Source organism: Flavobacterium sp. GNP010, from assembly GCF_056428945.1.
Window position 1 is genome coordinate 1 of the sequence record NZ_JBWJVK010000003.1, and the last position, 115,343, is coordinate 115,343.

At 34.2% G+C, this 115,343-nt stretch carries 109 protein-coding genes, 4 tRNA genes and 1 pseudogene (1 of these 114 running past the window's edge); 63 read left to right on the forward strand and 51 right to left on the reverse strand.

The window, feature by feature from the left end:
- Positions 1–85 precede the first annotated feature (85 nt).
- Positions 86–158: transfer RNA gene (locus tag AC061C_RS01425), tRNA-Gly, on the reverse strand.
- A 286-nt stretch (positions 159–444) separates the two neighbouring features.
- Positions 445–1,167 carry a murein L,D-transpeptidase catalytic domain family protein gene (locus AC061C_RS01430; RefSeq protein ID WP_478289722.1) on the reverse strand — a complete coding sequence of 241 codons (723 nt, stop codon included), beginning with the start codon at positions 1,165–1,167 and terminating at the stop codon, positions 445–447.
- 188 nt (positions 1,168–1,355) lie between these two features.
- Here AC061C_RS01430 and AC061C_RS01435 point away from each other — a divergent pair, with 188 nt between their 5' ends.
- The 15 genes and pseudogenes from AC061C_RS01435 (at position 1,356) to AC061C_RS01505 (ending at position 21,135) form a co-directional block, all read left to right on the forward strand.
- Positions 1,356–3,767 carry a DUF5916 domain-containing protein gene (locus tag AC061C_RS01435; RefSeq protein WP_478289723.1) on the forward strand — a complete coding sequence of 804 codons (2,412 nt, stop codon included), beginning with the start codon at positions 1,356–1,358 and terminating at the stop codon, positions 3,765–3,767.
- 130 nt (positions 3,768–3,897) lie between these two features.
- Positions 3,898–6,315 carry a DUF5916 domain-containing protein gene (locus AC061C_RS01440; RefSeq protein WP_478289724.1) on the forward strand — a complete coding sequence of 806 codons (2,418 nt, stop codon included), beginning with the start codon at positions 3,898–3,900 and terminating at the stop codon, positions 6,313–6,315.
- Positions 6,316–6,454: 139 nt separating this feature from the next.
- On the forward strand, positions 6,455–7,972 hold the full coding sequence (gene gpmI / locus AC061C_RS01445; RefSeq protein ID WP_478289725.1) for a 2,3-bisphosphoglycerate-independent phosphoglycerate mutase: 1,518 nt from the start codon (positions 6,455–6,457) through the stop codon (positions 7,970–7,972).
- Positions 7,954–8,124 carry a hypothetical protein gene (locus AC061C_RS01450; RefSeq protein ID WP_478289726.1) on the forward strand — a complete coding sequence of 57 codons (171 nt, stop codon included), beginning with the start codon at positions 7,954–7,956 and terminating at the stop codon, positions 8,122–8,124. The genes gpmI and AC061C_RS01450 overlap by 19 nt, the downstream gene beginning before the upstream one ends.
- A gap of 196 nt (positions 8,125–8,320) precedes the next feature.
- Positions 8,321–9,088, forward strand: coding sequence for a carbonic anhydrase (locus AC061C_RS01455; RefSeq protein WP_478289727.1), 768 nt, complete (start codon positions 8,321–8,323; stop codon positions 9,086–9,088).
- 5 nt (positions 9,089–9,093) lie between these two features.
- A pseudogene (locus AC061C_RS01460) lies at positions 9,094–9,864 on the forward strand (DUF2490 domain-containing protein).
- 304 nt (positions 9,865–10,168) lie between these two features.
- Positions 10,169–10,801 carry a leucine-rich repeat domain-containing protein gene (locus AC061C_RS01465; protein WP_478289728.1) on the forward strand — a complete coding sequence of 211 codons (633 nt, stop codon included), beginning with the start codon at positions 10,169–10,171 and terminating at the stop codon, positions 10,799–10,801.
- A gap of 52 nt (positions 10,802–10,853) precedes the next feature.
- Positions 10,854–11,525, forward strand: a complete 672-nt coding sequence (locus AC061C_RS01470; protein ID WP_478289729.1) for a TetR/AcrR family transcriptional regulator — start codon at positions 10,854–10,856, stop codon at positions 11,523–11,525.
- 6 nt (positions 11,526–11,531) lie between these two features.
- Entirely contained in the window at positions 11,532–13,199 is a 1,668-nt protein-coding gene (locus AC061C_RS01475) for a peptidase domain-containing ABC transporter (protein ID WP_478289730.1), read from the forward strand.
- A 2-nt stretch (positions 13,200–13,201) separates the two neighbouring features.
- Positions 13,202–14,548, forward strand: coding sequence for an HlyD family secretion protein (locus tag AC061C_RS01480; protein ID WP_478289731.1), 1,347 nt, complete (start codon positions 13,202–13,204; stop codon positions 14,546–14,548).
- A complete protein-coding gene (locus AC061C_RS01485) occupies positions 14,548–15,936 on the forward strand; it encodes a TolC family protein (RefSeq protein WP_478289732.1) in 1,389 nt (462 codons plus the stop codon). The genes AC061C_RS01480 and AC061C_RS01485 overlap by 1 nt, the downstream gene beginning before the upstream one ends.
- Before the next feature lie 43 nt (positions 15,937–15,979).
- On the forward strand, positions 15,980–16,798 hold the full coding sequence (gene map, locus AC061C_RS01490; RefSeq protein ID WP_478289733.1) for a type I methionyl aminopeptidase: 819 nt from the start codon (positions 15,980–15,982) through the stop codon (positions 16,796–16,798).
- An 86-nt stretch (positions 16,799–16,884) separates the two neighbouring features.
- Positions 16,885–17,304, forward strand: coding sequence for a GxxExxY protein (locus AC061C_RS01495; RefSeq protein ID WP_417984874.1), 420 nt, complete (start codon positions 16,885–16,887; stop codon positions 17,302–17,304).
- A 47-nt stretch (positions 17,305–17,351) separates the two neighbouring features.
- Positions 17,352–18,116, forward strand: coding sequence for a methyltransferase domain-containing protein (locus tag AC061C_RS01500; RefSeq protein ID WP_325262341.1), 765 nt, complete (start codon positions 17,352–17,354; stop codon positions 18,114–18,116).
- Between the two features lie 112 nt (positions 18,117–18,228).
- Complete coding sequence (locus tag AC061C_RS01505) at positions 18,229–21,135, forward strand: DEAD/DEAH box helicase (RefSeq protein WP_478289734.1); 2,907 nt, start codon at positions 18,229–18,231, stop codon at positions 21,133–21,135.
- Between the two features lie 53 nt (positions 21,136–21,188).
- Here the strand turns inward: AC061C_RS01505 and AC061C_RS01510 are convergent, their stop codons facing one another.
- Positions 21,189–23,999 (reverse strand): M16 family metallopeptidase, encoded by a 2,811-nt coding sequence (locus tag AC061C_RS01510; RefSeq protein ID WP_478289735.1) that lies wholly within the window; start codon positions 23,997–23,999, stop codon positions 21,189–21,191.
- 166 nt (positions 24,000–24,165) lie between these two features.
- Here AC061C_RS01510 and AC061C_RS01515 point away from each other — a divergent pair, with 166 nt between their 5' ends.
- The 3 genes from AC061C_RS01515 to pruA all read left to right on the forward strand — a co-directional run bounded on the left by AC061C_RS01515 (position 24,166) and on the right by pruA (position 27,813).
- The gene (locus AC061C_RS01515) at positions 24,166–25,431 is read left to right on the forward strand and encodes a type IX secretion system plug protein (protein WP_478289736.1); all 1,266 of its coding nucleotides are present in this window, start codon (positions 24,166–24,168) and stop codon (positions 25,429–25,431) included.
- Between the two features lie 81 nt (positions 25,432–25,512).
- A complete protein-coding gene (apaG, locus tag AC061C_RS01520; RefSeq protein ID WP_478289737.1) occupies positions 25,513–25,899 on the forward strand; it encodes a Co2+/Mg2+ efflux facilitator ApaG/CorD in 387 nt (128 codons plus the stop codon).
- 285 nt (positions 25,900–26,184) lie between these two features.
- Positions 26,185–27,813: an L-glutamate gamma-semialdehyde dehydrogenase gene (gene pruA / locus AC061C_RS01525; RefSeq protein ID WP_478289738.1), complete on the forward strand. Its 1,629-nt coding sequence runs from the start codon at positions 26,185–26,187 to the stop codon at positions 27,811–27,813.
- A 129-nt stretch (positions 27,814–27,942) separates the two neighbouring features.
- Here the strand turns inward: pruA and AC061C_RS01530 are convergent, their stop codons facing one another.
- Positions 27,943–30,345 (reverse strand): TonB-dependent receptor domain-containing protein, encoded by a 2,403-nt coding sequence (locus AC061C_RS01530; RefSeq protein WP_478289739.1) that lies wholly within the window; start codon positions 30,343–30,345, stop codon positions 27,943–27,945.
- A 251-nt stretch (positions 30,346–30,596) separates the two neighbouring features.
- Here AC061C_RS01530 and AC061C_RS01535 point away from each other — a divergent pair, with 251 nt between their 5' ends.
- Together AC061C_RS01535 and AC061C_RS01540 are read left to right on the forward strand one after the other, a co-directional pair.
- Positions 30,597–31,610 (forward strand): sensor histidine kinase, encoded by a 1,014-nt coding sequence (locus AC061C_RS01535; protein ID WP_478289740.1) that lies wholly within the window; start codon positions 30,597–30,599, stop codon positions 31,608–31,610.
- Positions 31,611–31,618: 8 nt separating this feature from the next.
- A complete protein-coding gene (locus AC061C_RS01540) occupies positions 31,619–32,317 on the forward strand; it encodes a LytR/AlgR family response regulator transcription factor (protein WP_478289741.1) in 699 nt (232 codons plus the stop codon).
- A 129-nt stretch (positions 32,318–32,446) separates the two neighbouring features.
- On the opposite strand, the gene rsmG is transcribed toward AC061C_RS01540, so the two are convergent.
- Positions 32,447–33,076 (reverse strand): 16S rRNA (guanine(527)-N(7))-methyltransferase RsmG, encoded by a 630-nt coding sequence (gene rsmG, locus AC061C_RS01545; RefSeq protein WP_478289742.1) that lies wholly within the window; start codon positions 33,074–33,076, stop codon positions 32,447–32,449.
- 105 nt (positions 33,077–33,181) lie between these two features.
- Here rsmG and AC061C_RS01550 point away from each other — a divergent pair, with 105 nt between their 5' ends.
- The 8 genes from AC061C_RS01550 to AC061C_RS01585 all read left to right on the forward strand — a co-directional run bounded on the left by AC061C_RS01550 (position 33,182) and on the right by AC061C_RS01585 (position 39,809).
- Positions 33,182–34,279: a fatty acid desaturase family protein gene (locus AC061C_RS01550; RefSeq protein ID WP_478289743.1), complete on the forward strand. Its 1,098-nt coding sequence runs from the start codon at positions 33,182–33,184 to the stop codon at positions 34,277–34,279.
- 115 nt (positions 34,280–34,394) lie between these two features.
- Positions 34,395–35,582: a pyridoxal phosphate-dependent aminotransferase gene (locus tag AC061C_RS01555; RefSeq protein ID WP_478289744.1), complete on the forward strand. Its 1,188-nt coding sequence runs from the start codon at positions 34,395–34,397 to the stop codon at positions 35,580–35,582.
- A gap of 335 nt (positions 35,583–35,917) precedes the next feature.
- Positions 35,918–36,244, forward strand: coding sequence for a LytR/AlgR family response regulator transcription factor (locus AC061C_RS01560; protein ID WP_478289745.1), 327 nt, complete (start codon positions 35,918–35,920; stop codon positions 36,242–36,244).
- 142 nt (positions 36,245–36,386) lie between these two features.
- On the forward strand, positions 36,387–36,875 hold the full coding sequence (locus tag AC061C_RS01565; protein ID WP_478289746.1) for a hypothetical protein: 489 nt from the start codon (positions 36,387–36,389) through the stop codon (positions 36,873–36,875).
- A gap of 280 nt (positions 36,876–37,155) precedes the next feature.
- Positions 37,156–37,512 (forward strand): bleomycin resistance protein, encoded by a 357-nt coding sequence (locus tag AC061C_RS01570; RefSeq protein ID WP_478289747.1) that lies wholly within the window; start codon positions 37,156–37,158, stop codon positions 37,510–37,512.
- A gap of 62 nt (positions 37,513–37,574) precedes the next feature.
- Positions 37,575–38,735 carry a formate-dependent phosphoribosylglycinamide formyltransferase gene (purT, locus tag AC061C_RS01575; RefSeq protein ID WP_478289748.1) on the forward strand — a complete coding sequence of 387 codons (1,161 nt, stop codon included), beginning with the start codon at positions 37,575–37,577 and terminating at the stop codon, positions 38,733–38,735.
- Positions 38,736–39,193: 458 nt separating this feature from the next.
- Positions 39,194–39,451 (forward strand): DUF983 domain-containing protein, encoded by a 258-nt coding sequence (locus AC061C_RS01580; protein ID WP_478289749.1) that lies wholly within the window; start codon positions 39,194–39,196, stop codon positions 39,449–39,451.
- Positions 39,452–39,491: 40 nt separating this feature from the next.
- Complete coding sequence (locus tag AC061C_RS01585; RefSeq protein ID WP_478289750.1) at positions 39,492–39,809, forward strand: DUF6370 family protein; 318 nt, start codon at positions 39,492–39,494, stop codon at positions 39,807–39,809.
- A 39-nt stretch (positions 39,810–39,848) separates the two neighbouring features.
- On the opposite strand, the gene AC061C_RS01590 is transcribed toward AC061C_RS01585, so the two are convergent.
- On the reverse strand, positions 39,849–41,492 hold the full coding sequence (locus AC061C_RS01590) for a hypothetical protein (RefSeq protein WP_478289751.1): 1,644 nt from the start codon (positions 41,490–41,492) through the stop codon (positions 39,849–39,851).
- Positions 41,493–41,654: 162 nt separating this feature from the next.
- Here AC061C_RS01590 and fabD point away from each other — a divergent pair, with 162 nt between their 5' ends.
- Positions 41,655–42,530, forward strand: coding sequence for an ACP S-malonyltransferase (gene fabD / locus AC061C_RS01595; protein ID WP_478289752.1), 876 nt, complete (start codon positions 41,655–41,657; stop codon positions 42,528–42,530).
- 76 nt (positions 42,531–42,606) lie between these two features.
- On the opposite strand, the gene AC061C_RS01600 is transcribed toward fabD, so the two are convergent.
- The 4 genes from AC061C_RS01600 to AC061C_RS01615 all read right to left on the reverse strand — a co-directional run bounded on the left by AC061C_RS01600 (position 42,607) and on the right by AC061C_RS01615 (position 45,464).
- Positions 42,607–42,924: a hypothetical protein gene (locus tag AC061C_RS01600; protein ID WP_478289753.1), complete on the reverse strand. Its 318-nt coding sequence runs from the start codon at positions 42,922–42,924 to the stop codon at positions 42,607–42,609.
- Positions 42,912–43,109, reverse strand: coding sequence for a hypothetical protein (locus AC061C_RS01605; RefSeq protein ID WP_478289754.1), 198 nt, complete (start codon positions 43,107–43,109; stop codon positions 42,912–42,914). The genes AC061C_RS01600 and AC061C_RS01605 overlap by 13 nt, the downstream gene beginning before the upstream one ends.
- A gap of 134 nt (positions 43,110–43,243) precedes the next feature.
- Positions 43,244–44,257, reverse strand: coding sequence for a UDP-glucose 4-epimerase GalE (gene galE, locus AC061C_RS01610; RefSeq protein ID WP_478289755.1), 1,014 nt, complete (start codon positions 44,255–44,257; stop codon positions 43,244–43,246).
- Between the two features lie 76 nt (positions 44,258–44,333).
- Positions 44,334–45,464 (reverse strand): DegT/DnrJ/EryC1/StrS family aminotransferase, encoded by a 1,131-nt coding sequence (locus tag AC061C_RS01615; protein ID WP_478289756.1) that lies wholly within the window; start codon positions 45,462–45,464, stop codon positions 44,334–44,336.
- A 223-nt stretch (positions 45,465–45,687) separates the two neighbouring features.
- Between AC061C_RS01615 and AC061C_RS01620 the strand changes: the two genes are divergently transcribed.
- From AC061C_RS01620 to AC061C_RS01640, 5 genes are all read left to right on the forward strand, one after another.
- Positions 45,688–46,938: a 3-deoxy-D-manno-octulosonic acid transferase gene (locus AC061C_RS01620; RefSeq protein ID WP_478289820.1), complete on the forward strand. Its 1,251-nt coding sequence runs from the start codon at positions 45,688–45,690 to the stop codon at positions 46,936–46,938.
- The gene (locus tag AC061C_RS01625) at positions 46,939–47,421 is read left to right on the forward strand and encodes a DUF2237 family protein (protein ID WP_478289757.1); all 483 of its coding nucleotides are present in this window, start codon (positions 46,939–46,941) and stop codon (positions 47,419–47,421) included.
- A 25-nt stretch (positions 47,422–47,446) separates the two neighbouring features.
- Positions 47,447–47,614, forward strand: coding sequence for a DUF8622 domain-containing protein (locus tag AC061C_RS01630; protein ID WP_478289758.1), 168 nt, complete (start codon positions 47,447–47,449; stop codon positions 47,612–47,614).
- 76 nt (positions 47,615–47,690) lie between these two features.
- The gene (locus AC061C_RS01635) at positions 47,691–49,859 is read left to right on the forward strand and encodes a S46 family peptidase (RefSeq protein WP_478289759.1); all 2,169 of its coding nucleotides are present in this window, start codon (positions 47,691–47,693) and stop codon (positions 49,857–49,859) included.
- Positions 49,860–50,047: 188 nt separating this feature from the next.
- The gene (locus AC061C_RS01640) at positions 50,048–50,272 is read left to right on the forward strand and encodes a hypothetical protein (protein WP_309756354.1); all 225 of its coding nucleotides are present in this window, start codon (positions 50,048–50,050) and stop codon (positions 50,270–50,272) included.
- Positions 50,273–50,440: 168 nt separating this feature from the next.
- Here the strand turns inward: AC061C_RS01640 and AC061C_RS01645 are convergent, their stop codons facing one another.
- From AC061C_RS01645 to mutS, 6 genes are all read right to left on the reverse strand, one after another.
- Complete coding sequence (locus tag AC061C_RS01645; protein WP_417943500.1) at positions 50,441–50,788, reverse strand: YegP family protein; 348 nt, start codon at positions 50,786–50,788, stop codon at positions 50,441–50,443.
- A 204-nt stretch (positions 50,789–50,992) separates the two neighbouring features.
- Positions 50,993–51,274 (reverse strand): GIY-YIG nuclease family protein, encoded by a 282-nt coding sequence (locus AC061C_RS01650; protein WP_478289760.1) that lies wholly within the window; start codon positions 51,272–51,274, stop codon positions 50,993–50,995.
- A gap of 96 nt (positions 51,275–51,370) precedes the next feature.
- Entirely contained in the window at positions 51,371–51,652 is a 282-nt protein-coding gene (locus AC061C_RS01655) for a GIY-YIG nuclease family protein (protein WP_478289760.1), read from the reverse strand.
- 49 nt (positions 51,653–51,701) lie between these two features.
- Positions 51,702–51,787: transfer RNA gene (locus tag AC061C_RS01660), tRNA-Leu, on the reverse strand.
- 14 nt (positions 51,788–51,801) lie between these two features.
- Positions 51,802–51,874, reverse strand: a tRNA-Gly gene (locus AC061C_RS01665).
- A 148-nt stretch (positions 51,875–52,022) separates the two neighbouring features.
- Positions 52,023–54,629 (reverse strand): DNA mismatch repair protein MutS, encoded by a 2,607-nt coding sequence (gene mutS / locus AC061C_RS01670; RefSeq protein ID WP_478289761.1) that lies wholly within the window; start codon positions 54,627–54,629, stop codon positions 52,023–52,025.
- Between the two features lie 159 nt (positions 54,630–54,788).
- Here mutS and AC061C_RS01675 point away from each other — a divergent pair, with 159 nt between their 5' ends.
- Positions 54,789–55,235: a DUF1573 domain-containing protein gene (locus AC061C_RS01675; protein ID WP_478289762.1), complete on the forward strand. Its 447-nt coding sequence runs from the start codon at positions 54,789–54,791 to the stop codon at positions 55,233–55,235.
- Between the two features lie 69 nt (positions 55,236–55,304).
- The gene (locus tag AC061C_RS01680) at positions 55,305–55,835 is read left to right on the forward strand and encodes an RNA methyltransferase (RefSeq protein WP_417977439.1); all 531 of its coding nucleotides are present in this window, start codon (positions 55,305–55,307) and stop codon (positions 55,833–55,835) included.
- Positions 55,836–55,957: 122 nt separating this feature from the next.
- Here the strand turns inward: AC061C_RS01680 and folK are convergent, their stop codons facing one another.
- Complete coding sequence (folK, locus tag AC061C_RS01685; protein ID WP_478289763.1) at positions 55,958–57,091, reverse strand: 2-amino-4-hydroxy-6-hydroxymethyldihydropteridine diphosphokinase; 1,134 nt, start codon at positions 57,089–57,091, stop codon at positions 55,958–55,960.
- 138 nt (positions 57,092–57,229) lie between these two features.
- On the opposite strand from folK, the gene sppA reads away from it, so the two are divergent.
- Positions 57,230–58,990 carry a signal peptide peptidase SppA gene (gene sppA / locus AC061C_RS01690; RefSeq protein WP_478289764.1) on the forward strand — a complete coding sequence of 587 codons (1,761 nt, stop codon included), beginning with the start codon at positions 57,230–57,232 and terminating at the stop codon, positions 58,988–58,990.
- Between the two features lie 177 nt (positions 58,991–59,167).
- Positions 59,168–61,789 (forward strand): AsmA family protein, encoded by a 2,622-nt coding sequence (locus AC061C_RS01695; protein ID WP_478289765.1) that lies wholly within the window; start codon positions 59,168–59,170, stop codon positions 61,787–61,789.
- Positions 61,790–61,977: 188 nt separating this feature from the next.
- On the opposite strand, the gene AC061C_RS01700 is transcribed toward AC061C_RS01695, so the two are convergent.
- A complete protein-coding gene (locus AC061C_RS01700; RefSeq protein WP_417971811.1) occupies positions 61,978–62,772 on the reverse strand; it encodes a DUF2797 domain-containing protein in 795 nt (264 codons plus the stop codon).
- Positions 62,773–62,867: 95 nt separating this feature from the next.
- Here AC061C_RS01700 and AC061C_RS01705 point away from each other — a divergent pair, with 95 nt between their 5' ends.
- From AC061C_RS01705 to AC061C_RS01715, 3 genes are all read left to right on the forward strand, one after another.
- Positions 62,868–64,391: a GH3 auxin-responsive promoter family protein gene (locus AC061C_RS01705; protein WP_478289766.1), complete on the forward strand. Its 1,524-nt coding sequence runs from the start codon at positions 62,868–62,870 to the stop codon at positions 64,389–64,391.
- Between the two features lie 11 nt (positions 64,392–64,402).
- Positions 64,403–64,588 (forward strand): hypothetical protein, encoded by a 186-nt coding sequence (locus AC061C_RS01710; RefSeq protein WP_478289767.1) that lies wholly within the window; start codon positions 64,403–64,405, stop codon positions 64,586–64,588.
- A gap of 80 nt (positions 64,589–64,668) precedes the next feature.
- Positions 64,669–64,851, forward strand: coding sequence for a hypothetical protein (locus AC061C_RS01715; RefSeq protein ID WP_478289768.1), 183 nt, complete (start codon positions 64,669–64,671; stop codon positions 64,849–64,851).
- Positions 64,852–64,947: 96 nt separating this feature from the next.
- Here the strand turns inward: AC061C_RS01715 and serB are convergent, their stop codons facing one another.
- Positions 64,948–66,180 (reverse strand): phosphoserine phosphatase SerB, encoded by a 1,233-nt coding sequence (serB, locus tag AC061C_RS01720; protein ID WP_478289769.1) that lies wholly within the window; start codon positions 66,178–66,180, stop codon positions 64,948–64,950.
- A gap of 387 nt (positions 66,181–66,567) precedes the next feature.
- On the opposite strand from serB, the gene AC061C_RS01725 reads away from it, so the two are divergent.
- Positions 66,568–66,822, forward strand: a complete 255-nt coding sequence (locus AC061C_RS01725; protein WP_417977452.1) for a prevent-host-death protein — start codon at positions 66,568–66,570, stop codon at positions 66,820–66,822.
- Positions 66,819–67,088 (forward strand): Txe/YoeB family addiction module toxin, encoded by a 270-nt coding sequence (locus tag AC061C_RS01730; RefSeq protein WP_417977454.1) that lies wholly within the window; start codon positions 66,819–66,821, stop codon positions 67,086–67,088. The genes AC061C_RS01725 and AC061C_RS01730 overlap by 4 nt, the downstream gene beginning before the upstream one ends.
- Before the next feature lie 160 nt (positions 67,089–67,248).
- On the opposite strand, the gene clpX is transcribed toward AC061C_RS01730, so the two are convergent.
- The 3 genes from clpX to AC061C_RS01745 form a co-directional block, all read right to left on the reverse strand.
- On the reverse strand, positions 67,249–68,481 hold the full coding sequence (gene clpX / locus AC061C_RS01735; RefSeq protein ID WP_417971823.1) for an ATP-dependent Clp protease ATP-binding subunit ClpX: 1,233 nt from the start codon (positions 68,479–68,481) through the stop codon (positions 67,249–67,251).
- An 87-nt stretch (positions 68,482–68,568) separates the two neighbouring features.
- A complete protein-coding gene (gene clpP, locus AC061C_RS01740; protein WP_417977456.1) occupies positions 68,569–69,243 on the reverse strand; it encodes an ATP-dependent Clp endopeptidase proteolytic subunit ClpP in 675 nt (224 codons plus the stop codon).
- 408 nt (positions 69,244–69,651) lie between these two features.
- Positions 69,652–70,977, reverse strand: a complete 1,326-nt coding sequence (locus AC061C_RS01745; RefSeq protein WP_478289770.1) for a trigger factor — start codon at positions 70,975–70,977, stop codon at positions 69,652–69,654.
- 856 nt (positions 70,978–71,833) lie between these two features.
- Here AC061C_RS01745 and AC061C_RS01750 point away from each other — a divergent pair.
- The 3 genes from AC061C_RS01750 (at position 71,834) to AC061C_RS01760 (ending at position 73,776) form a co-directional block, all read left to right on the forward strand.
- A complete protein-coding gene (locus tag AC061C_RS01750) occupies positions 71,834–72,031 on the forward strand; it encodes a hypothetical protein (RefSeq protein WP_478289771.1) in 198 nt (65 codons plus the stop codon).
- Positions 72,012–72,470 carry a DUF2085 domain-containing protein gene (locus AC061C_RS01755; RefSeq protein WP_478289772.1) on the forward strand — a complete coding sequence of 153 codons (459 nt, stop codon included), beginning with the start codon at positions 72,012–72,014 and terminating at the stop codon, positions 72,468–72,470. Before AC061C_RS01750 ends, AC061C_RS01755 begins: the two co-directional genes overlap by 20 nt.
- 679 nt (positions 72,471–73,149) lie before the next feature.
- The gene (locus AC061C_RS01760; RefSeq protein WP_478289773.1) at positions 73,150–73,776 is read left to right on the forward strand and encodes a putative polyvalent protein kinase domain-containing protein; all 627 of its coding nucleotides are present in this window, start codon (positions 73,150–73,152) and stop codon (positions 73,774–73,776) included.
- 467 nt (positions 73,777–74,243) lie between these two features.
- Here AC061C_RS01760 and AC061C_RS01765 read toward each other — a convergent pair whose 3' ends face one another.
- On the reverse strand, positions 74,244–75,788 hold the full coding sequence (locus AC061C_RS01765) for a hypothetical protein (RefSeq protein WP_478289774.1): 1,545 nt from the start codon (positions 75,786–75,788) through the stop codon (positions 74,244–74,246).
- A gap of 294 nt (positions 75,789–76,082) precedes the next feature.
- Here AC061C_RS01765 and AC061C_RS01770 point away from each other — a divergent pair, with 294 nt between their 5' ends.
- Together AC061C_RS01770 and AC061C_RS01775 are read left to right on the forward strand one after the other, a co-directional pair.
- On the forward strand, positions 76,083–76,481 hold the full coding sequence (locus AC061C_RS01770; RefSeq protein WP_478289775.1) for an NUDIX hydrolase: 399 nt from the start codon (positions 76,083–76,085) through the stop codon (positions 76,479–76,481).
- Between the two features lie 97 nt (positions 76,482–76,578).
- Positions 76,579–78,030, forward strand: coding sequence for a flavin-containing monooxygenase (locus AC061C_RS01775; protein ID WP_478289776.1), 1,452 nt, complete (start codon positions 76,579–76,581; stop codon positions 78,028–78,030).
- Positions 78,031–78,276: 246 nt separating this feature from the next.
- On the opposite strand, the gene AC061C_RS01780 is transcribed toward AC061C_RS01775, so the two are convergent.
- Positions 78,277–78,348: transfer RNA gene (locus tag AC061C_RS01780), tRNA-Glu, on the reverse strand.
- 279 nt (positions 78,349–78,627) lie between these two features.
- Here AC061C_RS01780 and AC061C_RS01785 point away from each other — a divergent pair.
- Together AC061C_RS01785 and AC061C_RS01790 are read left to right on the forward strand one after the other, a co-directional pair.
- Positions 78,628–78,999 carry a hypothetical protein gene (locus tag AC061C_RS01785; protein ID WP_478289777.1) on the forward strand — a complete coding sequence of 124 codons (372 nt, stop codon included), beginning with the start codon at positions 78,628–78,630 and terminating at the stop codon, positions 78,997–78,999.
- Positions 79,000–79,075: 76 nt separating this feature from the next.
- Complete coding sequence (locus tag AC061C_RS01790; protein WP_417947310.1) at positions 79,076–79,255, forward strand: hypothetical protein; 180 nt, start codon at positions 79,076–79,078, stop codon at positions 79,253–79,255.
- A gap of 171 nt (positions 79,256–79,426) precedes the next feature.
- Here AC061C_RS01790 and AC061C_RS01795 read toward each other — a convergent pair whose 3' ends face one another.
- The 15 genes from AC061C_RS01795 to AC061C_RS01865 all read right to left on the reverse strand — a co-directional run bounded on the left by AC061C_RS01795 (position 79,427) and on the right by AC061C_RS01865 (position 93,345).
- A complete protein-coding gene (locus AC061C_RS01795; protein WP_478289778.1) occupies positions 79,427–79,600 on the reverse strand; it encodes a hypothetical protein in 174 nt (57 codons plus the stop codon).
- Between the two features lie 300 nt (positions 79,601–79,900).
- Positions 79,901–82,642, reverse strand: a complete 2,742-nt coding sequence (locus AC061C_RS01800; RefSeq protein WP_478289779.1) for a multicopper oxidase domain-containing protein — start codon at positions 82,640–82,642, stop codon at positions 79,901–79,903.
- A gap of 212 nt (positions 82,643–82,854) precedes the next feature.
- Positions 82,855–83,730, reverse strand: coding sequence for a DUF2911 domain-containing protein (locus tag AC061C_RS01805; protein WP_478289780.1), 876 nt, complete (start codon positions 83,728–83,730; stop codon positions 82,855–82,857).
- A 21-nt stretch (positions 83,731–83,751) separates the two neighbouring features.
- Positions 83,752–86,289: a heavy metal translocating P-type ATPase gene (locus tag AC061C_RS01810; protein ID WP_478289781.1), complete on the reverse strand. Its 2,538-nt coding sequence runs from the start codon at positions 86,287–86,289 to the stop codon at positions 83,752–83,754.
- A gap of 76 nt (positions 86,290–86,365) precedes the next feature.
- Positions 86,366–86,677, reverse strand: a complete 312-nt coding sequence (locus tag AC061C_RS01815) for a heavy metal-binding domain-containing protein (protein ID WP_478289782.1) — start codon at positions 86,675–86,677, stop codon at positions 86,366–86,368.
- A 201-nt stretch (positions 86,678–86,878) separates the two neighbouring features.
- Positions 86,879–87,349, reverse strand: a complete 471-nt coding sequence (locus AC061C_RS01820; protein WP_478289783.1) for a heme-binding domain-containing protein — start codon at positions 87,347–87,349, stop codon at positions 86,879–86,881.
- Positions 87,350–88,066 carry a DUF3347 domain-containing protein gene (locus AC061C_RS01825; RefSeq protein WP_478289784.1) on the reverse strand — a complete coding sequence of 239 codons (717 nt, stop codon included), beginning with the start codon at positions 88,064–88,066 and terminating at the stop codon, positions 87,350–87,352. It lies immediately after the preceding gene.
- 19 nt (positions 88,067–88,085) lie between these two features.
- On the reverse strand, positions 88,086–88,904 hold the full coding sequence (locus AC061C_RS01830) for a hypothetical protein (protein WP_478289785.1): 819 nt from the start codon (positions 88,902–88,904) through the stop codon (positions 88,086–88,088).
- Positions 88,904–89,401: a heavy-metal-associated domain-containing protein gene (locus AC061C_RS01835; RefSeq protein ID WP_478289786.1), complete on the reverse strand. Its 498-nt coding sequence runs from the start codon at positions 89,399–89,401 to the stop codon at positions 88,904–88,906. Before AC061C_RS01835 ends, AC061C_RS01830 begins: the two co-directional genes overlap by 1 nt.
- 4 nt (positions 89,402–89,405) lie before the next feature.
- Entirely contained in the window at positions 89,406–89,876 is a 471-nt protein-coding gene (locus AC061C_RS01840) for a TlpA family protein disulfide reductase (RefSeq protein WP_478289787.1), read from the reverse strand.
- Between the two features lie 17 nt (positions 89,877–89,893).
- Positions 89,894–90,760, reverse strand: a complete 867-nt coding sequence (locus tag AC061C_RS01845) for a DUF3347 domain-containing protein (protein WP_478289788.1) — start codon at positions 90,758–90,760, stop codon at positions 89,894–89,896.
- A 154-nt stretch (positions 90,761–90,914) separates the two neighbouring features.
- Positions 90,915–91,286 carry a hypothetical protein gene (locus tag AC061C_RS01850; RefSeq protein WP_478289789.1) on the reverse strand — a complete coding sequence of 124 codons (372 nt, stop codon included), beginning with the start codon at positions 91,284–91,286 and terminating at the stop codon, positions 90,915–90,917.
- Positions 91,287–91,369: 83 nt separating this feature from the next.
- Positions 91,370–91,714 (reverse strand): phage holin family protein, encoded by a 345-nt coding sequence (locus AC061C_RS01855; protein WP_478289790.1) that lies wholly within the window; start codon positions 91,712–91,714, stop codon positions 91,370–91,372.
- Positions 91,715–91,761: 47 nt separating this feature from the next.
- Positions 91,762–92,526: an alpha/beta fold hydrolase gene (locus AC061C_RS01860; RefSeq protein ID WP_478289791.1), complete on the reverse strand. Its 765-nt coding sequence runs from the start codon at positions 92,524–92,526 to the stop codon at positions 91,762–91,764.
- 105 nt (positions 92,527–92,631) lie between these two features.
- Positions 92,632–93,345: a pyridoxine 5'-phosphate synthase gene (locus AC061C_RS01865; RefSeq protein WP_478289792.1), complete on the reverse strand. Its 714-nt coding sequence runs from the start codon at positions 93,343–93,345 to the stop codon at positions 92,632–92,634.
- A 114-nt stretch (positions 93,346–93,459) separates the two neighbouring features.
- Here AC061C_RS01865 and AC061C_RS01870 point away from each other — a divergent pair, with 114 nt between their 5' ends.
- From AC061C_RS01870 to murI, 8 genes are all read left to right on the forward strand, one after another.
- Positions 93,460–94,119, forward strand: a complete 660-nt coding sequence (locus AC061C_RS01870; protein ID WP_478289793.1) for a CBS domain-containing protein — start codon at positions 93,460–93,462, stop codon at positions 94,117–94,119.
- A 76-nt stretch (positions 94,120–94,195) separates the two neighbouring features.
- Positions 94,196–95,080: an NAD kinase gene (locus tag AC061C_RS01875; RefSeq protein WP_417944701.1), complete on the forward strand. Its 885-nt coding sequence runs from the start codon at positions 94,196–94,198 to the stop codon at positions 95,078–95,080.
- Positions 95,081–95,248: 168 nt separating this feature from the next.
- Complete coding sequence (gene porG, locus AC061C_RS01880; protein ID WP_478289794.1) at positions 95,249–95,923, forward strand: type IX secretion system protein PorG; 675 nt, start codon at positions 95,249–95,251, stop codon at positions 95,921–95,923.
- Positions 95,924–95,927: 4 nt separating this feature from the next.
- Positions 95,928–96,668 (forward strand): undecaprenyl pyrophosphate synthase, encoded by a 741-nt coding sequence (uppS, locus tag AC061C_RS01885; RefSeq protein WP_309759244.1) that lies wholly within the window; start codon positions 95,928–95,930, stop codon positions 96,666–96,668.
- Positions 96,601–99,330, forward strand: a complete 2,730-nt coding sequence (gene bamA / locus AC061C_RS01890) for an outer membrane protein assembly factor BamA (RefSeq protein WP_478289795.1) — start codon at positions 96,601–96,603, stop codon at positions 99,328–99,330. The genes uppS and bamA overlap by 68 nt, the downstream gene beginning before the upstream one ends.
- A gap of 35 nt (positions 99,331–99,365) precedes the next feature.
- Entirely contained in the window at positions 99,366–100,385 is a 1,020-nt protein-coding gene (locus AC061C_RS01895; protein WP_478289821.1) for an OmpH/Skp family outer membrane protein, read from the forward strand.
- Positions 100,386–100,406: 21 nt separating this feature from the next.
- Positions 100,407–100,907, forward strand: coding sequence for an OmpH/Skp family outer membrane protein (locus AC061C_RS01900; RefSeq protein WP_309757648.1), 501 nt, complete (start codon positions 100,407–100,409; stop codon positions 100,905–100,907).
- 108 nt (positions 100,908–101,015) lie between these two features.
- Complete coding sequence (gene murI, locus AC061C_RS01905; RefSeq protein ID WP_478289796.1) at positions 101,016–101,795, forward strand: glutamate racemase; 780 nt, start codon at positions 101,016–101,018, stop codon at positions 101,793–101,795.
- Between the two features lie 6 nt (positions 101,796–101,801).
- On the opposite strand, the gene AC061C_RS01910 is transcribed toward murI, so the two are convergent.
- The gene (locus AC061C_RS01910) at positions 101,802–102,320 is read right to left on the reverse strand and encodes a gamma carbonic anhydrase family protein (protein ID WP_478289797.1); all 519 of its coding nucleotides are present in this window, start codon (positions 102,318–102,320) and stop codon (positions 101,802–101,804) included.
- A 16-nt stretch (positions 102,321–102,336) separates the two neighbouring features.
- Positions 102,337–103,335: a PorP/SprF family type IX secretion system membrane protein gene (locus AC061C_RS01915; protein WP_478289798.1), complete on the reverse strand. Its 999-nt coding sequence runs from the start codon at positions 103,333–103,335 to the stop codon at positions 102,337–102,339.
- Positions 103,336–103,504: 169 nt separating this feature from the next.
- On the opposite strand from AC061C_RS01915, the gene AC061C_RS01920 reads away from it, so the two are divergent.
- The 4 genes from AC061C_RS01920 to AC061C_RS01935 all read left to right on the forward strand — a co-directional run bounded on the left by AC061C_RS01920 (position 103,505) and on the right by AC061C_RS01935 (position 106,518).
- Positions 103,505–104,404: a NifU family protein gene (locus tag AC061C_RS01920; protein ID WP_478289799.1), complete on the forward strand. Its 900-nt coding sequence runs from the start codon at positions 103,505–103,507 to the stop codon at positions 104,402–104,404.
- Positions 104,405–104,510: 106 nt separating this feature from the next.
- The gene (locus AC061C_RS01925; RefSeq protein ID WP_309757656.1) at positions 104,511–104,711 is read left to right on the forward strand and encodes a dodecin family protein; all 201 of its coding nucleotides are present in this window, start codon (positions 104,511–104,513) and stop codon (positions 104,709–104,711) included.
- 321 nt (positions 104,712–105,032) lie between these two features.
- Entirely contained in the window at positions 105,033–105,608 is a 576-nt protein-coding gene (locus tag AC061C_RS01930) for a hypothetical protein (RefSeq protein WP_309757658.1), read from the forward strand.
- Positions 105,609–105,687: 79 nt separating this feature from the next.
- A complete protein-coding gene (locus AC061C_RS01935; RefSeq protein ID WP_478289800.1) occupies positions 105,688–106,518 on the forward strand; it encodes a mechanosensitive ion channel family protein in 831 nt (276 codons plus the stop codon).
- 5 nt (positions 106,519–106,523) lie between these two features.
- Here AC061C_RS01935 and tsaB read toward each other — a convergent pair whose 3' ends face one another.
- From tsaB to AC061C_RS01950, 3 genes are all read right to left on the reverse strand, one after another.
- Positions 106,524–107,192 (reverse strand): tRNA (adenosine(37)-N6)-threonylcarbamoyltransferase complex dimerization subunit type 1 TsaB, encoded by a 669-nt coding sequence (gene tsaB / locus AC061C_RS01940; protein WP_478289801.1) that lies wholly within the window; start codon positions 107,190–107,192, stop codon positions 106,524–106,526.
- A gap of 83 nt (positions 107,193–107,275) precedes the next feature.
- Positions 107,276–108,583 (reverse strand): efflux RND transporter periplasmic adaptor subunit, encoded by a 1,308-nt coding sequence (locus AC061C_RS01945; RefSeq protein WP_309757665.1) that lies wholly within the window; start codon positions 108,581–108,583, stop codon positions 107,276–107,278.
- Between the two features lie 6 nt (positions 108,584–108,589).
- Positions 108,590–110,026: a TolC family protein gene (locus tag AC061C_RS01950; RefSeq protein ID WP_478289802.1), complete on the reverse strand. Its 1,437-nt coding sequence runs from the start codon at positions 110,024–110,026 to the stop codon at positions 108,590–108,592.
- A gap of 197 nt (positions 110,027–110,223) precedes the next feature.
- Here AC061C_RS01950 and AC061C_RS01955 point away from each other — a divergent pair, with 197 nt between their 5' ends.
- The gene (locus AC061C_RS01955; protein WP_478289803.1) at positions 110,224–111,633 is read left to right on the forward strand and encodes a DUF4403 family protein; all 1,410 of its coding nucleotides are present in this window, start codon (positions 110,224–110,226) and stop codon (positions 111,631–111,633) included.
- A gap of 11 nt (positions 111,634–111,644) precedes the next feature.
- Here AC061C_RS01955 and AC061C_RS01960 read toward each other — a convergent pair whose 3' ends face one another.
- From AC061C_RS01960 to AC061C_RS01990, 7 genes are all read right to left on the reverse strand, one after another.
- Positions 111,645–111,938, reverse strand: coding sequence for a CAMCR motif-containing small membrane protein (locus AC061C_RS01960; protein ID WP_478289804.1), 294 nt, complete (start codon positions 111,936–111,938; stop codon positions 111,645–111,647).
- The gene (locus tag AC061C_RS01965; protein ID WP_478289805.1) at positions 111,928–112,470 is read right to left on the reverse strand and encodes a DUF420 domain-containing protein; all 543 of its coding nucleotides are present in this window, start codon (positions 112,468–112,470) and stop codon (positions 111,928–111,930) included. Before AC061C_RS01965 ends, AC061C_RS01960 begins: the two co-directional genes overlap by 11 nt.
- 2 nt (positions 112,471–112,472) lie before the next feature.
- Positions 112,473–113,159, reverse strand: a complete 687-nt coding sequence (locus AC061C_RS01970) for an SCO family protein (RefSeq protein ID WP_478289806.1) — start codon at positions 113,157–113,159, stop codon at positions 112,473–112,475.
- 6 nt (positions 113,160–113,165) lie between these two features.
- Complete coding sequence (locus AC061C_RS01975) at positions 113,166–113,807, reverse strand: hypothetical protein (RefSeq protein WP_478289807.1); 642 nt, start codon at positions 113,805–113,807, stop codon at positions 113,166–113,168.
- 75 nt (positions 113,808–113,882) lie between these two features.
- Positions 113,883–114,233 (reverse strand): cytochrome C oxidase subunit IV family protein, encoded by a 351-nt coding sequence (locus AC061C_RS01980; protein ID WP_099714321.1) that lies wholly within the window; start codon positions 114,231–114,233, stop codon positions 113,883–113,885.
- Positions 114,234–114,252: 19 nt separating this feature from the next.
- A complete protein-coding gene (locus AC061C_RS01985; RefSeq protein WP_478289808.1) occupies positions 114,253–115,230 on the reverse strand; it encodes a cytochrome c oxidase subunit 3 in 978 nt (325 codons plus the stop codon).
- A 42-nt stretch (positions 115,231–115,272) separates the two neighbouring features.
- A protein-coding gene (locus AC061C_RS01990) for a cytochrome c oxidase subunit 3 (RefSeq protein WP_417969428.1) crosses the window boundary here: on the reverse strand, positions 115,273–115,343 show its 3' end. 517 nt of this gene lie beyond the right edge of the window; 71 of the gene's 588 nt are visible here — the last part of the coding sequence; its start codon lies beyond the right edge, outside the window — the gene reads right to left on this strand; the stop codon is at positions 115,273–115,275.

Genomic DNA, 115,343 nt, shown 5'->3' on the forward strand with positions numbered 1-115,343 from the left:
GCGACAACCAGCTTGGAAGGCTGGAGCTCTACCAACTGAGCTACTTTCGCATTACAATAAAAAAAAATCTTAAAATAAGACTTAGAGCGAAAGACGAGGCTCGAACTCGCGACAACCAGCTTGGAAGGCTGGAGCTCTACCAACTGAGCTACTTTCGCATTACTACGGTGCAAATATACTTAATAAGTTTCCTTTGATGCAAGCTTTTTTTTTAAAAAGTCTAAAACTTCAGTGCTCGACATCGCTCTATTGCGAGGATTCAAATCCTAAATAATTTAATATGAAAATATTATACCATTTAAATCAAACCAAAATATTTTAAAAAAAAATTAAAAACAACTCAAAAACACTTGATTAAAAATCATTTTGTAATATAAATGGTCTTTTATAAACTGCTAAACGCATTAAAAAACCAAAATCTTGATTCCTATTTTTGTTTTTACGTTAAGAAATGGACTCTGCTCTAAATTTAGATACTCTGGAAGGATGATAAATAAAGAAACACGATTTATCTTTTATTACGCTAATAATCTCTTTAGACAACTCAACGGGAACAGCAGGACAGCCTTGACTTCTTCCTAATCTATTGTTGTTTCTAATGAATGAATTCGACACATAATCTGCAGCATGCATTACCACGCCTCTTGCGCGTGCATTGTCATTCACTCCCTTTTCTAATCCATCTAATTTTAGAGACATTCCATGTTTGCCATTATAAATTTCGCCTGTGGCATAAAAGCCCAAACTACTTTTATAGGACTCTGCAGCATTTGAAAAATTAGAAGCAAACTCATCTCCAGTGTTTCTACCATGTGCAACAAGTGAATGAAATAATATATCGCCTGTAGCAAGATTAATAACCCAGAGTCTTTTGGAACTAGACGACAAGCTAAAATCAACTAAAGTTAAAATATCTTTCTTGATCAATCCTTTGTCTTTTAAAGAATAATATCCTTTTAAAGCTTCTGAAAAACTTTCTAGTTTTGGCAAATCAAATTTATCTGAATGTAAAGAGCTATATGCTACACTTATTTTACCCTCTACACTTGTTTTCAGTGTTTTAGTATAAACGATAGGTTTAGGATTTGTAGGCTCAATTAAATTTGTTTTATTGAAAGAAAAAGAGAACAGAAAAAACAAAACAGCAGGAAATAAGTTATAAATCATTGACTTTCTTTAGGTTATTGGTGAAATTTGGGATTGCAAACCTACGGATAATAGTATTGAAAAAACAATAATTATGAAAACTTTAATTTTAATTTGACAAATTAAATTAAAAAAACATCTAAAGACCGATGGTGAAATGACAATATGTACTACTTTTAGTATTTATTATAAATAAACAGTACTAGTTCATGCCAAAGCTTATTTATGTTACCTTGTTTTTTTTAATAATTTGCGGGACCAATACTTTTGGTCAAAAAAAAATACTTCAAGCTCAACGCAGTACTTCAACTATAAGCATCGACGGAAAAATAAATGAAGACATCTGGAAAACAGCGTCAGTAGCGACTGATTTTGTGATGTTTGAACCCGACAATGGGAAACCCATACCCAACGATAAAAAAACTGAAGTTAAAATAGTGTATGACAACAATGCCATTTACATCTCGGCATTGCTGTATGACAACGAACCAGATAAAATTCAAAAAGAAGTAACCAATAGAGATGTTTTTGGAGTATCAGATCACTTTTCGGTTTACATCAATGGGTTTAATGATGGCCAACAAGACTTTCGTTTTTTTGTAAGTGCAGCAGGAGTGCAAATGGATTGTTTAGCCACCGAGGATTATGAAGATTTTAGTTGGGATGCCATTTGGGACAGTGAAGTTGCACTAACAGAGTTTGGCTGGGTGGTTGAAATGAAAATCCCATATGCGGCTTTACGATTTTCAAAATCCGAGAAACAAACTTGGGGTTTAAACTTTATGCGGGAGATTAAACGCAATGTTCAAAAATATACTTGGAACCGGATTGATACTAAAATTGGAGCGGTGATTCCGCAGGCTGGTATTCTTGAAGGAATTGAAAATATACAAACCCCCACCCGACTTTTTATAATTCCATATACTTCAGCCTATTATCAAGAAAGCGGTATTGGCTCTGACCGAACTTTTAAGGCGGGACTAGACATTAAATACGGCCTTAACGACTCCTTTACCTTAGATGCTATTTTAGTACCTGATTTTGGACAAACAAAATTTGACAATGCCATTTTAAATCTCTTACCTTTTGAACAAAGATTTGAGGAAAACAGACCTTTTTTTACCGAAGGAACTGATTTATTCAGTAAAGGCGGACTATTTTATTCTCGACGAATTGGTGGAAGTCCAATTGTAGAAAAAGATAATCTTGAAGCGCAATTATCTCCAAACCAAGAAATAATCGATTTTCCAAGCACTGTAGATGTTATTAATGCTATAAAAATATCTGGCCGAACTGCGAAAGGCCTTGGAATTGGTTTTTTGAATGCTGTTAGTGAAAAAACATTCGCCACCATTTTTGATACAACCACAAAAACTACATCAAAATCAGTTGTACAATCCTTGACTAACTATAACATGTTGGTTCTTGATCAACGCTTCAACCAAAACTCATCAGTAACTTTTGTTAATGCAAATACTACTCGGAACGGAGATTTTAGAGACGCCAATGTTTCGGCGTTGTTGTTTGACTTAAATACAAAAGCGAATACTTATAATTTATATGGCAACTTTAAATACAATGCTATAAATACTGTTGAAGATTATAATGGTTTTAAAACTGAAATAGGACTTGAAAAAACCAGTGGAAAGTATAGGTACGGATTTTCGGGAAAATATGTTTCTAAAAACTACGATTTAAATGATTTAGGAATCAGCTTTTATTCTAATTATCACAATGCGTATGGACACGCGAGTTACAGAATAGTGAATCCTACCAAAGTTTTCAATACATTTAGAATAAATGAATACATCAATTTTGAATGGGATAACACCACAAAAAAACTACAAACAGGAGCTTTTGGTACAGAGCTTCGCGCAACAACCTTGAAAAATGATGCTGTGGAATTGATATTTGAACTTTCACCACTCCCAACTTTTGATTTTTATGAACCTCGTGAATTTGGTCGATATGTTTTCATTCCTGAAAGAATTATTACCGTAGTAAATTTTTCCACCAATGACAATAATCCTTTCACGATGGTGGTGCAGCCCACATTTACGGCTTTTAATGAAAAAGGCAGAAACTCATATGGTTTTTATTTAGGTCCAAAATACCGTTTCAACGATAAATTCTCCTTGGCTTATTCTACAGAATATACTAAAATCAATAATGATCGAGGTTGGGTTGGCTTTGATGATGCTTCTGAAATAATATTTGCAGAACGCAATCGAGAAATTCTGCAAAACGATCTTACCGGAAAATATTCCTTAAACAACAAAATGACTCTCAACCTAACCGCTAGGTATTACTGGTCTTATTCTAAAAACCATGAATTCTTTACTTTGCAAAATAGCGGTTATTTAGTCCCAAATACTGCATATACCTTAAACAAAGACCGAAATTTCAATTCCTGGAACTTCGATTTATCCTATTCTTGGTGGTTTGCGCCAGGAAGTGAAATATCTATTTTATATCGTAATTATGGGTTGGAACGAGCCAACATAGTTGAAAAAGAGCTATCAAGAAATCTAAAAAATATTTTTAACAGTGACATTACCTCGGTACTTTCTGTGAGTGTACGTTATTTTATAGATTACAACACCATAAAAAATAAATTCTAATTTTCCTGTCTAAACTGTAACATTCACTTAAAAAGGAAGTCTATTAAGGCAAACTATGCAGTGAAATGGTGTTTTACCCATGAAACTATTTTGGTTTTAAATATAGCATCAATCACCAATCAATCGTTTCATGAAAAATCTATTCATTCTTTGCGCACTCTTTTTTTCCCTATTTGGCTACAGCCAAAAAAAAACTTTGCAGACCAAATTCATTACAGATAAAATAGAAATTGACGGAAAGTTAGACGAAAGCATTTGGAAGTCAGCAGCTATTGCCTCTGATTTTATAACACTTGAACCTGATAACGGCAAGCCAATTCCAGAAAATAGAAAAACCGAAGTTAAGGTACTTTATGACAATGATGCGATTTACATAGGTGCTTTGCTACGCGATGAAAATCCCGAAAAAATATTAAAAGAGATTACACAACGAGATAATTTTGGGACATCAGATGTTTTTGGAGTATTCATCAATGGGTTTAACGATGGTCAGCAAGACTTTCAATTTTTTGTAAACGCAGCAGATGGTCAGGCAGATTGCATAACTACAGATACGAATGGAGAAGATTATTCCTGGGATGCGGTCTGGAAAAGTAAAGCTATAATAACTGCTGAAGGATGGGTTATTGAAATGCGAATCCCTTATGCGGCATTGCGTTTTTCAGCAGAAAATAAACAAACATGGGGACTTAATTTTTTTAGAGAAATAAGACGCGACCGTTTTAAATATACTTGGAATTTCATAGACTCTAAACTAGGTACTTTTACACAGCAAACCGGAATTCTTCAAGGTATTGAAAATATAAAACCACCTACCCGACTTTTTCTTTTACCCTATTCTTCTTTTTATGTCAATGCAAATGCACAACAAAAAACATACGGAACACTTAAAGGCGGATTGGATTTAAAGTATGGAATAAACGACGCTTTTACGCTGGATATGATTCTAATTCCTGATTTTGGGCAAACCAAATACGATGATCAAATCCTGAATTTAGGTCCATTCGAACAACAATTTAATGAAAATAGACCTTTTTTTACAGAAGGAACTGATTTGTTTAGTAAAGGAAACTTAGTGTATTCAAGAAGAATCGGTGGAAATCCAAGTAAATATCCAACGGTGCAAACCAACGAGGAAATTATAGATAATCCTGCAAGCGTAAACTTGATCAACGCTTTTAAAATATCTGGGAGAACTAAAAATGGTTTGGGAGTGGGAATTTTGAATGCTGTTACCGAAAAAACGAGTGCAACCATCCAAAATAAAATTACAAAAGATACCAGAAACGAGCTTGTAGAACCCTTGGCAAATTACAATGTTTTAGTGCTCGATCAGCGCTTTCGCAAAAACTCCTCTGTTTCATTTGTAAATACGAATGTAACGCGAAACGGAAATTTTAGAGATGGAAATGTCACAGCATTAGTTTGGGATTTGAATACCAAGAAAAACACCTATAATCTTGCTGGCGATTTTAAATACAGTTACATCAATGCAATAGAAGATAAAAAAGGGATTAATTCCCAACTGAATTTTTCAGAAACCAGCGGGAAATATCGTTATGGAATTGGCGCTGATATCATGACCAAAGACTTTGACAACAACGATTTAGGAATTAACTTCGAAACAAATTATTACAGTTTGTATGGAAATGCAAGTTACAGAATTTTAAATCCTACCAAATATTTCAACTCCTTTAGCGCACGAATCAATGGTTATTCTCAATTTCAAAAAGAATCAGGAAAGATACAATCGAACAATATCAATTTTCAAATAAATTCTAACAACAAAAAAAATCATTATTTTGGCGTAGGTTTCGATGCAAATGTGGTAGAAGCTTATGACTATTATGAGCCTAGAGCAGCAAATAGATTTGTTATTAGGCCTACAAAAATTGGAGGATTCATCTACGTTTCGACCAATTACAACAATCCTTTTGCCTTTGATTTTAACCCATCTTATGCGGTTTTTAATGAAGCTGGACGAAATTCCTACGGTTTTTCAGTTGGTCCAAGATACCGTTTTAGCGATAAATTATCATTAAGTTACAACTTCAATTTTTTTAGACAAAACAATAATAAAGGATACATTGACAGTATCAATGAAGATATGAATGCGGCAACGCCCAATACGATTATTTTTGCAAATAGAAATGTTATCACCTACTCTAATACACTCTCTGGCAAATATGCACTCAACAGCCAGATGACCTTTAATATTGCGTTACGTCATTACTGGTCATATGCCGAAAATAAAAATTCGTTATCGCTAGAACAAAACGGAAGGCTAGCTGATTTTGCAGGTTATGACGTAAATAAAAACTCGAGTTTTTATTCTTGGAATGCAGATTTGTCCTATACTTGGTGGTTTGCTCCTGGCAGTCAGGTTTCTGTTTTATATCGAAATAATGCAGGTGCGTTCGAGAGAAATATTAATAAAGATTTTAGGGATAATGTCACTAATTTACTAACCAATGAAACTTTAAGTCACGTTTTCTCAATAAGTGTGCGTTATTTTATTGATTACAATCAGGTTAAAAATAAATTCTAAATGCATTAATTAAAAAAAAACTATCCTTCCATAACACAATCTTCATTTTAATCTAACATTGAGCCTAAATACACAATAGTACTTTCTATTGCTTCGAACTTTTTTATAAATACTTTATCTTTGTTTAAAACATACAGTAATGAACAAAAAAGTAATTCTAATGATTTTAGACGGTTGGGGAAAATCTCCTGATCCTAAAGTTTCAGCGATTGATAATGCTAATGTCCCATTTATAAATAGTTTATATCGCAATTTTCCAAGTGCACAACTACGAACAGATGGTTTAAATGTGGGTCTGCCTGATGGCCAAATGGGGAACAGTGAAGTTGGACATATGAATCTTGGCGCTGGCCGCATTGTGTATCAAGATTTAGCTAAAATTAACCTTGCAGTAGCACACGACACTTTAGCCAAAGAACAAGTTTTAGTAGATGCTTTTACGTATGCCAAAATAAACAACAAAAAACTACATTTTTTAGGTTTAGTTTCTGATGGCGGTGTACACTCCCACACCTCCCATTTGCGCGGATTGATTGATGCTACACAACAATATGGCTTGCAAAAAGTTTTTGTTCACGCATTTACTGATGGTCGTGACGTAGATCCTAAATCAGGAAAACATTACATTCAAGATTTACAAGATTATATCGCAAACACTACCGTAAAACTCGCTTCGATCGTAGGACGTTATTACGCTATGGATCGAGACAGACGCTGGGAACGAATAAAACTCGCTTATGATTTATTAGTCAATGGAATAGGAACTCATACTACAAATGCCGTTGCTTCCATGGAAGAAAGTTATGAAGTAAATGTAACCGACGAATTTATTCACCCAACAGTGATGGTCGATGAAAATAATATACCACTAGCACAAATTGAAGAGGATGATGTAGTTATTTTCTTTAACTTCAGAACCGACCGAGGACGAGAATTAACGGAAGTTTTAACGCAAATGGATTGTCATGAACAAAATATGCACAAACTCAATTTGTATTATGTCACGCTTACCAACTATGACGAAACGTACCAAAATATAAAGGTCGTTTACAATAAAGATAATATTACGGAAACGCTAGGTGAAGTCCTGGAGAAAGCGGGTAAAAAGCAAATTCGTATTGCGGAGACAGAGAAATATCCGCATGTTACTTTCTTCTTTTCTGGAGGTAGAGAGCAGCCATTTATTGGCGAAAGCCGCATCTTGAAAAATTCTCCAAAAGTGGCCACTTATGATCTACAACCACAAATGAGCGCCTTTGAATTGACAGAAGCCCTTGTGACAGAGTTAGAGAAAGAAGAAGTAGATTTTGTTTGTCTCAACTTTGCCAACGGCGATATGGTGGGCCATACAGGAATTATGAGTGCAGCAATACAAGCGTGTGAAGCTGTTGATCAATGCGTAGAAAAGGTGATTACAACCGCACTAGCCCATAATTATACAACACTAGTAATTGCAGATCATGGAAATTGTGAAACGATGATTAATCCTGATGGCAGTCCAAATACAGCGCACACGACAAATCCAGTTCCAATAATTCTGGTAGACAAAGACATCCGATTGATCCATGATGGTGTATTAGGTGATATTGCTCCAACTATTTTAGAACTATTAGGGGTTGAAAAACCTGAGGTAATGACGTGTCATTCACTACTATGAAAAAGTACATCATCGCGTTATTAACTATCGCACTATCAAGTTGTTCCTCATTAGGAACAGGCAAGAATGGTAGCCCTGGCGAGAATGGTTCAAAGGGAATAGGAACCGAGAATGGAAAAAATGGAGCGCCTGGTAAAAATGGTGACCGTTAAACAAATGAAAAATAATTAAAAACTAAAGAGTTGTCAAAAGTATTTTTGAACAGCTCTTTTTTTATGAATTAGACTCTCACAATTAAAAGCTTATTTCGCATTAACAAAAGTTAAAGTTTCGCAATTAATAGTATTACTATTATTTTAGAGTATATTTGTATCAACTAAAAAAGTTTAACTCTAATAAATTACGATTATGAAAAAGATAATTCTATTTTTAATGTGCGTATGTGTTGGTTTTTCATCCTTTTCACAAGAAAAGAAAAACAAAAAGAACCCAGTTATAAAAGCTGAAATTGATTCTCCACAATGGAGAAAGGAACATTATGTTGTCAATAGAGATTCTGCTTACGCAGATCCTAGAGTAGCAATAACAAAATTAATGGGTGGAAACAAACGTTTTGTTGAAGGAAAAACAATCAAACCACGACAAGATATGAGCACTATTAAAAGTCTTGAAAAAGGGCAACAACCTATTGCGACAATTGTAGGCTGTTCAGACTCTAGAGTTCCTAATGAAATGATTTTTGATCAAGGTTTAGGTGATTTATTTATCATCAGAACAGCAGGCCAAGTATCGGCAGCTGCATCCTACGGTAGTATGGAGTTTGCTGTTTTAAAATTGAAAACAAAACTAATTGTAGTACTCGGACATACAGAATGCGGAGCAGTTGCTGCAGCCGTAGAGCGCCCAGAGGATGTACCTGGTCATATTGTAACCTTAATAAATGAAATTAAACCTGCGGTAGCTAAATGTGCACATTTACCTGGAAATCCAGTTAATAATGCAGTCCGTCAAAATGTAATTGATCAAGTCTCTAATTTACGAGATTTAGATCCTATTTTGCACAAGAAATATAAAAACGGAGAAATTTTAATTGTAGGTGCCGTTTATGACATTCACACTGGAAAAGTCGAATTTTTACAAGAAACGCTTACTAATTTACCCCAACTTAAGAAATAATGTAAATGAAGAAAATTGTTTTATCAACACTGCTGCTACTTCTCTTCAGCAGTGTATTTGCTCAAAACACAAGGATCCAAGATAACAACCAGATTGGATGGCTTGGCTATTTTGGAACTTTTAAAATAGCAAAACAATTTAGTATCCACTCAGAATATCAATGGCGAAGAGACAATTACGTCAATGACAAACAACAAGGCCTTTTACGGGTAGGATTAAATTATCAAGCCAATCCTAAAATACAATTGAGAGCTGGTTACGCATGGATTGAAACCTATCCCTATGGAGATTTCCCAATTAACGGTCTAGGCAAGGATTTTACCGAGCATCGAATTTTTCAAATGGTAACGTTGACCGATAAAATTTCAAAGGTGGAGTTGTCGCACCGTTTTATGCTAGAGCAACGATTTGTAGGTAGATATACAAAACCAGAATTAATTGTTGAAGATGATTACCTTTTTTTAAACCGTTTACGATACATGTTCCGCATTCAAATGCCTTTAAAGGGCAATGAGATTGCAAACAAAACGCCTTAGGTAGCTGCATATAATGAGATATTTATTGGTTTTGGTAAAAATGTAAATGAAAATATTTTTGACCAAAATAGAATTGGGTTGCTATTGGGTTATAAATTTAATTCTAATTTAAGAATTGAAGGTGGTTACCTCAATCAAAGGGTACAACTTGGCAGGGAAATCGATCAGCGAAACGTGTTCCAAAACAATAATGGCTTTGTTGTAAATACCGTAATAGGAATTGATTTAACTGCTAAATAAGTCTTAAATGTATTATAAATTTGAAATACTGATTAGTTTGCTGTAAATACTACAATCGAGACAAAATGCAAACATTTGAATTACAGCTTCTACATGAAATCAATTAAAAATTGACATCAAAGGCAAATTAAATTATTTTATTAAATTTTAGATACAAAAGCATACTAAACTGTATGCTTTTTTGTGTGAATTACACCGTACAATGGCACAATAATTTGCATCTTAAATTATCGTTAAATAACAACAAAATGATAGTATTACTATTAATTATGGTGTACTTTTGTTTGAATTAAAAACCAAAACTATGAAAACATACTTTTTTTCTGCACTTGTTCTTTTACTCACAACTAGTCTATGGGGTCAAATAAAGTATGACAAAAACAGAGAATTCAATGATCTTAATGATGCATTAAAAAACCCAGAACTTATCTATCGATTGAATTTAAGCAATCAAAACATAAAACTTGATGGTGTTGATTGGTCTAAATTTATAAACTTAGAATACTTGAGTTTGAAAAATGACCATTTGAAAGAAATTCCAAGTGGTATTACAAAAATAAAAACTTTAAAATCAATTGACCTAAGTGGTAACGATTTTGCTATGCTTCCTAGTGATTTCTCAAATCTAAAATTACTTGAAGAAATACGATTAAACGATGAAAGCAGAATGGACTTACCCAAAACACTTGGTATTTTAGCTAAGTTACCAATCCTTAAATCTTTGTATCTGGAAAATGATCACCTCAAAACACTACCAAGTGAATTATTAAAAATAAAAAATCTTGAAAATTTATTTCTTGGAAATAACCAAATTGAGAAAGTTCCGGTTTTAAAAGAATTAGATCATCTCAAATTTTTAGATTTAAAAGACAACAGAATAAAAACCGACTTACAAGACATGAAAAATTTGAATTTTGGATTTAAAGTGAATTTCTAACAGGATAAATTTAAACAGATACTAAATTAAAATTTGAGATTAAACAAACATTATGGACGCTATTTTACCAAATATTAGTATTACTATTAACGAAAAGTTGTACGTTAAAAATCCCGAAACCTCCACTCTAGGTAAAAAAATAATAGAAAACAGTATCTTACTTATTGATGAAATTGGCTTTGAGAATTTTACCTTCAAAAAATTAGGAGATCGAATAGGATCTAACGAAAGTTCTATTTACAGGTATTTTGAAAGCAAACATAAACTCCTTTTATACCTATCCTCCTGGTATTGGGGATGGATGGAATATAAATTAGTTTTTGCTACCAACAACATAGCTAATCCTCTAGAAAAACTAAAAAAAGCAATCGCTATTGTTACTGAAAAAATAGAAGACGATTCTAACACTGCGCATATTAACGAAGCGATATTAAACAAGATCATCATCGCCGAATTTACCAAAACCCTTTTAACCAAAGAAGTTGATGAGGAAAACAAAATAGGTTTATTTTTAGTGTATAAAAAAGTCATTAATCGTATTATCGCAATGATTGAGGCGGTAAATCCAGAGTACCAATTTGCTAAAAGTTTAGCCTCTTCAATTGTAGAAGGTGCCTTGCATCAACATTTTTTGAAAGATCATTTAAAAACAATAACAAATTGTAATGAAACTGTTTCACCGACTCATTTTTATATCGATTTAGTGAAAATAATTACCAAATAAAAAAATATGAAAAACACACCTTTAGAACGATTTTATAATTTACTGGCATTAGACCGGAAAGATGTATATCAAATATTTTTCTACGCTATTTTTGCTGGATTAATAAGCTTATCATTGCCACTTGGTATTCAGGCTATTATAAACTTTATTCAATCTGGGCGCGTGAGTGCTTCCTGGATTGTGTTGATCGTTTTGGTCGTTTTTGGCGTGGCACTAGTTGGGATTTTGTCGCTAATGCAACTTCGAATTACAGAAAACTTACAACAAAAAATATTCGTACGCTCCTCTTTTGAATTTGCGGCCCGTTTGCCAAAGATAAAAAACGAAGAACTTTACGACACCTATCCTCCCGAGTTAGCCAATCGTTTTTTTGACACCATGAACATTCAAAAAGGAACTTCGAAGTTATTAATTGACTTCTCAGCGGCTTTGTTGCAAATTATTTTCGGTCTTATTTTGCTTTCTTTATACCATCCTTACTTTATTGTTTTTGGATTCTTACTGTTCTTACTGTTGTTTTTTATTTTTAAGTTTTCATATAAATCTGGTCTAGAAACTAGTTTAAAAGAATCAAAATTTAAGTATAAAGTCGCAGGCTGGTTGCAAGAAATGGCCCGTAATAATTTCAGTTTCAAAAATGATTTGAATTACAATTATGGCTTGCAAAAAAACAACAATCTTGTGGGTGACTATTTAATCTATCGAGAAAAGCATTTTAAAATTATTCAACGACAATTCAGTCAATTAATCATTTTTAAAATCATTATTACAGCAAGTTTACTTTCCATAGGTGGATTTCTTGTTTTGTCACAACAAATGAATATCGGACAGTTTGTTGCAGCAGAGATCATTATCTTATTGGTGATAAATTCTGTCGAAAAAATAATTCTCGGTTTAGAGACGTTTTATGATGTGCTTACTTCAATTGAAAAAATAGGGCAAATAACTGATTTAGAGTTAGAAGATGAGATTGACTTTAAAAGTGAAACGTGCTACAACAAAATTACATTGGAAACAGAGGACCTAAGTTTCAAATTCTCTGATTCCTCAAAAGAAATACTCCATGGTTTAACCTTGAAAATAGAACAAGGGGAAAGAATTGCAATTTACGGTGCCAATGGATCTGGAAAAACAACCCTCATTCGCATTTTATCTGGATTGCTACATCCCACCTCTGGGTCGTTGTACATCAATGATGATACGTTTAGAAAAATAAATTTAAAGCAATACCACTCGCAAATAGGCAGTATTATTCATGGGGAAACACCTTTTGAAGGTACCTTACTAGAAAATATCACTTTCAATGACCCATCAGTAAGCAGCGAAGATCTTCGATGGGCAATTGATGGCGTAAAACTCACCTCGTTCATCAAATCATTGCCAAAAGGACTTGATACTCGTATTTTTCCCGAAGGAAAACAACTATCCTCATCTAATGCTCAAAAAGTGCTATTAGCTCGCAGTATCATTCATAAACCCAAAATTCTTTTTTATGAAGATCCTACTGATGTAATGGATGAAGATATTGCAAAAGAAATCATCGACTTTATCACCTCTGATAAACACAAATGGACCATTATTGTGTCGTCAAAAAATCCATATTGGAAAACCAAATGCACCCGAAACATTATCATGGACAATGGCATTATTGCACATGATTTTAAAAATAATTAGTTATGCTAAACATATCCAATAATAAAATAAAATTACCGTCGCTTGCTCGATTTTCAACTGTAAAAAATTTGGAAAACAGACCGCATTACAAAATCTTAAATAAAATAATCGCTGGAGTTTCCATTGTTGGGATAGTAGCTCTTTTTCTACCTTGGACGCAAAATATTTCAGGAAGTGGCTCCGTGACGACTTTAAAACCAGATCAAAGACCACAATCTATTCAAAGTGTCATTTCTGGGAGACTAGAAAAATGGTATGTTCAAGAAGGAGACTTTGTTAAAAAAGGAGATACCATCTTGTTTATATCCGAGATAAAAGAGGAATATATGGATCCAAACTTAGTACAAAATACAAAGAATCAGATGGATGCTAAAAAACAATCGCAGCAATCCTATGGTTCAAAAGTAAGTACGCTAACAGGACAAATTCAAGCTATAGAAAACGAAAAAGTTTTAAAACTAGAGCAAGCTCAAAACAAGATCAAACAATCAGTACTAAAAATAAAAAGTGACAGTATTGATTTAGTGGCCGTAAAAACACAATTAAAAATAGCCAATACGCAATTCAATCGATCTGTTGCCTTAAATAAAGAAGGATTGAAACCATTGACTGATATTGAAGAAAAAAGACTCAAATTACAGGAAGTTGAGGCAAAAATTATCACTCAAGAAAACAAATATTTAACGAGCAAAAATGAGTTAATTAATGCTAAAGTTGAAATAAATAGAATTGGCGCAGAGTATGCAGAGAAAGCTTCAAAAGCCAATAGTGATAAGTTTACTGCACTAAGCAGTCAATTTGATACCGATGCGCAAGTTAACAAACTAGCCAATCAATACGCAAATTACAGCATTCGAAACGGCATGTATTATATCAAAGCATCACAAAATGGCTATGTCAACAGAGCCTTACAATCTGGCATAGGAGAAACAATTAAGGAAGGAACACCTATAGCTACGATTATGCCATCAGAGTATGATATTGCTGTAGAAACTTTTGTAAATCCTATTGATTTGCCATTGTTAAGCAAAGGCGAAAAAGTCCGCGTTTGGTTTGATGGTTGGCCGACAATCGTATTTTCTGGATGGCCAGATATGTCCTATGGCACTTTTGGTGGAGAAATTGTAGCCATCGAAAATTTCATCAGTGAAAACGGAAAATACCGAGTACTGATTGCTCCTGATAAAAATGAAGATAAATGGCCAAAACAACTGAGTATTGGCTCTGGCGCACAAACGATTGCTTTGTTGAACAACGTTCCTGTTTGGTTTGAATTATGGAGAACTTTGAACGGGTTTCCGCCAAATTATTACACGCCAATGACAAAAACTACTAAAGAGAAAAAATAATGAAACACCTATTTTTAGTTTTTTTATTCTGTGGTTTTGCAGTAACGGCACAAAACAGTTCTTCTAAAGAATTTACATACACAGAATTTCTAGGATATGTAAAAAAATACCATCCATTAGTAAAAAATGCCAATTTAGAAATCAATAAAGCACAAGCTAATTTGATGATGGCTCGCGGTGGTTTTGATCCAAAAATTGAAGTCGATTTTAGTAAGAAACAATTCAAAGACACTGAATATTATTCTATCCTAAACAGTAGTTTTAAAATCCCAACTTGGTACGGAATAGAAATTAAGGCTGGATTTGACAACAACGAAGGCGTGTACCTCAATCCCGAAAATACGGTTCCAAACCAAGGTCTTACCTCACTTGGAGTTACAGTTCCGCTGGGACAAGGATTGTTCATCAACCAGCGTATGGCCGATGTACGCAAAGCAAAAATGCAAATACAATTGAGCCAAGCAGAACGAAAACTTCAAGCAATTGCCGTTTTGTATGATGCTTCGATAGCCTATTTTAATTGGAAAAAAAACTACAGCGAAGTGGCGTTATACCAAGAATACAATTCGAATGCACAAATTAGATTTAAAGGAATTCAATCCTTGATTACACAAGGAGATAAACCAGCTATTGACAGCGTTGAGGCAGGAATTATTGTAAAAAACAGAACTTTAAGTTTAGAAGATTCTATGCTTAAATTGGCTAAAGCCAAATTAGAACTCGCTAATTTTCTTTGGCTAGAAAATAACATTCCACTAGAGTTATCAGATGACTTAATTCCAGAAATACTGCTGGAATTCACCATTCAAGAGACTTTACGAACCAATGATTTATTAAATACGGATTTTACCATAACCAATCATCCAAAAATTAATGCGTTGCAAAGCAAAATCGATATGCTAAACGTAGATAAAAAATTAAAAGCAAATATGCTGTTGCCAAAAATTGATATTGGCTACTCCTATTTAGCAGAACCTAGCTATATTGACAACTACAAATTTCAAGATTATAAAATTGGCTTGGATTTTTATTTTCCATTATTTCTTCGAAAAGAACGCGGAAGCCTGAAATTAGCAAAATATAAAGTACAGGAATCCGAATTTATCTTGGATCTTGAAAAGGTACAACTAACCAACAAAATCAACGCACAAAAGATAGAAATAACATCGTTACTAAAACAAAAAGAGCTCATTAAAGGCTTGACGCAAGATAATCGCACTATGTTGACTTCTGAAGAACGTTTGTTTAGTTTTGGCGAAAGCTCCCTGTTTTTGATAAATACCCGAGAGAATAATTTAGTCAGTGCGCAACTTGCAGGGATTGCTCTTGAAAACCGATTTTACATCTCAAATTCGGAGCTTTTTAAAATAATGGCCAATCCGGAATAAATAATTATAAAATTGTATTTTTGCAAACTGAAAATTCGAAAATATGATTATTGTAAAATCACGTGAAGAAATAGAGTTGATGCGCGAAAGTGCGTTGATCGTATCCAAAACTTTAGGAATGATTGCTTCTGAAATAAAAGAAGGAGTCACTACCCTATACCTTGACAAACTAGCCGAAGCATTTATTCGTGATCATGGCGCAGTGCCCAGTTTCTTGGGATTATACGACTTTCCAAATTCGCTTTGCATGAGTCCAAACTCACAAGTGGTACATGGAATTCCTAACAATAAACCACTAGAAAGTGGTGATGTAATCTCTGTAGATTGTGGCGCTTTCAAAAACGGATACCATGGTGATCATGCGTATTCTTTCGAGATAGGCGAAGTAGCTCCCGAAACAAAAAAACTATTACAAGTTACTAAGGAATCCCTGTACGTGGGAATTCGCGAACTCCGTCTAGGCAATCGTGTGGAAGATGTGGGCAATGCTATTCAAAAATATACCGAAGCCCACGGTTATGGTGTAGTACGTGAACTTGTAGGTCATGGCTTGGGCCAAAAAATGCACGAAGATCCTGAAATGCCAAATTACGGTAAAAAAGGAAGAGGAAAACTTTTTGTAGAAGGTATGGTGGTTGCCATAGAACCGATGATCAACATGGGAACCCGCAACATCAAACAACACAAAGACGGCTGGACAATAACTACTGCCGATGGCAAACCATCTGCCCACTTTGAACACGATGTAGCTATCATTGATGGTAAACCAGAAATTTTATCCACTTTTGCTTACGTGTATCAAGCGTTAGGAATTGTGAGTACTGAAGAAGATGAATTTAGAAGAGAACCGTTTGTAATCTAGGTTAGTACACAAAGATTCACTGAGAACACCCAGAGGTTCGCAAAGGTTTTAAGTAAAGTTTTATATTAGTTTTAGCCTCAAAGAAAATGGAAAATAAAGATAATGAGTTAAGTGATGATTTAAATGCACTTTCTTATAAAGTAATTGGATTAGCAATTGAAGTACATCGACAATTGGGCCCAGGTCTTTTAGAATCTGCTTACCAAACATGTCTTTTCTATGAACTGCAAAATGCCGGCCTTAAAGTTGAAAAAGAAGTAACACTTCCAATAAAATATAAAGAAATTAAACTTGACCAAGGATATAGAATTGATTTACTTGTTGAGGACAAATTAGTTATCGAACTAAAAACAGTAGAAAGTTATACTGCCGTGCATTTCGCTCAAATATTAACGTATTTAAAACTTGGCAATTATCCTCTAGGATTATTAATGAATTACAATAGTACAATTTTAAAAAACAACATAAAAAGATTTATAAATACGCCTTTAGATTCCAAAAAATAAACTTAGCGAATCTCTGAGCCTTCTTTGTGAATCTCTGCGAAACAAATATGAAAAAACTTTTTAAATTAATACTCAATACCATTCCGCGTCCGCTTTTAATTCGTTTAAGTTATGTCGCGCGACCTATCATTGCTTTTTCATTAAAAGGTAATAAATTTACTGATCCTATTGACGGGAAAAGTTTCAAATCGATGTTGCCTTATGGTTACGAAACGCAGCGTAACAACGTACTTTCGCCAAGTACACTTTCTTTAGAGAGACACCGTTTATTGTGGCTGTACCTCAACGAACAGACTGATTTTTTTACAGCACCCAAAAAAGTCCTTCATTTTGCTCCTGAACAAGCTTTTTATAAATTATTCCGCAAGCAAAAAAACTTAGATTACACCACTACTGATTTGTTTTCGCCACTTGCGGATGTAAAAGCAGATATTTGTAATTTGCCTTTTGAAGACAATCAATACGATGTGATTTTGTGTAACCACGTTTTGGAACACATACCAGATGATACCAAAGCCATGCAGGAATTGTACCGCGTATTAAAACCTGGCGGAATGGCAATTTTACAAATTCCGCAAGATTTAAAAAGAGCGACAACATTTGCAGATGACAGCATTACCGACCAAAAAGAACGCGCTAAAATATTTGGACAATACGACCACGTGCGTATTTACGGTCGCGATTATTTCGACAAATTAAGAAGTATCGGGTTTACTGTAGTCGAAGAGGATTACACGAACAAAATCGCTCCTGAATTAGTAGAAAAATACTGTTTGGCCAAAGGTGAAATCATACCAGTTTGTTTTAAATAATTATTGTAAAATATATTCCAACACAGATTCCACAAATTAGCACAAATTTATCTGTGTTAATTTGTGGAATTCGTATTTAAAAAAACTAAAATAATTAAATAACGTATTGCTTTTGGAACCCAAAAATAATTTCCAGTTTTGCTTTGACCTTACTTTTGAAGCGAAACTCAATTGCTATATTCCTAATTCGTATGTGGTTGGACATGCGGATACCATCACTTATTTAGAAAAAAAAGCAAGCCCAGAAGTCATTCAAAGCATGGGGATAACGGTTGGGAATCTAGATAGCACTACACAAAAAATACTTTCGCTTTGCGAGGTATTGCAACCTGAGGCCTTGTTCAAAAAATACCGAACCAAAAGCAAATCGGCCAAAAAAATTGAAGACATCCTAAAAGACGATAAAATAAAATTGGGCATTGAGCAATTTATAAAAATAAGCTTAGCACAATTTTACAACCTCATCAAAGAGCATGATTTTGCACTTTCGCTAAACTTAGGCAAAGAAAAAGATTTTCGCATTAGCCGCATCGGGACTCAAAATCCAGCTTTGGAAACCGAACTGCATTTTGACAAACACGAAAACGGAATTTCCTACACCTTATTTTTAAAGGACGAAGACACTACTTTTTATCCTTCAACTACCGCAATCACATTACTATTAGATGAACCAGGATGGTTGATCGCACATCATAAACTGTATACTGTAAAGAACATCAACTCGAAAAAAATTACGCCTTTTTTGACCAAAAAAGTAGTAGAAATTCCCTCGAAATTAGTCCCAGACTATTTTGAAAAATTCATTAAAGACATTGCCAAAAAAGTAGACATAAGCGCCACGGGTTTTGAAGTTATAACTCAAACTGCTGTTCGTTCCTGCAACCTACAATTGGTGCATGATTTTTTTAAAAACACCTACTTTATCTCTCTTTTATTTGATTATGACGGATACGTCTTTGATGCCACTAAAACCAAAAACACGCATTCGGAAATTGATTTAAAAGACTTAGGAAATATAAAACTAATACAATACAAGCGCAGTCAAGCTGAAGATACATTTAATGAATCGTTACAAGCGCTTGGGCTTAGCAGACAAGAAAACCATCTGTTTGGGCTTAAACAAAAACCAGAACAAAAGGACGCTTATGCCAGTATTCAGTGGATATTAGCCCATCGAGAAAAATTAGAATCATTGGGTTTTTCATTAGAAAATCTAAAAATCGACGGAAAGAAAATTGATAACAGCGAAGTAACCATTGCATTTTCAAACAGCATTCAAAACGATTGGTTCGATATTAAAATGACTGTGATTTCTGATGATTTTGAATTCAATTTCAGTGATTTGATCCCAAATATAAAAAGCCAAAATCGCTTGTTTCTCTTACCCAATGGGAATTATTTTTTGATTCCGATTGAATGGATGACGCGCTATGCCGCCATGGCTAAACTGGCTAAAATTAACAATGGAACTATCGCGGTTCTCAAAAGTAATTTTGCTGTTTTTGAAGATATCCCGCAATTAAAACAAACCTTGCATGTAAAAGAAACTGTTCAATACCAACCTTCGGATTTGGTTAAAGCTACGTTGCGACCCTACCAAATAGAAGGCGTACAATGGCTTCTTGAACATTACAACAACGGCTTAGGCGCTTGCTTGGCCGATGACATGGGATTGGGAAAAACATTACAAACCTTATCTACACTGGTCGCTGTACAAGAAAAACTAGATTTTGAAAAAGCAGAAAATATCCAACTCGATTTGTTTGGAAACGAAATTCCTGTTGCCAAAGAATACCTAAAAGCCTTGATTGTACTTCCCTCCTCTTTGGTGTTCAACTGGTATAACGAAGCTAGAAAGTTTACGCCTCATTTTAGGAGAGTTCAATATGTGGGACAAGAGCGTAAACTAATTTCTAAAAAATTAGAAAAATACGACTTGATCTTCACGAGTTACGCGGTGGCGACAAGAGATCTTTCCATTTTAGAAAAGTACCAATTTCGTTTTCTGATTTTGGACGAAAGTCAATACATCAAAAATAAAAACTCAAAAATTTTTAAGGCTATAAACCAAATAAAAACAACTCATAAAATCTCGTTGAGCGGTACTCCTATCGAAAACTCATTAGACGATTTATGGTCACAAATGCAATTTATCAATCCCAATATTTTGGGGAGTTACGCTTTTTTTGCGGAGCATTACAAAGTTCCCATTGAAAAAAAACAAGACGAAACCAGTCTGCTGGAACTCAAAAACCTTGTCAGTCCGTTTATTTTACGTCGGACCAAAGAACAAGTTTTAAAAGACTTACCGGAACTCTCGGAACAAGTTTTCTATTGTGATATGGAACCCGAACAAGAGAAATTATACGAAGAAGAAAAGTCAAAAGCGAGAAACGCACTCTTAAAAACCGATGGTTCTGGCATTGACAAGATCAATATTATCAATACGTTGATGCGTTTGAGGCAATTGAGCAATCATCCTAAAATGATTGACAAAAAATCAGAACTTGATTCAGGAAAATATATTGCGGTGACGCGTTATTTGGAAACCTTAGTACAATCCAATCAAAAAACGATTGTGTTCAGTTCGTTTGTGTCTAACTTGGAATTTTATAAAAAATGGAGCATCGAAAACAAAATTGATTTTTGCGAACTCACTGGCGCAACCCCGCAAAATGAACGCGCGTATCAAGTGCAAAAATTTCAAGAACAAGAGCGCTCAAAATTGTTTTTCATTTCCTTAAAAGCGGGTGGCGTAGGACTCAATATTACCAAAGCTTCTTATGTTTTGTTTTTGGATCCGTGGTGGAATCCCTTTGCCGAAAAGCAAGGTATTGGCCGTGCACATCGCATAGGGCAGTTGAACAAAGTAAATGTAGTGCGGTTTATTACCAAGAATACCGTTGAGGAAAAAATCATTCGGTTACAAGAAAACAAAAAACTTCTTTCGGATGCACTGCTGGATGAAAACCACATCAGCCCTGAAATTGAAGAAAATTTAGATTTTATTTTAGCATAAAAAAACCTGCTACTTCAATGAAATAGCAGGTTTCAGTTTTAAGACTAAAAAAATTATTTTTTCTCTGGCATCAACATTCCAATAACTTTATCTTTAGTAAGATATTGTTTTGCAATGTTCTGAAGATCCTTCGCAGTAACTGCATTAACCATTTCCTCAAATTTCAATACGTCTTCTGGACTATTTCCATTAGTGTAAGATCTTGTTAAATTAGACAGCCAATATCTGTTTTCTTTGCTATCTTTTCTAAAATCAGCCAATTCACCTTCCTTGAATTTAGCTACATCTTTTTCGTCTGGGCCATTATCGATAATATTTTGTAATTCTTTCAACGCAGAAGCAGTTAATTTCTCAGCATTTTCTGGTCCACAAGGGAAACCTATCGAAAAATTATATGATCCGTAAGGCATTTTGCTGATGCTTCCTCTAGCAGAAACACCATAAACACCACTTTCATTTTCGCGCAATTGCTCAATTAACTTGATGGTCAAGACCTCGCCTAATGCTTGCATGCTCATCGCATCTTTAGCTGAATATTTAGCATCACCATAGAACATAATGGTCACATTACTTTTAGGATCTGTTCCTTTGTTAACCACTTTTTTCAAGTCTCCTTTTAGCAATCTGTAACCTAAATCTACTGCTTTTTCTTTCTTATTATTAGCTGGTAATGAAGCTATGTATTTTGTAGCCATAGCTTCGATTGTTGCATCATCAACATTTCCTACGAAGAAAAATTCAAAATCAGCAGCATTAGCAAAACGCTCTTTGTACTTTTCGTATGCTAATTTATAATCGGTGTCAGCCCATGATTTATCTGTAGGCATGATTCCAAAAAATCGTGGATTATTCTGGTTCAAATAGGTATAAAACTCTTGTTGGAAGTAATTCTGAGGCGTTGAAGCCATGTTTTTGAAAAAGCTTGATTGTTTTTGTTTGAATCCTTCAAAAGCTTCTTGGTCAAAATTTAAATCTGTAAAGTAAGCATGCGTCATTTGCATTAAGTACTCTAAGTCTTTTGGAGTTGATGTACCTCTAAGTCCTTCGCTAGTACCTCCAATGTAAGGATTCACTCTTGCGATTTTACCCGTCATGAATTTATTGATGTCATTCAATTTTAATCCTGAGAATCCGGCTTCTGCCAAAGCTCCGTTTGCAAACTGAACTTTCTTCATCTCCTCATTCGAATACAAATTAGATCCACCAAGACTTACTGCTTCAAAAAGAACTTCATCGTTTTTAAAATCTGTATTCTTATAGGTAACTTTCACACCATTTGATAAAACAAGTGTTTTAGTCCCAATTTTTGGATTGCTTTCACGACTCACAATGCTACCTGATTTTACTTCATTACGGAGTAAACTAGTGGCAACAGCAACGTCTTCATAGGGTTTTAGTTCCTCTGAATTCACTTTTAAAGCATCAAGTACTTCTTGTTCAGTCACTTTTTTCAAACCTGCTTTTTCTGGCCCTGTCAAAATAATAACGCGGTTATCTTCTTTTACATATTCTTTAATTAAACCGTTTACATCTTGAACAGTAATCAAAGGCAGCATTTGTTTTAAAGTTTCATACGTCCATTCAATTCCTGGAACCGGTTCCTTCTCTAAGAAATTAGCCTGAAACTCGCCAACAAAATTAATGGAGTTCGTTTTATTTCTGTCATTATACGATTTTTCAATCGAAGCTAAAAATTCTGATTTTGCACGCTCTAATTCCGCTTGTGTAAATCCAAATTTCTTAGCTCTTTCATTTTCAGTGACCAAAACTTTAAGAGCGCTTAGTTGCTTATCTTCTTGAGACATAGCCCTCGATTGGTATCCTTTTTTGGTTCTAGCATACGTACCACCATAATAAGAATATCCGTAGGTAAATGGCGGAGTTGCTGAATTGGTAAGCTCACCTAATCGTGAGTTAAGTACGGTCGCAAACAATCCTTCAACAAGAGAATTTTTGAAATCTCCCACAGTGGTCATTTGCTTAGGAGCACCATAATCTTTGTACAACAATTGTACTTGCGTATTTGAGGCTTCTTTATCACTTTCAACAGCTACAAAAGTTTCTTTGTGATTAGGAACATCAAATACCTTTCTTGGTTTTTCATTTGCTGGATTTTTATAAGTCGAGAAATGAGCGATGATTTTCTTCTCCATTTCGGCTACGTCAATATCACCTACAACAATTACACTCATTAAGTTAGGACGGTACCAATCTTTGTAAAAATTAATCAAAGACTGATGTTTGAACTTTTCAAGAACTTCTTTTTGACCACTAGGCAAACGAGTAGGGTATTTAGAATCGTGCAACATTTTAGAAAGATAACGATCCATCATTCTTTTATCAGCACCTAAACCTAGTCTGTATTCCTCTAGAACTACGCCTCTTTCTTTATCAATTTCTTCTGGTGTCAAAACAGTATTAAACGCCCAGTCTTCGATAATTTGAAAACCTTTTTCTAATTTTTCAGGATCATCAGATGGAATTGGTAAAAAATAAACCGTCTCGTCAAAACTAGTATACGCATTTAAATGCTGTCCAAATTTAACACCAATACTTTGTAAATAGTCGACCAATTGGTTTTTTGGAAAACGTTTGGTTCCATTAAAACACATGTGCTCTATAAAATGCGCCAATCCTTGTTGGTCGTCGGTTTCTAAAATAGAACCTGCGTTCACTACCAACCTAAGATCTACTTTCTTTTCTGGTTTGGCATTTTTCTTGATGTAAAAGGTTAAGCCATTTTCAAGCTTGCCTGTTTTTACAGTTGAATCAAAAGGAATTGCTTTTGAATAATCCATTTGCTGCGCAAAAACAGCTAAAGGAAATAGCATTGCACCCAATACTACTTTGTTGATTTGTTTCATAGTTTTTGTTTATTTGAATCAAAAATAATACGATTACTCTTAACATTTAAAATATTATATTTTAATTAACAGAAATTACACACAAATTACATTTCCCTTAGACAATAGATAATCGCGTAAAAACGAACAGTATTCCCTATATTTACAACCTCTTAAGTGCTGCAAAATGACAAACCCTTTTCTTAAAATAGTTTTCTTTTTTCTTTTTGGATTCGCAATCAATTCTACCCTTGCTCAATCCGAAAAAGAAATCACTGCGCCTTACAACATTAAAACCATTTCTTTCTTGCAAAGTGACCGAAATGTGATTCCAATTTTCAAACTTGGAGAGGGTTTTCAACTCCAATTTGATGATCTTTTTGGTAATGAAGCCAATTATTATTACGAAATAATTCATTGTGATTACAATTGGGTTGCTACACAAATACCAAAAAACGAATATTTGCAAGGATTTGACAATCAAAGAATTCAAGATTACACAAATTCATTCAACACCTTGCAAATCTACTCGCACTATAAAGTATCGATTCCCAACCAGTTTACACAGCAATTGCGCATCAGCGGGAATTACATCCTTAAAGTTTTAGATGAAAATAAAGACGTAGTTTTTTCTAGAAAGTTCATTTTATATGAAGATCTAGCTACTGTCCCAATGCAAGTCAAGCGCGCGCGGACAGTAAATAGTATCGAAATGAAACACAATTTAGAGTTTAGTATAAAATCTAATCAAATTACTTTCCAAAATCCAATGAAAAATGTTCGCGTGGTGCTGCTACAAAACGGACAATTTAATACTGCCATCAAAAATATAGTTCCACAATACACGATTGGGAACGATCTCATGTATAAATACGATCCTGAGACACAATTTTGGGCAGGGAATGAATTTTTATTTTTTGAAAACAAAGACATTCGCTCTGCAGCAAATAATATAGCAAAAATTGACTCAAACACACCTATCTATGGGTCTCACTTGTATACTAATGCCGCGCGAGCCAACTTTCCTTATTCCTTTACCCAAGATGTAAATGGTGATTTTGTTCCTACTAACATAAATAGTACTAATCCTGAAATCGAAGCAGATTATTTATGGGTTTATTTTACCCTTTCGGCTCCAACTTTTAGACTAAAAAAAGATATTTATATTGGCGGAATGTTTAATAATTACAGCATGACCCCAGAATACAAAATGAATTATAATGCACAAAAAGGCATTTATGAAAAAGCTATTTTGGTCAAACAAGGATTTACAAACTACAAATACACCATAGCAGATGAGAGAGGAGTCATAGACCATGAAAATGCAATCGACGGAAACTTCTATCAAACTGAAAATGAGTACACTACATTAGTCTATTACAGAGAAAACATAGACCGTTATGATCGCGTAATAGGGAAAGGAAACGCAAACTCTATAAACATCGTCAACTAAAAAAACTTTTTGAGAATTAACCAAAACAAATTCAATTTTTTGTAAATTTGTCAATAATAATTAAAAATTCATACATTTTATATGGTTTCTCAAATAACAAGAGGCATAAAAATATCAGTATTGACTAGTTTTGAAGGTACCTACTTCAAAAACTATAAGATTCATTTTGCCTTTAGTTATGTAATCACAATCGAAAACCACAGTAAAGATTCCGTGCAACTGATTACACGACACTGGGAAATTTTTGATTCCTTAAATGAAATCGAAATAGTCGATGGCGAAGGAGTAATTGGTAAAAAACCAGTATTAAAACCCGGCGAGCAACACACGTACAGTTCTGGCTGCCTGCTATCATCTCCGTACGGCGCTATGAAAGGATACTTCAATATGATCAATTTTACTTCTACAAGAAACTTCAAAGTAATTGTTCCTCCTTTTAGGTTGTGCGCTCCATTTGCGTTGAACTAATTTTATCAACAGGAGCTAATCCTGCTATTCATTTCAAGTTTTTTCTTACTCCTTTATTTTTTTCTAAACAAATAAGGAGCTTCTAGGGTCGCTCTTATTTGTCAAGAAAAAATATAATGAGACCGCAAAAAGCTTTCCATTTCTATCAGGGCTATCAGACGAATATTCCTTTTCATCCGTTTTAGTTTAGGTCTAAAAATATCATTTCTTTAAAGAAACCTTTGTACTTTTGTATTTTAGTTACAAAACACAACACCCATTTTCTAATTTTATAATTTTAAAAATATGTTAAAAGGATTTTTTCATGTACCAAAAGCAGTCAACGAGCCCGTAAAAAGCTACGCACTGAACTCTCCAGAAAGAGCAGCTGTCAATGCAGCCTACGCAGCAATGTGGAATTCTAAAATTGATGTTCCGCTGTATATCGGAAACGAAGAAGTTAGAACTGGAGATACTAAAACAATGTCAGCACCACACGATCACAAACACATCGTGGGTACGTATCACCAAGCCCAAAAATCACATATTGAAGACGCGATTGCAACTGCACTTCAAGCTAAAACGGCCTGGGCAAATATGGCCTGGGAACAACGCGCTGGAATTTTTCTAAAAGCAGCGGAGCTATTAGCCGGACCATACCGAGCTAAAATCAATGCAGCAACAATGATTGCCCAATCTAAAACGGTATATCAAGCAGAGATTGATGCTTCTTGTGAATTAATTGACTTTTTGCGTTTCAACGTACAGTATATGACACAAATCTACAACGAACAACCAAAGTCTACCTCAGACATGTGGAACCGTGTAGAATATAGACCTCTTGAAGGATTTGTATACGCTATCACTCCTTTCAACTTTACAGCTATTGCAGGAAACTTGCCTACTAGTGCGGCTTTAATGGGGAATGTAGTCGTTTGGAAACCTGCTGCAACGCAAGTGTATTCTGCTAACTTATTGATGCAAATATTTAAGGAAGCAGGGTTGCCAAATGGGGTGATCAACATGGTCATGGGCGATTCTGGAATGATTACGGAAACCTTATTAGCCAGTCCAGATTTTGCAGGAGTACACTTCACAGGATCTACAGGCGTTTTTAATGACATTTGGGCAAAAATTGGAACCAACATCAGCAAATACAAAACCTATCCAAGAATTGTTGGAGAAACAGGTGGTAAAGATTTTATTATTGCGCATCCTTCTGCTAATTCAAAACAAGTCAGTACAGGAATTGCCCGTGGTGCTTTTGAGTATCAAGGTCAAAAATGTAGCGCTGCCTCTCGCGTTTATATACCGCAGAGTTTATGGCCGGCTGTAAAAGCAGAATTAGAAGCCGATTTAAAATCAATGAAAATGGGTTCTCCAGAGGATATGAGCAATTTTATCACTGCTGTAATCTCTGAAGGTTCTTTTGATAAATTAGCGAAAGCTATTGACCAAGCCAAGAAAGACGCCGATGCTGAAGTAATTATGGGTGGAAATTATGATAAATCAAAAGGGTACTTTATTGAACCAACAGTTATCTTGACCACAAACCCAAAATACTCGACTATGGAAACCGAATTATTTGGACCCGTAGTTACTATTTATGTATACGAAGATGCCAAATGGGCGGAGACTTTGGAGTTAGTTGACACTACATCAGAATACGCTTTGACAGGTGCTGTTTTCAGTCAAGATCGTTATGCTATCGAAGAAGCAACAGTAAAACTGCAAAATGCTGCTGGTAACTTCTACATCAATGATAAGCCTACAGGAGCAATTGTAGGAATGCAACCGTTTGGTGGAGCAAGAGGGTCAGGAACCAATGATAAAGCGGGATCTATGCAAAACTTATTGCGTTGGACTTCAGCAAGAACGATAAAAGAAACTTTTGTTACGCCGGTTGATTATAGATACCCATTTTTAGGAGAATAGTTTCATAATAGAAAATAAGCAATTTTATAAATATTTAGAAACCCACATGATTACAAGATCGTGTGGGTTTTATTTTTAGACTTTCTCTCAAATTTTGTCATAAATGACAAGTTTGCAAGGGTATCAAATTTAATTTCCTGTTCTACTTATTTCTTCCTGATTACCCGTTTCTCTCTGCATTCCCCTAATTTTTTTATTTCCAAACTTATAGGAAAGAGAAAGTTGAAAAGATTGTCTGTCAAAATAGTATCTACTTTCTTGATAAATATTATTAACCGTAGAGTTTACATATTGGATTTCGTTTCTAAATATATCGTCCCCTTTTAAGGAAATTTTCAAATCTCTATTCAGTAAAAGATACTGGATAGCTAGAGAAAAAGAACTCATCGATTTATTATTATAAATACCATCAATACCGGGGAAACTATACCAATAACTTAAATTAAAAAGTAGTGTTTTATTTGAATTTAAAATAAAATCATTATTGGTCGACACTCTTGAATTAAAACCTTTTTGTTCCTTCACAGTAGTAGCTAAACTTGACTTGGAAAGAGCATAATTCACATCAATTGAATTATTACTTGTCCACCATTTAAATTTATCAAACACATAATTTTCCGCTATTCCAAAGCGTTGTGTGTTGACATAATTCACAATTGTGGATCGAATAATATTTGTATTAGGATCAGGTATAGCAATAGGGCTAAATAAGTTCTCTTCATTACTAAAGTAGAATTTACTTTCTAATTTTTTATAAGTATAAGTGAATTCGGTATTGTCAATAAACGCAGGTTGTAAGAAAGGATTACCTTCCATAGTTTGAAAAATATTAGTATACCAAATATTAGGATTTAAATCACTAAATCTAGGTCTATCAATTCTTTTACTGTAACCAATGGTAAATGTAGAATTATCGTTAGGCACATAGGACAAATATGCTGTTGGGAAAAATTTGACATAATTATCTTTGACCAATAAATCTAAACTATGTGTAAAGGATTTGGTTTGAGTAGATTCCATTCTTAATCCTAATTGTGATTCCCAATGATCATTAAATTTTTTATTACCAGAAATATAAACTGCTTGGACGTTTTCAGTATATTCAAATTCATTCTGTAGTAAAGGCATCTCTGAAACTGGAACCTCCACTAGGCCACTATTGAAAGCTAAAATATCATTATTCGTTTTTGAATTTGACACTTTACCCCCAAAATTAAATGTTGCCCATTTTAGAGGATAATCAACGTCTAATTTACCTGACACATTTGTGATGTCTTGATTATTACTATTTATTCCTCCAAAATACTCACTTGAATATGGGTTTTCAATAATAGAAATACCTTTATATTTTCTAGTATCCATATTATTAAAACTAAAATAATCAAAATTTAAAATGATTTTTTTCCCAATCGTGTCAATTTTGAACTCATTATAAAGATTTGCTGATTTAATGTTTGGAGAGCGCACAGTTTCTCCATTAGATTTTAAACTTCGAATAATATCACCTCTAGTATAATCATAAACAGTCGTAGTCGGACTGTCTGTTCCTGTAGGTTTGTTATTGTTAATTAAAAATTGACTCCCAACAGTCCATCTTGATGAAACTTGATAATCAATACCAAATTTTAGATTTATTCTACTGTAATCAACTTTAATTGGTGAATTAGAGTGCCATAATTCATCTGAAAAGTAAGAATAATCATCACGATTAATATCCTGGGTTCCATTCTTATAATTTCCTAAAGCAGAAATACTTAATCTGTCCTTATTATAATTAAAATTCCCCATTAATGAACCATCCCTATATTTTCTTTGAAGATAGGTCGCACCAATTAAGGCATTCCATGAATCTTTCTTACTCTTTTTTAGTATTATGTTTACTAACCCACTATTGCCTGCTGCTTCATATTTTGCAGGAGGATTTGTAATTACTTCAACACTTTTGATAGCATCAGACGGAATTGATTTTAGATAGTTGGTTAAGTCTTCACCTGAAAGCGTCACTATTTTTTCATCAATCATAACGGCTAAAGTACTTTTGCCAATCATAGCAATAATATCATTTTGAACCCTTATTCCTGGTGTCACTTTAAGTGCCTCAAATGCATCACCTCCAGCGGCATTTATCGAATTTTCAATATTGAAAATCAATCTGTCAACTTTTCTCTCTATCAGTTTCTTTCTCCCTCCAACTATAACAGATTCTAATTGAACTACATCATCAACTGTTAGATTACCCACATCCAAATCTGAATTCAATTCAATACTTCTCGAAATTGCAATTTTTTTCGACTGTCGAACTTGTAATTTATACTTGCCAAATTCTGATTCCAATAAAAAATTTCCTTTTTCATCTGTAAGTTCACTTTTAACAGCTGTGGAATCTAGAGCTACTAATATTATTTCAGCAAAAGGAACGGGATTATTGTTTTTTGTAATAACTGTTCCAGTAATTTTCCCCTTATTTTTAACCTGAGCAGACAATGTTATACTTAATAGCGTAAACAAAATCAAAAAACATCTTATTTTCATATTTACTTTTTTTGGCTAAAATAGTACAGTCGTATTGCCATTATTTTAGTCCGCAGTCATAAACACCCTTTTAGCATTCAAACAACAGTTAATAAATGAATCTTGTATTCGTAGGCTAGAAGCCTATTTTTAGAAGCGAAATACTATTATTTATCGCAACTAAGGAAACATACTTTTATATTTTACTACCTTGCTCTCAATTAAAATACAGTATGATTTTTTTGAAAAAAGTTGATCTACAAAGAGTCCTAATGCATAGTGCGTATTGGTTCTCCTTCTTATTATTATACATCTCAGGCAAACCTGAAAATACTAGTTATTATGACTTTACTTTTATTTATACCTGGAAAACTTTAGCTCAAGCTACGGCTGGTTACGGATTAATTTATTGGATTATCCCTGAAACACTTAATAAAAAGAAACACTTTCTTTTTATGCTTTTTACTACAAGCTGGATCTATCTAGTTTATTCCATTTTAATGACTTTTAAATATTATTATCTCGAACCAAAATTTCCTGATTTCTTTAATGACTGGCTAGGACATAAAATGTCTATACCAGAAAGATTAACTTCTTTTAAATTGATATTCAGAGAATTATCTTTTATAACGTATCCAGTTATTATTTTGGGATTTATCAGTTTTAATCGTAAGCAGCAACGACTTTTAAAAGTTGAAGAAGAAAAAAAATCAATGGAATTGAAGGTTTTAAAAAACCAACTAAATCCTCATTTTCTTTTCAACACCTTAAACAATTTATACACTTTAACGCTTAAAAAAGATGACAAGGCACCCGAAGTAATTGCTAAATTATCTGAAATATTAGATTTTGTACTCTATCGTTGCAACGAAGATTTTGTTGCTATTGAAAAAGAAATTGCCCTAATTGAAAATTATATTGCCTTAGAAAAATTGCGTTACAGCGAAAACCGATTAGATGTTTTGTTTACCAAAGAGATCCAGGAAAGCAATAAAATTTCGCCTTTGATTATATTGACTTTTATAGAAAATGCCTTTAAACATGGCGTAATTAATGAAACTGAAAAAGCAACAATCAGTTTAAATTTAGAAAGTAAAAAAGAACAAATCATCTTTACTATTGAAAACACAAAACCTCAAAATGACTTTACCGCAATTACAGAGAAATCAAAAATTGGATTAGAAAATGTTCGAAAACAATTGGATTTATTATACCCTAAAAAGCATCAATTAGAAATTGTGGAAAATCAAAATAGGTTCTTAGTAAAACTAACAATGACTGTTTAAAATTTGATATGAAATACAAATGCATTATCGTTGACGATGAACCTTTGGCGAGAGAGTTGATTGCTTCTCATCTAGCACATTTCGAAAATTTCGAATTAATCGATTCTTTCGAAAACGCTCTAAAAGCATATACTTTTTTGGAAAGTAATAATGTTGATTTGATTTTTTTAGATATCGAAATGCCTTTATTAAAAGGAAACGATTTTTTGAAGAAGCTAAAAAATCCTCCTAAAGTAATTTTCACAACCGCCTACAGAGAATATGCGTTAGAAGGTTACGAACTTAATGTCAGTGATTACCTTTTAAAGCCCATTACTTTTGACCGTTTTTTTGTTTCAATAGAAAAATTTAAGCAATTACAAACTTCCAAAAAAGAAGAAAAAAAAGTTATCGAAAAGCATATTTTTGTTTCAAGTGGAAATAAAAACATCAAAATTATTTTTGATGAAATTTTATATATCGAAAGTCTGAAAGATTACATCACCATTCATCTAGAAAATAAAATATCTTACCATCTTAAGTTCAATATTTCTTCTTTTGAAAAACTATTAAATCAAGATTTTATTCGCATTCATCGCTCCTTTATTATTAACGTTAAAAAATTAAGAGCTTATACAAAGAATGAAATAGAGATTGATTCCATTGAAATTCCTATCGGTAATAGTTACAAAGAAAATTGGCAGAATTTTTTAAGCATTCAAAAATAAAAACCCACAAGATTCAAATTGATTTGAAATCTTGTGGGTTTTGTTTTTGAATATCATTGCATGGAACTAAACAATCGCATAACGAGAGCAATAAATGTGATTTCTGCGTTCCTCGTAATGAACTTAAGACTACAATTGAAACTTCAACGGCAAATGCACCACTTTCTTAGTCTCAAAGAATTCATCTTCAAAATAATCTGCTAAGTTGTACTCAGTAGCTTTTGGGAAATCCTTCAATTCTTCGGTTAGGTCACCTCCTTTTAGGTAGAGGATTCCGTTTTTCAATTCGTGTTTGTTGTTCTTTTTAATCTTGGTTTTCACCCATGAAACAAAATCTGGCATATTGGTTACGGCCCGACTCACGATAAAATCGAAATCACCTTTCACATTTTCAGCACGCATTTGTTCCGCTTTTACATTTTTCAAATCCAAACCTTCGGCAACAGCCTGAACCACTTTAATTTTCTTGGCAATAATATCAATCAAATAAAAACGCGTTTCAGGAAAAAGAATTGCCAATGGAATACCAGGAAATCCACCGCCTGTTCCTACGTCTAAAACATACGTTCCGGGTTCAAAATTTATAATTTTAGCTATTCCCAACGAATGCAGTATATGTTTGGTATACAAAGCGTCAATATCTTTTCTAGAAATAACATTGATTTTTTCATTCCAATCATGGTACAAAAAATCCAATTTTACGAACTGTTCTTTCTGAATGTCAGTTAAATCAGGGAAATACTTTAGAATCTCATCCATCTATCAATTTTTTAACAAAAGTAATACTTTACAGTTAAAATATTTATCTCAATTTTGTATATCCGAAATTTTATAATAATTACCTTTGAACCTTATACTTATTATATGAATAACACCGCACCAACATTTGCTAAACAAGATAGCTTAAAATTCTTTAGAACTCTCAACTCTCGGGTTAACAGTTACTTCAAAGAAAACAACATTCAGAAAACAGGAAATTGGAGACTATACCTAAAAACGATAATTCTCTTTTCCGTTTTTCTTGCTCCTTACTTTTTAATTCTAACACTTGGCATGCCATTTTGGGCACACCTTCTATTGACGATTGTCATGGGAATTGGTATGGCAGGAGTGGGAATGAACGTGATGCACGATGGCAATCACGGCTCCTATTCTAATAAATCATGGGTCAATAAATTCATGGGTGGTACTATTTATGTGCTAGCAGGAAATGTATACAACTGGCAAGTGCAACACAATGTGTTACACCATACCTACACCAACATTCCCGGTCACGATGAAGACTTAGATGCTGGACGTGTTATCCGTTTTACTAAAGAAGCAAAATGGTATAACTTTCACCGTTTTCAACAATATTATTCTGTTTTCTTATACGGATTATTAACTTTCAACTGGGCTATTACAACCGATTTCAAACAGATGAGAAGCTACTTGAAAAGAAAACTATCGTACGGAGAAGCCAAAAGCCCAAAAACACTTTGGACTACCTTGATCATCACAAAAGTGATCTACGTTTCGATATGGATTGTTTTACCAATCGTTATTGGAATCACTTGGTGGAAAGTATTAATAGGGTTCTTCGTGATGCATTATACTGCAGGTTTAATCCTAAGTATTGTATTTCAATTGGCTCACGTGGTAGAAGAAACCACTAACCCATCTCCGAATGAATTAGGTGAAATGGATAATACTTGGGCGATACACCAATTATTTACTACAACTAATTTTGCACCAAAAAACGCAATTGTAAACTGGTACACAGGAGGATTAAATCACCAAATCGAGCACCATATTTTCCCAAACATCAGTCACGTACATTATGGTAAAATTGCAAAAATCGTAAAAGAAACGGCTCAAGAATGCAACTTACCGTATTACGAATACAAAACAATGCGAAGCGCGGTAATTGCTCATTTCAAACATTTGAAAGAATTGGGACAAAACCCAGCAATCAGCGCATAATTTCCGTTGTGCATGGCAACAGTAGAGATGCACTGCAGTGCATGGCAACAGTAGAGATGCACTGCAGTGCATCTCTACAGTATCAAATAAATAAACTAACTACAACCAACTTAAAATGAATCCATTATCCGATAGAATAAACAATTTATCTACCTCGCAAACATTGGCTATGGCAGCATTAGCCAGAGAGTTAAAAGCGCAAGGGAAAGATATCATTAGTTTAAGCTTAGGGGAACCTGACTTCAATACACCTGATTTTATAAAAGAAGCGGCAAAACGCGCTATTGACGAAAATTACAGCACCTATTCTCCAGTAGAAGGCTACCTAGAATTAAAAGAAGCTATTTGTAGAAAATTTAAAAGAGACAATGATTTAGAATACAAACCGTCTCAAATTGTAGTTTCAACGGGAGCAAAACAATCGCTTTATAACATTGCACAAGTCATGTTAAACGATGGTGACGAAGTTATTTTACCAGCACCGTATTGGGTTTCGTATTTCGAAATCGTGAAACTATCTGGTGGAGTTCCTGTAGAAGTTCCTACATCTGTAGATACTGACTTCAAAATCACACCCGAACAATTAGAAGCGGCAATCACACCAAAAACAAAAATGATGTGGTTCAGTTCTCCTTGTAATCCAAGCGGATCTGTTTATAACAGAGAAGAATTAACGGCGTTAGCCAAAGTGTTGGAGAAATATCCAAACGTATATGTTGTCGCTGACGAAATCTACGAGCACATCAATTTCTCAGGAACTTTTTGCAGCATTGCATCTATCCCGGGAATGTTAGAAAGAACAATCACCGTAAACGGAGTTGCTAAAGCTTTCGCCATGACAGGTTGGAGAATTGGATATATTGGCGCACCAGAATTCATTGCAAAAGCCTGTACAAAAATTCAAGGTCAAGTAACCTCAGGAGCAAATTCTATCGCACAACGCGCCACCATTACAGCAGTAGATGCTGATCCAAGTGTATTAAAACACATGGTTGATGCTTTCCATAGCCGTAGAGATTTAGTAGTAGGATTATTAAAAGAAATTCCAGGGGTAAAAATTAACGTTCCAGAGGGAGCTTTTTACGTATTCCCAGACGTTTCTTCTTTCTTCGGAAAAACATTGAAAGGAACCGAAATCAAAAATGCAATGGATCTTTCAATGTATCTTTTGTCCGAAGCTAATGTAGCAACAGTAACAGGTGATGCTTTTGGAAATCCTGACTGTATCCGTTTCTCTTACGCAACAAGCGACGAGATCTTGAAAGAAGCATTAAAAAGAATCAAAGATGCTTTGGCACTATAGTCAAATCTCATAAAATCGAAAGTTAGAAAGTCAAAAATCCAACTTACAATACCATCAAAACCTCAAGATATTTTTGGGGTTTTGTTGTTTTTGGGCGTGACCACAAGGGTCGGGCTTTCCGCTGCAATCTTTATATTTTTAAAGAAAAAATATAAAGGATTTCCACTGCACTCCCTCACGCAAACCCTGACAAAATCCTAATTATTCTAATGTAGTACGGAATGTTTGTGAGCTGTCCTTACACTTCTTAACACATTCAGAAACATAATGAAATCTCTGATGATTTGTATTTTTAATTTTATACTTTTAAGGTAATAATTAAAAAACAAACTTCTATGATAAGTGAAAATTTTACTTTTATCAAAACTGATAAAAAATTAGTAAAATTAAATTTCAACGAAATTACCGTAATTAAAGGTTTAGGAAATTATGTTGAAATTCAAACAACAGAAAATAAAAAATATATTTATTACAAATCGCTAAAAGATTTAATTGAAAACTTACCAAACGAATTTATGAGAGTTCATAATTCGCACATTGTAAATTTAACTAACATTGATGTTCTAGAAGATAATCATATAATTTTAAAGAATGCAAAAGTTGCAGTCGGAAAAAGTTACAAAGAATGTCTAAATTCGGCCATAAATAAATACATGTTGTAATTACAAAATAAGAAATAGAAATAACGAAATAAGAAATCAATACGTTTGAATAAAAAGTTTTTAAAAAAGGTTTATTACGTTTTAGTTTACTCAAAAGAAGAAAATAAAAAGAACAATTTTAAAACTAATTTTAATCGTAATTATGACAACTCAAAGTTCAAAAGCACAAGAATTAACTAAAAATTATCCGTTAGAAAAAGACGTTTTAACAATCGACGGCATAATCAAAGCATTTTATGAAGTCGTTTCAGGGGAAGCAGGGGAAAAAAGACAATGGGAAAGAGATTCATCAATTCATGATCCAAATGCAATTTATTCATACTTGGACAACGTAAATGGGGAATTAAAACAAGTAACAATGTCGCTGAAAGATTTTCACAAAAAAACGGATGCAATGATAATGGAAACTGCATTTTATGAAAGTGAAATCAATAGAGAAATGAGATTATTTGGAAATATTGCACATGTTTGGAGTACATATGAAACGAGATTGGTAAAAAATGGACCAGTAGCAAGAAGAGGAATTAATAGTATTCAACTTTTCTTCGATAATGGAAAATGGAGTATTGTTTCGCTGATATTTGAAAGAGAAAGAGAAGAAAAAATTCCAAAAACATTTGAACCAAATTAATAAATTTTGATAAAAAAAATATCGTCCAACCGCCATTTGCAAAATAGCAGATTTAGGCTCAAATTAAAGTTGGTATTGTAATTGAAAAATCAGTCTTTAATTGAAAATTTAGACTCACTTAATCCGCCACATATACAAGAAGTCAAATGTTAGATATTATATAAAATATTTATAAAAAAAAACAGAAAAATATTTGTTTAATATTGAGATAAATCAAGTAAAATCAACCACTCTACTCTGATAAAAAGTTCCTTATAATCAAATCAAAACCCAAACCATCATGCTTACCGCAATCAACCCAAAGTTACCCATGCGTAACAAAGCAATTACACGGAATTTCTACATCAACCAATTGGGTTTTCAGGAATGGGGTAATGCAGACTTTGATGGGTATTTGATGGTGCAAAAAGACAGCATTGAAATTCATTTTTTTGAGTTTGCAACTATTAATGCTGTTGAAAATTACTCAGGAGTTTACATTCGGGTACAGGATATTGAAAACGTTTATAATAACTTCTTGAACAACGGCGTTGCCATTCATCCCAATGGTCCTCTGGAAATCAAACCTTGGGGACAAAAAGAATTTTCGATATTGGACCCAGATCATAATCTATTGACTTTCGGGCAAAGTTTGTAGCGAATGGGCAGTCATAAAAAAGCAATTTTGTATTTTTACATTCTAATTAAGACTTCAAAAAAATGAAAATACTATTGCTAGGCTCAGGCGAATTAGGAAAAGAATTTACAATCGCTGCACAACGCATCGGGCAAATTGTAATCGCTGTGGACAGTTACGAAAATGCTCCGGCAATGCAAGTTGCCCATGATTTTGAAGTCATCAACATGCTAGACGGAGATGCATTAGACAAAATCGTCGCCAAACACCAACCAGATTTCATCGTTCCTGAAATAGAAGCCATTAGAACCGAACGTTTTTATGATTACGAGAAGCAAGGAATCACTGTAGTTCCTTCTGCGAAAGCGGCAAACTTCACGATGAATAGGAAAGCAATTCGGGATGTAGCATCCAAAGAATTAGGATTAAAAACCGCCAAGTATCGCTACGCCACCACTGCCGAGGAATTACAAAAAGGTGTTGAAGCCGTTGGAATGCCCTGCGTGGTAAAACCCTTAATGTCTTCGTCCGGAAAAGGACAATCAACCATAAAAACCGAAGCGGATATCGAAAAAGCATGGAATTATGCTGTGGAAGGTTCCCGCGGCGATGTGGTAGAAGTAATTGTAGAAGCTTTCGTCAAATTCAATTCGGAAATCACATTATTAACCGTTGTTCAAAATAATAACCCAACACTTTTTTGTGCGCCAATTGGTCATCGTCAGGAACGTGGCGATTATCAGGAAAGCTGGCAACCCGCCAGAATATCCGACAAGGATTTGTACGAAGCGCAAGACATGGCCGAAAAAGTAACCGAAGTTTTGGGTGGTGCAGGACTTTTTGGAGTCGAATTTTTCTTAGCTGATGATGGTGTTTATTTCTCGGAATTATCGCCTCGACCTCATGATACGGGAATGGTAACTTTGGCGGGAACACAAAACTTCAACGAATTCGAATTGCATTTACGAGCGATTTTGAGTTTGCCTATTTTCGAAATTACATTAGAAAAAGCGGGAGCGAGTGCTGTAATTTTAGCTTCGGAAAATTCTACAAATCCAACCTATTCCGGAATAGAAAATATTGCTTCCTTACCAAAAACGGATTTCAGAATCTTTGGCAAACCATCTTCAAGACCGTATAGAAGAATGGCTGTGGCTTTAGTCAATGATACTTTAGAAACTCCAATTGAAGAAGTGGTAGAAAAAGCTAAAATAGCGGCTGGATTTTTAAAAATAATTTTTTAAATGATTTTAAAAACAATTATAAATAAATAGAAAATAACATTTTTATTGATACAGATTTAAATAAAAGTTAGCAAGTAATTACCAAAAAATAAATAATACAAATATGAAAAGTAAAAACATACTATTAATTCTAGCGAGTTTAACATTAATCGTAAACAGTGTTCTAAACATATTAGAAGTATCTTTTATAAATCATAAATACTCAGCAATTGTGAATATTGCAGCAAGTTTTTTTTTAGTTTATGCAGTTATTTCAAAAAACAAAAATTAACTTATTCTAACTTACCAATAGTCTCGTTTAACCATTTGAAAGTTCTTCTGAACCTTTAAATACCTTTGTTAATACTAATCACGAGGTCAAATTCAAATATCCATAACTGAATAATGATTGTCCTCGTTGTCTTAAAGGCAAAGTATTCAATGAAAAAAGTATATTTTTCAATTTTGGATTCCCTCAAATGAACGAATATTGTTCTCATTGCAATTACAAATTCGAAAAAGAACCTGGTTACTTTTTTGGAGCCATGTATGTAAATTATGGCTTAACAGCAGCACAAGGAATTGCTACCTATGTTATTGCTCAATTCTTCTTTAGCGAAACTTTCGATTTACGAATCATTCCAATCATTGCAGTAGTGATTATTGCATTGGCTTCTATTAATATTCGTGTTTCTAGATTATTGTGGATTTACATGTTTAAAAATTATTCGATGTAAAAAAAACCTGTATCTTAGCTAAAGTAAAATTTAATCATTTATGAAAAAGATATTATACTTAGCTCTTTTGTTCTCTGCAACACTTGTTAGCGCTCAGGATAAAAAAGAAGAACCAAAACCTCAAATTGTTGAAGCTTCATGCGGACAATGTCAGTTTGGGATGGAAGGACACGGTTGTGAATTAGCTGTTCGTATTGACGGAAAATCCTATTTTGTTGATGGAAGTTCCATCGACTCCCATGGTGATGCGCATGCCAAAGATGGTTTTTGTGCTGCCATAAGAAAAGCAGAAGTGGTTGGTAAAGTGGTCGACAATAAATTCAAAGTCACCTCATTCAAATTATTACCAAAAAAATAAAAAAAGGGCTTAAAAAAAAATATTTTAAGCCCTTTTTAATTACTTGGATTTCATACTCAATTTGAGATTGATATTCTCAAAACTAGAGACATCAATTACTTCTTCCAAATCTACATCAAATGAAATTTTAATACTGTCACCCACTATTGTAACTGGCAATTGATTCGATATTTGCGACGAACCCACAAAAATATTAGGATAATCTTTGACCTTGAAATAATAAAAGCTATTGCCGTTTTTGACATCGTTTTGAATTCGGGTCACTACTGATTTCAGCGATTTTTTATTCGACACACTATTCGGATTTATTTTATTATCTGCCATATTGTAAACGTTTTTAAACGAAGTCAAGGTTTCTCTCATCGTATTGCCAACGCCCACAATCGTGTAATCTGAAATGGCCACCATCGCAAACATTTTAACCAATCCGCCATCATCCTTCAGTGTCATGACATAAGTTGGTATGTTGTTGATATTATAAGGAATAGGCAATGAAGCCTTATATCCTTTCTCCTGAACTTTCCCTTGAGCAGAACTTTGAGCGGCAAATTCAGTGGCTCCACCTTGTTTATAAAAGGTCGTTTCTTTAGTTCTGGTATCCACCAATACAAAGCCTACCGCTGATTCATCTTTCCCAACCGAAGTCAATCCTGTATACCAGTAGGATTTACTGTCTTTTCCATATACCAATGTCAGTCCTTCTGTGATTTGAAGCTTGTCTGCATTCGAAAAATTCCAGTATCCATGCACATATTCACCCCAATCATTCAATTGGTCTTCGATAAATTCCAAGGGCTGAATTCGATCGACCCATTTTGGAGTTTTAGCAATTGTATAGGATCTCATGGCGCCAGATTGTGCATCAACTACAAGAGTACCGATGGCTTCTTTTCCTGAAAAACCCACTTTTTTTGCATATTTAGTGATAATCCAATACGGATTTCCAGCATCATCAATTTCAAAACTAAAATCAGCTAAACCTATTGTGGCATTGCCATTAAAATAGACGTGTCTGTGAATATCACTCTGAAAATAAGCGCCTTGCTGGTACTTAATTTTGATGGCTTTACCAGCTACGTTCTGCACTAGTCTAACATCGCGTTCATTTGTTGCCGAAACCATAACATATCCTGCAGTTCCTTCTTGATTGTTAAACCATTTAAAAAAACCAGAATGTAACAATGGCGCTACCCAATACAAATTATTATTTACTTTTTGGATACAAAAATCCCCAAGCTCTACTTGACTTCCTAAAGCGGGTTGCGAACCTAAAATTTTCTCTCCAAGCAGATGGGCAAGCTCCTCATCGACCACACGGATTTTATCAATTGAAATTGGCGCAATGTGATTAGTGATTTTTTGACCATTTTTAACCTCGCCTATTAATTTTTGATATGACTCGGAACGAAACATTTTTAGGCTGGTTGCAAAAGGCAAAACGATGCAATACACTAATAAAACAAGTACTGTAAATACTAAAAACCGATTTGGTTTGGATACGATCTTGATCTGACTGGTTTTTCCAGCGATCGCATATCCTGTAGAAAAAAGTACTGCAACAACAGCAATTACAAGTAAAATAAAAGCAAAACCCGTAAAGCCGTAATTGAGAACGGGTAAATTACCATAAAATAATAAAAACCCTAAAACCAATAAAAAAACGAAACCGCTAATTTTTCTCATGTCAAATGTTGTTTATTACCAATTAGTCTGACAACTTCAAAAGTGTTACAATGATATTCCCAAAAAAGCAAACTGCTGTCGCTTGTAAAAAAATAGTATTTTTGCAAGCTGATTGAAATAAATTTTCAATCCCTAGTAATTTTCAATTTTTAAAATAAACATATGAAAGCATACGTATTTCCAGGTCAAGGCGCACAATTTACAGGTATGGGTAAAGACTTATACGAGAGTAATCCACTTGCGAAAGAATTATTTGAAAAAGCCAATGAAATTTTAGGTTTCCGCATCACAGACATAATGTTTGAAGGAACTGCCGAAGAATTAAAAGAAACCAAAGTAACACAACCAGCTGTTTTCTTGCACTCAGTGATTTTAGCAAAGACCCTTGGTGCCGATTTTAAACCAGAAATGGTAGCGGGACATTCTTTAGGAGAATTCTCCGCATTGGTAGCAAACGGTGCTTTATCTTTTGAGGACGGATTGAAATTAGTTTCCCAAAGAGCGTTGGCAATGCAAAAAGCATGCGAAATAAAACCTTCGACTATGGCAGCCGTTTTAGGATTGGCTGACAACATCGTTGAAGAAGTTTGCGCTTCAATTGACGGAATTGTAGTGGCTGCAAACTATAACTGTCCCGGACAACTAGTGATTTCTGGCGAATACAAAGCTGTTGAATTAGCCTGCGAAAAAATGAAAGAAGCCGGTGCCAAAAGAGCCTTAATCTTACCAGTAGGTGGCGCTTTCCACTCCCCGATGATGGAGCCAGCCAGAGAAGAACTAGCTGCAGCTATTGAAGCCACGACTTTTTCAACCCCAATATGTCCGGTATATCAAAACGTAACTGCAAGTGCCGTTTCTGACCCTAACGAAATCAAGAAAAATTTAATCATTCAGTTAACCGCTCCTGTAAAATGGACCCAATCAGTTCAACAAATGATCGCTGATGGTGCTACTTTGTTTACAGAAGTTGGTCCGGGAAAAGTGTTAGCTGGTTTAATAGGAAAAATTGATAAAGAGGCGCTTACAGCAAATGCATAATTAGAATTTAGTAACAGTTTTAAGCTAAAGTCCTCATAAACTTATGTTTATGGGGATTTTTCGATATAATTTAAAACTATAGATTCTTAGCCTCTTCACAATGATTATTGATAATTCCAGTAATTAAATAATTCCGATTCTTTTTTTCAAAGAAAACATACCAAGTAGTTCGATTATTTGCCTGGTAGAAGATGTAATGTGAACCTAAATACTGAAGCTTTTGTGGATTTAGTTTATGCGGAAAACTATTTATTTCCAAGATGATGAAATCTACAATTTTATCAACATAACGCGTTGCATTTTCTTCGTAACTAAAATATTCTTGACCGAAGAGTATAAAAATCAATTCATCAAAATAAAATAGAAGTTCATCCTTAAAAATTACTTTTTCCAAGGATACGCTTTTATTCTTTTAACCATCTCAACTTTAAATTCTTCCGGAGTATACCCTCTTTCCATTTCTGCATCAAAATCAAAAGTAGATTGATCAATACCTTTTTGTTTCGTTTTGGAAACATTATAAGATACTGCAGGCTCTTCAACTTTAGTTATTTTAGGCTTTCTTTTTTCAGCATCCATGATTGATTCATTTATCTAACTAATTTACAACAAATTACTTAAACGATAAAATCCCAAATTATCATTGTGATAATTTGGGATTCTAATATTAAACTGAACACTAATCCCGAATCGTCGGGACTGATCATTGAATACTAACTTCTTATTTTCTGTTCCCATTTCCAAGCACTGGCCATCGCTTCTTCTAGCGTGGATTGTGCTTTCCATCCCAAAACATCGTTAGCTTTATCGGTATTGGCGTATGCCGAGGTTATATCGCCTTCTCTTCGTCCTACTATTTTATACGGCAACGATTTTCCACTCACTTTTTCAAAAGAGGCTATCACTTCTAAAACAGAGCTTCCCGTTCCGGTTCCTAAATTAAACGTTTCTACTTTAGTTGTATTTTTTTTATCCAATAAGCGCTGCAATGCAATTACGTGGGCTTTCGCCAAATCTACTACGTGAATATAATCACGAATTGCGGTTCCATCCGGAGTTGGGTAATCGTCTCCATAAACAGCTAATTCTTTACGTAATCCAAAACCGGTTTGCGTAATAAACGGTACTAAGTTTTGCGGAACTCCCAATGGCAATTCCCCAATTTCAGCTGACGGATGTGACCCAATTGGATTGAAATAACGCAACAAAATAGCGTTGATATTAGTGACTTTGGCCGTGTCAGTGATAATCTCTTCCCCTATTTGTTTGGTATTCCCATAAGGAGACATGGCTATTTGAATGGATGCGTTCTCAGTAATCGGCATCGTTTCGGCTTGACCATAGACCGTACAAGAGGAACTAAAAATAAAATTGGCTTCTGTTTTTTGTTGTAATTCCTGCAAAATGTAAACCAAAGCATTGATATTATTTTCATAATACAACAACGGATTTTCAACACTTTCGCCCACCGCTTTTGAAGCTGCAAAATGAATCACACCTGATATGTCATCATTTCTTTTAAAAAAATCTTGAACTTTATCTTTCTCTCTTAAATCAATTTTTTCAAAAACAGGCCTCACTCCAGTAATGTTTTGAATTCCATCTAAAACATTCAAAGAAGTGTTAGACAAATTATCTACAACAACTACTTCGAATCCTTCATTTTGCAATTCAACAACGGTGTGTGATCCTATAAATCCTAAACCTCCTGTTACTAATATCTTCATTCTTTATTTTTTTTACACATGCACCCAATGTGTTGTTATACTACATAAAAAAGACGCGATACTTCGCGTCTTATTATTATTTTAAAAATTCTAAAACGCTATCCGTAATAAATTTAATTTGCTCATCATCTAACTCTGTGTGCATTGGTAAGGAAAGCACTTCTTTTACCAATTGATTGGTTACCGGAAAATCCTCTTCTTTATATCTGGAATCCAAATATGCTTTTTGCGAATGCAACGGAATTGGGTAATAAATTGCACAAGGAATGCCTTTGTCTAATAAATGTTGCATCAATCCATTTCGATCAGCATCAAGGATTCTTAAAGTATACTGATGAAATACGTGACAGTCGCAAATATCACAAATGCTCGGTGCAATTATATTTTTGTGCCCTTCAAAAGCCGCAGAATATTTACGTGCTGCATCTTGTCTGGCTTTTCCGTATTGATCTAACAAAGGTAATTTGGCATTCAAAACTGCAGCTTGTATGCTGTCCAATCTTGAGTTTACACCCACTACATCGTGGTGGTAACGCTCATACATACCGTGGTTTACTATTCCGCGTAGTTTGTGAGCTAAAGCATCATCATTAGTAAAAATAGCACCACCATCTCCGTAACAACCTAAGTTTTTAGAAGGAAAAAAAGAAGTTGCACCTACGTGACCAATAGTTCCTGCTTTCTTTTTTGTACCGTCAGAGAACTTGCAATTAGCTCCAATAGCTTGTGCGTTATCTTCAATCACGTACAAATTATGTTCTTTGGCAATAGCCATAATCGCCTCCATATTGGCTGCACGTCCAAACAAGTGAACCGGTACAATCGCTTTTGTTTTTGGAGTTATGGCTTTACGAATCCCATCAATAGAAATGTTCATATTGTATAAATCTACGTCTACTAAAACCGGAGTTAGTTGCAACAATGCAATTACTTCAACTGTAGCTGCAAAAGTAAAATCGGCAGTGATCACCTCATCGCCAGGCTTTAAATCCAATCCCATCATAGCTATTTGCAAAGCATCAGTACCATTGGCACAAGGAATTACGTGTTTTACCTCTAAATATTCCTCTAGTGATTTTTGAAATTCGTGCACTTTTGGTCCGTTGATATACGTATTGGTGTCTAACACTTCCTGAATAGAGGCATCTACAACATCTTTTATTTTTTCATATTGACTTTTCAAGTCAACCATTTGGATTTTTTTCATTTCGATTTTCAGTTTAATGTTCGAAAGAGAAGTCTGCTATTGTATTCTTGTTCCTTTCTTAAAACGAAAAACAAAAATAGTTATTTATGTCTTGATACCAATACAACGTTTCTTAAAAAACTGGGAATAAAATAAAATAAACTGCGCTATCTTGAAAATTAAAAAAAATGATGCGTTAGAAATTCATTTAAAGAAAACGTATTTTAGCCCAAAATTTTTAGTCATGCTTTTTATCTATAATTTAGTAGTTCTATTTGCCAGTTTTCTTGTAAAGATAGTAGCGCTTTTCAGTCCCAAAATGAAACTTTTTGTAGACGGTAGAAAAGGTGTTTTTACGCAAGTTGAACAGCAAATAAAACTAACCGACAAAACAATTTGGTTTCATGCAGCATCGCTAGGCGAATACGAACAAGGATTGCCTGTAATCGAAAAGATAAAAAAACAATTCCCATCACATAAAATTGTCTTGACTTTTTTTTCCCCATCAGGTTACGAAGTCCGAAAAAACAATGCTGTAGCTGATGTTACGGTTTATTTACCAATGGACACAAAGGATAATGCAAAACAATTTCTTGACATCATTCATCCTGAAATGGTGTTTTTTATCAAGTACGAATATTGGCCGAATTACTTAAACGAACTCAAAAAACGCGACATAAAAACCTATTTAATTTCTGGAATTTTAAGAAAAAACCAAGCCTTTTTTAAATGGTACGGAGGTTTTTATAGAAAAGCGCTCGATGCTTTTACTTACTTTTTTGTTCAAAATGAAAGTTCTAAAAATTTACTTTACACCTTGGGAAAAACAAATGTTGCAATATCTGGTGACACTCGTTTTGATCGTGTGGCAACTATTTTAGAAAAAGACAATACACTTGATTTTATTGCTCAATTTAAGGACAGTACAGTGACAATTGTTGTTGGAAGTTCGTGGCCAAAAGATGAAGATTTCATTGTAAACTTCATTAATTCGACTGCTTTGAATGTGAAATTTATCATTGCTCCTCACAATATTAAAGACGAACAAATTCAAAAACTCAAAAACAGCATCAGCCGAAAAACTGTTTTATTCTCTGAAAAAGAAAATAAAAACCTAGCCGATTTTGATGTTTTTATCATTGACACCATTGGGATTTTGACCAAAATCTACAGTTATGCCGATATTGCATATGTGGGAGGAGGCTTTGGTAATCCTGGAGTTCACAATGTATTAGAACCAGCTACTTTTGGTGTTCCAATCGTTATTGGTTCCAACTATTCGCATTTTGCAGAAGCAATCGCATTGGTTAACATGGATGCGTGTACTGCGATAAACAATCAACAAGAACTCAACGAAGCTTTTGAAAATTTGATTCGAAATGAAGACATCCGTCACGAGAAAGGACATATGAGCAGCACTTTTGTACAGATGAATAAGGGCGCTACCGACGTTGTTTTACAACATGCTGCAACACATTTTAACAATGAGAAGTAAATGAAAAAAGTATTCCTTTTGTTTATGACCTATACTGTTATTTTTGCTCAGACTAAAAAACAAACTAAAAACAATTGTACTACAGCAACAAGCAATAATCCAACACGAAAACCCATGGAAAAAATTCAGAAAAACGTTTTAGGAAGCGATTTAATACTAGCAAGTAAAGATCCATTAACTGGATTTTATAGAACTGGTTTTTGCTCTACTGATGCAAACGATCGTGGCGTTCATGTGGTTGCAGCCATTGTAACTGACGCCTTTTTAAAATATTCTTTATCTCAAGGTAATGATTTAATTACGCCTAATCCAGCAAATGGATTTCCTGGATTAAAAACAGGAAATATTTGGTGTTTATGTGCTTTGAGATGGAAAGAAGCACTGCAAGCAGGAGTTGCGCCACCTGTACTATTAGAAGCTACGAATAGCAAAGCACTCGAATATATTTCTATAAAAGACTTGAAAGATAACGAATTAAAGTGATTGTACTTTACTTAAATTTTACACAATGAAAACCAAAATATGTGAAATTTGCTCAATTGCAGCCAGTACAATGTTTCGGGTTCAAATCACAGCTGGAAAAAATTGGATTTTTGTATGCCAATCTTGTTGTGAAAAATCAAAATTATTGCCTCAGTATAAATACGGAGGTACTTGGAAAGGCAAACGACACTAAGACTTTTTCTGTTCAACCATATTTCAAATCAATCATCCAGTTGTATCACACTTTTCTCAAACTAAATTATATACCAATGAAATTTTTAAAATTGTTCTTATTACTATTTGTCATTCAAACGCAAGCGCAGCAAGGCGGTATGTGGATTCCCTCTTTATTGAAAGGAATGAATGAAACCGAAATGAAGAATCTGGGCATGAAAATGTCAATTAAAGACATCTATGACGTTAATCAATCGAGTATGAAAGACGCAGTGCCGCATTTTAATGGTGGCTGTACTTCTGAAGTGATTTCGCCAAAAGGCTTATTGCTTACCAATCACCACTGTGGTTATTCTCAAATTCAATCGCATTCTTCAGTTGAGAAAGATTATTTAGCCGATGGTTTTTGGGCCTATAAAATGGAAGACGAATTGCCAAACGAGGGTTTGACTGTGACTTTTATGGTAAAAATTGAAGACGTAACTACGCAAATACTTGAAGGTACAGCGTCAATACCAAACGAGGCTGACAAACAGAAAAAAATTCAAGAAAACATCACCCGATTGAGTGCCTCTTTCCCGAAAGAATCTTGGCAAGAAAACAAAATTCGTACCTTTTATGAAGGCAATCAATACCTTCTTTTTGTAACAGAAACTTTTTCTGATGTGCGTTTGGTTGGTGCTCCACCTACATCAATAGGTAAATTTGGATCTGACACAGACAATTGGGTTTGGCCACGTCACACCGGTGATTTTTCATTGTTCCGAATTTATGCTGACAAAAACAACCGTCCAGCAAAATATTCAAAAGACAATGTGCCTTATACTCCAAAACACTTCTTACCTATTTCGCTAGACGGTGTTGCCGAAGATGATTTCACGCTTGTTTTTGGTTATCCAGGAAAAACCAACGAATACCTTCCCTCAGTAGCCATCGAACAAATTGTAAACGAACTTAATCCTGCAAAAATTGAAATTCGTGATAAAGCCTTAAAAGTAGCAGATGGTTTCATGCGTAAAGACAATGCCATTAAAATTCAGTATGCCTCTAAATATGCTAGTATTGCTAATTATTGGAAAAAATGGATTGGAGAAACTCAAGGACTTCAAAAATCGAATGCCGTAGCCGTAAAAAGAGAGGCCGAAAAAGCGTTTCAGCAAAAAATTACCAAAGCTGGTAAAGAAAAAGAATACGGCACACTCTTAGCTGATTTTGAAAAGAACTATGCAGCAATTGCTCCATATGCCTTAGCAAGAGATTATTTTTCAGAAACCGTACAACGCAATACCGAATTATTAAGTACTGCTTACCGATTGTATCAATTAGAACAAGTGTACAAATCCAAAGGAGAGCAAGCCTTTACAGATCGAAAAAACAATTTAGTTAATGGCTTAGCTGATTTCTATAAAAACTTTAATGCTGCCGTTGACGAGAAAGTTTTTGAACAATTGATTGCATTGTACGCTACAAAATCACCAAAACAATTTTTACCGAAAAGTTTAGAAAATATTGACGCTAAAAATCTAGCTGCAACACTATACACCAATTCAAGATTAACAAGCTACAACAGCTTGAAAGAAGTATTAACTGGGGACGCAGCAACCGTTTTAGCGAATTTAAATAAAGATCCTGGATATCTATTAGTAAAAGAACTTGCAGATAGCTACAACACACTAATAGCTCCTAAATATGACGAAATCAACCAAACGATAACCGCATTGCAACGCACGTACATGAAGGCGCAATTAGAACTTAATACTGATAGTAGAATTTTCCCAGATGCAAACAGCACCTTGCGCGTTACGTACGGAAAAGTAAAAGGATACGAACCCAAAGATGCCACACTTTACACTCCAATTACCTACTTAGACGGAGTAATGGAAAAGTACATTCCTGGCGACTACGAGTTTGATGTTCCCAAAAAACTAGTTGATTTGTATCAAAAGAAAGAGTTTGGTGAGTATGCTGAAAATGGAAAAATGCCTGTATGTTTTATAGGTACCAATCATACCACTGGAGGGAACTCAGGAAGTCCCGCGATTGACGCTAATGGAAACTTAATAGGCCTAAATTTTGACAGGGTGTGGGAAGGAACAATGAGTGACATCTATTACGATCCAAGTATTTGCAGAAATATCATGGTAGACATACGCTACGTACTTTTTATTATGGATAAATACGCTGGTGCAAAAAATTTAATAAGTGAACTAAAACTAGTTCACCCAAAGAAAAGCAAACAACTGAAAAAGAAAACCTTAAAGTAAAATCAAGACCTCAACAACAATATTAAGCATTTATTAGTTATTTGACTTTGTTGGCACAATCCTTGAATATGTTTTCGGCGTTGACAAAAAATATTATTTTTTAAAAAAAAAATAAAAAAATATTTTACATATTAAAAAATTTATATCTTTGCCACGAATTAATAATTAACCTTTTATATTAAATTAAGATGAAAAAAGTATTTTTAAGTTTAGCTGCTGTTGCTGTTTTGACTGTTGTATCATGTAAAAAAGCTGACGCTCCTGCTGAGGACGCTGCTGCTACTGTTGATTCTGCTGCTGCTGTTGTTGATTCTGCTGCTGCTGTAGTTGATTCTGCTGCTGTTGTTGTTGATTCTGCTGCTGCTGTTGCTACTGAAGCTGCTGCTACTGCTACTGAAGCTGCAAAAAAATAATTAGAACTCAGTTCTAAAAATTTTAAAGCCATCCGCTCTGCGAGATGGCTTTTTTATTGGGTATAATTTTCGATTGTCTCAGTAGAAAAAGATTAATAAAAAAGTGAGTTGTAAAAATTTAATTTTTACAACTCACTTTTTTATGTATACTGGTACTAAAAAAACCTTTTAATCAGAAAAAATAAAATCGTTACCAGAGAAATCCAACACCTCTGAATTTACTCCATATCGCACGATTTCGTCGATTCCCTTCTGCAAACGCAACGAAGTAGTATATTTTCTACTTGTTGCAAAATGATTGCCATCTAGCATCAATTTAAAATAGAATTTCCCACTAGAGGATTTAAATTTCAAAAAGTCAGCCAAACCAATAGTTGCTTTAAATTTTTCAATGTCTTCCTCGCACTCAAACTTGAGTTCATAACTTAAACTTGTAAAAACAACTTTTCCCTTTCTGGAAGTAAAAACAAATTTATATTCGTCGTTATATCGTTTACTGATAACAAAAGCGCCCATTAAATTTTAGATTTTAGATTTTAAATTGTGGATTTTAGATTTTAGATTTTAGATTCTAAACAGGGAGCTTAGACTTGACTTCCGTAAAATCTCATTGTTCTAAATTACAAATTTCTTTAAATAAAAAAAGCTCCAAACATAGTTTGAAGCTTTTTAGTACTCAGAGCGGCTCCGAAGCTTCGGAGTTGAACCCTCCCTAGAACATCATAATTTACTTTGAATATCTAACAAGATATTCGAATCAACTATTATTTTCTCTAAAAAAACTCTAGATTTCATTCTTTTCAAAAAATTCTCTAATCCATATGCTTTCTGACTGGACTCACACTCAAAACTTAAATTCAACTCCCAGGGAATTCCCTTCACAGTAAATGATTCACTATAAAATCCAGAATTGTGTTCACACAACCTTTTTGAGACATCATCCGTAGTTCCTACGTAATATCTGTCTAATTTTTTAGAATAAATTATATAAATGAAATACATTTAAATTATTTAATAAAAAAAGCTCCAAACATAGTTTGAAGCTTTTTAGTACTCAGAGCGGCTCCGAAGCTTCGGAGTTGAACCCTCCCTAGAACATCATAATTTACTTTGAATATCTAACAAGATATTCGAATCAACTATTATTTTCTCTAAAAAAACTCTAGATTTCATTCTTTTCAAAAAATTCTCTAATCCATATGCTTTCTGACTGGACTCACACTCAAAACTTAAATTCAACTCCCAGGGAATTCCCTTCACAGTAAATGATTCACTATAAAATCCAGAATTGTGTTCACACAACCTTTTTGAGACATCATCCGTAGTTCCTACGTAATATCTGTCTAATTTTTTAGAATAAATTATATAAATGAAATACATTTAAATTATTTAATAAAAAAAGCTCCAAACATAGTTTGAAGCTTTTTAGTACTCAGAGCGGGACTTGAACCCGCACGAACATTGCTGTTCACTGGATTTTAAGTCCAGCGTGTCTACCAATTTCACCATCCGAGCATTATGTGGTGTCGAGCGAAAAACGGGGCTCGAACCCGCGACCTCGACCTTGGCAAGGTCGCGCTCTACCAACTGAGCTATTTTCGCATTTTCAATTCTTAGAAAGAACCGCGATACTTGTTCTGTATTGCGGATGCAAATTTAAGACATTTATTGAATTAAACAAGCCTTTTTTATAAAAAAATTACCAATAAAAGATAACGTTCTGATACCGTAATCTTTAAAACAAAATAAATTATTTTCTAGTCAACATTCTTTTAATCTCATTCAATTTCATTAAGGCTTCCATCGGAGTAATCGTATTTATATCCAAATTTATAATCTCTTCTTTGATTTCCTCTAATAATGGATCATCCAGATTAAAGAAACTCATTTGCATATCGTCTTGTGCCGCTTTAATTCCGTTCAGCGCATCGCTGGAATGATTCTTTTCTAATTTCTTCAAAAGCTTTTGCGCTTTCAAAATTACAATCTGAGGCATTCCTGCCATTTTTGCTACGTGTATTCCAAAACTATGCGCGCTTCCTCCTTTTACCAATTTTCGAATAAAAAGCACGGTATCTTTTAATTCTTTGACAGCCACATTATAATTCTGAATTCTAGGCAATGATTCGCTCATTTCATTCAATTCATGATAATGCGTTGCAAACAAGGTTTTGGGTTGTGAAGGATGCTCGTGTAAAAATTCTGCAATTGCCCATGCAATAGAAATTCCGTCATACGTACTAGTTCCTCTTCCAATCTCATCTAAAAGTACTAAACTCCTATCTGAAATATTATTCAAGATAGAGGCAGTTTCATTCATTTCGACCATAAAAGTAGATTCTCCCATCGAAATATTATCACTTGCTCCTACTCTCGTGAATATCTTATCGACAATTCCCATTCTCACGCTTTCTGCAGGGACAAAACTTCCCATTTGTGACAAGAGTACAATCAGCGCGGTTTGACGCAAAATAGCTGATTTTCCCGACATATTGGGACCCGTAATCATAATCAACTGCTGTGTTTCTCTATCCAAGAAAACATCGTTGGCAATATATGGCATCCCGACCGGTAATTGCTTTTCGATAACTGGATGCCTTCCGTTTTTAATTTCCAATTCGAATGTTTCGTCCAGTTCAGGACAAACATATTTATTTTCGATAGCCAATTGCGTAAATGAACACAAACAATCCAGTTGCGCTACCAAATTAGCATTCATTTGAACTGGCTTGATATAAGTAGCAATCCAACTGACTAATTGCTCGAATAATTCTACTTCTATTTTATGAATTTTTTCTTCGGCACCTAGTATTTTGGTTTCGTATTCTTTTAATTCCTCAGTAATATACCGTTCCGCATTAACCAAAGTTTGTTTTCGAATCCATTCCGTAGGAACTTTATCCTTGTGCATATTCCTAACTTCGATGTAATAGCCAAAAACATTATTAAAGGAGATTTTCAACGAAGAAATTCCTGTCGCTTGTGATTCTCGTTTTTCAATTCCTTCTAAAAATTCTTTGCCAGAAGTTGATATAGCGCGTAAATCATCCAACTCAGCACTAATTCCTTTGGCAATGGCATTTCCTTTGGCGATAGCCACAGGCGCATCTTGATTTAAAACGGTTTTGATTTTTTCGCGCAACAATTCGCAACTATGTAAACTGTCCCCAATAACTTTTACGGCTTCTTGCGGACTTTCTAACGCCAAAGTTTTTATTGGAATAATGGCATCCAATGATTCTTTCAGGTAAACCACTTCACGCGGCGATACTTTGCCGGCAGCAATTTTTGAAATCAAACGCTCTAAATCTGAAATTTGCTTGATTTGATTTTGGATGTTTTTTAAAACAGGCTGATTATTTTTTAAATACGAAACCACTTCATGCCTACTTTTTATTTTAGCACTGTCTTTCAATGGAAGTGCCAACCATCTTTTTAGTAAACGGCCACCCATTGGCGAAAGCGTTTTATCAATAACATCCAACAATGTCACCGCGTTTGGATTATAACTGTGGTATAATTCCAGATTGCGAATCGTAAAACGATCCATCCAAACATAAGCATCTTCGGCAATACGCTGAATCGCTGTTATATGTTGTACTTTATTATGCTGAGTTTCGGACAAATAATACAAAATGGCTCCCGAAGCAATGATTCCTTCTTTCAATTCTTCTATTCCAAAACCTTTCAAAGAAATTGTCTGAAAGTGCTTCGTTAAGGTTTCAAATGCGTAATCTTCTTTGTAAATCCAATCTTCCAAGTAAAAACTATGGTAATCTTCACCAAAAATTTCCCGGAAATCATTCTTATTATTTTTAGGAATCAGAACTTCACTTGGATTAAAATTTTGTAACAGTTTGTCAATATATTCTGCATTGCCTTGCGCCGTTAAAAATTCACCTGTAGAAACATCTAAAAATGAAATCCCTATAGATTTATTGGCAAAGAAAATGGAAGCTAAAAAGTTATTCGTTTTTGATTGTAAAACCTCATCGTTCATAGAAACTCCCGGAGTCACCAGTTCAGTAACGCCGCGTTTTACAATCGTTTTAGTCATTTTTGGATCTTCTAGTTGATCACAAATTGCTACACGAAGTCCTGCTTTGACTAATTTGGGTAAGTATGTATTTAAGGAATGATGCGGAAAACCAGCCAACGCCGTTTCCGTTTCGGAGCCTGCTCCACGCTTCGTTAAGACAATGCCTAATATTTTTGAAGCACGAACTGCGTCTTCTCCAAATGTTTCGTAAAAATCTCCTACACGAAATAAAAGACAAGCATCAGGATACTTTCTTTTGATTTCATTGTACTGTTTAATTAACGGAGTTTCCTTAACTACTTTATCTTTAGATGCCAATTGTATTAATGTTTAAAAATGATAAAAATAACAGCGAATTTATCGATTTTAAAACAAATAAATACGGAGTTCAAAGAATTAAACTATTTTAAGAAAGTTTTAAGTCATAATTTCTATTTTTTATTTAGATTTGTATCTACTTTTAAATTGAAAATAGATATGAAAAAAATAATTACCCTAGCTATGCTAGTTGTTTTAGGAGTAGCAACTTCTACCGCACAAGAAACTTCAAAAAAATTGAAAGCAACTACTGCTAAAGTTGCCGCAAAAGTGAATGGCGCAGGAATGGTTTTCGTAACTGAAACTATCGACTACGGTACCGTAGCTCATAACTCTGATGGCAAACGCGAATTTGTTTTCACAAATAATGGAAACAAACCTTTAATTATTACAAATGCGCAAGGATCTTGTGGTTGCACGGTTCCTACTTACCCAAAAGAGCCAATTGCTCCAGGTGCAAAAGGAGTTATTGGAGTAAAATATGACACTTCAAGAGGTGGTCAACCGTTTAGCAAAACAGTTACTTTAACAACTAACGCTGTTGTTCCTACTAAAACACTTACAATAAAAGGAAATGTTTTAGCTCCTGAATCTTCAAAAAGCTAAATCTTAATTAAATATACAAAAAAGCTTCCATTAACTTCGGAAGCTTTTTTTTTGAATAATTTACAATATATGAGAAAGCTAGAAAACAGTGAACTAGAACGAAAATCCATCGAAGACTTTAAACAAGCTAAAAAAACACCGCTGATTTTAGTGCTAGATGACATCCGGAGTTTGCATAATATTGGCTCTGTTTTTAGAACTGCCGACGCTTTTCTAATTGAAAAAATATACTTATGTGGTATTACTGCCACTCCTCCAAATAAAGAAATTCACAAAACAGCACTTGGTGCGACAGAAACTGTTGTATGGGAACATTATGAAAATGTTATTACTGTTATTGAAAAATTAAAGGCTGATGATGTCATGACACTTGCCATTGAGCAGGTAGAAAGTGCTGTTTTTCTTCAAAATTTTGAAATTCAAAAAGGAAAAAAATATGCTTTAGTTTTTGGAAACGAAGTTCATGGTGTTTCACAAGAAGCAGTTGCGTTATGCGATGGTTGTATTGAAATTCCTCAATTAGGCACTAAGCATTCTTTGAACATAGCTGTGAGTGCAGGAATCGTGGTTTGGGATTTGTTTAAACAATTCAATAATTAGATTTTAAACTGCTTAGCGTATTGGAAGAGACAAAAATGCAGTCATTCTCTAATTCTCACTACCATTATCTGATTTTTTTACTTAAAAAACCCTAGGTTATAAAAACTGGAGCGTTCAATAAACTATTCTATTTTTTTTTGAATTGCGTCTAAAATAAAAAGGTAATCTTCTTGGTTTTTCACAAAATCCCGATCCGAAACATCAATAATTAGAACATTCAAATCAGTTTGAGATTTAATATAATCCAGATAACCGCTATTGATTTTATCTAAATATTCAGCTGGGATTTTTTGCTCGTAGCTTCTGCCGCGTTTTTTAATGTTTTGCAAAAGTCTTTCTGAATTTTGATACAAATAAATATACAAATCCGGTTTTGGCATTTCTCTGTAAATGATATCAAAAAGATTGCGATACAAACGATATTCGTCTTCCGCCAAAGTTATTTTGGCAAAAATCAAAGATTTAAAAATATGATAATCCGCCACTAAAAAATCTTTAAACAAATCAAATTGCGCTAAATCATCTGATAATTGTTGGTATCTGTCCGCCAAAAATGACATTTCAAGTGGAAACGCGTATCGGTTTTGATCTTTATAAAATTTAGGTAAAAAAGGATTGTCCGCAAAACGTTCCAAAACTGTTTTTGCATTAAAATCCTCAGAAATTTTTGTCGCTAAAGTGGTTTTGCCAGCTCCGATATTCCCTTCGAAAGCAACATAATTGAATTGCTCTAAAGCAATATTTCGTAGAGGACTTCGTAAATCTTGGACAATCGTACAAACGCTTTTATCTGGAGAAAGCAAAATTAATTCAGCAATATTTTTTTGAAGAATGGGATGTTTCCAATCTAAATTTAAATCTTGAATGGGTAACAAAACAAAATTCCTGTTTTGCATTAATGGATGCGGAATCTCCAGTTTTTCGGTAGTAATAATTTCTGAATCGAAAGCTATCAAATCAATATCAATGGTACGCGATTGGTATTCTTGTACTTTATTTCGCAAGCGACCCAATCGCTTTTCGATTTTTAAAACTTGACTTAAAACTTTTTGTGCCGATGAGAAAGTATGCAAAACCAGCGCACAATTGTAAAAAGCATCACTTTCAAAACCCCAAGCAGGCGTTTCATACAATCTTGAAACTTTTATTATAGTACCCACCTCCTGGTGAATCAATTCTAAGGAACGCTCGATATTTTCTAAACGATTGCCTAGATTACTGCCTATAGATAAAATGACCTGATGTTGTGATTTCATAATTGGGTGCAAATTAACTAAAAGAATTTTAGAATTAGCAATATATTTGCATCAGAAATAGATAATTGAACTTGGTTTTTCCGTGTTTTAATTTGTAACGTTTCATTCGTTTTTACGACTTATTAAAAAAATATAATTATGAGATTTTTAGGAAATGTATTGGCAACCATTATAGGTATTTTTGTTTTTTTCATGCTGTCCTTTTTTGGAATAATACTTATCGGAGCTATTTTTGGTGGTGAGTCTGAGGGTGTAGTGGTAAAAAACAATTCTGTAATTGAATTAAATTTAGAAGACATTCAAAATGATTACGCAGGGAAATTTACTGACCCATTTGTAACTATGTTTTCAGAAAACAAAAATGTAGGTTTAATTGATATTATAAATGCGATTGAAAATGCAAAAACAGATGATGACATCAAAGGAATTTCTATTTTGAACAATACATCCGCACTGGGAATGGCACAAAGTAAAGCCTTACGTGATGCTTTGGAAAGTTTTAAAAAATCAGGAAAATTCGTCATGGCGTATGCAAATTCGTATTCACAAAAAGAATATTATTTAAATTCTGTTGCTAGTCCAATTTACATCAATCCAGTTGGAGAGATGGATTTTAAGGGATTGTCTACTGAAATTATGTTCTTTAAAGATTTTCAAGAAAAATCAGGATTAAAAATGGAAGTCATTCGCCACGGAAAGTACAAAAGTGCTGTAGAGCCTTTTTTAGAAAATAAAATGAGCGATGCCAATAGAGAACAAACCACAGCATTGTTAAACTCCGTTTGGAATTCCATCACTGCTGATATTGCAAAAAGCAGAAATATATCTGTTGCTAAGTTGAACGAAATTGCTAATGGACTCCTTGCTCGAACTCCTGAAATGGCAAAAGCTCAAAAATTAGTTGACATAGTTGCATATGAAGATGTGTATCACAATGCTATCAGAAAAGCACTTAAAGTAAAAAATGATGAAGAGTACAACAAAGTATCTGTTGTAGACTATGCTCAAAAAGTTGCTACTACTTCCCAATCATTTGACAGTACAGATGAAATTGCTATCATATATGCCCAAGGAGAAATCATGGGCGGCGAAGGTGATGTAACTGTTATTGGTGAAGGTTCCATGCGTCGCTCATTGCAAGAGGCTCGAAAAAACAAAAATGTTAAAGCCATTGTCCTCCGTATTGATAGTCCAGGAGGAAGCGCTTTGACATCTGATTTGATTTGGAGAGAAATAGAATTGACCAAAAAAACAAAACCAATTGTCGTTTCTATGGGTAACTACGCAGCATCTGGTGGCTATTACATCGCTTGTAATGCCAATACAATTTTTGCCGAAGCAAACACAATTACAGGATCAATAGGTGTTTTTGGAATATTACCAAATTTTACACCGCTAGCAAATAAAATTGGTATTAACACCGAGCAAGTAGAAACGCACCAGAATGCCGCTAACTATAGTCCGTTTGTTTCCATAGATGAAAATTTCAAAGCTGTGACCTTAGAAGGAGTAGAACATATTTACAAAACATTTGTAAACCATGTAGCTGAGGGTCGTAAAATGACTTTTGCGCAAGTAGACGCAATTGCACAAGGTAGAGTTTGGACAGGTTCTGAGGCATTAAAAATAGGACTTGTGGACAAAATAGGTGGGTTAGATGATGCGATTGCAAAAGCAGCCTCTTTAGCTAAAATTAAAAATTACAGCACTCAAAATTATCCGGAATATGAGAAAAATTTCAATGACCTTTTGGCTAATTTCCCATTTGCAAAATCGAAAGCTGATTTCATAAAAGAAGAAATTGGGGTAGAAAATTACCGTATTCTGCAAGAGATAAAAAAATTACAAACTCGAAAAGGTGTTCAAGCCATTATGCCTTTTGAAATAAACATACATTAAAAAATAAGTACCCATTAAACATCCGTTGAAGCACTTGCTTGAACGGATTTTTTTTACAAAATACAATAGTTCTGTATTCTCTTGAGTTAAGAGTATGAGGGTATCAAACCATAAACGGCTATTTTATCTCCAAGACGCTCTTTTTTCACTACATTTATACATCAAAAGAAAAAAATTATGCTAAAGAAAATTTTTAAAATTATTGGAGTTTTTATTCTTCTTTTAATCATTACTTTATTTGCTGCGCCCTATATATTTCAGGACCAGATCAAAGCAAAAATTGCCGAGGCCATCAATGCCAAAGTCGATGCAAAGGTTTCCTTTGCAGAGGCTGATTTAAGTTTGTTTAAAAATTTCCCAAATGCAAATGTAACTTTAGAAAAATTAGTGATTATAAACAAGGCTCCTTTTGAAGGTGACACATTGATTTCATTGGGCGAACTGAATTTAAAAATGTCAATTAAAGAGCTTTTTAAAGGCAAAGAAGAAGCGATTGCAATTGACGGAATCACTTCAAAAAATGGATTAATCAACATCATCTTTAACAAAAATGGTGTCGGAAATTATGATATTGCTTTAAAGGATGAAAAAACTACAGCGGGTAGCAAAAGCAGTCCGTTATCTTTGAAAATTCAAGAGTATGAAATCGAGAATTTCAAGTTTCGTTATTTTGACGAAAGTTCAAAAATAAAAATGGTAATCGACAGTTTAAACCATAAAGGAACAGGGAATTTTGCAGCGCAAAAATTAGATTTAGTTACCAAGTCGACTGCAAAAGTTTCGCTCGACATGGACAAAGTCAATTATATGAATAATGTCTCATTAACGCTAGATGCAGTTTTAGGAATTGATTTAAACACTAGTAAATACACGTTCAAAGAAAACAAAGCATTAATCAATCAATTGCCGTTAGAATTTGATGGTTTTATTCAAATGGTAGAAACGGGTCAGCAATATGATTTGAAATTTAAAACGCCTACTTCTTCTTTCAAAAATTTCTTAGGAATAATTCCTGCAGCGTATGCCTCGAGTTTAGACAATGTGAAAACAACTGGAGATTTTACTGTAATGGGTTTTGCAAAAGGCCTATATTCAGATACAACGGTTCCGAAATTTAATATTGAAATCGCATCCAATAACGCTTCTTTTAAATATCCTAACTTACCTAAAACCGTTGAAAATATTGTTATTGACACTAAAATCATCAATGAAACAGGAATCCTTAATGATACATATGTCAATTTGGAAAAACTTTCTTTTCAGATTGATCAAGATGTTTTTAATGCCAAAGCCAACATTAGAAACATAACACAAAACGCTATTGTTGATGCCGCTTTAAAAGGCACAATCAATTTAGCGAATCTCTCAAAAGCGTATCCTATAAAGTTAGAAAAGCCCTTGTCTGGAATTTTAAAGGCCGATGTTACGACTAAATTCGACATGCAATCAGTGGAGAAAAGTCAGTACGAAAACATCAATAATGCGGGAACCATGAGTTTATCAGGCTTCCAGTATGCCGATGAAAATGGAAAAACAATGAACATTAGCACTGCTGTAGTGCAGTTTAATCCTAGTCAAGTCAATTTACAGCAATTAAATGCAACTACTGGGAAAAGTGATATTAGCGTGACTGGAGTTTTAGAAAATTTTTATGGATTTATTTTTAGAAATCAGGAATTGAAAGGAAACTTCAGGATGAACTCCAAGCAATTAGCCGTTGATGATTTTATGACAACTGGAGAGGATAAAAAATCTACAACTGCTGCTGCTAAAAAACCAGAAGCAATGAAGATCCCTGCTTTCTTAAATTGTACGCTAATAGCAAATGCCACTACCGTTTTGTACGACAATTTAACCCTGAAAGACGTCTCTGGAAAACTAATCGTGAAAGACGAAAAAGTAACCTTAGAAAATGTAAAAACATCTATTTTTGGCGGAACAATTGGGGTAAATGGAGCGGTTTCGACAAAAGGCAAAACACCCATTTTTAATATGGATTTGAAACTGAATCAAGTCGATATTGCACAATCGTTTACCCAACTGGACATGTTGAAAAAAATTGCACCAATTGCAGGAATTATAAACGGAAGGTTGAATTCAAACATTAAACTCAATGGAAATTTGGATGCCACTGAATTTACTCCAGACTTAAAAACACTTACGGGAGATTTACTAGGTCAGTTGCTTTCTACGACAGTAAATTCTAGTAATTCGACGTTATTGACGGCTTTAGGTTCCAACTTGAAATTTATAGACGTAAGCAAAATTAATTTGAATGACGTAAAAGCTGCGATCACCTTCAAGGATGGAAAAGTAAATGTAAAACCATTTGATATCAAGTACAAAGACATTAAAGCAACAATTGGTGGAACGCATGGTTTTGACCAAAGCATGAATTACAATTTAAAATTTGATGTTCCAGCAAAATATCTAGGCTCGGAGGCCAATGCGTTAATTGCAAAACTTTCTGCTGCTGATGCTGCTAAACTAGAAAGCTTTCCCATAACGGCAACGCTATTGGGTAATTTCACCAATCCAAAAATAACAACTGATATTAATAGTGCGGTTACAAAATTGACAACTCAGTTGGTCAACCAACAAAAAGACCGATTGGTGAAGCAAGGAACATCAGCCTTGACGGATTATATCAATAAAAACAAGAAACCTGGTGACACTACAAAGACAGCTTCTCCCGCTGTTCCCGCAACGAAAGAAGAAGTGAAAGCAAAAGCTACCGATTTACTTAACGGTTTATTTAAAAAGAAAAAGAAAGCAGTAGATACTACAAAAGTAAATTAAGACCGCTTTATGAAGCAAAAAAGAGGGATTTCACCAAGTGAGATTCCTGCTTTTTTATTGAATTTTATACTTGAATCTAAACAACGAAACTATTTGATTTTGAGATTTTACCATTAAGGAATTAAGAAAAATTAAGCTCTAAATCTTAATGAAACTTAATTCCTTAATGGTTAAAAAACCTGTGTTTCTTAAACATTAATTGTAACTACATACCCTTCGGAACCCCTAATATTGAAAACGCTTCCATCTTCAAAAAGTAAATATTGCCCTTTTATTCCAGTAAGTTTTCCCTGAAAATGTGGTGTTTTATCTAAACTTAAACTATTTACTTTGGCGGGATATTCCAGAACAGGATAATGCATCTCGTACAAATCATTTTTTTGCGAATAAAAATATTCTTGAACTTCTGTTGGAATTAAGTTTTCTACTTTTAATCGCTCCGCTACCAAGTCAATTTGCTCCACATTATTTGTTAGCATTTTACGCCAGTTGGTTTTATCGGCATAGTGGTTTTTCAGTGCCACCTCGGTAATTCCTGCTAAGTAGCGATTGGGAACTTCTACAATAGAAATGGCTTGGTTCGCACCTTGATCAATCCATCGCGTTGGCACTTGTGTTTTACGGGTCACGCCCACTTTGACTTCGCTAGACAAAGCCAAATAGACAATATGCGGTTGCAATTGTACTTTTTCTTCGTATGCTAAATCCCGATCCTGTATACCAAGATGTGCCGTACTCAACTCTGGTTTCATAATCCAGTCGCCCACTGCAGGACTGGAATAAAAACAATCGTAACAAAATCCTTGACGGAATATTTTTTTCTTTTTGGAGCAATTCAAGCATTGAAAGCCTACAAAACTAATTTCTAGGCTCTTGTTCAGTAATTGATTTACATTTAAAAAACTATTTTCGAAAACTAAATAATATTGAATTGGATTTCCAAATTCAGTTTGCATTTTTTTGAGTACACCTTCGTAAGTCATGCGCTTTAAAGTTTCGGGTTTTACACAAGTTGTTAAACAAATTTTGTTATTTTTGGTAAAGTTATCATTCGTAATTCATAATTCATAATTTAAAAATGCCACTAACCATAATCAATTCGTTTGCTTCATGGGTTCTCAAACAAAGAATTCATCAGATCGAACTTTTCTTGAAATATCCAAATGAGGTTCAGGAAGAATTGCTTTTGGATTTAATTCAGTCGTCTAAAAATACTGCTTTAGGCAAAGAGTATGATTATGCAACTATACATTCCTATGCAACTTTTGCAGAAAGGATCCCTATTTCAACCTACGAAGAATTACAACCATTAATAGAGCGTACCCGCACCGGAGAGCAAAATGTTTTTTGGGACACTCCCATAAAATGGTTTGCCAAATCTAGCGGAACGACCAATGCCAAAAGTAAATTTATCCCTGTAAGCAATGAAGCCTTAGAGGATTGTCACTACAAAGGCAGCAAGGATTTGTTGTGTTTGTATTTGAACAATAACGAGGAATCAGAATTGTTTCTGGGTAAAAGCCTGCGTCTTGGGGGAAGTTCCCAAATCTATGAAGACAATAATACGTTTTTTGGCGATTTATCCGCAATCTTGATTGAAAATATGCCTATTTGGGCGGAGTTTAGCAGTACGCCTAGCAATAAAATTTCTTTGATGAGCGAATGGGAAACCAAAATTGCTGCGATTATCAACGAAACTAAAAATGAAAATGTAACCAGTTTTGCCGGTGTACCTTCCTGGATGTTGGTACTTATGAATAAAATGCTAGAAGAAACAGGAAAAGGGAATTTATTTGACCTTTGGCCCAATCTTGAAGTGTACTTTCATGGTGGTGTGAATTTTGAGCCGTACCGTGAACAATACAAAAAAATACTTCCGAAAAAAGATTTTAAATACTACGAAATATACAATGCCTCTGAAGGTTTTTTTGCCATTCAGGATTTAAATTATTCCAGTGATTTATTATTGATGTTGGACTATGGTATCTTCTATGAGTTCATTCCGATGGATACTTTTGGGACACTGGATCAAAAAATTATTCGATTGGCTGATGTGGAATTGTTTACCAATTATGCTTTGGTAATCACAACTAATTCTGGTTTGTGGCGCTATTTGATTGGTGATACCGTTCGTTTCACGTCATTAAATCCGTACCGCATTCGGGTAACGGGAAGAACCAAACATCACATCAATGTTTTTGGCGAAGAATTAATGGTCGAAAATACCGATCAGGCTATAGCCAAAGCGTGTAAACTAACCCAAATGGAAGTGGTCGATTACACCGTGGCTCCAGTATTTATGGAAGGCAAAGAAAAAGGTGCCCATGAATGGATGATTGAATTTAAAAATCCTCCTGCAGATGTATCACAATTCCAGAAAGCACTAGATGAATCTATACAATCTTTAAATTCAGATTACGAAGCCAAACGCTACAACAACATGACATTAAACCCACTAATAATCAACGTAGCGCGAAAAAATTTGTTTTACGATTGGTTAAAAGACCACGACAAGTTGGGTGGGCAACATAAAATTCCGAGATTATCCAACCAAAGAGATTATTTAGAGCAGTTGAAAAGCATGCAATTGGAAACTGTATAAAATTGGAAAAGTTGAAAAACACCTTTTATATCTTGATTACACTTTTTATTATAAGTTCTTGCGGACCGCACCGAATGCGTTGTGGCGCTAGAGGAATTTGTAAAGTTCCCGAAAAACAAATATTTGAACAACCTGAAAAAATAAAGCATAAAATTACAGTAGCGTTTTATACCTTATCAAATAAGTATTCTAAATAAAAAATTATTCTCTTAAACAAACACTCACTTAATGTGCAATTTTTATTTGCATATCCAGGTCAAAAAATTAAATAAACATCATGATAGAAAACATAGCCATTTTTGTTCCAGCACTTTTAATTTTAATTATTTCAATTATTTTGATTGATTTGTATTTATTAGTTCGAAAAACACTTGTACTTAAAATAAAATATTATTCAGACTTAGTGAATAGAATTAAACCTAAGGAATCTGAAAATCTCTCGACCAAGAAACATGACTAAAACCTGAAAAAGTGTTTACCGTTAAAGCATAAAAAAGGCTGTAAAAAATCACTTTTTTGAACAGCCTTATTTTATAAGTATTACAGTATTTTACTCCTACTCCATCATATCAATATGCCTGTCGTGGTAGCCTAGTAAGTATAAAACACCATCCAGACCTAAACTAGAAATAGAACTTTCGGCTTTTTCCTTTACGGTTGGTTTAGCATGAAAAGCAATACCTAGACCTGCTAGATTCAACATGGGCAAATCATTGGCGCCATCACCCACAGCAATAGTTTGATTGATGTGAATGCCTTCCTTGTCTGCAATGGCTTGTAAATATTCGGCTTTCTTTTTACCATCAACAATTTCGCCCAAATAATTACCGGTTAATTTACCGTTGATAATCTCAAGTTCATTAGCATGTACATAATCGATTCCCAATTCTTTTTGAAGGTATTTCCCAAAAAAAGTAAACCCTCCAGAGAGAATCGCTGTTTTATAGCCATAGTATTTCAAGGCTTTCATCAAGCGATGAGCGCCTTTGGTAATAGGTAAATTTTCAGCAACCGTTTGCAGTACCTCTTCACTCAAGCCTTCGAGTAAAGCCATGCGTTGTTTAAAGCTTTCGCTAAAATCGATTTCCCCATTCATCGCTGCTTCTGTAATGGCACGAACTTGCACACCCACACCTGCTAACTCCGCTAATTCATCAATAACCTCGGTTTGAATAAGAGTCGAATCCATATCAAAACACACCAGGCGTCTGTTTCTTCGGTACATATTGTCCTCCTGAAACGAAATATCCACATCTAAGGTTCTGGAAATTTCCATAAAACTAGCCGTCATAAAAGACTTATCTATGATAGTTCCTGTCACTGACAATTGGATGCAAGAGCGCGGGAATTCTTCTTTTTCGACAATAGAAACCCGACCTGTTAAACGCTTAATCGAATCAATATTCAAATTTTGATTGGATAAAATCTGAGTCACAGCGGCTAATTGCACAGCAGTCAATGTTTCTCCTAACACATTGATCGAATAGCGTTGTTTGCGTTGTCCTTTGACCCAAATCTCATAATCTGAAATAGAAACAGGACTAAACTTAACCTTCACGCCCAATTCATAGGCTTTAAACAATAAATCTTTCAAAACGGGACCTGAGGTTGATCCCGCTTTGATTTCGAACAAAATTCCTAGGGAAAGCGTGTCATGAATATCTGCTTGACCAATATCTAAAATAATGGCGTCGTAATTTGCTAAAATAGATGATAATCCAGCTGTTACTCCAGGTTTATCTTGGCCAGAAACTTTCAATAAAATAACCTCGTTTTCTTCTAGTTGCATGCTGTACTTATTTGATTTAGAAAGGACAAAATTCGGTATTTTGACCTTGATAAAAAAAAATAAGGTTCCTTTTTACAAACAATAACATATAGTGTAATTTACCCCTAAAAAAACCTGCTCAAATCAATGAACAGGTTCGTATTTTTGAGAAATATGTAATTTCTATGACGCAATCTCCAATCGCTTCTATAAATTTTTATTCAATGTTTCTTTAGCGTAATTGCATCAATTTCTAATGTTTTATCGTCCAAGCTTTATAAAATTGAATTGTGATTTTCAATTAAAAAAATGTAGTCGTCAATATCTGCTTCTTATTTAATAATTTAGAAAATTATACTACTATTTTTAGTATTTTTGTACCAAATTGGTACACATAAAAAAACAGATATGATAGTCATAAGTAGTAGAGAATTTAGAGATCATCAGAAAAAATATTTTGATTTGATCGACGATAACGAACAGGTAATTGTGCAGAGAGGAAAGAATAAAAGTTATAAATTAGTACCAATTATGCAGGATGAAAGTTTAATGACAGAAGCTGAATTTTATGCAAAAATTGATCGCGCTCTAAAACAGGCCGAAGAAGGTAAAGTGTTAGAGATTAAAAGTGCGCAAGAATTCAAGTCTTTGCTTGGTTTATGATATACCAAATTAAATTTTCCGAAGAAGCTTTAAAAGATATTGAACGTCTCAAAGAAAGTGGAAACAAATCCGTATTAAAGAAATTAGCGAAGTTGTTTTTGGAGCTTCAGGAGCATCCTTATACAGGAACTGGTCAGGTAGAACAATTGAAATATTACGAAGTTCAAACACTATCGAGAAGAATAAATAGAGAACATCGATTAGTATATAGGATTCAAGAACAATTTGTAACAGTATTGGTTTTGAGTGCATTTGGACATTATTAAAATGAAACTGTACTCACTAAGCTAATAAAAAGAAATATACGAAACGGTTAAGAAAAACTCAATAATCGAATCTTGAATACACGTGGTACCTTTAACGAATAAAGCTCAAAAACGGATGTTTTTGAGCTTTATTTTGATATTTATTGAACCTCCAAATTACTTATGACGCAATCTCCAATCGCTTCAATAAATTTTTATTCAATGTTTCTTTAGCGTAATCTGCATCAATTTCTAATGTTTTATCGTCAGAACTTGGTAATTCATACATCGCATCCGTTAAAATAGCTTCGCATAACGAACGTAGTCCACGAGCACCAAGTTTATATTCTAAGGCTTTATCAACAATAAAATCAAGTGCTTCATCTGTGATAGTAAAAGTTACTTCATCCATCAAAAACAATTTCTCATATTGCTTGATCAACGCATTTTTAGGCACTGTTAAAATAGAACGTAATGTAGCTCTGTCTAAAGGATCCATGTGTGTTAATACTGGTAAACGACCAATAATCTCAGGGATTAATCCAAAATCTTTGATGTCTTTTGGGATAATGTATTGTAACAAATTGTCCTTATCGATATTATCTGTATTCTTAGAAGTAGAATACCCCACTGCCTGACGGTTCAATCTTTTTGAAATGATTCTTTCGATTCCATCAAAAGCGCCACCAGCAATAAACAAGATATTCTGCGTGTTTACCTCAACAAATTTTTGGTCCGGGTGCTTGCGTCCTCCTTTTGGTGGCACATTTACAACGGTTCCTTCTAACAATTTCAATAATGCTTGTTGCACCCCTTCGCCAGAAACGTCACGAGTTATAGACGGATTGTCGCTCTTGCGTGCAATTTTATCAATTTCGTCAATAAATACGATGCCGCGTTCTGCTTTGGCTACATCATAATCAGCTGCTTGCAAAAGACGTGTCAAAATACTTTCGACATCTTCTCCTACATAACCTGCTTCTGTAAGAACGGTAGCATCAACAATAGCTAACGGTACATCCAACATTTTGGCAATGGTTTTAGCAACCAATGTTTTTCCTGTTCCTGTTTGTCCCACCATGATGATGTTGCTTTTTTCAATCTCCACCTCATCGTCTAGCTGCTGTTGCATCAAACGTTTGTAGTGATTGTACACCGCAACCGACATTACTTTTTTAGTTTGGTCTTGTCCAATTACATATTGGTCTAAGAACGCTCTGATTTCTTTTGGTTTTTTCAAAATCAAATCACCCACTAGTTTTGAACTACCGGATGTTTTTAATTCTTCCAGAACAATTCCGTGTGCCTGCTCGATGCATTTATCACAAATGTGAGCATCAATTCCTGCAATTAATAAATTAGTTTCTGGCTTTTTTCTACCACAAAACGAACATTCTAATTTTTCTTTCGCCATTCTTTTTAGTCTAAAATCATAAAGTCATAAGGTCGAAAGTTCCTAGCATTGCTTTTGACTTTCGACCTTCGACTTTCGACTGTATTTTTATCCTCTTCTTAAAACCTCATCTATCATTCCGTATTCTTTAGCTTCATCTGCTTTCATCCAGTAATCACGCTCACTGTCTTTGTGCACTTTGTCGAAAGTTTGTCCAGAATGGTGCGAAATAATATTGTACAACTCGTCTTTCAGTTTCAACATTTCGCGTAAGTTAATTTCCATATCTGTTGCAACTCCTTGCGCTCCGCCAGATGGCTGGTGAATCATTACTCTTGAATGTGGCAAAGCCGAACGTTTTCCTGCTGCTCCCGCACACAACAATACCGCTCCCATAGAAGCCGCCATTCCAGTACAAATTGTAGCAACATCTGGCTTGATGTATTGCATGGTATCATAAATTCCTAAACCTGCATAAACGCTTCCTCCTGGAGAATTCAAGTAAATTTGAATATCCTTAGACGCATCTGCACTTTCTAGGAACAACAATTGTGCTTGAACGATATTTGCAATTTGGTCATCGATTCCAGTTCCTAGAAAAATAATACGATCCATCATTAGTCTAGAAAAAACGTCTAATTGTGAAATATTCAATTGGCGTTCTTCAATAATATATGGAGTCATATTAGTTGGGTTCATTGCTGCTACGATTTTGTCGTAGTACAAGGCATTTACCCCTTGGTGCTTTGTAGCAAATTTTTTAAATTCTTTACCGTAGTTCATATTTTTTTGTTCTAAGTTTTACGTTATATCTTGTGATTCCATTTAGTGCAAAGGTCATACCTCTTTATAAATGATGTCAATATGTCTTATTTTTTAGCCCAGATTGTAACGGAAAGCTTTTTGAATTCCGTTTTTTAGTTTTTTTATTCTTGCAAAGCGACTGAAAGAAGCTCTTGCAGAGATTTAAAAAACAGAAACGGAAGAAAAAACTTGTAGTGAAAAGCTGGATTAGCTCCTAAAAACACTAAAAAATAAAAGAGCGTCAAAATTAATTTTCTGACGCTCAAATATACTTATTTTTTATTGTTTTGCATTTGTAATAAAATCTTAAAATTTGAAACAACTAACGAAATTATTTTCCGTTTTTTCAACTTTTGACTTTATGACATCTGACTTTACGACTCGAATTTATTCTCCGTAAGAGGCAGCAATAAATTCATCGTAAGTAACTTCTTTCGTTGTAGGATTTGCTTTTTCTTTGAACAATTCCAATAATTTCTCTGCAACCACTTGGTCCGAAAGTCTTTTTACTTCGTCTTGATTCGACAAAACTCTAGCAACAATTCCTTGCACTTCTGCGTCAGTAGGATTTGTTTGTCCGAATTGTGCCATTTGCTGACGGATATTTTTTGTTGTGAAGGTTTTCAAATCTTCAAACGTGATTTTGATATCAGATTGAGCCATAGCTCTACCTTCGATCAATTGAAAACGCAATCCTTTCTCAGAACGAGCGTATTCTACCTCAGCTTCCTCAGGAGATAATTTTTTCTCACCAACAGTTTGCAACCATTTTTTCAGGAATTCAGCTGGTAAATCAAATTTTGTGCTTTCAATTAAAAACTCAGTAACATCACCTAATAATTTTTGATCCGCTTGCTGTGCAAATTGAGTTTCAGCATCTTCTTTAATTTTTGCTTTCAATTCATCTACCGTAGCAATAGTTCCAGCACCAAACAATTTATCAAACAATTCTTGGTCCAACTCTGCTAATTCAGCTGTATTAATCGCTTCGATGGTGAAGTTTACATCCACTTCTAAACCGTGAACGTCATCATGATTTACTTTCATTACGTCCATCAATTGGTGGTCGTCTTCAAATAAACCTTTTGTATTTACAGTCACCACATCCCCTACTTTTTTACCTAGGAACAAGTCAAAAGTCGATTTGTTCTTGAAAAGGTCAGCAGCAATAGTAGTTGCGTTATTAATTCCTTTTTCTTCGTTAGTGAATGTTCCAGTTACATCTGAATCTGCAGCAACAACCTCTTGAGGAATGGCAGTTCCAAATTGCTTTTGGATTCTTGCTAACTGTCCGTCAATTAATTTATCATCAGCAGTAACCACATATTTCACGATATCGTTTTTAGCTTCTAAATCTAAAGTGAAGTTAGGAACCAAACCTATTTCATATTCAAAAACCAATTCTTCAGCACTCCAATCAAAGTTTTCATTCGCTTTAAGTAACGGAGTCCCTAACAAGTTTAAACGCTCCGATTGTACAAAACGCTCTAGCGCCAAGTCTACTACTTTTTGAACTTCTTCTTGTTTGATCGCTTTTCCGTATTGTTTTTCAACAAGATCTTTAGGCACAGCCCCTTTACGGAATCCTTTTACGGTTGCCAAAGGCATTTTTTCGTTTATTCTTTTTGCTACTTGACCTTTGTAATCCATCTGAACTACAGTCATTACAATCGTCTCGTTTACAGCGTCTATTGCTACTCTTTTGATATCCATCTTCTTCTTTACTTTACATTATAATTTCGGTCTGCAAAATTATAAAATTTTTACAAGCCAACCAAGTTTTTTACACCCGAACCTTTTGCATCGCATTCCCTCGGATTCTGACTCCAAAAATCTAAAACATTTGGACTGTTTGGGCGTGCCGCACCTCCGTTTCTCTGCGGTTCGTCAGGCTGTTCGTTCCCGCTTTTTATCGCCAGCCAAAAAAAGGCTGTCCATAAAAGAGCTCCACTGCCATCCTTCACGCGGGTCAAAGTATAAAACTCGATTTTTTATTGTCAACAAATGAGAAATGCAAATTGTGACTTTCACATTCCCAAATAGTAAAAAAGTGTAGAATTCTGTAAGATTAGATCTTTAATTTGCAGCGTAAAATTGCTGCTTTATCGATTCATCACGATTTAGTAGTATCGATTCATCTGACTTAAATTTCGGGTAAATTGGCAATCTGTTTTTTAAAAAAAAAGGATATGTGTGGAATTACACTTTCACCAAATGAGGAAATTGGGCTTGAGCCACAATTTTACAACTCCTTATTTTACAACAAATCTTAAACATTCGATTCATATAAGAATTATTGGGAGATCGCAGCTGCAAAACTACCAAAATTTATACGCACGTTAGTACGAAAAGTTTGCAACAAATAAAAAGTCCTTTTGATGGTTTGTAAAGAATTATTTATATATTTGAAACTCGATAAAGCGAAACAAACCCTCGCCAATCTACCTAAATTTGGGTATGTGTATGAAGGTTTATTTCGCTCTTGTGCTAGTTGGGAGTCATATTGCTTAAAAAAAATAAAAAACAGAATTAACAATAACTTAAATAAATAATTAAAATTAATTGAATTATGGCAAGTCCTAAATGGTGTAACTTATGCAATAGAAATATTATTGCTGGGAAAAAATTTAACTGGTTAGTTTTTATTCTATTGTGCGGAATATTTTATGTTCCGTATTATTTGATAAAGAAAAACAAATGTCCAATATGTAATGGAGATAGTTTTAGTCCAGCCAAAGCAGATGAAATTGGAAAAAGAAATAGTTAAGAAAAAAAATATTAGATGGTCAATGTTAATATCACATCATCCGCCACAACAATATTGTCGAACATATAAATTTTTAGGGATAAGAATTTGCGCAAGATGTTTAGGAATTCCATTCGGCATAATATTTATGCTATTTGTGAATACAGAAATACCGTTTTGGGGATTATTCATTTTACCATTACCAACTTTTTTAAATTTTTTACTACAAGAATTAAAAATAATTCCAAGTATAAATTGGTTAAAAACAATTTTAACAATATTACTTGGAATTTGTTTTGTTGAGTTTTTAAGAATTATGAAAAACGGAAATTATTTAATAGGAACTTTATTGTTTTTATATCTATTTGTTGTTGAATTTATAATTGCAGGAATTTTAAATAAACAAAACAGACTAGAACCATTAATAGAATTATACGAAAAAAATATTTACATAGAATGAAAACGACCTGCCAACAGCTACGACGTATGTGGGCAATTGGCTTAATGGGATTTTAGTTTTGTATTTATGAGATTTGGAAAATCCGAAAATAGGACTTAATTTAGTACAAATCTACAGTAACAGCTGGACGATTGGCGGAACGCAGAAAAGTCAAAATATAAAAAAACAAATTACGATAATGAAAACTCATTAAAGAACACAAAACCAAACTAAAATATTAGAAGGAATGGACAAAGTTTATGAAAAATTAATTGAGTTCAAAAAGAAAATGAATAGTGATTTGATTGTGTTGAAAGACAATAAAATCATTCGAATTAAACCATAAAAAAATCGCTAATACAAAAAGCTAAATTCTCGTTTCTTGCTCAGCACGAACAATGCTACTCTGGTTAAACGTAACCTGTCACTGCAAAAAGCTATGGAGTTATCGTAAAGTTTAGAAAAAAAATATTAAGAGAATTTATTATCTTCTTTTTTTATGCGGTAAAATCAAGATGGTTTTGCTTGTGTTCCTTTACTTGTGAACATAAAATCCCTTAATCCTAAATCTAGATTTATAGGAACTAGAACTTTGGCTTCAGCGAAGACACCTTGCGACCGCGATTATATTGAAAGATGTAACGATCGACTACTTTTCAATAATTGAAAAGTTTGTTTATATTTGTTGATGCAAAATCATTTGAAACATGAACTACACAATGTCCTTTCAGGAAAGAGCCAAATTAGGTATGGAACAACTATCCAATCAGTCGCCAGTTACCTTAACGATGGCGCGCAAACAAGCACAATCATTGAAGACGAAAAGCACATCAAAAAACAAGAAACAAAGAAATTAGAAAGCTATGTTTCTGATAATAATCTTTGGATAGATATTGATTTAACTCAATATGTTAGTGAAGGCGCAGAACAAAAAGTATATTTAAAAGATCCAGAAAATGTACTTAAGCTGAATGACAGTATTTATTACAATTCTTGGAAAGATTATTTACACAATTTATTACTTCACAATTATTTCTTTCCAGATACAGCATACGATTTGATTGGCTTTACTAAAGATAATGAGATTTTATATGCGGTTGTTCAACAATCTTATGTTTCAATAACTGCTAAAACAGATTTGAAGCAAGTCAAGGAATTTTTAACTTTAAATGGTTTTGAAAATAATCGTAACAATGATTATATCAATCGCGAAATCGGAATTATTTTAGAAGATTTACATGATGAAAATGTTTTGACAAGAAATGAAGTTTTATATTTCATAGATACAGTTTTTTACTTAACCGAAGCGTTTTGGATTAAATATTAAAAACAGCCTCTAAACAGCTAGACTTCGTTACGTTCGCCGCGACGAACAAACATCCAAACAATAGCGAACCGACAAAGTAATGAAATTCCTGTTGAATCCTCCGCGGCGGTCAAGCTGGAACCATACACTGTCAGGTCCTATGGAGTTATCGTTAAGTGTAGAGAGAGAATATCAAGAGGGTGTATTGTCCTCTTTTTTTGTGCGTTAAAATCAAGATGGTTTTGCTTGTGTTCCTTTACTTATGCATATAAATTTCCTTAATCCTAATTTTAGATTTTATAAGAACTAGAACTTTGTCTACTACCAAAGTAACAAGCAGTTCGCTCTAGCTGATCAAAAGCCGCTATCTGCTTTAAATTGAACATTTTACAAAAAGAGACAGTCAGGGAAAAGAGTTCGAATACGTTTTATAAAAAGCAAAAGGGGAATGTTTTACCATCCCCCTTTTACATACTACAAATTTAAAACTAGTTGGTAATTGTTATTGTTCCCGTCATCATACCGTGAAATTCACAGTTGTAATATAAGGTATTTGGTGCATTTGAAGGAACCACGATTTTCACCATTCCACTTACTGCTCCATTACCAGTAACGCCTGTATTGTAAACATTAGCAGTTCCCGTACCTTGAACCGTATTAATGTAGAAAGGGTGTCCCGGTGCATTCACATTGAAAGTGTAGGTACCGCCTCTTCTTAAGGTTAAATTTGGATTACTTGCGTTTGTGAATCCTTCACCATTAAAAATATAAGATGAAGAACCGCTATTAGTTACCGTGTATGTTTTTGTTTCAACCGTTCCAGCTCCGCCTCCAACACTTGAACCAATATTTCCTTGTGCCACAATAGTCGCCATATTAGCGTCGCTCAAGTGTGCATTTACGTAAGCAGCTAATGTTAAGAACTGCGTGTACGTTACTGCTGCGCCACCTACTAAGGTTGCTATTTGTGTTTTACTAATTCCGGTAGTCCCATTTACTGGATTCAAACCCGCAATGATATTTCCACCAGTAGCTACATTGCTTTCATGTATGTGCGCTGGGTGAATCGCACCTGCCGTTGTTCCTATCAGTTTAATGGTTACTAATGTAGTTAGGTTTACACGCTCTGCAAATTCTACAGTACCACTAATTCCTGCAACGTCTTTTTGAGCTAATGCATAGCTTACTTTTTTACCTGTTAACTCATTTTGTCCAATATCGCCTTGAGCAACAAGAGAAGCTAAATTAGTAGTACTTTGATGAAAATTAATGTAGCCGTTAAAGGTTAGTAATTGGTCGTAACCAAAAGCAGTTCCGTTATCTAGTTTAGATACGTTTGTAACGCTTAATCCTGTACCACCGGTTACTGGTTTGAAAGAAAACACAATTCCACCACCTTGGGCTGCTGTATTGGCATGAATGTGACCTGGGTGTGAATCACCATTTGTGGTGTTTTGCAATTGTACAATTGCTAGTGCTTCTCCGTTTACTCTTTTAAAGAAAGTAGCAGTTCCCGAAATTGCTGGAACAGCAACGCTTCCCAAAGGATATACTTTAGAAACTCCAGTAAGTTGGTTCTGTCCTATGTCTCCTTGTGCAACAAGTGTGGCTAAGCTACTAGCACTTAAATGAACATTAATATACCCATCAAAATTAAGTAGTTCTTGATAAGTAATTTTTGTGCCATTATCTAGTGCACTAAATACAGTAGTACTTTTTCCAGTCGCACCGTCAACTGCTTTTAATGAAAGTGCAATATCACCACCTTCGGCAGCGGTATTCAAATGAATATGTGCTGGATGTGAAGCTCCTGCAACAGTATTTTTCAATACTAACTCAACGCTTAATGTTGCATCACTTTTTTCAATAATGGTAGCCGTTCCTGTTACGCCAGAAGTTCCTACCGCGCCCAATTGATAAACTTTGGAGTTAACTACAGTTGGCGCAGGAACATCATCTCCATTGTCACATGCAACAAAAAATAGAGAAATCCCCATTACCAATAGCAATAATTTTACTTTAAGATGTTTCATATTGTTTAAGTTTTTAGTTTTAAGATTAAACAAATATATAAATATTTTTCTAAACTCGGTTAGAAATTTTTAAAAAAAAGTTAACTAAAACATTGATTTTTAAAATTCTGTCTGTAAATAAATCTATAATTGGATCCGGAATGCAAAATTGCAACTTGAATATACTGCCACAAAAAACAAGATCGTATATTGTAAAAAGTAGCTAGGTTAGCTATATTGTTGGATTTTTAGCAACAGCTGCAACTGGATATAAAGATACAGACATCAAATTTTAATTATTAAAAATTGCTCTACATGAAATCAATTGATAAACTAGCCTGGATAGAATTGCAGAACAAATCAATACTGTCTACAAAAAGTTTTGGAAAAGACAAATTTTACATTCCAGGTGGCAAAAGAGAAAAAGGCGAAACCGACAAAGAAGCGTTAATAAGAGAAATTCAAGAAGAGCTAACAGTACAACTTGATCCAAACAGCTTGCAGTACATGGGTGTTTTTGAAGCCCAAGCACACGGTCATCCTGAAGGAGTGCTAGTAAAAATGACCTGCTATGCGGCAACTTATGAGGGAACGCTTCAGGCAAGTTCTGAAATTGAATCACTACATTGGCTAAATTATGCCGACAGAGATAAAATTTCAGCAGTAGATCAATTGATTTTTGACTACCTCAAGCAAATCCAATTGTTAGACTAATGCGCACAAGCGCAATACTATATTTTCAATTTAAATGTACTATTAGTTTGTTAAATCTATTTTGTATTTTGCACCAAATCAAATACTAAAACTTATCATGCACAACACGCATACTGATATTATTATAATTGGCGCTGGCCTTTCGGGAATTGGAGCTGCCTGTCATTTGTCTCGTAAAAATCCTTCTAAAAGTTATGTTATTCTAGAAGCAAGAGCCGAATTGGGTGGTACGTGGAGTTTGTTTCAATATCCTGGAATCCGTTCTGATTCGGATATGTACACCTTTGGTTATTCCTTTAAAACGTGGGAAGACCAAAAATCATTTGCTGATGGCCCTTCTATTTTAAAATACATCAATGAAGCAGCAGACGAATATCACGTTAAAGACCGCATAATTTATGAACAAAAGGCGCTTTCCTATAATTTTAATACCAAAGAAAAAATTTGGACCATCACTACTTTAAATTTGGCTACAGCCAAAGAAAATGTATTTACCTGTAATTTCATTTTTAGTTGCAGTGGGTATTACAATTATGATAAAGGGTATACACCAACATTTAAAAATCAATCGCTGTTTGAAGGCCAAATAATTCATCCGCAACACTGGCCAAAAGAACTGGCTGTTAACAATAAAAATGTAGTAATAATAGGGAGTGGAGCAACTGCAGTAACTATTTTGCCCGAACTTGCTAATCAAGGTGCGCAGGTAGTACTGTTACAACGCTCGCCCACGTACATTGCCGCTTTACCGAACCATGATAAAATTGCTGCACGAATCAAACGTGTTTTTTCAAAAAAAGTAGCCTATCGATTGATTCGGTATAAAAATATTTTTTATGCTATAGTCTTTTTTAACCTTTGCAAATTCTTTCCTAACGCTATGAAAAATTTTATTGTCAAAGGCGCCAAAAAAGGATTGGGCGACTTTCCGGTAGACCCTCATTTTATTCCGAATTATAATCCTTGGGAACAACGTTTTTGTATAGCCCCAAATGGCGATTTTTTTAGAGCAATACGTAAAGGCAAAGCAACAGTGGTGACCGATCATATTGATCGATTTAGTGCAAATGGCATTGTATTAGAATCAGGCAAAACTCTTGCGGCTGATATTATTATTACCGCGACTGGATTAGATTTAGTTCCTTTTGGAGGCGTTACTATTCAATTGGATTCGCAACCTTTTGACTTAACCAGTTCCTTTGTTTATAAGGGGTTAATGATCAGTAATTTACCAAACTTTTTTATTTTTGTAGGGTATACCAATGCCTCTTGGACATTGAAAAGTGACTTAACAAGCGAATACATTTCACGCATGTTATTTTATCTAGAAAAACACCAATACAAAGCAGTGCAAGCAAAGGTTGTAGAAACTAATTTACAACCCGTTCCGCTGTTGAACCTTAATTCTGGCTATATCCTGAGAGCGGCTAAATCATTACCTAGTCAAGGAAACAAAGCACCTTGGCGCGTGTATCAAAATTATGTTTTGGATTATAAAATGCTTCGAGTAGATGCGATTAAAGACAAGCGACTCACTTTTTTCAAGTAGCAGTTTTTTTTAAAGAGTTAGCAAACTAATGGTGTTTGTAGAAAAATTTTAGTTTTTTTTTAAATCTATTGGTAAAATTCTCGACTGCGCTTTACTGGACAAAAAACCAACTACATATACAACTAAGGAACTTCAAGGTGAGAAAGAATAAAAAAAACCCTGAAAAATATAATTTTTCAGGGCAAGATTATTTTGTGAAATTCTAGAATACTAATCTTTTAAAGACAGAATAATATTCTTGTATTGTAGCCCGTAGCGGAATCGAACCGCTCTTACATGGATGAAAACCATGCGTCCTAACCGATAGACGAACGGGCCTCATTTTTAATTTCGGGTACAAAAATAGAATTATTTACAAAACGTACCAAGCCAAACAAACAAAACTTCAAAAAAAACAGTCCAAATTATATTTGATATTTGTAATCCACTCAAGACTAACTGTTACCAATATCAAGTTTTTTTTAAAATAGGCTCATTTTTTAAAGAATAAAGCTAAAGTTTTATGCGAAGGAGCCGCTTGTGAACAAAAAGAATAAAAACAGTCCTTAATTTACAGTTCCTTTTGTACATTTGAAATTATAATTCAAATTAAATAGATTGACTAAGCATTTAAAATATCTCATTCCACTTTTTCTGGCTTTTGGTCTGATGGTGAATGATGGTACTTTAAATTATCCATCAAATTCAGCAGCGTATTATCAATTCTCGAATGCAATCCTAAGAAGTGAATTAAACTATAAAGGTTCGAAGTTATACGCATTCAATCAGATCAATTCTTCTGAAAAAACCCCATTCTTATTTCAGTTAGCTTTCCTGCAGTTTAAAGATATTTATGGTCTTCAAATTAAGGCGCTTCTAAAATTACAAACGCTGCTTTATCAAAAAGTAAGTTCATTTACAGCACAACACATCTTTATAAATGAGATGCTTACTTCCCGAAATCCCTATAAAAGTTTATACAAAGCCTAGAAATTTATTTCTACGCATTTATGCAATTCCATGCATAAAGATGATACCAAATGTCTAATCATTTATCATTTACAAAATGTATAAACACAAAACTAAAACCCGTTTAGAGGAATCTAAACGCCCTATTCATTGGGCAAAAAGAAAAATCATGCTAATCATTACTGCATTTATGATCGGAATGTCAAACGGAATGAACGTGGGAGACCATACTATTAACGGAAATCAAAATCACACGGAACAACATAAAAAAGATTAATTTGATTCTTGTAAATGTATTTCGCAACAATAAATCAAAAAAGCTAGGAGTAAAACCTAGCTTTTTTCATCTTATAAAACACCAAGCTGCGCAAATGTTGAGTATTAGCAAACTCTAAGAATTATGAAATGGGTTTTGCAAACGTACTATTCAAGGAGAATCCCTAACTGTTTAAACGCCTCGCACTGTCGTTCCTAATGCCAAAACAACAAACCCGATAAGCAATAGCGTGAAACTATGTTCTGTTAAAATCTGCACTTTTGCAAAATGTCCGATGATTCCAAGTATACCGAAAATCAATCCTATAATCCAGGTAATTTTTTTTGGTGCTGAAGGGTTATTCATATCAATATTTTTTAATTAGTCCGAACGCTATGTGTTTCAGTTAAACAAAAATAATCGAATTATTTTGTGAAATATTACAAGTTTTTTATCAATAATTGTATAATTCACGCTTTTATTTTTACTTTTTTATGTTAAAAAATTAAAGCATCCTGTTTTCAATAGCACTGTTAGAAAAGGCTTTATACCAAATAGTTTAATAGATGGAAAAGCTTGCGTCCCAAATTATAATCCATTTCGTTAGTCTGTCAACAGTATCATAATCTCCATCATTAAATTATAAAATAAATTCGCTACTTACATTTAATAATTCACATTCAATCCAAAACCCAATCCCATATCACTATCATAATGCGTGGTAATCCCGAAATTTTTAGTTAAAATATAACGCAATCCAGCCATGTATTCTTTATCGGTATTCCACATTAAATTCATGCGCAATCTTTTGGAAACCGGAATATCCATACGTTCGAATTGCAATCTGAAATTCCCGTCGGTGTACACTTCGGCTTGCGCTTTGATAAGCATTGGCAACGTATATTCGACTCCGGCACTAAAAACGGCTCGCTTATCCTTTGTACTGCTTTGACCAAAAAGATTCTCTTCTATTTCTCCCATTTCCATTTTTCGGTACCTCCAGTCAAAACCAATAAACGGCATTAACCATTGCATTTTCCCAATGTATCTCCCAATATGTGTTTCGGTTTCATACCCGTGATGATTGGTATATCCCAAACGCCATTCAGTACCGATACTCCAACGTGTGTTGCTAAACATTACCATTCCATCATTACCGTTGGTTGCAAAATCATTTTCGCCCATAAAATGAAACTTACGATCCTCAGCAAACAATTTACGCTGGGCTAATTTTGGATTTGGAATCAAAGGATTGGGTTCTTGATTTTCATAACTAAAAACCCGACCCATTCCCGCCATCATGTGATAAAGAATGTGACAATGAAAAAACCAATCACCTTTTACATTCGCATTAAATTCAATCGTATCGGTTTCCATTGGCATAATGTCGATGATGTTTTTCAGTGGTGCGTATTCTTCTTGACCGTTCAACACTCTAAAATCGTGTCCATGCAAGTGCATGGGATGGCGCATCATCGAACCGTTGAAGAGTACAATTCGAACATTCTCTCCTTTTTTAATTAAAATTTTATCCGCTTCAGAAACTACTTTATTGTCCAAACTCCAAACATAGCGATTCATGTTTCCGGATAATTCAAAACGCAATTCTTTTACTGGTGCGTCTTTGGGTAACGTTGTTTTAGTTGGCGATTTCAGCATCGCATAATTCAAGGTGGTTATATCTGAAAGTGCGTTACTGTCATAATCGGCTTCGGTCATTTTCATGTTGTCCATTTTTGCAGCAGAATCATCCATTTTCATGTCTCCCTTTTTATGCGCAGCATGATCCATTTGGGCAACAGGTTTTGGCGTGGACTCCATTTTCATTTTGCCCATGTTGTGTTTAGAATGATCCATCCCAGATTTACTTTTAATGCTTTCTTCCGTTGGTAAAGCTCCAGTAATTTCAGGATACATCACCACATTCATATCCATTTGGTTCAGCGACATTTGCATGCCCATATCATCTAAATCGCCATTCATTTTCATCATTCCATTCATCATTTTCATGCCTTCAAAATACTTTAACTTAGGCATTGGTTCAATCAGTTGCTTGATACCATCGCCTAAATATATCGAGGCCGATTTAGTACGATCCTCTGAAGTTGCTATAAACTCATAGGCTGTTTTCTCAGCAGGAATAGTGACAACAACATCATACGTTTCAGAAACTGCAACTAGTAATCGATCTACTTCAACCGGTTCCACATCATTTCCATCACTAGCTACGACGGTAATTTTTCCGCCGGCATATCGCAACCAAAAATAAGTAGAAGCCCCACCATTAGAAATCTTCAATCGTACTTTATCTCCAGCCTTAAACTTACGTGCCCCAAAATCATCTACAGATAAAGGAGGTGTAGAAAATCCTTCTATTTGACTTTCGTTTTTTCCGTTGATTAGGAATTTATTATAGTAAATATCACTAACATCCATGGCGGTCATACGTTTCCATTCATTGGTAACTTTTGTCTTAAAATGTCCCGCTCTAATAGCTTCGGCATAACTTTGCGTGGTTCCTTTTTGAATGGCAAACCAATCGGTAGCATTGTGTAGCATTCGATGCACATTTTCTGGTTTCATATCGGTCCATTCACTGAGAATAATAGGAATGGCTGGCAAATCATCGATTCCTTTTCTGAAAGTTGGGCCCTCGTTTCTCTTATTCATGATAAAAGAACCATACATCCCAATTTGCTCCTGTAATCCTGTGTGACTATGATACCAGTGGGTTCCGTGCTGAATAATTGGAAAGGTATATTTATGTGTGGTACCCGGTTTGATGGGCATTTGAGTAAGATTTGGAACACCATCTTCTTTATTAGGCAAAAACAAGCCGTGCCAGTGCAGCGACGTATCTTCATTTAGTTCGTTGTGTACATAAATTTCGGCAACATCACCTTCGGTAAAGGTGAGCGTTGGCATCGGAATTTGTCCGTTTACAGCAATAGCTCTTTTGGGTTTATCCCCAAACGTAACAATCGTGTCTCGAACATAAAGATCATAGCGAACGGTTCTTGGAGGAACACTTTTAAGGCGTATAGTAGTAGGTGCTACTGTGGGTGTTTTATTCTCTACCGCAACAGGATTATGATTTTTATGCAAATTTTCAGTTTCTTTCGCGACCTCAACACCATTTGTCTGCGCTGTCCCTGTTTTCTTAACGACTGCTTTTGGAGCTTGTTTTTGCACTATGGTTTTTCTAGTAGGTTTTGCTTTTTCCTTGACTAAATCCATACCGCACTTGGGACATTTTCCGGGTTTACTGGCATGGATTTCAGGATGCATCACGCAAGTATAAGTAGCAGATTGCGTCTCTTTTTTGGCGTGATCCATACCTTTCATATTCTGAGCAGTAAGCAAAGTTGGGAATATGGCGAAGACAAAAATTAAAAGTAAATTTTTCATTTCATTATTTTTTTTAATATCGAATACATTATATCAATCCGTTTAGCCATCCAAATTAGAATCTCTGGGTGACCTATCGCATTATTTATTTTAAAAAGCTATTTGATACTTTTCTCTTCTTCACTACTAATTATAGGTCATTACACATTTTAACATCCCAAATTAATTTTTAATAGTGCTGACTTTAAGAAGCTGGAAGAGAAATTCTAATTTTATTTGTTGTTTTTTAGAATTAATTCCCATTCATCAATTTTCGCTTTCAATTTTTCAGCACCTTTCATTTTTTTAAGTACTGTAATTGCTATAGCCTTTTTAGAAGCTTCAATCGCCATTGGATAATCTTTTAGATCTGCAGCTAATTTTTGTCTCAAATTTGGATAATAAAAATTCTCCGGATCTAATTTCTCTGCCTCTAGAAGCCATGTTATTGCTTGAGGGGCATCTCTATTCGTTATCGAATAATAGTTTGCGGCCTGAAATAATAATTTATGGTCCTGACTTTTCTTCTGAATTATGTAGGTGTCAATTAATGCCATAGTATCCGCATCGGCTTTACTTTTCAAAGAAATCTTAACCATCGTATTCTCCCAAAGTATTTTCAAGAAACCTTCTCCTTTGCTATTGATGTCGTTTATTTCGATTGTAAAAGTTTCATAAAAATTTTGAATATGATCTACAGGCACTTTAAAACGAAAAATATCCTTTTTTTCATCGTAACCACTTTCACCATGGAGAGTAGTATCTGAATTAATAATGACAATCCACTCCGTACTTGAGGGAATGGTAAACAAGGAATAACTACCCGCTTTTAATGTAGTATCCCCAAAAACAATATCTTCATCAGTGGTTAGTGTGGTACAATCACTTGCGCCAGTTCGCCAAAGTTTATCAAATGGCACTAATTCTCCAAATATTTTTCGGCTGCGAGCCAAAGGTCTACTGTAAGCAATTTTGATTGTTGCACTTCCCAATTCCTGTTGCAATGAAGCAGATGGACTTGTGGAAGTTAATTTTATTTGAACTTTTTCCTGAGCAGAAAGAGCCGCTATATTAAAAAATAAAAGGCCTATTAAAAGTAATTGTCTCATATATTATTGTTATTAATTATTTTAAAGTTTTAAACTACGTAATCGAAGCGCGTTTGCAATTACAGAAACGGAACTAAATGACATTGCCAAAGCCGCAATCATTGGCGAAAGCAAGACACCAAAAAAAGGATACAAAACGCCAGCGGCAATGGGAATTCCCAACACATTATAGAAAAAGGCAAAAAATAAATTCTGTTTGATATTTCGCATTACTGCATGACTCAAATTCTTAGCTTTTACAATCCCTTGCAAATCGCCTTTCACTAACGTGATTTTCGCACTTTCAATGGCCACATCTGTTCCGGTTCCCATTGCAATTCCTACATCGGCTTGCGCCAAAGCTGGAGCATCATTAATTCCGTCGCCTGCCATGGCTACTATTTTCCCTTCGGCTTGCAATTTTTTTATTTCTTTTAACTTGTCTTCAGGCAAACAACCCGCTTTATACGAACTCAAATGCAGTTCTTGAGCGACCGCTTTTGCCGTATTTTCATTGTCGCCTGTCAACATGATTACCTCAACACCTTGACGTATTAATTCTTTTATGGCTTCGACACTTGTTGCTTTTATGGCATCTGTAATAGACACAAACCCCACGGCAATTCCGTCAACTGAAATATAAGAAACCGTTTTTCCCAGTTTTTGTTCGGCTATAATTTGATTTTCTAATTCCTCCGAAACCTTTGCACTTAATTGCTCCATCAATTTTTTATTTCCAAGAGCCACTTTTTTATTGGTTACCGTTCCAATGACTCCTTTCCCTGAAATAGCTTCAAAGTCCTTGACATCGATTAAGGAAACTTTTTTCGCTTTCGCAAAATTGACTACGGCTTGCGCCAAAGGATGTTCGCTGTACTGATTTAAAGAAGCAATGCTTTGCAATAAATAATCTTCGTCATTATTAGTAGCGAATACTTTCTCTACAGAAGGTTTTCCTTCGGTGATAGTTCCTGTTTTATCGGTAATCAGAACATTTACTTTGTTCATGTTTTCAAGTGCTTCGGCGTTTTTTATCAAAACTCCAGATTGTGCTCCTTTCCCAACACCAACCATAACCGACATGGGTGTAGCCAATCCTAAAGCACAAGGACACGCAATTATCAATACCGCAATGGCATTTATAAATCCATAAACCATAGCTGGTTCTGGTCCAAATTGTGCCCAAACAAAAAAGGTTACTGCAGAAACTATAACTACAATTGGCACAAAATATTTAGCAATACTATCCGCTAGCTTTTGAATGGGCGCTCTGGAACGACTCGCATCATTTACCATCTTAACGATTTGCGAAAGCAAAGTTTCTGAACCTACTTTTTCGGCAATCATAACAAAGGACTTATTCCCGTTTATGGTTCCCGCTATTACGGGATCATCGCTTTTTTTATCAACAGGAATAGGTTCTCCCGAAATCATCGATTCATCAATGGTACTTTCTCCATCGGTAATTTTCCCATCCACAGGAATTTTATCTCCGGGTTTGACACGTAGTAGATCTCCTTTTTTGATATCATGAATCGAAATTACTTTATCACCTCCGTCGATGACCAAAGTGGCCTCGGTTGGTGCTAATTTCAACAATTCTTTTATCGCTCCACTAGTTTGACTGTGTGCTCTGGCTTCTAAAAGTTGTCCTAATAAAACTAACGTTAATATCACCGTCGTTGCTTCAAAATAGAGAGAAACCGTTCCGTTATGAGTTTTGAATTCATCGGGAAAAACATCAGGAAAAAACATCCCAACTAAACTAAATAAAAATGCCACTCCCGTACCAATTCCGATAAGAGTAAACATATTGAGATTCCAAGTAATAATAGATTTATAAGCCCGAATGAAAAACATCCAACACGCATAAAAAACTACTGGAAGCGATAAAATTAACTGTACCCAATTCCATTTTGAAGCGTCCATTATTGTCATTAATGGATTATTAGGAATCATATCTGACATAGCAATTATGAACACCGGAACCGTAAAAACTAGAGCGATTTTCATTTTACGCACCAAGTCATTATATACCTTATTCTCTTCACTTTCGGTTGGTTCCATTGGCACTAAATCCATTCCGCATATAGGACAAGAACCAGAACCTTCTTGTACAACTTCAGGATGCATAGGACAAGTGTATACCATTTTACTATTAGGTAACGCCGCTTCTTTGACCAAATCCATACCGCAAACGGGACAATCTCCCGGTTTATCATAAACCTTTTCTCCCTCGCAATGCATCGGACAATAGTATTTTCCGGGCGCATTATCAGGTAAAATTACTGTTGGTTTCTCTTGTGGTTTATTCGAACTGCAACAGGATTTTACTGGAGGTTCATTTGATGTTTCTGAGATAGTATCTGCAGGAGATTCCATAGAAATGCTGTACTTGCCAGCTTTAGAAAGCGTTTCTTGTAATTGAGCTAATGGTATATGATCTTTCATTAGTAAAGTAGCAATTGGTGGATCTAGAGAAACCACTGCTTCAATCCCTTCAATAGAATTTAATGCTTTTTCAACTGATGAACGACAGCCATTACAAGTCATTCCAGTAATAGTGTAGGTATGCTTCATTTTAGTATGTTTTTAATCAACCTTACCGCGATATACGAGGCAAGGTTGATTATAGATAATAAGGTAAATCCTTATTTTAGTTATTGCTTTTTACAGCGGTTTCTGGAACAGGCTCTGTTAATTTCATGCCACATTTAGGACATTTATCATTCAGTTTGCCTTGAACTTCAGGATGCATGGGACAAGCATACATTGTTGTATTTTTCATCATTTTTGCGTCATTACCCATCATAGTTGAATCATTGCCCATCATCGTAGAGTCAGAGTTCATCATAGTGGAGTTATCATTCATCATCGGAGTGTCATTTGTTGAATTCTCATTATTTTTTTGGTTACAAGAGATCAATACAAAAGCCGCCATTAGGGTAAAAAAAAATATTTTTTTCATGATTAAAGTGTATTAATTGCAGATGAATTTCTGCATAGTAATAGTACAAAAAAGCAGCATTAGATCAGTTGTGTTTTTATTGGTTTAAATTGCATAATTTACTGTAAATGAGCAACTAAATAGGTTTAATTTCATCCATTTCTAAACCAAAAAAAGAAATAAGTTTCATATGACATTTTTATACAAAAGCTGTTTTATTTTTTAAAAGCCCGTTGACATACTGTCTCTTGTGTTTTCCATCCAGGTAATCAATATCCTTTTATCCTCTTGCGATAGTATGGCATTTTTATGCATCCTAGTGTAAGTCGCTAATGGCATTTCATCCGATTTGATTTGCTTAACAATACGTTCTAATTTATTTCCCTGCTTGCGTTGAGAATAATCACCAAACGTACTGAAATTCAAGTTTTCTTTCCCTTCCTTAATATGATTATCCAAAATCATTCTCGCGGGTTGAATGTAGGAGTACCACGGATATTCTGTGTTATTACTGTGACAATCATAACAAGAGGTTCGTAAAATACTTTCTACATCAGATGGAACGGCGTAGATTTTATTGAAATGTGTTGGCAAAACCTGACCGTAATCTAAATTGCGATCAGGTTGATAAAATTGTATCAGCAAAAAAATAATCAAACCTAAAACGAATATTTTTTTGACGCTAATTTTCATTTAAAATGTTTTTCGTATGGATCCACAAGCAAGCATTTGGGAGCCAAAGTATGGATTTTTGATTTCCTTAGTTTCACTTATCCAGTAGCCACTTTTCCCTTCATCATACATTGGGCAATAATCTTGATATAATTTTTGCGTAGTTCCAAAAGTTTGTACAAAATCGTTGATGTCTTTGCTCAACATGGCAAAATGTTCTCTTTGATGCTCAATTTTACCCGAATTGTCACCAATATGTTCTGCATGCTCCTTCGCATCATCGGCAATATCAACATATTCCTTTTTTAATTTCGCATCTAGTGATTTTGTATCTGTACTATTTAGTATCGCGTATAAAGCTTTCCCAGCGTTTGCAGCTCCTTTTGAATCATCTTTTACAAGAGCATTTTTAAGCTTTATATAACTGCTTACAATTTCATTAATTGTAAACGAAGTTGCCGCAACTGTTGTAGTGTTTGACACTGCATTTTTTGTTTCTACATCGGCGGTATTGGCGTCCTCTTTTTCCGTTGCTGTACCTTGCGCCACTTTCTCAGTTAGTTCCATACCACATTCCGGACATTCTGAACCTTTTTTGCCAGTAACTTCAGGATGCATAGAACAAGCATATAATTCGTTGGCAGTAGCTGTCGTTTCTGCAGCTTCCACTTCTTTAACTTTCTGATTGCAAGAAGCTATTGTGATAGCTAGTAGAGCTGTTATAAATAGAGTTTTCATGATTGCTAGTTTTAAAAAATTAATTGTTTTGTTTTTTTAAGTTAAAGAACGTGTAATACAAATTGAAGTACAGTCCATTCGGTGCAGAACGCAGCATTGAACTAATTAGTTCTTGACGGTACGCTAAATCCAATCGCGCCTGACTATTAAAAATAAATTGTATCGCTGGGACAACATCCAAATACGATTTTCCATTTTCGTTTATGGTTTGCCCTACAAATTCTAACATTAGATTGATATTAGTTTGCTTGAAACTCGTGTATTTTTTAGGATACATTAGTTTACCAAATGACAAGGAATAATTGGTAGCATTATCTCCCAGTTCATCTGGAAAAGGATAATTTGGTTTATTGTCTAGTGCTTTCTCAAAACTTAAAGAGGAACTAATCGCTACTTTTTTTAATAATTTTGTTGCAATTATACCTGTTTCAAAACCTGTGTTATGCCCCAAGATTTCAATTTGTTCTTGATGGATATCAGCACGATTAAAACTATATCTTCCGTATGCTGCCATGCGGAAATGACTATTCAAATCATCTTCAGAATAAAACCGATATTTTGCCATTATACCAGCGCCTTCAGCATATAAGGCATTAGTTCTTGTACTTATAAAAGCGGAACCTCTTACCATTAAATTCTTATTTATTCCATAAGTTATCTCAGGCATTAAATGGTAATTGTAACCTGTTTTAATTTGCTCTTTAAATGCTGATTGCATCACGTTTAAAGCAAGTGAATTCGCTGGGACATTACTGGCAGGATCTGTTACTACAAATAATTCTTGACTAAAAATAGTTTGACAACTAATTGCTACAAAAAATAAAATTACATTTCTCATTAGTTTATCAATTTAATGTGAAAATCATCTTCGTTGTTTGAAGCGTAGGTTTCGACATTTTTATAGGTTTTAGATAATTTTTTAAACTCCTTTTCAGTTACAAATCCTTTGTCAAGTATTTTAAATTGTATTTCACTCGCATTACTTAGTTTGTCATTAACCAAGATATATCCGCTTTTAGTTATAGTTTCGGGCTTTGAAGTGACCACTAAAGAGCCGACAAAAAAACCTGCTTTTTCCACTTTTTCCTTAAATACTTTTGGACTCAAATCATTACCTTCCTTAAGTGTTACAGTGAACGTATTGGTATTTAAATCGGTTTCTACAGTAACAACTTCGGGCAATGTTTTTAACTGCTTGTTTATCGCATTGGAACACATAGAACAGGTTAAACCCGTTGCAATGATCTCAGCTTTTGAGATTTGAGCAAACGATTTCATGCTTGTGATTAAAACTAAACAAGCAACTAGGACAAATTTTAACGGTATATTTTTCATGATTTTATTTTTTTAATTGGATTGAAATTTCTTCAAGTGTTGGATTGATAGCGATCAATATTCCTGATTCGTCAAACAAATAAGAACTCGGCAATTGCTCAATTCCAAAGAGAAGCGCCGTTTTTGCATCAAACCCATTTGGATCTATTAGTTGCGTGTAAGGAAGCTTGTCTTTTTCGATAGCATTTTTCCATTTAGTAGTATCAATATCTAGAGAGATTCCTATAATTTCGAAATTGCCACTTTTATTTTGATTGTAAAAAGGAACTAATTTTTTATTAGCCACTCTGCAAGGCCCACACCAGGAAGCCCAAAAGTCAACTAAAACTATTTTACCTTTAAGCGAAGCTACCTCAACAGCAACTTCATTATTGTTAAAAAGTTTAAAATCAGGCAGGCTGTCGCCTATTTTTAATTGTGCGTTTGCAACTGAAATAGTGAGCAACAGTATACAACAGGCGATTACTTTTTTCATGTTATATCTGTAAAAAATTACTGAATCGTTTCTACTACTTTCCCGCAAGTCAGCATTTTAGAACCATAAAAAGGATTCTTTACAGCATTTTCTTTGCTTAACCAGTTAGCACCTTCACCATCATTTGCCATTGGACAAAACTGTACGTAAACAGGCATTTCATATTTAGCTACTTTTAGCAACTCGTAAATTGATTTTGAGAAAGGAATGAAAATTTCTCTTTGAAGTTCAATGTCTTGCGTTGCAGCAATAGCTCCGGCAGAAGTCATTAAACCACTCATTTCCTTCATCCAAACCATATGCACATCCATAGCAAGAGTTTCCATTTTTACTACACTCAAAGCTGTTTTCATTTCTTTTGCTTCTGCAGCAACCGCGTTGCCGTCTGTTTTTACCAACGCATCTTTCAACGCAAAATAAGTATCAAAAACAACTTTTAGTTGTGTGTCCTGTTGTTGCTTAATACCTGAATTATCAGCGTGATTGGAATGATTTTCCATTGTAGCCGTTTCCATTTTAGCTGCTGCGGGCATAGCTACTTTAGCTACTCTTTCATATTGGCAACATTCGTGCAAAGCATCATAAGTAGCATCTGGAGCAAGGAATTTATCGCTGTCATAACCAACTAAAGCAATGCGTTTCAGAATTTCGTCCTGGCTTGTCTTAGATGCATCATAAGTAAGAACTGCCATATTAGTGTCTTGATTCCATTCTACTTTTGCTACTTTTTTAAGGGTGCCAGCAGTTTCTATTTTAGTTTTACACATGCCACAGTTTCCGTATATTTTTACTGTTTCTGTTTTAGCGTTTTTAATTTGCGCGCTTACTACGTTGATTGAGAGCAATAATGTCATTGCCATCAATATTTTTTTTATTGAGTTCATTGTATTTTGAATTTGAAGTGAATTAGTCCCAAAAAAAACTGAAATAATAAGCTATGTAAGCTACATATCAATCTGTATTGGACCAAAAAAATTAATGATTGTTAAGCACAAAGTGCTTTGAAAAAGACAGTATTTTGGCTGTCAGAAAAGGGATTTAGCTTATTTTAGGTGGAAGCCAAACAGATCTGAAATCAGAGGATATGAAGATTGCAGAATAATAATAATTTTGTTTTTCAGTCGAAAAACTAAAAAGTTCAAGGTTTAAATCGCTGTATAAAATAGCTGTACTACTTAATAAAACAGTTGAATTACTACAACTAATACTTTTACAAGCCCCATCGCAACCTTCATGAGAGTTCTTCTTTGAAGACTCTGATTTCTTGCAGCATTCTTTTTTTATCTTCTCAACAGAGGACATTTTTTTACAACAGGATTTCTCAGTCTTTGTTCCACACGCAAATGCACTGCTTGGAGTCAATATGAAACCAAGTATTGCAAATAAAAGTATGTAAAACGTTTTAGACATTCTATATCAATTGAAATACAAAGGTAATAAATAAAAATAAGCCCAAATAATTGAGATCATAAATAGATGTTAAAAATAAATTTTTATTTCCCTTCGCCTAATATTGCATTCAAAATAGATTGTAATAATGATAAAATGATACTGAAAAACAAGGCCGTTAAAAATGTATCTACGCTAAATCCGCCTACAATCTTTGTACACAATAAGATCATAAGTGCATTAATTACCAATAAAAACAATCCTAAAGTAATGATCGTAACAGGCAATGTAAGTACTACTAATATTGGTTTGATAAATACATTAAGCAACCCCAGAACAATGGCTACGATTAATGCTGTGGTAAATCCTGCCACACGAACCCCAGGCATAAAATTTGCAATTAGCAATACTAAGCCAGAAGTAATAAGAATTTTGATCAGTAAATTCATGGATTTTAATTTAAAGTTTTAATAAATGTAGTGAATATTTAAAATTATCAAGGTTGTTTTAGGAAAGAAGTCACTTTTTGATAAAACTCAATTGGGTTTTCGGCGTGTAGCCAATGCCCAACATTCGGAATTGTTTCGATGCTTGAATCCGGGAAATGCGCTTTAATATCTTCAACGTCACTATCTAAAATGTACTTGGAATTACCACCACGAATAAACAATGTTGGCTTTAGGAAACGAGTGCTTTGTGGTAAAGCAACTCCTATTTCATCCATTTTTTTATTAAAAACAGCTAGATTAAATCGAAAAGCCAATTGTGAAGGCTCTTTCCAAAATAAATTTTTCATCAAAAATTGTCGCGTTCCAAAATCAGGGACAAACTTCGTCATAATTGCTTCTACATCGCTTCGGCTGGGTTGTATTGAAAAATCAACAGCATTCAATCCCGCCAATATATCTTGATGATGTTGGGGATAAAATTTTGGTCCAATATCAGCCACAATCAATTTATCGACTAGTTCGGGATGTGAGGTGGCCAAAAGCATAGCTACTTTCCCACCCATCGAGTGTCCTATTATATTGATGGTTTCTAAATTATGAGTATGACAATATTCGTAGACATCCTGAGCCATAATTTCATAACTAAAGTCATCAGAATGCATGCTTCGTCCGTGGTTGCGTAGATCGAGCATGTGAACTTGAAAACCGACTGCAAATTGTGTTCCGAGGGATTTCCAGTTGTCTGACATTCCCAGAAATCCGTGAAGAATTAAAAGTGGCTTGCCAGAGCCTTCTATTTTTGAAAAAAGCATATGATTTTAGATTTTAACGTTTTAATTTAAAATACAGACCATTAAGAAATTAAGGTTATTAAGCTAGACACCAAATCCATCTATATTCCTAAATGGTTTAAAAAACTATTTTAATTTTTGCAAATACATATTGACCACATTATCTAATCCTAAATAAATAGCTTCTGAGATTAAGGCATGACCAATTGAAACTTCAAGTAATCCTGGGATATTTTGTTTGAAAAATTGAATGTTATCCAAACTTAAATCGTGACCTGCATTGATTCCCAATACTAAATCGTTGGCTAAAATTGCTGATTGTGTATATGGCAAAATCGCATTTTGATTTCCTAAACCGTATTGGTGTGCAAATGCCTCTGTATACAATTCGATTCTCTCGGTTCCAATTTTTTTAGCTCCTTCGATCATTTCGAGAATTGGATCTACAAAAATAGACGTTCGAATACCGTTGCGTTGAAATTCCTGCACCACTTCAGTCAAAAGAGCTTCATGTTTTACGGTATTCCATCCCGCATTTGATGTGATCGCATCGATAGCATCTGGAACTAGGGTAACTTGAGTTGGCTTTATTTCGAGAACAAGATCAATAAATGTTTGCTCCGGATTGCCTTCGATATTGTATTCGGTGTAAACAATTGCCTTCAAATCTCGGGCATCTTGATAGCGAATGTGGCGCTCATCTGGACGTGGATGTATCGTAATTCCTTCGGCACCAAATTTTTGAATGTCGGTAGCTACTTTTAATAGATTGGGAACATTTCCTCCACGAGCATTTCGCAAAGTAGCTATTTTATTGATGTTTACACTTAACTTTGTCATGAACACACTTTTTGATTTTGAAACTTGTTTTTACTTGGAACAAAAATACAAAGTAAAACTTAGGAGATTTTGCTTATTTTTGATTATTTTGCATGAAATATTCCAAATTGATTTATGACAGAAATTACAGAGTATATAACCAATGATGTAAAGGCAATTGATAGTTTCGATTCTATCGAAGCGGTTCAAGACTTCTTTAGTGATTTACACTTTTCACATTTTCCGGTTTTAGAAGATGGAGTTTACATTGGTAGTATCGCAGCTGAGGATATTGAAACTTTTGACAGTGACAAAAAAATAGTAGATTACCGCTTTACATTGGAAGGTTTTTTTACTAAAACAGATACCATGTGGCTCGATGTTTTAGAAGTTTTCGCAAAAAACAATACTAATTTAGTTCCCGTTCTAGACGAAAACAATAGTTACGTTGGGTATTATGAAATAGAAGATATCATGAAGTTTTTTCATGAAACCCCATTTTTACAAGAACCAGGCGGAATTATCGTAGTTCGTAAAGGCGTTTTAGATTATTCCATGAGCCAAATTACCCAAATTGTAGAAAGCAATAATGGAAAGCTTTTGGGTTTATTCATATCAGAGTCAAGTATTGATAGCGTTGAAATTACGTTGAAAATAACATTAGGCGCTATGAATGAAATTATTCAAACTTTTAGGAGGTACAATTATGAAATCATATCAGAACACCAAGAAGATAATTACATCAATAATTTAAAGGAACGCTCTGATTATTTAGACAAATACCTTAATATATAGTTTACAGGACTGATTAGCATTTTAATCGATCTAACGACATACAACTTACACTAACAGAAAACGATTCAGCAAAAAGATGAAAGTAGCTATCTACGGTCAATATTATCAAAACAGTACAGAACCTATAATAAACGACATCTTTGTTTTTTTTAACAAGAACAATATAGAGATGATCATTGAGTCGCATTTTTTAATAATGCTTAACGAAAAAAAAATTGTAGAGAACAAATACAAAACATTTACCTCACATACAGAACTTGATAGCAGTTTTGATATGTTAATTAGTATAGGTGGTGACGGAACCATTTTAAGAGCGGCAACTTTAGTTCGTGATTCTGGGATTCCCATCTTAGGGATTAATGCCGGAAGATTGGGTTTTTTAGCTTCGGTACAAAAGGAAAACATTGCCTCGTTCATGCAATTTGTAATTGATAGAAAATATACGATTTCTAAACGAACTTTACTGAGTTTAACTTGCACACCTCCTAATGAGTCCATCGATGCAATTAATTTTGCGATGAATGAAATTACGGTTAGCAGAAAAGATACCACCTCGATGATAACAATTGATACGTATTTAAATGAGGAGTACCTGAATTCGTATTGGGCTGACGGACTAATTATTTCAACCCCAACAGGATCTACAGGATACTCTCTAAGCTGCGGCGGTCCTATTTTGACCCCAGATGTAAAAAGCCTAGTTATTACACCTATTGCCCCTCACAATCTTACTGCACGACCACTAGTAGTTCCCGATGAAACTGAAATTAGACTTAAAGTTTCTGGAAGAGATGAATACTATTTAGTTTCTCTAGATTCTAGAGTTACATCTGTTAGAAATGAATCGGTATTAACTTTAAAGAAAACTCCTTTTCAAATTAATATGGTCGAAATTCCCGAGGAAACCTTTTTGAAAACACTCCGCAGCAAACTACTTTGGGGAGAAGACAAGAGGAATTAAATCATTTTAATCAAACGCTATACGATTTTATCAATTTTTCCCGTTTTACTAAATTAAATACTTATTTATAGTGCGTTTAATACTGAATTATTAAAAAAAAGCACATTTAACTGAATGGGTATTGAATCGAATTGATAATTATTATATTTGCACGCAATTTTTGATTAAATGAACAAAATTTTTTATTTATTTCTCTGTTTTTTTCCAGTGATGGTAACGCACGCTCAAATACATGAGGTCGGTGTTTTTTTTGGCGGCAGTAATTATATTGGAGACATCGGACCTACTACTTATATTTCGCCAAACGAACCAGCAATTGGAGTCCTATACAAGTGGAATAAAAGCCCTAGACATTCCTATAGATTTTCTTATACGCAATCTAAAATTACTGCAAATGATTTAGATTCAAAAGAAGTAAGCAGGTACCAAAGGGAGTATCGTTTTGAAAACAATTTAAAAGAAGTATCTTTAGGCCTTGAATTCAACTTTTTTGATTTTAATCTTCACGAATCGAGCAGAAAAATCAGTCCTTATGTTGCGTCTGGTTTGAGTTATTTTCTAGCAAGATATACCTTGACCGATTTAAAAACGGACACATCAGTTCGTGGGAGAACCGAAAGAAGAAAATCAATAGCACTCCCTATCATTATAGGATTAAAATCTAATATATCTCCTCGTTGGGTTTTAGCATTAGAAACTGGTGCAAGATATACGTTGACTGACAATATAGACGGAAGCTTTAATCAAAATTTTGGAAATATAAATAATAATGATTGGTACGTTTTTACAGGAGCTACGTTAACCTATACCTTTGGGAACAAACCCTGTTATTGTGCAGAATAGAGAAATGAATTTACAAGATACAATCAATAAGAATAACCTACCTAAACACCTAGCCATCATTATGGATGGTAATGGACGTTGGGCCAAACAACAAGGCCTTTTGCGCGCCTTAGGTCATGAAAGCGGAACAAAATCAGTAAAAGTAATAATCGAAGCCAGTGCTAAGCTTGGCATCGAGTTCCTTACTCTTTATGCTTTTTCTACTGAAAACTGGAACAGACCCAAACTAGAAGTCGATACTTTAATGAAAGTACTGATCAACTCTTTGAAAAAAGAACTGCTCACACTTCAAAAAAACAACATCAAACTCAACGCAATTGGTAACCTAGAAAGATTACCAAAATCAGCACAAAAGGAACTCCTTGATGTTATTGACAAGACAAAAAACAACACACAAATGACACTTACCTTAGCGTTAAGCTACGGTTCTAGGGAGGAATTAGTAGCTGCGGTAAGAAATATTTGTAGTAAAGTTAAAAATAATATAATTTCAATAGACGCTATTGACGATTCCATTATTAATGAGCATCTTTACACGCAAAATTTACCGGACGTAGATTTATTAATACGAACAAGTGGAGAACATAGGATAAGTAATTTTTTGTTGTGGCAAATTGCCTATGCAGAATTATATTTTACTGATATATTATGGCCAGACTTTAAAGAACAAGATTTATATGAGGCTATCATTAGTTATCAAAAAAGAGAACGCAGATTTGGAAAAACAAGTGAACAAATTAAATAATTTTTTAGTGTTACATAAAAGCATAAAAATAGTCCTTACCGTATTAATATTAGTAAGTTTTACAAAAGTTAAAGCGCAAGAAAGAGTTCCTTTTGATCAAGGAAAAAAATACATTTTAGCAGATGTAGCTATTGTGGGAGACATTAGTTTCAACTCACAAACGGTTGTTACATTCTCTGGTTTGCAAAAAGGACAAGAAATAACAGTGCCCGGTGAAGAAATTAGTGCTGCTATAAAAAAACTTGGAAAACTAGGTCTCTTTGATGAAATTTCATTTTATGTAAATAAAGTTCAGAATGATAGTATCTACCTCGATTTAAATATTGTAGAGCTACCCAAACTAAATCAAGTAAAATTTGTAGGGATTAAAAAGACTAAAACGGAAGCTTTAATAAAAGACAACAGTCTTAATAAAGGTAAAGTTGTAAATGAAAACTTGATTACAACCACAAGAAATTATATAGAAAACAAATACAAGAAAGACGGGTATTATAACACCAAAGTTAACATTAATACGGTTAAAGATACGTCCACTGTTAATTCAGTAAACATGCTTGTTAGCATTGACAAAGGTGAAAAAGTAAAAATTAAAAGTATTGATTTTGTAGGAAACACGAAAATATCTGATAACACTTTGCGTAAAGCAATGAAAGATACGAAACAAAAGAAAATTACTCGTGTTTTAAAAGCATCAAAATTCATAAAAGACAAATACAAAACCGATTTAGAAAAAGTAATTTCTTCCTATAAAGAGAAAGGATATAGAGATGCCAGAATCGTTTCGGACTCTGTAACATTTGATAAAGAGAAAAATGCATTATCTATAAAAATTAATGTAGAAGAAGGAAATAAATATTACTTTGGAAACATAAAATTCTTAGGGAATACAGTTTACACCGATCAAGGTTTGAGTAGAGTATTAGGCGTGAAAAAAGGAGAAACCTATAATGGAGTTCTACTACAAAAAAGAATTGCCGATGGATCAAAACCAGATGGCGAAGACATTGATAATTTATACAAAAATAACGGATATTTATTTTCAAACATTAATGCTGTAGAGGTACGAACTGCCAATGACACTATTGATTTTGAAATACGAATTACAGAAGGCCCTATTGCTTATTTCAACAAAATCACTGTTGTTGGTAATGACAAAACCAATGACCGCGTTATTTACCGAGAATTAAGAACAAAACCTGGTGAAAAATACAGCAAAGACGAATTAGTTAGAACCGTACGTGAAATTGGACAGTTAGGATTTTTTGATCCAGAAGCTATCAATCCAGCGTTTAGAAACGTTGATGCAAGTGCAGGAACGGTAGATATTGAATACCAACTTGTAGAAAAAGGCTCGAGTCAAATTGAACTTCAAGGAGGTTATGGTGGTGGTGGTTTCATTGGTACGCTTGGACTTTCGTTCAACAACTTTTCGGCTCGCAATATGTTCAAAAAAGATGCATATAGACCTTTACCGATGGGAGATGGTCAAAAAGTAAGCTTACGTTTGCAAGCAAGTACCTTTTTCCAAACCTATAGTGTTTCCTTTTCTGAACCTTGGTTTGGTGGAAAAAAACCGGTATCATTTAGTTCATCATTGTCTTACAGTAAACAATTTTTAAATAATTTTCAAACACAAAGAGCGGATAAAACAAAAAGTTTTAACATTATGACTTTATCCGTTGGTTTAGCCAAAAGATTAACAGTACCTGATGATTTCTTTGTATTGTCACAATCGTTAAGTTATCAGCACTATGATTTAAATAATTACAATACTGGATTATTTACCTTTGGGGATGGAACATCCAGAAACATGGCTTACACAATAGGATTAACACGAAATAATAAAGGGGTAAATCCAATTTTCCCTACCTACGGATCAGAATTTAGTGTTTCGGCTAAATTGACCCTTCCTTACTCTTTATTAAACGGAGTTGATTATGCTACATTGGGTGACAAAGAAGAGTACAAATTAAAGAATACTGTCGACCGATTAAATGTGCCAGATGCTAACGGAAATATTGTAAAAATTGGAGATTACATTGATACGAATGGCAATAAGGTAACCGACTTTAATTTGGCTGCTGCAGATGTCAGCAAAGTCGATCAAGAGCGTTTTAAATGGTTGGAATATTATAAAATAAAATTCAAAGCTGATGCGTATACCAAAGTTTATGGTAAATTAGTGGTGAGAACTTTGGCAGAATTTGGATTCCTTGGAGCATACAATCAAGACCGTGGAGTAGTTCCTTTTGAACGTTTCTATCTTGGTGGAGATGGATTAGCTAACTTCTCCATGGATGGAAGAGAAACAATACAGTTGAGAGGATATCCTAACAATTCTTTGACTCCTGTTGATGAAAGAGGAGACCAAATTGGAGCAACCGTGTTTAATAAATTCTCAATGGAATTACGTTATCCAATCACATTAAAAGCATCTGCATCAATTTATGCATTAGCATTTGCTGAGGCAGGTTCATCGTTTAAAGATTTCAAAAGCTACAATCCATTTGCTTTGAATCGTTCCGCGGGAGTTGGATTACGTGTTTTCATGCCAGCATTTGGTTTATTAGGAATCGATTTTGGATATGGTTTTGATAAATTACCAGGTCAAGCAAAACCAAATGGAAACGAAGTACATTTTATCATTGGACAACAATTTTAAAAAAATTGATTTTAAATTTTCTAAAACATACTGTTATGAGAAAACAATTTTTATATCTATTTTTATCGTTATTCTTTGTGCAAGCAATAGACGCCCAAACAAGAGGCACTAAACTAGGTTTCATAGATATGGAATACATTTTACAAAATGTACCCGATTATACAGAAGCAAAGGCGCAATTAGAGCTAAAAACTGAAAAATGGAAACTTGAGATTGATGCTAAAAAAATTGAAATCAATAAACTTAAAGAAGCCCTAAAAGCTGAAAGAGCATTGTTAACTAAAGAATTGATTGATGAAAGAGAAACAGAAATTAATTTTCTAGAAAATGAAAACCTAGATTACCAACAGAAACGATTTGGACCCAACGGAGATTTAATAATACAAAAATCCCTCTTGGTTAAACCAATACAAGATCAAGTTTTTACTGCTGTTCAAGATATTGCTGAAAGGTTAAAATACGATTTCATTTTTGACAAAACATCTGATCTAACCATGTTGTTTGCAGCAAAAAGATTTGATCTTAGCGACCAAATTATACGCACGCTTACCCGAACTGAAAAAAGAGAGCAGTTGACTAAAAAACAACAAAAAGCAGAAGAGGATAAAGAGAAAAAACAAGACGCGATGGATGAAAATCCAGATTTAGCAGAACGTCAAAAGCAAATAGACGAAAAAAAATATGCTAGAGAGAAAGTACTAGAGGACAGGAAGTTGCTTCAAGAGCAAAAGAAAAAGGAATTTGAAAACAAAAGAGCACAAATAATAGCAGACAGAGAAGCTAAAAAAAATGGCACGGTTTCTGCAAATGTTAAAATAGAGGATCCTAAAAAAGCGGCAAACGCAGATTCTACAAATGATTCTTCAAAACAGTTAGCAGAAGACCTCAAACAAAAACAAGTGGAAGTTAATGCACAAAAACTAGAAGATCGTAAGAAAATTTTAGAAGACCGCAAAAAAGCATTAGACGAAAAAAGAAAAAAAATTCTCGAAGAAAGAGAAGCGATTAGAAAAGCAAAAGAAGAAAAATTAAAAGAAAATACAAACAAAAATTAATTACTAAATATTTTAAAAACGATGAGACAAATTAAAACTCTATTTATTGCTGCAATTTTTATTTTAGGAGCAAGCCAAACAATTAATGCACAAGCAAAAACGGCTCATGTTGATGTAAGTGAGATTATGACAAAAATGCCAGCAATGTTAGATGCTCAAAAACAATTGGATAAATTGAGTACTACTTACGATGCTGATTACAAAAAGATGGTAGAAGAATACCAAGGGAAATTAAAAAAATACGAAGCTGAAGCTGCTACAGTAACTGAAGCTATTAATGGAGAACGCTCTAAAGAAGTACAAGACATGCAGTCTAGAATTGTAGCTTTTAGAGACAATGCTCAAAAAGAATTGCAACAAAAAGAATCTGATATTGTTAAACCATTGATGGAAAAAGTGAGAGCTTCAATCCAAAAAGTAGGAAAAGCAAAAGGATTCCAATATGTTCTTGATGGTTCTTCTCTTTTACTTGCTGATGGTCCAAACTTGACTCTTGATGTTAAGAAAGATTTAGGTTTCTAGGAAAAATAGACAATCGTTTAAAACTGCTCGTCCTAACTATAGGATTGAGCAGTTTTTTGTTTAAATAAACTATTGGAATTTCGTTGTTTAGCGTGTAACTTTGTTTTTATGAATGACAACAATCAACCTATTGGAATTTTTGATTCAGGAATTGGAGGAACTTCGATCTGGAAAGCAATCCATGAATTACTACCTAATGAAAAAACTATATATCTTGCTGATAGCGCCAATGCACCTTATGGACTAAAATCGAAACAAGAGATTGTAGCTTTGAGTATGAAAAACACGGATTTCTTATTAGAAATGAAATGTAAATTGATTGTAGTTGCTTGCAATACGGCAACTACGAATGCCATCCAGGAATTGCGAGCGAAATATGACATTCCTTTTATTGGCATTGAGCCAGCAATAAAACCCGCAGTAACGCATTCTAAAACGCAAATAATAGGCATTCTGGCTACGCAAGGAACATTAAATAGCGAATTGTTTAACAAAACTACAGAGAAGTATCAAGACACAAAAATAATAGAACAAGTGGGCCACGGATTAGTACAACTAATTGAAAACGGTGACATTCATTCGACAGAAATGACAAAACTACTTCAATCCTACTTGACACCAATGATAGCTGCTAATATTGATTATTTAGTATTAGGATGCAGTCATTATCCGTATTTGATTCCGCAGATAAAAAAAATACTCCCAGAGCACATTAAAATCATAGACACTGGTGAGGCCGTTGCCAAACAAACTCAAAATGTATTGAAGACTAAAGTAGGATTTTCAACGGGAGAAAATAGCGAACCAATTTTTTACACGAATACGAATCCGACTGTATTGAAAGAAATAGTAGGAAATGCATACACCGTTGAAGAAAAAAAATTCTAGAAAAGACTATTCTTCGTCTTTAAACCAACCAGAATACATCACGTAATTATTGGAAATACGTTCGATTTCTCCAGCAAAATCAGATTGATCAATGTCCTTTACTTTTTTGGCTGGAACACCTGCCCAAATCGTACCTGAAGCAACAACTGTATTTTGAGTAATAACAGCTCCTGCAGCTACAATCGAATTGCTTTCGATAACACAATTATCCATCACAATTGCGCCCATTCCTATTAGCACATTATCATGAACTGTACATCCGTGTACGATCGCGTTGTGGCCAATAGAGACATTATTTCCTATAATTGTTGGGTGTTTTTTATACGTACAATGAATTACTGCTCCATCCTGAATATTTACTTTATTTCCAATTGTGATAAAATTTACATCGCCACGAATCACAGCATTAAACCAAACACTACAATTTTCTCCAAAAGAAACATCACCAACAATAGTTGCATTTTCTGCAACATAACAATCATTCGGGATTGACGGTGACTTACCATTTATCGATTTTACTAGCATAATATAAAAGGAGAAATTAATTAATTGCTGGACAGTTGCAATCGTATTTGACAGGTTTACAAAACAGATCGATTCCTAAGGTAATTTGGTGATAGCCACCATTATCAAACTTAACCGCACCTGACAACTGAGAATACGTATAAGCAAACATAAATTTATCAAAATTAACTCCTACAATTGGCGTGATGTATTGCAGTTTTTGTTTAGAAACTGTACTGCCTTGCAGGAATTCGGCACCATCAAAGCTTCTTCTATAAGATAACCCACCAAATATTTTTCCGAAATCTAGTGTCTTGTAGGCCTTCAAATTAACATCGATTGCCTTTTCTTTCGTTTTTTCGACCATTTGAAATAAAACAGATGGTTCCCACAAGATTTTATCGCGATCTCCAAAAATATATCCAGCACTCAATAAATACTTTCTTAAATTATCACTCTCGTATTCCGTGTAAATATTTCTTCTAGTTTCGATTGCATTTTTGACTGTTCCATGCACATATAAATCCAAGAAATTATAAGAGGCACCAATATCAACATTAAAATACGAATCTTTTTGAACAATTGTTCCATTTATGATTGGATCAAAATCACCAGATTGACGGAATTTTGTTTCGTCTAACTGACTTTGGATTAGTCCAGCACTGATTCCAAAAGACAACTGGTTTAAATCGATTTCATTTCTAGAAAACATCAAATGATACGCATATGTGAATTTGACACCTTTTTGGGAATGATACCCATTTTTATCATTAAAAACTATAATTCCTGCACCCGCTTTCTCTCCTACTCTACCATTGAAACTTAAGGTTTGGAGTTCTGGCGCATCGTCTTGATCAAACCATTGTTTACGACCAGTGAGTCTGACTTTGGCGCAATTTGCAGCTCCCGCCATAGAAGGATGAATTAAATAGTAATTATCCGTGAGATAATCCGAGTAAACAGGAATACCTTCCTGTGAATAGGAATAAAAGGAGATAAATAAAAGAGCAAATAGGAATTTAATTTTGGTGTGCATTTAATTACTTTTTAGTAAGAAGGAATGATTCTAAATCAATAAAAGTTTTTTGGAAATAAAAGTCAAAATACGTATCCAAAAGTAAAACTAAAGTTAATTTATTCATTAAAAATCAAATATAATTATTCTTAGAAAATAACTTTAGTAAATTTGTAAAAATTTAAAAGTTATGAGCAAAATTAGCATAAAAGAAACACAAAACCCAACTATACTAAAATTTGAATTTCAAGATTTTATCACTCAAAATGAAAGTTTTGAATTTAAAAATATTGATGAAGCAAAAACATCTCCTTTAGCACAGCAATTATTTTACTTACCGTTTGTAAAAACAGTTTATATTTCTGGAAATTTTATAGCAATCGAAAAATACAGTATTGTTGAATGGGATGATGTTAAAGATGATGTTGCTGAACAAATAGAGGAATTTGTAAAAAACGGAGGAACCATAATCACCGTTGACGAAAACAAAACAAAAAAACAACCCGTAACTGTTTACGGTGAGACTACGCCAAATCCTGCTGCATTAAAATTTGTAGTAAGTAAAATGTTGACCAAAAACGCTATTGAATTTAAAAATATTGATCAAACTGGCGCTTCCCCACTAGCTAAGGAATTATTCAAATTTCCGTATGTGAAAGAAATTTTTATCGATGAAAATTACATCTCTGTCACAAAATATGAAATTAATGATTGGCAAGAAATAACCTTAGAGTTACGAAGCTTCATCAAGCAATATATTGAAAATGGCGGAACAGTTCTAGATGAAAATTTCATCCAAGCCGTAACAGAAAAGGAAGAAACCAAAGCAAAAGAATTTGATAATTTAGATGTAACCTCACAACAAATCATCAATATATTAGAGGAATACGTAAAACCAGCTGTTCAAGCAGACGGTGGAAATATTGCATTCGATTCGTATAACGAAACAGATAAAACTGTTAAAGTAATTCTTCAAGGTGCCTGTAGCGGTTGCCCGTCCTCAACATTTACTTTAAAAAGTGGTATTGAAAACATGTTAAAAAGCATGCTGAACGATGAGGCCATTAAAGTGGAAGCCGTAAACGCATAAGCAGAATAGAAATTACAATTGATTGAACATGTTATAGTTATGTGAAAAAAATTACCGTTTTAAATAAAATAGGTATATTTAATATTTAACTTAACACATAGAAATTATGTCAGTATTAAAAGTAATTGAAGTGCTTTCCAGTTCAGATATAAGTTGGGAAGATGCCACTCAAAAAGGAGTAGCAAAGGCAGCTAAAACCATTAATCACATACGATCTGTATATGTTAAGGATCAAAGTGCTGCCGTAAGTGGTGGAGAAATCACAGAATATAGAGTAAATCTAAAATTAACTTTCGAACTCGAATAGATTAATTTGACCGATTAATTTAAGCGTTCGCATTAGCGAACGCTTTTTTATTTCTAGAAGCTATTTAAAGCTATCGATTGCATTACTTTCTGATGGCAGGCAATCATTTGTATTTTCAAACCATATGAATTTCGTTGAAACCAAAAAAATCAAATAGTGTTATTATCTGCACACTACATAAAAAAGAAAATGTTGTTTTATGTTTGCCAAAACAAGACGAACATGATGCCAAATACTGATTTTCAGTAAATTATTAATAATTTAATAAAGTAATCCTAGAAAAAATTGTTTAATATTGTGAGACTAATCAAATAAAATAACATGGGACTATCTTCATTTTTAAAAAATTTATTTGGCTCAGCCAAAGAAACTGCCAGCGAATTAGCTGACAAAGCGGAAACTACTTTTGAGCAAGCAAAAGAGACTGCTGCACCTTACCTTGAAAAAGCAGAAACATTTGCAGAAGAAACATTTGAAAAAGCAAAAGAAACGGCCACTCCTTACCTTGAAAAAGCAGAAACATTTGTAGAAGAAACATTTGAAAAAGCAAAAGAAACTGCAGCGCCTTATATTGAAAAAGCAGAAACATTTGTAGAAGAAACATTTGAAAAAGTAAAAGAAACTACAGCTCCAGTTATAGATAAAGTAGAGAATTTTACTGGTCATGCTAAAGAAACTGTTACTGAACATAGTGAGAAAGCAGTAGAATCAGTAAAAGAAAATACTGCCATAGCCACAGAAAAAGTTGAAGAAATAGCAACTGAAACTAAAACAATAGCTACAGATGCTGTTGAAACTGTTTCTGAAAAAGCAAGTGAATTAGTAAAAGACGGTGATGCAGACGCCACTGAAAAAGCTAAGGAAACTATAAATAAAATAGAAGAAGACGCAGATTAATTTATAAAAAAAAAATAATTGTATTTTTGTACTTCAAACTTAACCTTCTCTTTTGGGAAGGTTTTTTATTAGATAAAAAATGAACTTAAATCCAAATCAGTTAACTGATTATGCCAATACATTCGTCACTGTATTGGTTGATTATTCCCCAAAAATTATTTCTGCCTTTGTCATTTTATTTATTGGCCTTTACGCCATTCGGCTTATCAATAGATTTATCAGGAAACTGATGACTAAAAGAAATTTAGATCCTACTTTGACAAAGTTCCTTGCCGATATTTTACTTTGGGTTTTAAAAGTCCTATTATTTGTAACATTCATATCAAAGCTAGGAATAGAAACTTCATCATTTGTTGCTATTTTGGGGGCAATGGGACTTGCTGTTGGTTTATCACTTCAAGGTTCTTTATCGAATTTTGCAGGCGGTATGTTGATTATTCTTTTCAAACCTTTTAAGGTTAACGACACTATTGAAGCGCAAGGAGTAATAGGAACGGTGAGCGAAATACAAATATTTGTAACGAAACTAATTGCTGCTAACAATCAAACTATTTTTGTACCTAATGGCGCTTTGTCTAATGGAAACATTATTAATTATTCCTTACAAAAAATTAGAAGAGCCGATTTGACCATCGCTATTTCCTATGATGCGGATATTAAAAAAGTGAAAGAAATAATTACTGCCATTTTAAAAAATAATCCCAAAGTGCTTCAGACTCCTGCTGCCGAAGTTTCTGTAAAAAACTTAACTGACAATGCCATTCAAATTGCGGTGAGACCATGGGCAAATAATGAAGATTACGGTCTCGTTTTCTCTGAAACTTTAGAAAGCTGTAAACTGGCGTTTGATGCTGCTGGAATTATCATTCAGCCTTATGTAAGAGAATCAACTCCAAACAATTTAATATAATTAAATTATTTCTTTGGAGTCGTAATCATAAAGTCTTTCAGATAATACGGTTCAAAATAGGCGACATCTACAGTGTCGCTTTTTTTGAATTTTTCGAAGCTTAAAAAACTCATTTCTTTAGCAGAAGGATATACAATTTCGTCAAGGAAAATATAATTTTCTTTGGTCAAAACCGATTTGCACTTTTCCGCGCAATCACCAACAAAATATAATGTTTCCTGCAAATTTTCAAATGAATTCTCTGTAATTATTTCGGCAAGAACTTCTCTTTTTTGTTCCAAATTTGGAGCAAAAACAGCACTATATACTTCCATTCTTCGGGCATCAATCATGGGAATAATTAATCCGTTGGAAATGGTCACCTGCGAAGCCAAAGCTTGTAAAGTATCCACAGCAATTAATGGAATATTGAGTGCATAGCACAATCCTTTTGCTGCAGAAACTCCTATTCGAAGCCCAGTATAGGAGCCAGGCCCTTGACTTACGGCTACAGCACTTAAATCTTGGAGTGTAATACCTACTTCTTTTATGATTTCTTCAATAAAAACATGCAATCGTTCTGCGTGGGAATAGCCTTCTTCTGCAATCTCTTTATAAAAAATTGTTTTCCCTTCTTTTGCCAGAGCAACAGAGCAATTCTTTGTTGCAGTCTCAATGTTTAGTATATAACTCAATTTTGGGTTTTGTTTTAAATTAAAAATCACAATCACAAAATTATATTTTATGATTGTGATTTCAAAACTGTTCTCCTAGACAATTACTTTTTGCTATCGCCTTTTTTGTCTTTGTCAGTAATTAAAGATACTTTATCACCCGAATTTAATTCTTTAGAAACGGTATTGTAGGGTCCTGTAATGACAACATCGCCTTTTTTAAGGCCTGATAAAACCTCAATATTGGTATCGTCTTGGATTCCGGTTTTGATAATTCTAATTTTAGCTTTATCCCCTACTTTTACAAATACGCATTCAAATTTCTTATCACTTTTTGGTGCAGCTCCTTTTTGTTCTTCATTAGGATCGTCCACTTTAATTTCTTTTACAGCCGCAGTATCCGATTTTACAACCACAGAACTAATAGGCACCGACAATACATTCGACTTTGTTTCTGTAATAATATCAACCGTTGCGGTCATTCCTGGTCTAAACGGAGAATAGGTGTCCGGTTTACCCTCTAGTAAATCAAGGTATGATTCTTTTAGTATTCTAACTTTAACTTTAAAATTCGTTACTTGATCCGCCGTCAAGGCCGAACTAGCAGAATTAGAAATACTTGTCACTGTTCCTTTAAATTGCTTTTTCAGGTATGCGTCAACTTCGACATTTGCATCGTCGCCAACTTTTATTTTTACAATATCATTTTCATTAACATCTACTTCAACTTCCATATTGTTTAAGTTGGCCACTCTTAAAATTTCGGTACCCGTCATTTGCTGCGTTCCTAAAACACGCTCACCTAGTTCTACGTTCAACATAGAAATTGTTCCGTCAGCTGGAGCATAAATGGTAGTACGTCCTAGATTGTCTTTGGCTTCATTGACAGTTGCCGAGGCGCTTTGTACATTAAAATAAGCAGTTTGCTTAGCTGCTTTGGCAACTTCATAGGATGCGACTGCCTTATCCCAATCCGACTTTGAAATAATTCCTTTTTCGAACAATGTTCGATTACGGTCGTAACTTGATTTAGATTCTTTGAAAGAAGCATCAGCTTGACTTAAATTTGCTTTGGTTCCTGATAAATTTGAAACCGAACGATTGTAGCCAGAAGTGTATAAATCAGGATTTATCTTTACTAGTAAATCTCCTTTTTTAACTACTTGACCTTCTTTTACATTCAAAGAAATAATCTCTCCCGATACCTCAGATGAAATTTTTACTTCGATTTCTGGTTGAATTTTTCCAGTCGCTGAAACCGTTTCTACAATCGTTATTGGATTGACTTGGGCAATTTCAATTTCGGTACCTTTATCCTTATTTCCGATAACACCAGATTTTGACAGTATTATTAGACCTGCAATGATTACTACTGCTCCACCTATTAGGATATAAATTGTTTTTTTTGACATAATAAATTAGTTTTTGATAAGTGGAATTCCAAAATAGAATTCTAGAATTTTAATTTTAAAGATATAATCGTATTTGGTTCTTAGCACATCTGATTGTGCATTGGTAAGCAATGTTTGTGCTTGATTGAAATCAAAAGAATTCATCAAACCAACATCATATTTTTCTTTAGCATAATCGTAAGCACCTTGTCTCGCTTCTACAGCTATAATTGCCGATTCGTAAGCATTTAGCGCTCCTTTAGCATCTGCAAATCCAGTAAATACATTCCTTTGCAAATCTAAATCTTGTTGCTCAACAGCGATTTTTGATCGTTCTAAACTTACTTTAGAACGGTCTACATTATTTCTAACTGCAAAACCATTAAATATCGGAATCGATAATTGAACTCCAAAAGATTGTCCTTTGTTGTTACTGAATTGATCAAAAAACGGAGCAGGATTTCCTAAAACTCTATTGAAATTTGGGCTTAAAACATTTTGATTTGAGCCTTCAACAAAACCAATTATTGAGGTAGGATTTGAAGTATTTGGAGCAACACCTACAACTCTGTCACTGTAAGCAACTCTTGAACTAAAACTATAAAAACCTTGTAATGTGGGTTGAAAAGCACCTTTGGCAATTTCAACATTTTTCTCTGCTATTTCTAAATTTGTTCTTGCAATTTTTAATTCTGTTCGCCCCTCTTTAGCTTTTTCATAGATACTATTTGGAGTTTGTGCCATAATATTATTTTCATCTTTAATGTTGGTATCATCAACAACATCAAACCTTTCAAAGTCTTTCAGTTGTAATAATTGAGCCAAACTTAATTTTGAAATTAATAAAGTATTTTCTGCAGTAATCACATTTTGATTGTTTGATGCTACAGTAGCTTTTACGTCCAATAAATCACCTCGAGGAATAGATCCTGCCTTCACTAATTCTTCGGAGCGTACTAATTGTTTTTGGTTAATTCCAAGTTGTTCCAATTGTACTTTTAGATTTTCCTTGTTAAAAAGTACTTGCAAGAAAGCATTTGCAACATTCAAGGCTACATCCTCTTGCATTTTTAACAATTGATATTTTGCAGCAACTATAGAGAGATTCGCTCTACGCAACGTATTTTGATTTTGCAATCCTTTATAAATATCAATCCCAACATTAACTCCCGCAGAGGTAAATTGAGTAGTTTGGTTTTGTAATAAACCCGTTGTAATATCCTGATTCAAACCAATATTCCAGGAATGAGATGCACTCGCATTTACTGAAGGGAGAAAATTTCCAAACGCACCTCTTTTATCAATCAATGCTGTTTTAGTATCTAACTCCGATTGTTTGATAGAGATATTATTTTGAATGGCATAATTTACGCATTCTTGAAGAGTCCATTTCTTGGACTGTGCCTGCATAATCAAGCAACTAAACACGAGTACTATTAAACTGAAAAAACTTCTTTTTTTCATATATTTTTGAATAAAAGCGCAGTAGGACTGCAAACAAATTTAAATATTTATAGATAAGATTTATATGAAAAATAGCAACTATTTCAATTCAAAATCATCTATTAAATCATTAGACTTTAGAAATTAGCATTTGTTACAAAAATTAATAAAAAAAGAATTCTTTTATTAATTTAGCTACTCTAAAACATTCCTAAAAAATGCCCAAATTCACATTCAATCTGCTTATACTTTTTTCCATTATTTGTACAACTAGCTGTTCAACAACAAATAAGATAGCAACTTTGAAACCAGAGCTAGACGATGCGACACCACTAGTTTACGAGAGCATTCCTTCCTACATTAATTTACCAATTAGCGTTAAACTAAAAGACATTGAAAACCAAACAAACACACAACTGAATGGCCTAATCTATGAAGACAATATTATAGATGATGATGATATAGAAATGAAGATTTGGAAGCTAGCTCCCATTACAATCAAAAATGATAATACTAAAAATGGTCAAAAAATCATAACAGTATTGCCCTTAAAAGCTATTGTAAAATACAGGATTGGTACAAAAAAAATGGGTGTCGAATTATACAATATAAAAGAGTTCAATTTAGATGGAGTGGTAACTTTGATAAGTGAAGTAGGTTTGACCAATTGGAAAATGAACACCAAAACAGAACTTAAATCACTCGATTGGAACGAAAGCCCAACGATGACTGTTTTTGGCAAAAATGTCCCTGTCACCTATTTGATCAATCCAGCCATTGCCCTTTTTAAATCAAAAATTGAAAAGAAAATTGATAATGCCATCGAAAAATCCATGGATTTCAAACCAAATGTTTTGCTTGCTTTGGAAAAAATCTGTGCGCCTTTTCAAATGAGTGATACTTACCAAAGTTGGCTTAGGATTACACCAATCGAGATTTATTCTACGAACGCCAAACTCAAAAACGACACGTTTGTACTCGACATGGGAATGAAGTGCACCATGGAAACCATCATTGGAAAACAACCTGAATCAAAATTTAATGCTAACAAAATTATTGTAAAATCTGTTTCTAAAATACCTCAAGACATTTCAGCTAATATTGTAGCCGTTTCGACCTATCAAGAGGCTTCAAAACTAATGACAAAGAATTTTAGCGGACAAACATTTGGTAGCGGCTCTAAGTCAATAAAAGTACAAAATGTTGCTATTTGGCATAAAAACGGGAAAATGATAATCGCTTTAGAGATACTAGGAGCTGTAAACGGAACGATTTATTTAGCAGGATTTCCACAATATAACGACAAAACTAAGGAAGTATATTTTGATCAATTGGACTACGCTTTGGATACAAAAAATAAATTGATGCGAACCGCCAATTGGCTGGCTCAGGGATTAATTTTAAAAAAGATTGAGCAAAGCTGCCATTACTCCATAAAACCAAATCTTGAAGAAGGTCAAAAAAGCATGATGACTTATCTAAAAAACTATTCTCCGATGCAAGGTGTTTTTGTAAATGGGAAAATGGAAGAAATTCAATTTGAAAAAATTCAATTGACAAATCAAGCTATCATCGCTTTTCTCAAAATAAAAGGCACTCTAAATGTATCCGTTGATGGATTGAAGTAAATTTTAAGAAGCTAACTTGATTTCTTCTTTTTCATTCGGTAAATGGCATACCCAATTCCTGCAACAAGCAGATAGGGAATCACCATTAGATAAACAATTCCGTCATTTACCGCAGCCGCTTGTGTGGAATTCTCATTGCTGGTCAAAGCAGCGCGACACATTGCGCATTGCGCATTTGTTGGCAGTGAAATAAGATTTAAAACAAATATTAATGATAAGGAATAAAAACAACTTATACGGTTGCTTTTTACTTTCTCCCGAGTTCCCACCACTTTAAATTCGCTTATTAAATTTTTAGTATACATAATAGGGTGAAATCATTAAATAAACAATTACGCCGGTAACCGCAACGTACAACCAGATAGGAAAAGTGATTCTAGATATTTTCTTATGAGACTCAAAATTGCCTGCTAAGGCTCGAACATAAGTCACTAAAACCATCGGAATGATAGCTATTGACAAAACAATGTGGGTAATTAATATAAAATAATACACATATTTAATAACTCCTTCGCCACCAAATTTTGTGGAGTCACTCGTCATATGATACGCTACGTACATCACTAAAAAAGCAAGCGATAGCGCAATTGCTGATGTCATCAACCACTGATGCAGTTTTCTATTACCATTTTTTATGGCTATTACAGCCACAATTAGCAGTACTGCAGTTATTCCATTGGTAGTGGCATATATTGGAGGCAAAAAGGAAAGAGGTGCTACATCATACCCAAAATCTTTTAGTTTTATTCCAAAAAGTATTGCAACCACTAACGGTATCACAATTGAAACTGCGATAATATATTTACTGAATTTTTGTTCTAACGAATTATTTTCCATCATTATTCTTTTAATAAAATATTAATATCTTGTTGAATATTTCTTACTCCTTTTTTATCTAAACCGTCATAATACAAAATTGGATTTCCAAAATCGTCTGTCCTGCAACGTATGTTTCCATTCTTGTCTATTAGAGCAAACAATCCTGAATGTTCAAAACCACCAGCTACTTTGTTATTTTGACCTGCATAAAGATTAAAACCTTTATTAGCCAAATTAAAAATATACGCTTTGTCTCCTGTTAAAAAATTCCAATTAGCCGATTTCACACCCAAAAGATTTCTGTGATCCTGGAGTACTTTTGCAGTATCATGTCCTGGATCTATGGTTATTGAAACCATTCCGAAGTTAGGGTTCCCAAAAAAATTCTTTTCCAGCACCAACATACTTTGATTCATTTTTGGACAAATGGTAGGGCAAGTAGTGAAGAAAAATTCTAACACATATACTTTCCCTTTGTATGTTTCATTGGTGATTTTTTTACTGTCTTGATTGATGAGTTCAAATTTGGGAGCAGGGCCTATTTTTAACAATTGTCCTTCAGATACTGCAACCGGATTTACACTATCCAATCGATCTCCTTGTACTACTTTGTCATTCTTAATTCTTTCGACAATTTTAGGTATCGCATAAATACCAAAAATCAAAATAATAAAAGAAATTCCTATGTAAGATTTATTTTTGAACATACCGTATTATATTTTTCTGGTGGCGTTATTGTTCTTTTTTAGAGCAGCACGATATTCATAAAGAATCACTTTAAAATCATCAAGCATTTCATTACTCAGCTCTGCGGGGTGAAAAGTGTTGTATCCTTCTTTGGTGTTTTTAACTAATTTCCGACCTCGAAGATTTCGTTTTTTATCAACGATGTACACTTTAGGAGTTCCTAAATTATCATCTAATTTTTCTACTAGCTTTAATTGAGAATAATACGTTTTTATTTCCTCGCTTGAAGCAAAAACAAAACGCCATTGTGCAACATCTGTAAAGGCAGCCAATGCATCAATCACTTTTTTGGCATCTTTTTCAGTACCAGTTGGACATACCATAACAAACTGCACGTCTTTGAACTCATGATATCTTTGATAAATCTTTTGATTTAAATTAAAAAGATTTCCTCTATTTTTTAAAAGTTCAGTACCCATAAAACCCAAAATGGTTACTTTACCATTCAAACTAACTTTTTGACTATCTAAAGATTCCCAGTTACCTAAGTCAGCGGTATTGGGAGTTATAGTTGGTAATTTAGTAAACCCATTAACACCTGAGGCAAAAAAAAGGTATGCCACAATAGGTAGTATAAACAAAACGAAAAGAACACTATTTTTTTTCATTGGAACATTAATAATTAAAGTACAAAAATAAAAAAAGGCACGCAATGCGTACCCTCTTTTTGAATTAATATCTTGTTAAAAATTCCATTTAATTGTAGAATTTTTAAAAACCTCATAAATATAATCCCCTTCTGTCAAAAGAATGAAGAGCAAATATAAAATCAGAAAAATTACTGGAAAAACAACTGCGCTTCTTAAAGAGCTTTTTTCACCTTCCATATGCATAAATGCATAAACGATGTAATACGCTTTAAAAATGGTAAGAGCATAAAAGATCCAATTAAGTAAGTTCATACTTAAAAAATCATTCATGAAAAGAAAATCAGGTTTTAAAATTCCTAGATAAACTTCTACTATTGTAACGGCAGATAATATTCCGAAAACTTTCCAGATTCTACCTATATTAGATACGTGTTCGTGTGACATGATAATTACTTTTAGAAAATTAAACGAGATAGAAAACTGTAAATACAAATACCCAAACTAAATCGACAAAGTGCCAATAAAGACCCACTTTTTCTACCATTTCATAACTTTTTCTTTTCTCATAAGTTCCAACTAACACATTGAAAAATATGATAATATTTATGATTACTCCAGAAAAAACGTGGAATCCGTGAAATCCAGTGATAAAGAAAAAGAAGTCAGCAAATAATTTACTTCCGTACTCGTTTCTTACCAAGTTCGCGCCTTCAACAACATAATGTGCTTGACTTAATTTTGCTACAGACTCTTCTCTTGAAAGAATTGTTTTCTTTTTGTCTTTGGTAATTACTTCCGTTCTGATCAAAAGTTCTGGATGCGCCTTAAAACCCGCTTGAACTTCCGCAACTGAATACGAAGGCAAACTTGGTTCATCCATAAACCATTTACCCTTGTTTCTTGTTAGTTGTTCTCTATCTTCAGGTAAAGTCGTTGCAAATTCTGCTAACGCAACACGGTTACCTTCTTTATCCACAAACTGAAGTAAACTTCCTCCCTTTGTTTCAATAGCACCGTATTCCCCTTTGATGAAGTTTTTCCATTCCCAAGCTTGAGAACCTACGAAAATCAAACCACCGATAATGGTTAAGAACATGTAAAGAACTACTTTGTTTTTTTTCATTTGATGTCCAGCATCAACAGCCAAAACCATTGTAACTGATGAAAAAATCAAAATAAATGTCATCAACGCTACGTAATACATAGGAGCCGATACGCCATGCATGAATGGAAAGTGCGTGAACACCTCATCAGCCAGTGGCCATGTTTCAATAAATTTAAATCGTGAAAAACCATACGCCGCCAGAAATCCAGAGAACGTTAAAGCATCTGATACGATAAAAAACCACATCATTAATTTGCCATAACTTGATCCCATTGGCTCATTGCCGCCTCCCCAAGTTTTTCCTTCACTATTTGCAGTAGTAACTGTCGCTTCCATAAAAGTTATTCGTTAAAAAGTTCCCAAATTTACGTTTTTTTCTTATTTAAAGAAATATAAAAACAAAAACAAATAAACCCATAATAAGTCAAGAAAGTGCCAGTACATTGCAC

Coding starts and splice junctions, on each gene's coding strand:
- AC061C_RS01465 (WP_478289728.1), top strand. CDS start 10,169: ATGAAAACATACTTTTTTTCTGCACTTGTTCTTTTACTCACAACTAGT.
- AC061C_RS01810 (WP_478289781.1), bottom strand. CDS start 86,289: ATGAAGCATACCTACACTATTACTGGAATGACTTGTAATGGCTGTCGT.
- rsmG (WP_478289742.1), bottom strand. CDS start 33,076: ATGGATGAGATTCTAAAGTATTTCCCTGATTTAACTGACATTCAGAAA.
- AC061C_RS01865 (WP_478289792.1), bottom strand. CDS start 93,345: ATGACAAAGTTAAGTGTAAACATCAATAAAATAGCTACTTTGCGAAAT.
- AC061C_RS01455 (WP_478289727.1), top strand. CDS start 8,321: ATGAAAAAGATAATTCTATTTTTAATGTGCGTATGTGTTGGTTTTTCA.
- AC061C_RS01590 (WP_478289751.1), bottom strand. CDS start 41,492: ATGAGAAAAATTAGCGGTTTCGTTTTTTTATTGGTTTTAGGGTTTTTA.
- AC061C_RS01635 (WP_478289759.1), top strand. CDS start 47,691: ATGAAATTTTTAAAATTGTTCTTATTACTATTTGTCATTCAAACGCAA.
- AC061C_RS01680 (WP_417977439.1), top strand. CDS start 55,305: ATGAGAAAGCTAGAAAACAGTGAACTAGAACGAAAATCCATCGAAGAC.
- AC061C_RS01975 (WP_478289807.1), bottom strand. CDS start 113,807: ATGAAAAAAAATAGTGTTCTTTTCGTTTTGTTTATACTACCTATTGTG.
- AC061C_RS01725 (WP_417977452.1), top strand. CDS start 66,568: ATGATAGTCATAAGTAGTAGAGAATTTAGAGATCATCAGAAAAAATAT.
- AC061C_RS01860 (WP_478289791.1), bottom strand. CDS start 92,526: ATGCTTTTTTCAAAAATAGAAGGCTCTGGCAAGCCACTTTTAATTCTT.
- AC061C_RS01510 (WP_478289735.1), bottom strand. CDS start 23,999: ATGAAACAAATCAACAAAGTAGTATTGGGTGCAATGCTATTTCCTTTA.
- AC061C_RS01820 (WP_478289783.1), bottom strand. CDS start 87,349: ATGAAAATTAGCGTCAAAAAAATATTCGTTTTAGGTTTGATTATTTTT.
- AC061C_RS01930 (WP_309757658.1), top strand. CDS start 105,033: ATGGGACTATCTTCATTTTTAAAAAATTTATTTGGCTCAGCCAAAGAA.
- AC061C_RS01650 (WP_478289760.1), bottom strand. CDS start 51,274: ATGTATTTCATTTATATAATTTATTCTAAAAAATTAGACAGATATTAC.
- AC061C_RS01605 (WP_478289754.1), bottom strand. CDS start 43,109: ATGGATGCTGAAAAAAGAAAGCCTAAAATAACTAAAGTTGAAGAGCCT.
- uppS (WP_309759244.1), top strand. CDS start 95,928: ATGAATTTACAAGATACAATCAATAAGAATAACCTACCTAAACACCTA.
- AC061C_RS01625 (WP_478289757.1), top strand. CDS start 46,939: ATGAAAAAAGTATTCCTTTTGTTTATGACCTATACTGTTATTTTTGCT.
- AC061C_RS01895 (WP_478289821.1), top strand. CDS start 99,366: ATGAGAAAACAATTTTTATATCTATTTTTATCGTTATTCTTTGTGCAA.
- AC061C_RS01435 (WP_478289723.1), top strand. CDS start 1,356: ATGCCAAAGCTTATTTATGTTACCTTGTTTTTTTTAATAATTTGCGGG.
- AC061C_RS01535 (WP_478289740.1), top strand. CDS start 30,597: ATGCATAGTGCGTATTGGTTCTCCTTCTTATTATTATACATCTCAGGC.
- AC061C_RS01705 (WP_478289766.1), top strand. CDS start 62,868: ATGCCACTAACCATAATCAATTCGTTTGCTTCATGGGTTCTCAAACAA.
- AC061C_RS01655 (WP_478289760.1), bottom strand. CDS start 51,652: ATGTATTTCATTTATATAATTTATTCTAAAAAATTAGACAGATATTAC.
- AC061C_RS01855 (WP_478289790.1), bottom strand. CDS start 91,714: ATGAATTTACTGATCAAAATTCTTATTACTTCTGGCTTAGTATTGCTA.
- AC061C_RS01850 (WP_478289789.1), bottom strand. CDS start 91,286: ATGTCTAAAACGTTTTACATACTTTTATTTGCAATACTTGGTTTCATA.
- AC061C_RS01925 (WP_309757656.1), top strand. CDS start 104,511: ATGTCAGTATTAAAAGTAATTGAAGTGCTTTCCAGTTCAGATATAAGT.
- AC061C_RS01935 (WP_478289800.1), top strand. CDS start 105,688: ATGAACTTAAATCCAAATCAGTTAACTGATTATGCCAATACATTCGTC.
- AC061C_RS01945 (WP_309757665.1), bottom strand. CDS start 108,583: ATGTCAAAAAAAACAATTTATATCCTAATAGGTGGAGCAGTAGTAATC.
- AC061C_RS01815 (WP_478289782.1), bottom strand. CDS start 86,677: ATGAAAAAAATATTTTTTTTTACCCTAATGGCGGCTTTTGTATTGATC.
- AC061C_RS01955 (WP_478289803.1), top strand. CDS start 110,224: ATGCCCAAATTCACATTCAATCTGCTTATACTTTTTTCCATTATTTGT.
- porG (WP_478289794.1), top strand. CDS start 95,249: ATGAACAAAATTTTTTATTTATTTCTCTGTTTTTTTCCAGTGATGGTA.
- sppA (WP_478289764.1), top strand. CDS start 57,230: ATGAGATTTTTAGGAAATGTATTGGCAACCATTATAGGTATTTTTGTT.
- folK (WP_478289763.1), bottom strand. CDS start 57,091: ATGAAATCACAACATCAGGTCATTTTATCTATAGGCAGTAATCTAGGC.
- AC061C_RS01470 (WP_478289729.1), top strand. CDS start 10,854: ATGGACGCTATTTTACCAAATATTAGTATTACTATTAACGAAAAGTTG.
- AC061C_RS01495 (WP_417984874.1), top strand. CDS start 16,885: ATGGAAAATAAAGATAATGAGTTAAGTGATGATTTAAATGCACTTTCT.
- AC061C_RS01795 (WP_478289778.1), bottom strand. CDS start 79,600: ATGAATAACCCTTCAGCACCAAAAAAAATTACCTGGATTATAGGATTG.
- AC061C_RS01790 (WP_417947310.1), top strand. CDS start 79,076: ATGTATAAACACAAAACTAAAACCCGTTTAGAGGAATCTAAACGCCCT.
- AC061C_RS01560 (WP_478289745.1), top strand. CDS start 35,918: ATGATAAGTGAAAATTTTACTTTTATCAAAACTGATAAAAAATTAGTA.
- AC061C_RS01950 (WP_478289802.1), bottom strand. CDS start 110,026: ATGAAAAAAAGAAGTTTTTTCAGTTTAATAGTACTCGTGTTTAGTTGC.
- AC061C_RS01845 (WP_478289788.1), bottom strand. CDS start 90,760: ATGAACTCAATAAAAAAAATATTGATGGCAATGACATTATTGCTCTCA.
- AC061C_RS01440 (WP_478289724.1), top strand. CDS start 3,898: ATGAAAAATCTATTCATTCTTTGCGCACTCTTTTTTTCCCTATTTGGC.
- AC061C_RS01645 (WP_417943500.1), bottom strand. CDS start 50,788: ATGGGCGCTTTTGTTATCAGTAAACGATATAACGACGAATATAAATTT.
- map (WP_478289733.1), top strand. CDS start 15,980: ATGATTATTGTAAAATCACGTGAAGAAATAGAGTTGATGCGCGAAAGT.
- AC061C_RS01965 (WP_478289805.1), bottom strand. CDS start 112,470: ATGGAAAATAATTCGTTAGAACAAAAATTCAGTAAATATATTATCGCA.
- AC061C_RS01570 (WP_478289747.1), top strand. CDS start 37,156: ATGCTTACCGCAATCAACCCAAAGTTACCCATGCGTAACAAAGCAATT.
- purT (WP_478289748.1), top strand. CDS start 37,575: ATGAAAATACTATTGCTAGGCTCAGGCGAATTAGGAAAAGAATTTACA.
- pruA (WP_478289738.1), top strand. CDS start 26,185: ATGTTAAAAGGATTTTTTCATGTACCAAAAGCAGTCAACGAGCCCGTA.
- AC061C_RS01585 (WP_478289750.1), top strand. CDS start 39,492: ATGAAAAAGATATTATACTTAGCTCTTTTGTTCTCTGCAACACTTGTT.
- AC061C_RS01830 (WP_478289785.1), bottom strand. CDS start 88,904: ATGAGAAATGTAATTTTATTTTTTGTAGCAATTAGTTGTCAAACTATT.
- AC061C_RS01485 (WP_478289732.1), top strand. CDS start 14,548: ATGAAACACCTATTTTTAGTTTTTTTATTCTGTGGTTTTGCAGTAACG.
- AC061C_RS01825 (WP_478289784.1), bottom strand. CDS start 88,066: ATGAAAACTCTATTTATAACAGCTCTACTAGCTATCACAATAGCTTCT.
- AC061C_RS01475 (WP_478289730.1), top strand. CDS start 11,532: ATGAAAAACACACCTTTAGAACGATTTTATAATTTACTGGCATTAGAC.
- AC061C_RS01870 (WP_478289793.1), top strand. CDS start 93,460: ATGACAGAAATTACAGAGTATATAACCAATGATGTAAAGGCAATTGAT.
- galE (WP_478289755.1), bottom strand. CDS start 44,257: ATGAAGATATTAGTAACAGGAGGTTTAGGATTTATAGGATCACACACC.
- AC061C_RS01900 (WP_309757648.1), top strand. CDS start 100,407: ATGAGACAAATTAAAACTCTATTTATTGCTGCAATTTTTATTTTAGGA.
- AC061C_RS01765 (WP_478289774.1), bottom strand. CDS start 75,788: ATGAAACATCTTAAAGTAAAATTATTGCTATTGGTAATGGGGATTTCT.
- AC061C_RS01540 (WP_478289741.1), top strand. CDS start 31,619: ATGAAATACAAATGCATTATCGTTGACGATGAACCTTTGGCGAGAGAG.
- AC061C_RS01550 (WP_478289743.1), top strand. CDS start 33,182: ATGAATAACACCGCACCAACATTTGCTAAACAAGATAGCTTAAAATTC.
- AC061C_RS01800 (WP_478289779.1), bottom strand. CDS start 82,642: ATGAAAAATTTACTTTTAATTTTTGTCTTCGCCATATTCCCAACTTTG.
- AC061C_RS01970 (WP_478289806.1), bottom strand. CDS start 113,159: ATGTTCAAAAATAAATCTTACATAGGAATTTCTTTTATTATTTTGATT.
- AC061C_RS01805 (WP_478289780.1), bottom strand. CDS start 83,730: ATGAGACAATTACTTTTAATAGGCCTTTTATTTTTTAATATAGCGGCT.
- AC061C_RS01980 (WP_099714321.1), bottom strand. CDS start 114,233: ATGTCACACGAACACGTATCTAATATAGGTAGAATCTGGAAAGTTTTC.
- AC061C_RS01500 (WP_325262341.1), top strand. CDS start 17,352: ATGAAAAAACTTTTTAAATTAATACTCAATACCATTCCGCGTCCGCTT.
- AC061C_RS01910 (WP_478289797.1), bottom strand. CDS start 102,320: ATGCTAGTAAAATCGATAAATGGTAAGTCACCGTCAATCCCGAATGAT.
- AC061C_RS01620 (WP_478289820.1), top strand. CDS start 45,688: ATGCTTTTTATCTATAATTTAGTAGTTCTATTTGCCAGTTTTCTTGTA.
- AC061C_RS01960 (WP_478289804.1), bottom strand. CDS start 111,938: ATGTATACTAAAAATTTAATAAGCGAATTTAAAGTGGTGGGAACTCGG.
- AC061C_RS01555 (WP_478289744.1), top strand. CDS start 34,395: ATGAATCCATTATCCGATAGAATAAACAATTTATCTACCTCGCAAACA.
- AC061C_RS01770 (WP_478289775.1), top strand. CDS start 76,083: ATGAAATCAATTGATAAACTAGCCTGGATAGAATTGCAGAACAAATCA.
- serB (WP_478289769.1), bottom strand. CDS start 66,180: ATGCAACTAGAAGAAAACGAGGTTATTTTATTGAAAGTTTCTGGCCAA.
- AC061C_RS01985 (WP_478289808.1), bottom strand. CDS start 115,230: ATGGAAGCGACAGTTACTACTGCAAATAGTGAAGGAAAAACTTGGGGA.
- AC061C_RS01615 (WP_478289756.1), bottom strand. CDS start 45,464: ATGAAAAAAATCCAAATGGTTGACTTGAAAAGTCAATATGAAAAAATA.
- AC061C_RS01835 (WP_478289786.1), bottom strand. CDS start 89,401: ATGAAAAATATACCGTTAAAATTTGTCCTAGTTGCTTGTTTAGTTTTA.
- gpmI (WP_478289725.1), top strand. CDS start 6,455: ATGAACAAAAAAGTAATTCTAATGATTTTAGACGGTTGGGGAAAATCT.
- AC061C_RS01480 (WP_478289731.1), top strand. CDS start 13,202: ATGCTAAACATATCCAATAATAAAATAAAATTACCGTCGCTTGCTCGA.
- fabD (WP_478289752.1), top strand. CDS start 41,655: ATGAAAGCATACGTATTTCCAGGTCAAGGCGCACAATTTACAGGTATG.
- AC061C_RS01675 (WP_478289762.1), top strand. CDS start 54,789: ATGAAAAAAATAATTACCCTAGCTATGCTAGTTGTTTTAGGAGTAGCA.
- AC061C_RS01745 (WP_478289770.1), bottom strand. CDS start 70,977: ATGGATATCAAAAGAGTAGCAATAGACGCTGTAAACGAGACGATTGTA.
- AC061C_RS01430 (WP_478289722.1), bottom strand. CDS start 1,167: ATGATTTATAACTTATTTCCTGCTGTTTTGTTTTTTCTGTTCTCTTTT.
- AC061C_RS01920 (WP_478289799.1), top strand. CDS start 103,505: ATGAGCAAAATTAGCATAAAAGAAACACAAAACCCAACTATACTAAAA.
- AC061C_RS01915 (WP_478289798.1), bottom strand. CDS start 103,335: ATGCACACCAAAATTAAATTCCTATTTGCTCTTTTATTTATCTCCTTT.
- apaG (WP_478289737.1), top strand. CDS start 25,513: ATGGTTTCTCAAATAACAAGAGGCATAAAAATATCAGTATTGACTAGT.
- AC061C_RS01775 (WP_478289776.1), top strand. CDS start 76,579: ATGCACAACACGCATACTGATATTATTATAATTGGCGCTGGCCTTTCG.
- AC061C_RS01630 (WP_478289758.1), top strand. CDS start 47,447: ATGAAAACCAAAATATGTGAAATTTGCTCAATTGCAGCCAGTACAATG.
- AC061C_RS01530 (WP_478289739.1), bottom strand. CDS start 30,345: ATGAAAATAAGATGTTTTTTGATTTTGTTTACGCTATTAAGTATAACA.
- AC061C_RS01715 (WP_478289768.1), top strand. CDS start 64,669: ATGATAGAAAACATAGCCATTTTTGTTCCAGCACTTTTAATTTTAATT.
- AC061C_RS01565 (WP_478289746.1), top strand. CDS start 36,387: ATGACAACTCAAAGTTCAAAAGCACAAGAATTAACTAAAAATTATCCG.
- clpX (WP_417971823.1), bottom strand. CDS start 68,481: ATGGCGAAAGAAAAATTAGAATGTTCGTTTTGTGGTAGAAAAAAGCCA.
- clpP (WP_417977456.1), bottom strand. CDS start 69,243: ATGAACTACGGTAAAGAATTTAAAAAATTTGCTACAAAGCACCAAGGG.
- AC061C_RS01750 (WP_478289771.1), top strand. CDS start 71,834: ATGGCAAGTCCTAAATGGTGTAACTTATGCAATAGAAATATTATTGCT.
- AC061C_RS01640 (WP_309756354.1), top strand. CDS start 50,048: ATGAAAAAAGTATTTTTAAGTTTAGCTGCTGTTGCTGTTTTGACTGTT.
- AC061C_RS01875 (WP_417944701.1), top strand. CDS start 94,196: ATGAAAGTAGCTATCTACGGTCAATATTATCAAAACAGTACAGAACCT.
- bamA (WP_478289795.1), top strand. CDS start 96,601: ATGAGGCTATCATTAGTTATCAAAAAAGAGAACGCAGATTTGGAAAAA.
- AC061C_RS01580 (WP_478289749.1), top strand. CDS start 39,194: ATGAACGAATATTGTTCTCATTGCAATTACAAATTCGAAAAAGAACCT.
- AC061C_RS01730 (WP_417977454.1), top strand. CDS start 66,819: ATGATATACCAAATTAAATTTTCCGAAGAAGCTTTAAAAGATATTGAA.
- AC061C_RS01840 (WP_478289787.1), bottom strand. CDS start 89,876: ATGAAAAAAGTAATCGCCTGTTGTATACTGTTGCTCACTATTTCAGTT.
- AC061C_RS01515 (WP_478289736.1), top strand. CDS start 24,166: ATGACAAACCCTTTTCTTAAAATAGTTTTCTTTTTTCTTTTTGGATTC.
- murI (WP_478289796.1), top strand. CDS start 101,016: ATGAATGACAACAATCAACCTATTGGAATTTTTGATTCAGGAATTGGA.
- AC061C_RS01695 (WP_478289765.1), top strand. CDS start 59,168: ATGCTAAAGAAAATTTTTAAAATTATTGGAGTTTTTATTCTTCTTTTA.
- AC061C_RS01700 (WP_417971811.1), bottom strand. CDS start 62,772: ATGACTTACGAAGGTGTACTCAAAAAAATGCAAACTGAATTTGGAAAT.